The sequence below is a fragment of the Thermoactinomyces vulgaris genome (genome assembly GCF_003688725.1).
Lineage (GTDB): Bacteria > Bacillota > Bacilli > Thermoactinomycetales > Thermoactinomycetaceae > Thermoactinomyces > Thermoactinomyces vulgaris.
This window is the reverse complement of record NZ_REFP01000007.1, coordinates 57,672-173,014: the sequence shown is the minus strand read 5'-3', so window position 1 is coordinate 173,014 and position 115,343 is coordinate 57,672. Positions and strand designations below refer to the sequence as shown.

109 protein-coding genes, 2 tRNA genes, 3 pseudogenes, 1 riboswitch and 2 other annotated features (2 of these 117 cut by a window edge) are annotated in these 115,343 nt (G+C 48.2%); of the genes and pseudogenes, 35 read left to right on the top strand and 79 right to left on the bottom strand.

The window, feature by feature from the left end:
• The 3 genes from ATH33_RS01185 to ATH33_RS01175 all read left to right on the top strand — a co-directional run.
• Positions 1 to 887, top strand: partial view of a helix-turn-helix domain-containing protein gene (locus ATH33_RS01185; protein WP_170151202.1) — the 3' portion only. The gene continues 433 nt to the left of window position 1, outside the view; the window shows 887 of its 1,320 coding nt (coding positions 434-1,320); its start codon lies beyond the left edge, outside the window; the stop codon is at positions 885 to 887.
• 146 nt (positions 888 to 1,033) lie between these two features.
• On the top strand, positions 1,034 to 2,425 hold the full coding sequence (locus ATH33_RS01180) for an RsmB/NOP family class I SAM-dependent RNA methyltransferase (protein ID WP_082813468.1): 1,392 nt from the start codon (positions 1,034 to 1,036) through the stop codon (positions 2,423 to 2,425).
• Positions 2,426 to 2,547: 122 nt separating this feature from the next.
• Positions 2,548 to 2,742, top strand: coding sequence for a hypothetical protein (locus ATH33_RS01175; RefSeq protein WP_037993365.1), 195 nt, complete (start codon positions 2,548 to 2,550; stop codon positions 2,740 to 2,742).
• Here ATH33_RS01175 and ATH33_RS01170 read toward each other — a convergent pair.
• Entirely contained in the window at positions 2,739 to 3,761 is a 1,023-nt protein-coding gene (locus ATH33_RS01170) for an aromatic acid exporter family protein (RefSeq protein WP_049719802.1), read from the bottom strand. The two genes, ATH33_RS01175 and ATH33_RS01170, sit on opposite strands and share 4 nt — an antisense overlap.
• 333 nt (positions 3,762 to 4,094) lie before the next feature.
• On the opposite strand from ATH33_RS01170, the gene ATH33_RS01165 reads away from it, so the two are divergent.
• Positions 4,095 to 4,316 carry a hypothetical protein gene (locus ATH33_RS01165; protein WP_037993367.1) on the top strand — a complete coding sequence of 74 codons (222 nt, stop codon included), beginning with the start codon at positions 4,095 to 4,097 and terminating at the stop codon, positions 4,314 to 4,316.
• A 282-nt stretch (positions 4,317 to 4,598) separates the two neighbouring features.
• The gene (locus ATH33_RS01160) at positions 4,599 to 5,687 is read left to right on the top strand and encodes a S8 family serine peptidase (protein ID WP_231564558.1); all 1,089 of its coding nucleotides are present in this window, start codon (positions 4,599 to 4,601) and stop codon (positions 5,685 to 5,687) included.
• A 135-nt stretch (positions 5,688 to 5,822) separates the two neighbouring features.
• Here the strand turns inward: ATH33_RS01160 and ATH33_RS01155 are convergent, their stop codons facing one another.
• The 9 genes from ATH33_RS01155 to ATH33_RS01110 all read right to left on the bottom strand — a co-directional run bounded on the left by ATH33_RS01155 (position 5,823) and on the right by ATH33_RS01110 (position 17,432).
• Positions 5,823 to 8,177 (bottom strand): endonuclease MutS2, encoded by a 2,355-nt coding sequence (locus ATH33_RS01155; protein ID WP_121874116.1) that lies wholly within the window; start codon positions 8,175 to 8,177, stop codon positions 5,823 to 5,825.
• A 98-nt stretch (positions 8,178 to 8,275) separates the two neighbouring features.
• On the bottom strand, positions 8,276 to 9,289 hold the full coding sequence (gene sleB / locus ATH33_RS13915) for a spore cortex-lytic enzyme (RefSeq protein WP_037993371.1): 1,014 nt from the start codon (positions 9,287 to 9,289) through the stop codon (positions 8,276 to 8,278).
• A gap of 161 nt (positions 9,290 to 9,450) precedes the next feature.
• A complete protein-coding gene (gene polX / locus ATH33_RS01145) occupies positions 9,451 to 11,175 on the bottom strand; it encodes a DNA polymerase/3'-5' exonuclease PolX (protein ID WP_084712877.1) in 1,725 nt (574 codons plus the stop codon).
• Between the two features lie 82 nt (positions 11,176 to 11,257).
• Entirely contained in the window at positions 11,258 to 11,791 is a 534-nt protein-coding gene (locus ATH33_RS01140; protein WP_037993373.1) for a CvpA family protein, read from the bottom strand.
• Positions 11,792 to 11,805: 14 nt separating this feature from the next.
• Positions 11,806 to 12,099, bottom strand: a complete 294-nt coding sequence (gene zapA, locus ATH33_RS01135; RefSeq protein ID WP_181732020.1) for a cell division protein ZapA — start codon at positions 12,097 to 12,099, stop codon at positions 11,806 to 11,808.
• A gap of 2 nt (positions 12,100 to 12,101) precedes the next feature.
• Positions 12,102 to 14,519 (bottom strand): phenylalanine--tRNA ligase subunit beta, encoded by a 2,418-nt coding sequence (pheT, locus tag ATH33_RS01130; protein ID WP_121873953.1) that lies wholly within the window; start codon positions 14,517 to 14,519, stop codon positions 12,102 to 12,104.
• A 17-nt stretch (positions 14,520 to 14,536) separates the two neighbouring features.
• Positions 14,537 to 15,538, bottom strand: coding sequence for a phenylalanine--tRNA ligase subunit alpha (gene pheS / locus ATH33_RS01125; protein ID WP_037993383.1), 1,002 nt, complete (start codon positions 15,536 to 15,538; stop codon positions 14,537 to 14,539).
• Between the two features lie 106 nt (positions 15,539 to 15,644).
• Positions 15,645 to 15,863, bottom strand: a binding site (T-box leader).
• A 25-nt stretch (positions 15,864 to 15,888) separates the two neighbouring features.
• Entirely contained in the window at positions 15,889 to 16,725 is an 837-nt protein-coding gene (locus ATH33_RS01115; RefSeq protein ID WP_052186612.1) for a TrmH family RNA methyltransferase, read from the bottom strand.
• Positions 16,722 to 17,432, bottom strand: a complete 711-nt coding sequence (locus ATH33_RS01110; RefSeq protein WP_049720019.1) for a potassium channel family protein — start codon at positions 17,430 to 17,432, stop codon at positions 16,722 to 16,724. The genes ATH33_RS01115 and ATH33_RS01110 overlap by 4 nt, the downstream gene beginning before the upstream one ends.
• A gap of 61 nt (positions 17,433 to 17,493) precedes the next feature.
• On the opposite strand from ATH33_RS01110, the gene sspI reads away from it, so the two are divergent.
• Positions 17,494 to 17,706 (top strand): small acid-soluble spore protein SspI, encoded by a 213-nt coding sequence (sspI, locus tag ATH33_RS01105; RefSeq protein WP_037993387.1) that lies wholly within the window; start codon positions 17,494 to 17,496, stop codon positions 17,704 to 17,706.
• A gap of 58 nt (positions 17,707 to 17,764) precedes the next feature.
• On the opposite strand, the gene ATH33_RS01100 is transcribed toward sspI, so the two are convergent.
• The 3 genes from ATH33_RS01100 to ATH33_RS01090 form a co-directional block, all read right to left on the bottom strand.
• On the bottom strand, positions 17,765 to 17,938 hold the full coding sequence (locus ATH33_RS01100; protein ID WP_231564556.1) for a hypothetical protein: 174 nt from the start codon (positions 17,936 to 17,938) through the stop codon (positions 17,765 to 17,767).
• Between the two features lie 91 nt (positions 17,939 to 18,029).
• The gene (locus ATH33_RS01095) at positions 18,030 to 18,446 is read right to left on the bottom strand and encodes a disulfide oxidoreductase (protein WP_037993390.1); all 417 of its coding nucleotides are present in this window, start codon (positions 18,444 to 18,446) and stop codon (positions 18,030 to 18,032) included.
• Positions 18,447 to 18,449: 3 nt separating this feature from the next.
• Positions 18,450 to 19,154, bottom strand: a complete 705-nt coding sequence (locus ATH33_RS01090) for a DsbA family protein (protein WP_082240556.1) — start codon at positions 19,152 to 19,154, stop codon at positions 18,450 to 18,452.
• Positions 19,155 to 19,321: 167 nt separating this feature from the next.
• Here ATH33_RS01090 and thiD point away from each other — a divergent pair, with 167 nt between their 5' ends.
• The 5 genes from thiD (at position 19,322) to ATH33_RS01065 (ending at position 23,777) form a co-directional block, all read left to right on the top strand.
• The gene (thiD, locus tag ATH33_RS01085; RefSeq protein ID WP_037993393.1) at positions 19,322 to 20,131 is read left to right on the top strand and encodes a bifunctional hydroxymethylpyrimidine kinase/phosphomethylpyrimidine kinase; all 810 of its coding nucleotides are present in this window, start codon (positions 19,322 to 19,324) and stop codon (positions 20,129 to 20,131) included.
• A complete protein-coding gene (thiE, locus tag ATH33_RS01080; protein ID WP_037993394.1) occupies positions 20,128 to 20,763 on the top strand; it encodes a thiamine phosphate synthase in 636 nt (211 codons plus the stop codon). Before thiD ends, thiE begins: the two co-directional genes overlap by 4 nt.
• Before the next feature lie 381 nt (positions 20,764 to 21,144).
• Positions 21,145 to 21,669, top strand: coding sequence for a matrixin family metalloprotease (locus ATH33_RS01075; RefSeq protein WP_037993397.1), 525 nt, complete (start codon positions 21,145 to 21,147; stop codon positions 21,667 to 21,669).
• A gap of 28 nt (positions 21,670 to 21,697) precedes the next feature.
• Positions 21,698 to 22,378: a hypothetical protein gene (locus ATH33_RS01070; protein WP_037993398.1), complete on the top strand. Its 681-nt coding sequence runs from the start codon at positions 21,698 to 21,700 to the stop codon at positions 22,376 to 22,378.
• Between the two features lie 169 nt (positions 22,379 to 22,547).
• Positions 22,548 to 23,777, top strand: coding sequence for a glycoside hydrolase family 10-like protein (locus ATH33_RS01065; RefSeq protein ID WP_374057892.1), 1,230 nt, complete (start codon positions 22,548 to 22,550; stop codon positions 23,775 to 23,777).
• Positions 23,778 to 23,832: 55 nt separating this feature from the next.
• Here ATH33_RS01065 and leuB read toward each other — a convergent pair whose 3' ends face one another.
• The 6 genes from leuB to ilvD form a co-directional block, all read right to left on the bottom strand.
• Positions 23,833 to 24,942: a 3-isopropylmalate dehydrogenase gene (gene leuB, locus ATH33_RS01060; protein WP_037993402.1), complete on the bottom strand. Its 1,110-nt coding sequence runs from the start codon at positions 24,940 to 24,942 to the stop codon at positions 23,833 to 23,835.
• A gap of 14 nt (positions 24,943 to 24,956) precedes the next feature.
• Positions 24,957 to 26,507 (bottom strand): 2-isopropylmalate synthase, encoded by a 1,551-nt coding sequence (locus ATH33_RS01055; RefSeq protein ID WP_049719798.1) that lies wholly within the window; start codon positions 26,505 to 26,507, stop codon positions 24,957 to 24,959.
• A gap of 23 nt (positions 26,508 to 26,530) precedes the next feature.
• Complete coding sequence (ilvC, locus tag ATH33_RS01050; protein ID WP_062842877.1) at positions 26,531 to 27,535, bottom strand: ketol-acid reductoisomerase; 1,005 nt, start codon at positions 27,533 to 27,535, stop codon at positions 26,531 to 26,533.
• Positions 27,536 to 27,553: 18 nt separating this feature from the next.
• Entirely contained in the window at positions 27,554 to 28,057 is a 504-nt protein-coding gene (gene ilvN, locus ATH33_RS01045; RefSeq protein ID WP_037993408.1) for an acetolactate synthase small subunit, read from the bottom strand.
• Positions 28,054 to 29,859: a biosynthetic-type acetolactate synthase large subunit gene (gene ilvB / locus ATH33_RS01040; protein WP_121873952.1), complete on the bottom strand. Its 1,806-nt coding sequence runs from the start codon at positions 29,857 to 29,859 to the stop codon at positions 28,054 to 28,056. Before ilvB ends, ilvN begins: the two co-directional genes overlap by 4 nt.
• Positions 29,860 to 30,381: 522 nt before the next feature.
• Positions 30,382 to 32,052 (bottom strand): dihydroxy-acid dehydratase, encoded by a 1,671-nt coding sequence (gene ilvD / locus ATH33_RS01035; RefSeq protein WP_121873951.1) that lies wholly within the window; start codon positions 32,050 to 32,052, stop codon positions 30,382 to 30,384.
• A 192-nt stretch (positions 32,053 to 32,244) separates the two neighbouring features.
• Here ilvD and ATH33_RS01030 point away from each other — a divergent pair, with 192 nt between their 5' ends.
• Entirely contained in the window at positions 32,245 to 32,655 is a 411-nt protein-coding gene (locus tag ATH33_RS01030) for a MarR family winged helix-turn-helix transcriptional regulator (RefSeq protein ID WP_165489704.1), read from the top strand.
• Positions 32,656 to 32,697: 42 nt separating this feature from the next.
• Here ATH33_RS01030 and rplT read toward each other — a convergent pair whose 3' ends face one another.
• The 3 genes from rplT to infC are packed head-to-tail and all read right to left on the bottom strand — an operon-like array spanning position 32,698 to position 33,827.
• Positions 32,698 to 33,051, bottom strand: coding sequence for a 50S ribosomal protein L20 (gene rplT / locus ATH33_RS01025; protein ID WP_037993413.1), 354 nt, complete (start codon positions 33,049 to 33,051; stop codon positions 32,698 to 32,700).
• 38 nt (positions 33,052 to 33,089) lie between these two features.
• Positions 33,090 to 33,287, bottom strand: a complete 198-nt coding sequence (rpmI, locus tag ATH33_RS01020; protein ID WP_037993415.1) for a 50S ribosomal protein L35 — start codon at positions 33,285 to 33,287, stop codon at positions 33,090 to 33,092.
• 15 nt (positions 33,288 to 33,302) lie between these two features.
• A complete protein-coding gene (infC, locus tag ATH33_RS01015) occupies positions 33,303 to 33,827 on the bottom strand; it encodes a translation initiation factor IF-3 (protein ID WP_181732024.1) in 525 nt (174 codons plus the stop codon).
• Between the two features lie 16 nt (positions 33,828 to 33,843).
• Positions 33,844 to 33,973 (bottom strand) — a sequence feature (ribosomal protein L20 leader region).
• A gap of 208 nt (positions 33,974 to 34,181) precedes the next feature.
• On the opposite strand from infC, the gene ATH33_RS01010 reads away from it, so the two are divergent.
• Positions 34,182 to 34,730 carry a DUF420 domain-containing protein gene (locus ATH33_RS01010; protein ID WP_037993416.1) on the top strand — a complete coding sequence of 183 codons (549 nt, stop codon included), beginning with the start codon at positions 34,182 to 34,184 and terminating at the stop codon, positions 34,728 to 34,730.
• Between the two features lie 41 nt (positions 34,731 to 34,771).
• On the opposite strand, the gene thrS is transcribed toward ATH33_RS01010, so the two are convergent.
• From thrS to citZ, 34 genes and pseudogenes are all read right to left on the bottom strand, one after another.
• Positions 34,772 to 36,679 (bottom strand): threonine--tRNA ligase, encoded by a 1,908-nt coding sequence (gene thrS / locus ATH33_RS01005; RefSeq protein ID WP_181729130.1) that lies wholly within the window; start codon positions 36,677 to 36,679, stop codon positions 34,772 to 34,774.
• A gap of 333 nt (positions 36,680 to 37,012) precedes the next feature.
• A complete protein-coding gene (gene ytxC / locus ATH33_RS01000) occupies positions 37,013 to 37,897 on the bottom strand; it encodes a putative sporulation protein YtxC (RefSeq protein ID WP_062842875.1) in 885 nt (294 codons plus the stop codon).
• A gap of 138 nt (positions 37,898 to 38,035) precedes the next feature.
• Complete coding sequence (locus tag ATH33_RS00995) at positions 38,036 to 38,668, bottom strand: metal-dependent hydrolase (protein ID WP_049719795.1); 633 nt, start codon at positions 38,666 to 38,668, stop codon at positions 38,036 to 38,038.
• Between the two features lie 170 nt (positions 38,669 to 38,838).
• The gene (mqnC, locus tag ATH33_RS00990; protein ID WP_037993418.1) at positions 38,839 to 39,951 is read right to left on the bottom strand and encodes a cyclic dehypoxanthinyl futalosine synthase; all 1,113 of its coding nucleotides are present in this window, start codon (positions 39,949 to 39,951) and stop codon (positions 38,839 to 38,841) included.
• Positions 39,952 to 40,110: 159 nt separating this feature from the next.
• Positions 40,111 to 40,200: transfer RNA gene (locus tag ATH33_RS00985), tRNA-Leu, on the bottom strand.
• A 7-nt stretch (positions 40,201 to 40,207) separates the two neighbouring features.
• Positions 40,208 to 40,283 (bottom strand) — tRNA-Phe (locus ATH33_RS00980).
• A gap of 111 nt (positions 40,284 to 40,394) precedes the next feature.
• Positions 40,395 to 41,849, bottom strand: a complete 1,455-nt coding sequence (locus ATH33_RS00975) for a replication initiation and membrane attachment family protein (protein ID WP_170151201.1) — start codon at positions 41,847 to 41,849, stop codon at positions 40,395 to 40,397.
• Positions 41,850 to 41,945: 96 nt separating this feature from the next.
• On the bottom strand, positions 41,946 to 42,440 hold the full coding sequence (nrdR, locus tag ATH33_RS00970; protein ID WP_037993421.1) for a transcriptional regulator NrdR: 495 nt from the start codon (positions 42,438 to 42,440) through the stop codon (positions 41,946 to 41,948).
• A gap of 137 nt (positions 42,441 to 42,577) precedes the next feature.
• The gene (locus ATH33_RS00965) at positions 42,578 to 43,060 is read right to left on the bottom strand and encodes a glutathione peroxidase (protein WP_037993423.1); all 483 of its coding nucleotides are present in this window, start codon (positions 43,058 to 43,060) and stop codon (positions 42,578 to 42,580) included.
• Between the two features lie 218 nt (positions 43,061 to 43,278).
• Complete coding sequence (locus tag ATH33_RS00960; RefSeq protein WP_037993424.1) at positions 43,279 to 44,301, bottom strand: glyceraldehyde-3-phosphate dehydrogenase; 1,023 nt, start codon at positions 44,299 to 44,301, stop codon at positions 43,279 to 43,281.
• 126 nt (positions 44,302 to 44,427) lie between these two features.
• The gene (locus tag ATH33_RS00955) at positions 44,428 to 45,066 is read right to left on the bottom strand and encodes a lytic transglycosylase domain-containing protein (protein ID WP_049719793.1); all 639 of its coding nucleotides are present in this window, start codon (positions 45,064 to 45,066) and stop codon (positions 44,428 to 44,430) included.
• Positions 45,036 to 45,632 (bottom strand): dephospho-CoA kinase, encoded by a 597-nt coding sequence (gene coaE, locus ATH33_RS00950; protein ID WP_309485138.1) that lies wholly within the window; start codon positions 45,630 to 45,632, stop codon positions 45,036 to 45,038. Before coaE ends, ATH33_RS00955 begins: the two co-directional genes overlap by 31 nt.
• 23 nt (positions 45,633 to 45,655) lie before the next feature.
• Positions 45,656 to 46,318 carry a sporulation membrane protein YtaF gene (gene ytaF / locus ATH33_RS00945; RefSeq protein ID WP_121873949.1) on the bottom strand — a complete coding sequence of 221 codons (663 nt, stop codon included), beginning with the start codon at positions 46,316 to 46,318 and terminating at the stop codon, positions 45,656 to 45,658.
• Positions 46,319 to 46,381: 63 nt separating this feature from the next.
• Positions 46,382 to 47,206, bottom strand: coding sequence for a DNA-formamidopyrimidine glycosylase (gene mutM, locus ATH33_RS00940; protein WP_037993430.1), 825 nt, complete (start codon positions 47,204 to 47,206; stop codon positions 46,382 to 46,384).
• 12 nt (positions 47,207 to 47,218) lie between these two features.
• Positions 47,219 to 49,867 (bottom strand): DNA polymerase I, encoded by a 2,649-nt coding sequence (gene polA / locus ATH33_RS00935; protein WP_037993431.1) that lies wholly within the window; start codon positions 49,865 to 49,867, stop codon positions 47,219 to 47,221.
• A 246-nt stretch (positions 49,868 to 50,113) separates the two neighbouring features.
• Complete coding sequence (locus ATH33_RS00930; protein ID WP_170151200.1) at positions 50,114 to 50,992, bottom strand: LacI family DNA-binding transcriptional regulator; 879 nt, start codon at positions 50,990 to 50,992, stop codon at positions 50,114 to 50,116.
• Between the two features lie 91 nt (positions 50,993 to 51,083).
• A complete protein-coding gene (locus ATH33_RS00925) occupies positions 51,084 to 51,281 on the bottom strand; it encodes a hypothetical protein (RefSeq protein WP_121873947.1) in 198 nt (65 codons plus the stop codon).
• A gap of 47 nt (positions 51,282 to 51,328) precedes the next feature.
• On the bottom strand, positions 51,329 to 52,261 hold the full coding sequence (locus ATH33_RS00920; RefSeq protein WP_049719781.1) for a type 2 periplasmic-binding domain-containing protein: 933 nt from the start codon (positions 52,259 to 52,261) through the stop codon (positions 51,329 to 51,331).
• A 204-nt stretch (positions 52,262 to 52,465) separates the two neighbouring features.
• A pseudogene (locus tag ATH33_RS00915) lies at positions 52,466 to 52,760 on the bottom strand (phosphate signaling complex PhoU family protein).
• Positions 52,761 to 52,958: 198 nt separating this feature from the next.
• The gene (locus tag ATH33_RS00910; protein ID WP_037993436.1) at positions 52,959 to 53,168 is read right to left on the bottom strand and encodes a hypothetical protein; all 210 of its coding nucleotides are present in this window, start codon (positions 53,166 to 53,168) and stop codon (positions 52,959 to 52,961) included.
• Between the two features lie 293 nt (positions 53,169 to 53,461).
• Entirely contained in the window at positions 53,462 to 53,734 is a 273-nt protein-coding gene (locus ATH33_RS00905; RefSeq protein WP_037993437.1) for a hypothetical protein, read from the bottom strand.
• A 10-nt stretch (positions 53,735 to 53,744) separates the two neighbouring features.
• Positions 53,745 to 54,047, bottom strand: a complete 303-nt coding sequence (locus ATH33_RS00900) for a hypothetical protein (protein ID WP_049719778.1) — start codon at positions 54,045 to 54,047, stop codon at positions 53,745 to 53,747.
• Positions 54,029 to 55,162: a hypothetical protein gene (locus ATH33_RS00895; protein ID WP_131470841.1), complete on the bottom strand. Its 1,134-nt coding sequence runs from the start codon at positions 55,160 to 55,162 to the stop codon at positions 54,029 to 54,031. The genes ATH33_RS00900 and ATH33_RS00895 overlap by 19 nt, the downstream gene beginning before the upstream one ends.
• Before the next feature lie 350 nt (positions 55,163 to 55,512).
• Positions 55,513 to 56,247 (bottom strand): annotated as a pseudogene (gene pstB, locus ATH33_RS00890) (phosphate ABC transporter ATP-binding protein PstB); the annotation flags it as partial.
• 36 nt (positions 56,248 to 56,283) lie between these two features.
• Positions 56,284 to 57,105, bottom strand: a complete 822-nt coding sequence (gene pstB, locus ATH33_RS00885; RefSeq protein WP_082240562.1) for a phosphate ABC transporter ATP-binding protein PstB — start codon at positions 57,103 to 57,105, stop codon at positions 56,284 to 56,286.
• A 13-nt stretch (positions 57,106 to 57,118) separates the two neighbouring features.
• On the bottom strand, positions 57,119 to 58,009 hold the full coding sequence (pstA, locus tag ATH33_RS00880; protein ID WP_037993445.1) for a phosphate ABC transporter permease PstA: 891 nt from the start codon (positions 58,007 to 58,009) through the stop codon (positions 57,119 to 57,121).
• A gap of 1 nt (position 58,010) precedes the next feature.
• Positions 58,011 to 58,949 carry a phosphate ABC transporter permease subunit PstC gene (gene pstC, locus ATH33_RS00875; RefSeq protein WP_052186618.1) on the bottom strand — a complete coding sequence of 313 codons (939 nt, stop codon included), beginning with the start codon at positions 58,947 to 58,949 and terminating at the stop codon, positions 58,011 to 58,013.
• Positions 58,950 to 59,024: 75 nt separating this feature from the next.
• The gene (locus tag ATH33_RS00870) at positions 59,025 to 59,927 is read right to left on the bottom strand and encodes a phosphate ABC transporter substrate-binding protein (protein WP_121873946.1); all 903 of its coding nucleotides are present in this window, start codon (positions 59,925 to 59,927) and stop codon (positions 59,025 to 59,027) included.
• Between the two features lie 130 nt (positions 59,928 to 60,057).
• A complete protein-coding gene (gene pnpS / locus ATH33_RS00865) occupies positions 60,058 to 61,800 on the bottom strand; it encodes a two-component system histidine kinase PnpS (protein ID WP_037993447.1) in 1,743 nt (580 codons plus the stop codon).
• Positions 61,797 to 62,510 carry a response regulator transcription factor gene (locus ATH33_RS00860; protein WP_037993448.1) on the bottom strand — a complete coding sequence of 238 codons (714 nt, stop codon included), beginning with the start codon at positions 62,508 to 62,510 and terminating at the stop codon, positions 61,797 to 61,799. The genes pnpS and ATH33_RS00860 overlap by 4 nt, the downstream gene beginning before the upstream one ends.
• A gap of 140 nt (positions 62,511 to 62,650) precedes the next feature.
• The gene (locus ATH33_RS00855) at positions 62,651 to 63,124 is read right to left on the bottom strand and encodes an FAS1-like dehydratase domain-containing protein (RefSeq protein WP_037993451.1); all 474 of its coding nucleotides are present in this window, start codon (positions 63,122 to 63,124) and stop codon (positions 62,651 to 62,653) included.
• A gap of 221 nt (positions 63,125 to 63,345) precedes the next feature.
• Positions 63,346 to 64,287, bottom strand: a complete 942-nt coding sequence (mdh, locus tag ATH33_RS00850) for a malate dehydrogenase (protein WP_037993452.1) — start codon at positions 64,285 to 64,287, stop codon at positions 63,346 to 63,348.
• A gap of 19 nt (positions 64,288 to 64,306) precedes the next feature.
• Entirely contained in the window at positions 64,307 to 65,602 is a 1,296-nt protein-coding gene (icd, locus tag ATH33_RS00845; RefSeq protein WP_037993454.1) for an NADP-dependent isocitrate dehydrogenase, read from the bottom strand.
• Positions 65,603 to 65,841: 239 nt separating this feature from the next.
• On the bottom strand, positions 65,842 to 66,954 hold the full coding sequence (gene citZ / locus ATH33_RS00840; RefSeq protein ID WP_037997609.1) for a citrate synthase: 1,113 nt from the start codon (positions 66,952 to 66,954) through the stop codon (positions 65,842 to 65,844).
• Between the two features lie 436 nt (positions 66,955 to 67,390).
• Here citZ and ytvI point away from each other — a divergent pair, with 436 nt between their 5' ends.
• A complete protein-coding gene (gene ytvI / locus ATH33_RS00835; protein WP_037997610.1) occupies positions 67,391 to 68,539 on the top strand; it encodes a sporulation integral membrane protein YtvI in 1,149 nt (382 codons plus the stop codon).
• Between the two features lie 51 nt (positions 68,540 to 68,590).
• Here the strand turns inward: ytvI and ATH33_RS00830 are convergent, their stop codons facing one another.
• The 12 genes from ATH33_RS00830 to ATH33_RS00775 all read right to left on the bottom strand — a co-directional run bounded on the left by ATH33_RS00830 (position 68,591) and on the right by ATH33_RS00775 (position 81,779).
• Entirely contained in the window at positions 68,591 to 68,995 is a 405-nt protein-coding gene (locus tag ATH33_RS00830; RefSeq protein WP_037997612.1) for an FxsA family protein, read from the bottom strand.
• Positions 68,992 to 69,420 (bottom strand): acyl-CoA thioesterase, encoded by a 429-nt coding sequence (locus ATH33_RS00825; RefSeq protein ID WP_082240772.1) that lies wholly within the window; start codon positions 69,418 to 69,420, stop codon positions 68,992 to 68,994. The genes ATH33_RS00830 and ATH33_RS00825 overlap by 4 nt, the downstream gene beginning before the upstream one ends.
• 323 nt (positions 69,421 to 69,743) lie before the next feature.
• On the bottom strand, positions 69,744 to 71,498 hold the full coding sequence (gene pyk, locus ATH33_RS00820; RefSeq protein WP_062842869.1) for a pyruvate kinase: 1,755 nt from the start codon (positions 71,496 to 71,498) through the stop codon (positions 69,744 to 69,746).
• Between the two features lie 21 nt (positions 71,499 to 71,519).
• On the bottom strand, positions 71,520 to 72,479 hold the full coding sequence (gene pfkA, locus ATH33_RS00815; RefSeq protein ID WP_121873945.1) for a 6-phosphofructokinase: 960 nt from the start codon (positions 72,477 to 72,479) through the stop codon (positions 71,520 to 71,522).
• 93 nt (positions 72,480 to 72,572) lie between these two features.
• The gene (locus tag ATH33_RS00810; RefSeq protein WP_037997620.1) at positions 72,573 to 73,538 is read right to left on the bottom strand and encodes an acetyl-CoA carboxylase carboxyltransferase subunit alpha; all 966 of its coding nucleotides are present in this window, start codon (positions 73,536 to 73,538) and stop codon (positions 72,573 to 72,575) included.
• Positions 73,538 to 74,395, bottom strand: a complete 858-nt coding sequence (gene accD, locus ATH33_RS00805; protein WP_037997623.1) for an acetyl-CoA carboxylase, carboxyltransferase subunit beta — start codon at positions 74,393 to 74,395, stop codon at positions 73,538 to 73,540. The genes ATH33_RS00810 and accD overlap by 1 nt, the downstream gene beginning before the upstream one ends.
• A 28-nt stretch (positions 74,396 to 74,423) precedes the next feature.
• Positions 74,424 to 75,146 (bottom strand): FadR/GntR family transcriptional regulator, encoded by a 723-nt coding sequence (locus ATH33_RS00800; protein WP_052186870.1) that lies wholly within the window; start codon positions 75,144 to 75,146, stop codon positions 74,424 to 74,426.
• 28 nt (positions 75,147 to 75,174) lie between these two features.
• A complete protein-coding gene (gene ystJ, locus ATH33_RS00795; RefSeq protein WP_276319275.1) occupies positions 75,175 to 76,413 on the bottom strand; it encodes an NADP-dependent malic enzyme in 1,239 nt (412 codons plus the stop codon).
• Between the two features lie 204 nt (positions 76,414 to 76,617).
• Positions 76,618 to 77,007, bottom strand: coding sequence for a hypothetical protein (locus ATH33_RS00790; RefSeq protein WP_037997629.1), 390 nt, complete (start codon positions 77,005 to 77,007; stop codon positions 76,618 to 76,620).
• A 159-nt stretch (positions 77,008 to 77,166) separates the two neighbouring features.
• Positions 77,167 to 77,625, bottom strand: coding sequence for a hypothetical protein (locus tag ATH33_RS00785; protein WP_037997631.1), 459 nt, complete (start codon positions 77,623 to 77,625; stop codon positions 77,167 to 77,169).
• 181 nt (positions 77,626 to 77,806) lie between these two features.
• Positions 77,807 to 78,301 (bottom strand): phosphatidylglycerophosphatase A family protein, encoded by a 495-nt coding sequence (locus ATH33_RS00780; RefSeq protein ID WP_037997633.1) that lies wholly within the window; start codon positions 78,299 to 78,301, stop codon positions 77,807 to 77,809.
• A gap of 4 nt (positions 78,302 to 78,305) precedes the next feature.
• Positions 78,306 to 81,779 (bottom strand): DNA polymerase III subunit alpha, encoded by a 3,474-nt coding sequence (locus ATH33_RS00775; protein WP_121874112.1) that lies wholly within the window; start codon positions 81,777 to 81,779, stop codon positions 78,306 to 78,308.
• A 104-nt stretch (positions 81,780 to 81,883) separates the two neighbouring features.
• On the opposite strand from ATH33_RS00775, the gene ATH33_RS00770 reads away from it, so the two are divergent.
• The 3 genes from ATH33_RS00770 (at position 81,884) to ATH33_RS00760 (ending at position 83,191) form a co-directional block, all read left to right on the top strand.
• Positions 81,884 to 82,213, top strand: a complete 330-nt coding sequence (locus tag ATH33_RS00770) for a YtrH family sporulation protein (protein WP_037997636.1) — start codon at positions 81,884 to 81,886, stop codon at positions 82,211 to 82,213.
• Positions 82,214 to 82,216: 3 nt separating this feature from the next.
• A complete protein-coding gene (locus ATH33_RS00765; RefSeq protein WP_037997638.1) occupies positions 82,217 to 82,753 on the top strand; it encodes a sporulation membrane protein YtrI in 537 nt (178 codons plus the stop codon).
• A gap of 123 nt (positions 82,754 to 82,876) precedes the next feature.
• Positions 82,877 to 83,191 carry a YtpI family protein gene (locus ATH33_RS00760; protein ID WP_037997641.1) on the top strand — a complete coding sequence of 105 codons (315 nt, stop codon included), beginning with the start codon at positions 82,877 to 82,879 and terminating at the stop codon, positions 83,189 to 83,191.
• A 74-nt stretch (positions 83,192 to 83,265) separates the two neighbouring features.
• On the opposite strand, the gene ATH33_RS00755 is transcribed toward ATH33_RS00760, so the two are convergent.
• The 3 genes from ATH33_RS00755 to ATH33_RS00745 all read right to left on the bottom strand — a co-directional run bounded on the left by ATH33_RS00755 (position 83,266) and on the right by ATH33_RS00745 (position 85,864).
• Entirely contained in the window at positions 83,266 to 84,576 is a 1,311-nt protein-coding gene (locus ATH33_RS00755; RefSeq protein ID WP_037997643.1) for a DRTGG domain-containing protein, read from the bottom strand.
• 139 nt (positions 84,577 to 84,715) lie between these two features.
• Positions 84,716 to 84,982 (bottom strand): hypothetical protein, encoded by a 267-nt coding sequence (locus ATH33_RS00750; RefSeq protein WP_062842867.1) that lies wholly within the window; start codon positions 84,980 to 84,982, stop codon positions 84,716 to 84,718.
• A 192-nt stretch (positions 84,983 to 85,174) separates the two neighbouring features.
• Positions 85,175 to 85,864 carry a metal-dependent hydrolase gene (locus ATH33_RS00745; protein WP_037998109.1) on the bottom strand — a complete coding sequence of 230 codons (690 nt, stop codon included), beginning with the start codon at positions 85,862 to 85,864 and terminating at the stop codon, positions 85,175 to 85,177.
• A 232-nt stretch (positions 85,865 to 86,096) separates the two neighbouring features.
• On the opposite strand from ATH33_RS00745, the gene ATH33_RS00740 reads away from it, so the two are divergent.
• The 5 genes from ATH33_RS00740 to ATH33_RS00720 are packed head-to-tail and all read left to right on the top strand — an operon-like array spanning position 86,097 to position 91,833.
• The gene (locus ATH33_RS00740; protein WP_052186903.1) at positions 86,097 to 87,521 is read left to right on the top strand and encodes a YheC/YheD family endospore coat-associated protein; all 1,425 of its coding nucleotides are present in this window, start codon (positions 86,097 to 86,099) and stop codon (positions 87,519 to 87,521) included.
• On the top strand, positions 87,518 to 88,618 hold the full coding sequence (locus ATH33_RS00735; RefSeq protein WP_037998113.1) for a YheC/YheD family endospore coat-associated protein: 1,101 nt from the start codon (positions 87,518 to 87,520) through the stop codon (positions 88,616 to 88,618). Before ATH33_RS00740 ends, ATH33_RS00735 begins: the two co-directional genes overlap by 4 nt.
• Before the next feature lie 10 nt (positions 88,619 to 88,628).
• Complete coding sequence (locus tag ATH33_RS00730) at positions 88,629 to 89,996, top strand: YheC/YheD family endospore coat-associated protein (RefSeq protein ID WP_121873944.1); 1,368 nt, start codon at positions 88,629 to 88,631, stop codon at positions 89,994 to 89,996.
• Positions 89,997 to 90,016: 20 nt separating this feature from the next.
• Positions 90,017 to 91,339 carry a YheC/YheD family endospore coat-associated protein gene (locus tag ATH33_RS00725; protein ID WP_121873943.1) on the top strand — a complete coding sequence of 441 codons (1,323 nt, stop codon included), beginning with the start codon at positions 90,017 to 90,019 and terminating at the stop codon, positions 91,337 to 91,339.
• Positions 91,336 to 91,833 (top strand): GNAT family N-acetyltransferase, encoded by a 498-nt coding sequence (locus ATH33_RS00720; protein ID WP_049719764.1) that lies wholly within the window; start codon positions 91,336 to 91,338, stop codon positions 91,831 to 91,833. Before ATH33_RS00725 ends, ATH33_RS00720 begins: the two co-directional genes overlap by 4 nt.
• A gap of 105 nt (positions 91,834 to 91,938) precedes the next feature.
• Here ATH33_RS00720 and ATH33_RS00715 read toward each other — a convergent pair whose 3' ends face one another.
• Positions 91,939 to 92,613, bottom strand: coding sequence for a C40 family peptidase (locus ATH33_RS00715; RefSeq protein WP_165489706.1), 675 nt, complete (start codon positions 92,611 to 92,613; stop codon positions 91,939 to 91,941).
• Between the two features lie 210 nt (positions 92,614 to 92,823).
• On the opposite strand from ATH33_RS00715, the gene ATH33_RS00710 reads away from it, so the two are divergent.
• The gene (locus tag ATH33_RS00710) at positions 92,824 to 96,495 is read left to right on the top strand and encodes a WIAG-tail domain (RefSeq protein ID WP_121873941.1); all 3,672 of its coding nucleotides are present in this window, start codon (positions 92,824 to 92,826) and stop codon (positions 96,493 to 96,495) included.
• A 43-nt stretch (positions 96,496 to 96,538) separates the two neighbouring features.
• On the opposite strand, the gene ATH33_RS00705 is transcribed toward ATH33_RS00710, so the two are convergent.
• Positions 96,539 to 97,942, bottom strand: coding sequence for a SpoVR family protein (locus tag ATH33_RS00705; protein ID WP_037994410.1), 1,404 nt, complete (start codon positions 97,940 to 97,942; stop codon positions 96,539 to 96,541).
• A gap of 292 nt (positions 97,943 to 98,234) precedes the next feature.
• Positions 98,235 to 98,401, top strand: a riboswitch (M-box (ykoK) riboswitch).
• Positions 98,402 to 98,492: 91 nt separating this feature from the next.
• Here ATH33_RS00705 and mgtE point away from each other — a divergent pair.
• The 6 genes from mgtE to ATH33_RS00670 all read left to right on the top strand — a co-directional run bounded on the left by mgtE (position 98,493) and on the right by ATH33_RS00670 (position 106,589).
• Complete coding sequence (mgtE, locus tag ATH33_RS00700) at positions 98,493 to 99,845, top strand: magnesium transporter (protein ID WP_037994408.1); 1,353 nt, start codon at positions 98,493 to 98,495, stop codon at positions 99,843 to 99,845.
• 275 nt (positions 99,846 to 100,120) lie between these two features.
• Positions 100,121 to 101,422 (top strand): M14 family metallopeptidase, encoded by a 1,302-nt coding sequence (locus ATH33_RS00695; protein ID WP_121873940.1) that lies wholly within the window; start codon positions 100,121 to 100,123, stop codon positions 101,420 to 101,422.
• 242 nt (positions 101,423 to 101,664) lie between these two features.
• A complete protein-coding gene (locus tag ATH33_RS00685) occupies positions 101,665 to 103,218 on the top strand; it encodes a spore germination protein (RefSeq protein WP_062842860.1) in 1,554 nt (517 codons plus the stop codon).
• A 13-nt stretch (positions 103,219 to 103,231) separates the two neighbouring features.
• Entirely contained in the window at positions 103,232 to 104,335 is a 1,104-nt protein-coding gene (locus ATH33_RS00680) for a GerAB/ArcD/ProY family transporter (protein WP_037994401.1), read from the top strand.
• Positions 104,336 to 104,346: 11 nt separating this feature from the next.
• Complete coding sequence (locus ATH33_RS00675) at positions 104,347 to 105,522, top strand: Ger(x)C family spore germination protein (protein WP_121873938.1); 1,176 nt, start codon at positions 104,347 to 104,349, stop codon at positions 105,520 to 105,522.
• A 62-nt stretch (positions 105,523 to 105,584) separates the two neighbouring features.
• Positions 105,585 to 106,589: a zinc-dependent alcohol dehydrogenase family protein gene (locus tag ATH33_RS00670; protein WP_121873937.1), complete on the top strand. Its 1,005-nt coding sequence runs from the start codon at positions 105,585 to 105,587 to the stop codon at positions 106,587 to 106,589.
• Between the two features lie 37 nt (positions 106,590 to 106,626).
• On the opposite strand, the gene kynB is transcribed toward ATH33_RS00670, so the two are convergent.
• From kynB to ATH33_RS00650, 4 genes are read right to left on the bottom strand one after another with little or no spacing between them, the layout of a single operon-like run.
• Positions 106,627 to 107,259, bottom strand: coding sequence for an arylformamidase (kynB, locus tag ATH33_RS00665; RefSeq protein WP_121873936.1), 633 nt, complete (start codon positions 107,257 to 107,259; stop codon positions 106,627 to 106,629).
• Positions 107,259 to 108,542, bottom strand: coding sequence for a kynureninase (gene kynU, locus ATH33_RS00660; protein ID WP_037994424.1), 1,284 nt, complete (start codon positions 108,540 to 108,542; stop codon positions 107,259 to 107,261). Before kynU ends, kynB begins: the two co-directional genes overlap by 1 nt.
• Positions 108,543 to 108,547: 5 nt before the next feature.
• On the bottom strand, positions 108,548 to 109,378 hold the full coding sequence (kynA, locus tag ATH33_RS00655; RefSeq protein ID WP_037994394.1) for a tryptophan 2,3-dioxygenase: 831 nt from the start codon (positions 109,376 to 109,378) through the stop codon (positions 108,548 to 108,550).
• A gap of 52 nt (positions 109,379 to 109,430) precedes the next feature.
• Positions 109,431 to 109,922 (bottom strand): hypothetical protein, encoded by a 492-nt coding sequence (locus ATH33_RS00650; protein ID WP_037994393.1) that lies wholly within the window; start codon positions 109,920 to 109,922, stop codon positions 109,431 to 109,433.
• Between the two features lie 150 nt (positions 109,923 to 110,072).
• Between ATH33_RS00650 and ATH33_RS00645 the strand changes: the two genes are divergently transcribed.
• The 6 genes from ATH33_RS00645 to ATH33_RS00620 all read left to right on the top strand — a co-directional run bounded on the left by ATH33_RS00645 (position 110,073) and on the right by ATH33_RS00620 (position 114,516).
• Positions 110,073 to 110,372 (top strand): hypothetical protein, encoded by a 300-nt coding sequence (locus tag ATH33_RS00645; RefSeq protein ID WP_037994390.1) that lies wholly within the window; start codon positions 110,073 to 110,075, stop codon positions 110,370 to 110,372.
• A gap of 87 nt (positions 110,373 to 110,459) precedes the next feature.
• Positions 110,460 to 112,163 (top strand): pyruvate oxidase, encoded by a 1,704-nt coding sequence (locus ATH33_RS00640; protein WP_037994388.1) that lies wholly within the window; start codon positions 110,460 to 110,462, stop codon positions 112,161 to 112,163.
• A 131-nt stretch (positions 112,164 to 112,294) separates the two neighbouring features.
• Positions 112,295 to 112,846 (top strand): flavodoxin family protein, encoded by a 552-nt coding sequence (locus ATH33_RS00635; RefSeq protein WP_037994386.1) that lies wholly within the window; start codon positions 112,295 to 112,297, stop codon positions 112,844 to 112,846.
• Positions 112,847 to 113,078: 232 nt separating this feature from the next.
• A complete protein-coding gene (locus ATH33_RS00630; protein ID WP_062842858.1) occupies positions 113,079 to 113,654 on the top strand; it encodes an AMP-binding protein in 576 nt (191 codons plus the stop codon).
• Positions 113,588 to 114,127, top strand: a complete 540-nt coding sequence (locus ATH33_RS00625; RefSeq protein ID WP_170151198.1) for an AMP-binding protein — start codon at positions 113,588 to 113,590, stop codon at positions 114,125 to 114,127. The genes ATH33_RS00630 and ATH33_RS00625 overlap by 67 nt, the downstream gene beginning before the upstream one ends.
• A gap of 17 nt (positions 114,128 to 114,144) precedes the next feature.
• Positions 114,145 to 114,516, top strand: a complete 372-nt coding sequence (locus ATH33_RS00620) for an AMP-binding enzyme (RefSeq protein ID WP_181729131.1) — start codon at positions 114,145 to 114,147, stop codon at positions 114,514 to 114,516.
• 30 nt (positions 114,517 to 114,546) lie between these two features.
• Here ATH33_RS00620 and ATH33_RS00615 read toward each other — a convergent pair.
• Positions 114,547 to 114,973: pseudogene (locus ATH33_RS00615) on the bottom strand (GrpB family protein); the annotation flags it as partial.
• Positions 114,974 to 115,167: 194 nt separating this feature from the next.
• Positions 115,168 to 115,343, bottom strand: partial view of an IucA/IucC family protein gene (locus tag ATH33_RS00610; RefSeq protein ID WP_147437056.1) — the 3' portion only. The gene runs 1,606 nt beyond the window's last position; the window shows 176 of its 1,782 coding nt (coding positions 1,607-1,782); the start codon falls outside the window, past its right edge; its stop codon occupies positions 115,168 to 115,170.

Below are 115,343 nucleotides of genomic sequence, written 5' to 3'. Positions count from 1 at the left end.
TCGAAAAGAAAAATCACGCCTCCGACCCCCATATCAAATCGGCTTGCCTGTATGAACTGGGGCAAATATATTACCTCCGGGATCATTTATATAAAGCGCTGGATTATAACGAACAAGGGCTGAACGCCTTTCAACCGGGAGAAAACCCTTCCGATCTTTATGATTATTTAATGATTGCCAAAGCCACATATCTGGAAAAACTGTACCGGACTGATGAAGCTTTGCAAATATTGAATGAATTATGGGAAAGAATCGGACAAATCAACAGCCTGAAAGTCAAACTATATATGTATGAATTAAAAGCTGCTTTGTTAAATAAAAAGAAAAAATATGATGAAGCCTTAAAATACGCCCGGGAAGGACTACATATCGCGCGTACAAACGGCGCACACGAACAGGCGGTCGAATTGTTGACTGTTTGGGGAAACATCCTGCAAAACGCCAATGACTATCAGACTGCCGAAAATTGTTATCAACTGGCTCTCCGCTTGGAAAACAAGCTGAAAGACAAAAAAGTTTTACTCGTGTCAACCCTGACCCGGCTCGGGAAATTATACAGCAAGATGAACAAAAGCCGCGAAGCATACCTCAGCTTGTCAACGGCTGTGGAACGCGGAAAAAAATATAATGACTCCCATCGCTACTGTGAATCGTTAATGGCTTTGGGCGATTATTACATTGAAAACGGACAATATCCGAAAGCCGTCGATCCTTACGAAGAAGCCTTGCACATCGCCAGTTCCTGCAACTTTACCCGGCTCATGGAAAAGGCCTTGCTCAATTTATCCGAATGCTGGAATAAATTAGGAGAAAAAGAAAAATACATAAAAATGCTGGGTGAATTGCAACAACTCCGGTTACGGGATCTGGAAGTCATGGAAGTGTAAATGCAATTTCCTTCACTGCGGCATCCCCCCTTTGGAAGAATGAGTTTCCTTTACCGGGGGATGCTATTTTCATCACCGGATTTTTCATCTGTGGTATAATAGTGCCTGATTTTTTGGATGGAGCTTAACTTTAAGGAGGAAATACTGTGCAATCTCTTCCGCAAGACTTCTTGGAACTGATGAAATCCCTGTTGGACGATGAATATCCGGCATTCCTCAAAACTTATGAATCAGCTCCGGTTCGCAGTTTACGTGTCAACACGTTGAAAACCGGACACCTCTCCTTCCCGGAAAAAGTTCCTTTCCGGCTGGAACCGGTTCCATGGTGCCCGCCGGCTTTTTATTATGACCACGAACGGGACCGTCCGGGGAAACACGTTTACCATGCAGCCGGTTTATACTACATTCAAGATGCCAGCGCGATGGCTCCGGCAGAAGCCCTTTCCGCCAAGCCGGGAGAAAAAATTTTGGATTTGTGCGCCGCTCCGGGAGGAAAAACCACACAGCTGGCCTCCCAGATGCAAGGAGAAGGGGTCCTGGTTGCCAATGAAATTGACGGCAAACGGATCAAAGCCTTGGTGGAAAACCTGGAACGCTGCGGAGTTACCAATGCCGTCATTCTGAATGAAACCCCCGCCCATCTGGCAGCCCGTTTCCCCCAATATTTCGACGGCATTTTGATTGATGCCCCTTGTTCTGGAGAAGGCATGTTCCGGAAAGACCCTGAAACCGCCACCCGCTGGAGCCTGAAAGCGGTTGAGAAATGCGCGGAATTACAATATGAAATTCTCACTGCCGCTGCCCCGATGTTGCGTCCGGGCGGCCGGTTGGTCTATTCGACATGTACGTTCAACCCGACGGAGAATGAGCAAGTCATCGCATCCTTTTTAGAAAATCATCCAGGTTTTGAGATCAAATCGATCCAAGCGGCTCCCCACTATCAACCGGCACGTCCCGATTGGGCAGGCAACCGGGTGCCCGCATTAAATCAAGCATGCCGCCTTTGGCCTCATCACTTGAAAGGAGAAGGCCACTTTGTCGTGCTTTTGGAAAAAAAAGAAGATCAGGAAAGCAGAAAAGCCCGGCCCGGCAAATACCCGCCCGTTCCACAACCGGCGGCAAAAGTGTGGAAATCCTTCATTCAGGAAACTTACAACCAAACGGATCTTTCAGAAGGGACTTTCACCATGTACGGCGATCATCTTTATCAAGTACACCCGGATCTCCCTTCATTAAAAGGTTTGCGGGTGGAAAGGCCCGGCAGATACCTGGGGCAGGCCAAACGCAGCCATTTTGTGCCTTCCCACGCCTTGGCACTCTCCAGCCTTCCGGAACAGGTGAAACAAACCTGTGATTTTCAAGCGGATGATCCCGATCTTCTTCTGTATTTGCAGGGAGAAGCCTTGCCGAGCGATCTGGCCAAAGGCTGGACGCTGGTCACGGTGGACGGATATCCGCTGGGCTGGGGAAAAGTTTCCGGCCGTTTATTGAAAAACCATTATCCCAAATGGTTACGCTGGGATCGCACATTGAAATAAAAAAAAGACGGGAGATATCCCCCGTCTTTTTTTATTTTTAATCATAAATCCCCTTTTGTCTCACATAGGTTACGGTAGATGAATCATTTTAAAGAGACAGAACCCAGGGAGGGGTTGCCCCGGTGGAAAAAAAGCCGTCCGATACCTGGCCGAAATATCTTCCCTACACCCAGGTGGCCATGGGAATGATTCAACCTGAATGGTTGTTTATGTCACATTTTTTTGAGGACCCGGAAGAAGAGGAAGAGCAAGAACCGCCACCTCCGGCTGTCAAACCCCGCAACATCCGGATCAATATCCGTCCCCGCAGACGCTAGCCTTGTGACTTTTTCTTCCACCTGACCACCGGGAACAGGCGAAAAGGCCTTTTTTCTTTTTGTTTTTTCTCTCCTTTTTCCTTCCATAATTTCTTCTTAATCATCAAGTAGCGGCGCATTTCATTGATAAAATACAGATAAGCGGCATGCGTTTCAAATTCTTCTTTTGTCGCAGGCAAAGGAGAATTATGAAAACTTTCCCTGATCTCTTGCAACCGGTCTAGGAACACTTGTGAGGAATCGCCGTAATGAATGGCATCCGCTACATCCTCCAGAAATCCGGCAATCATTTGCCCCTGTTCACTGCTGTTGTTTAAAGTGGAAACGGTCAGCGCAATCCGTTCCAAAACTTCAAACTGTCGCTCTCTCATTTCAAAATACTGGTAATAATCAAGAGCTGATCCGTTGAATTGATTTTCGATATCCCTGACAGCCAGCTCTTTGGCTTCCTTTAACCATTGCGCCGTCTCCGTGATTTGTTTCCCGTCCCAATACCGCTCGGGTTCACGGAGATAAGCGGCAAATTCCCGCAAGATAATCTTAAAATTTTCTTCGATTTTGTGCCGGTACGCTTTCAGCTCTTTTTCCGCACTGGGAATGTATGCATTGAGCAGAACCGCCATGCCGATTCCGATCACCAATAACATGATTTCATTGACGATGATCTCCACATTGACATCTTTCAACAAATAAAGATGCAGGATAACCACCGCACTGGATACAATCCCGTCTTTAATATTTAAATAAACATTCATCGGAATCAACACGAGCAACAATAAGGTCAACGTCCAGGTATGATAACCAATCCATTCAAAAAAGACGGCTGAAATCCCCAATCCCGCCAAAGAGCCGAAAAAACGTTCCCATGCCGTTTGATAAGATTGCTTCTTTGTCGTTTTAATGCAAATCATCGTAATGATTCCGGCTGCCGTATAATATTGCAGTCCCATCCATTGCGCAATGGAAATGGATAACGCAATGCCGATCGCCGTTTTAATGGTTCGGTATCCGATTATCATGCACACTCACTCTTTTATTTTTCTGATCTTGAATCACTATATACCATCATATGACGGCAGTGCCCAAGGTGCAAGCAAAACCGGCAATCAAAAATGCGCTGAACAGTTCGAAGCCGGCAGACGCCACTTTGTGACAAAAACATCAACGATACGGACCATGTTTCTCCGGAAAACTCAACTGTCTGGATAAATACATGCAGGAGAAAATCACTTTTTTCGGTTCGGGGAAACCGATCTTTTTTCAATTTTGTAATTTCCCGGGAAATCAGTGGTTCATTTTCAAATCTGGTATGATATGAATGTCGGGGATTTTACGGCAAGGAGAAGGTTTCAATGAATACATCCGTCATCAAAAACATTTCACCCAAAAAAACTTATTATCACTTATTGGCATCCAGTTACCAACGGGCTTTACATCTGCTTTCCCAAACGGAAACAGATCCGGTGAGACAACGGGATACCATGGCGTATTTACATCAATTACAAAAAGAGATACAACAGTTTGCGGAAGATCACGAAAAAGCGGTAACCAGCCATCCCGGAAGGGAGCCGTGAACCGACAACCCGTTTCAGGAGCTGATGATGCGATGATGGTCAGCTCTTTTTTTAAATTCCAAATTGTTAAAAATTAAAGGAGGATATATTACTTTTTTGTAGAAAATTATTTATGGATAAAATAAAAAGGAGGGTTGCCACCACTTACCTTTTTGTTTTGTTGTTTTGCTGAAAAATCAGATAAGGGGATCTCATCAAGAAACAGGAGGAGAAAAAATGAAACGTTTCCTGAGTGTTGCCACGGCACTGTTATTGGTTGTCCTTCTTGCAGTGCCCGGAACCATGTTTGCCGCCAGCCCTGCCTCAACCGATGACTATGTGCCGGGTGAGTTGATTGTGAAGTTTAAAGATGGCATCTCCGCCCAATCCACCCAATCGATTCACGCACAATACGGGGCCAAGTCGATCGAAAAATCCAAATATTTGGGTTTTGAAGTGGTTAAGTTTGATGGTTCGGTTGAAAAAATGATCGAAAAATACAAAAACAATCCCAATGTGGAATATGTTGAACCCAACCATTACGTTCACATCATGTGGACACCCAATGACCTTACCAGTCGCCAATGGGGACCGCAAAAAGTCCAAGCTCCCCAAGCTTGGGATGTCACCCGCAGCAGCAGCAGCACGGTGATTGCCATCGTGGACACCGGAGTCCAAACCAATCATCCGGATTTGCAGGGAAAAATCGTCCAAGGGTATGACTTTGTCGATAACGACAGCAATCCCCAAGACGGGAACGGACATGGAACCCACTGCGCAGGAATTGCCGCTGCCGTGACCAATAACGGAACGGGAATTGCAGGAATGGCTCCCAACGCCTCCATCATGCCGGTTCGCGTGCTGAATAACAGCGGAAGCGGAACCATGGCAGCCGTTGCCAACGGAATCGCTTATGCCGCCCAAAACGGGGCAGATGTCATCAGCTTGAGCTTGGGTGGCACTTCCGGAAGCTCGGCCTTGCAAAGCGCCGTTCAACAAGCTTGGAACAGCGGAGCTGTCGTCGTTGCCGCTGCAGGAAACAGCAGCAGCTCCACTCCCAACTATCCGGCTTATTACTCTCAAGCCATTGCTGTCGCTTCCACCGATTCCAATGACAGCCTGTCTTACTTCTCCAACTACGGAAGCTGGGTGGATGTAGCCGCTCCGGGTTCCAACATCTACTCCACCTACCTCAACAGCAGTTATGCATCCTTGAGCGGAACCTCCATGGCCACACCGCATGTGGCAGGACTTGCCGCTTTGTTGGCCAGCCAGGGCCGCAGCAACTCGCAAATCCGGGCTGCCATTGAAAATACAGCCGATAAAATCAGCGGCACCGGAACTTACTTCCAACACGGAAGAATCAATGCTTACAAAGCCGTCAATTATTAATAAAGAAGGAGGGGATTCCCTCCTTCTTTTCATGCATAAAACATAAAGAAAATAACCCCTGCTATGAAAAAAAGCAAAGAAATGGTTCCCAAGATCCATGGCAAGTGTTTCATCGGTTTCCTCCATATGCAATCTTTACTTCAATTCGACCACCGTCACGCCGGATCCGCCTTCATTATGGTTGCCCAAACGAAAACTTTTCACATGCCGGTGGCTGCGCAAAAACTTTTGCACTCCTTGGCGAAGTGCACCTGTCCCCTTGCCGTGAATGAGATGAATTTCTTTATAGCCCGCCAACAGGGCTTTATCCAAATAATTGTCGATTTCCAGCAATGCCTCTTCCACCAGCTTGCCCCGCAAATCGCACTCGGGTTTCACATTGGCAGACATCCGGTTGACCGTCGGCTTTATTTTCACGTCAGCCGGTTTTGGCGAAGAACGCTTTTCCAGCTGGTCTCGATGCATTTTCATCTTCAAAAAGCCGACTTGCACTTGATAATATCCGTCGCCCATATCCTCGGTGATGGTTCCGTTCTGATTCACAGACAAAACGCGAACTTCATCCCCCACGTTCAGTTTCTCGGCTTTGCCGGTGTTTTTCCTCGGCTTTTGCGGCAATTCCCAATCCGGCACGGCATTTTTCAGCCTGGCTTTTGCTTCATTCAATTCATGCTCTTTTAAATCCCCCGGCCGGGCTTTGGCCCATGCCCGCAATTGCTTCAAGACCTCTTCCGCTTCTCGCTCGGCATCGGCAATGATCCTTTGCGCCTCTCGACGCGCTTTTTCCTTGAGAGCGGCTTTTTCTTCCTCAAACTGTTCCCATTTTTCCCGGATATCCGCATACAAAGCTTCTGCTTCTTTCTGCAATGCATCCGCTTCCTTGTGCTTTTCCCGAGCCAGCTTCTGCTCAGTGGTCAAAGAAGAAATCATTTCTTCCAAGCTTTTTTCATCACTGGACAGATGTGCTTTGGCCCGCTCAATGATTTCTTCCGGCAATCCCAAACGGCGGGAGATGTTAAACGCGTTGCTGCGGCCGGGAACCCCGATCAACAAGCGGTAGGTCGGTTTCAATGTCTCCACATCAAATTCCATGCTGGCATTGACGGTTTTCGGATGATGATGGGCAAACAGTTTTAATTCACTGTAGTGGGTGGTCGCCATGACAAACGACCCTTTTTGGATCACATATTCCAAAATGGAAATGGCCAGCGCCGCCCCTTCTGTCGGGTCGGTTCCTGCGCCCAATTCATCGAACAATACAAGGCTTTTTTCATCCACCTGTTTTAAAATGCGGATAATCTTGGTGAGGTGTCCGGAAAAGGTACTCAAATTTTGTTCAATGCTCTGTTCATCCCCGATATCGGCATACACCCCGCCAAACACCGGCATGATGCTGTCTTCTTCAGCGGGAACGGGAATTCCGGATTGTGTCATTAAAGCAAACAAACCGACCGTTTTCAGTGTCACCGTCTTTCCTCCGGTGTTGGGGCCGGTAATAATAATGGCATGGTAATCATCCCCGATCGAAACTTCGATGGGAACCACATTTTCTCCTTTAATCAAGGGATGGCGGGCTTTTTTCAGGTGCAGTAACGATTCGGAAATCTCCGGGCAAATCCCCTTCACCCGATATCCGAACCGGGCACAAGCCATGATACAATCCAGGCTGGCCAAAATTTCCAGATTTCTTTTTAAGCTCTCCACTTCGGGGGCAATTTTCTCCGTCAGCTTTTTCAATACTTTTTCAACTTCCTGTTTCTCTTGCAACTCGAGCTGACGCAACCGGTTGTTCCATGACACCACCGCTTCCGGTTCGATAAATAACGTCGCCCCCGATGAGGATTGGTCATGGACAATTCCCGGGAACCGGGAACGGTACTCCTGCTTGACGGGGATGACATACCGGTCGAACCGCTGGGTGATGATGGCTTCCTGCATCATCTTCGTATAATGCGGATTGCGCAAGATTTCTTGTAATGTTTGTTGAATTTGCTTTTTCGCTTCCCCGATGCGGCTCCGGATTTTCCCCAATCCGGGACTGGCCTGGTCTTTGACAACTCCCTGTTCATCAATGCTTTTCAGGATTTCTTCTTCGACCCATTCCAAACTTTCAACCAGCTCGGTCAAACCACGCAGAATGGGAAGCGGCGCCTCTTCATCTTCCACTTGCCGCAAAAAGGACTTCACCTTGCGTCCGGCCGAAATGGTACCGGCGATGTCCAGACATTCCGATTCGGTCAAGACACCGCTCTTTTCAGCCCGCCGGACCGCTGCGCGTATATCCCGGACCCCTCCCAGCGGAAGGTCCCCTTTCAGCCGGATCAAGTCCATGCCTTCTTGTGTGGCTTGCAGGCGGTGTTTCACCTGATCCCTTTGGCCGGAAGGGGTTAATTGGCTGACTTTTTCTTTTCCCAAGACCGTTGCGGCCTCGCTTTTCACCATCTCTTTAACTTGGTCATATTCCAACGATTTCAGCGTCCACTGCTCCACGCCGGACAACTCCTCTTTCTTTTCAAAATCATTCTTTATTATAGCATTTCCTGTTAACGAAAAACCATCGAGCCGATCGAAATCAGCCCGATGGTTTTTCAGCGTGTGAAAATATGTTTCCCGATTTTTTTGATTTGCGGACGGTTCCAAATCCATTTGGAAGTTGCCCGTTCCGGGTTGAAGTAATACAATGCGCCTCCGGTCGGATCCCAACCATTTAAAGCATCCCTGACTGCTTTTTTGGCCGTTTCATCCGGCTGCATCCAGATTTGCCCGTCGGCCACCGCTTCAAATGCCAAAGGTTGAAAGATAATCCCGGAAATGGTATCCGGAAATTCTCTGCTTTCCAGCCGGTTCAAGATCACCGCGGCAATGGCAACCTGTCCGATGTAAGATTCGCCCCGCCCTTCCGCATAAACGGCTTGCGCCAACAGATGAATATCATTTTCTGACAAACCGTAACTGCTTTTTGGAATGGAAACCTGCTTGCTCTCTTGCGGCTGTTGCCACTTGGTTTCGGGGGCGTAATTTTTGGTTGCTTTCCTGAGTTTTTGCATTGTCTTCGGTCCCGCCACGCCATCCACTTTCAGGCCGAATTCATATTGGAACAACCGGACGGCGCGATACGTTCTTTCTCCAAAATTGCCATCCCATTTTCCAGTGTAAAAACCGATATGCTTGAGACGTCCCTGCAACTCCCAGACACCGCCGCCCCGGTTCCCGCGTTTTAGCACCGGTCCTTTCTTATTGGTCATTTCCGGTCGCCAATGCTTTGTCGATTGCCAAAGTTTCAATTTTGTCTTCGGACCGACCACTCCGTCAATCTTCAAGCCGAATTCATATTGGAACAACCGGACGGCCAAATAAGTGCGATGGCCAAATACTCCATCCACATCTCCGGTGTAAAACCCCAAAAGTTTTAAACGTCCCTGCAATTCATAAACATCGCCGCCTCTGGCACCTTTTTTGAGAATGGTGTCACCAAATGCCGTTGCCGACGACGCTGAAATCTTTTGTTGATCCGCCGCAAAAACCGGAGCCAACCATGCACTCACACAGAGACTGACGATCAAGCAAGACGCAAACCATTTCAAAGTTACACGATTGACCATACAAGCTCACAACCCTTTTTCTGGTTGATATTTACTGGTTATTATGCCAAGTCCCGTTCAAAATCATGCAGATTCCATCCACATCCACAAAACAAAAAAAGCCGGATCTTTTCCGTCCGGCTTTCAACGAAAAAATCCGGTTGACGAATCACGTCCGGCCGTTAATTCTTGTTAAGCACGGCTTTCAACCGGTCCAACGGGTATGCATTGATGACATCTTCTTTTTCCAACCAACCCCGGCGGGCGGTGGCAATTCCGTAAATGATGGAATCATACTCCGCGGTGGCGTGCGCATCAGTGTTGATCGTAAATTTTAATCCGTATTCTTCTTTGGCTTTCTTTAACAACCGGTCATTTAAATCCAAGCGATGCGGATTGGCGTTTAACTCCAAAATGGTGCCGGTCTCCCGGGCGGCTTGAAACAACCGGTCCACATCCACGTCATAAGCATCCCTCCGCAGTAACAACCGTCCGGTCGGATGCGCAATGATATTGACATAAGGATTTTCCATCGCCTGGATGATGCGGCGGGTCATGGTCGCTTCATCCTGCCGGAATTGTGTGTGCACCGATGCAATCACCAGATCCATCTGTTTCAGCAAATCATCCGGATAATCCAGGGTTCCGTCTGCCAGGATGTCGACTTCCGCCCCTTTTAAAATCTGAATTCCCAATCCCTCCCGGTTCAGCCGGTCGATTTCCTCCCATTGCTCATACACTTCATCCACTGTCAAACCGCCGGCAACCTTCAAAGACCGGGAATGATCCGTCACCGCCATGTATTCGTACCCTTTGGCTTTGGCAGCCAGTGCCATGTCTTTAATGGAATGCGCCCCGTCGCTGTACAGGGTGTGCGCATGTAAATCCCCGCGATAATCCTCCAATCGGATGAGCGAAGGGAGCAAGGACTGATCCGCTCTTTCCATTTCCCCGCGATCTTCGCGCAACTCCGGCGGAATGAAAGGAAGATGCAGGTGGGTAAAAAAATCGGATTCCTTTTCAAATTTTGCCGTTTGGCCGGTTTCGGCATCATAAATGCCATATTCGCTCACTTTCCAACCATATTGTTTCGCCCGCTGACGGATGCGGATGTTAAATTCTTTCGATCCGGTGAAGTGACTGAGGGCACTGCCAAATTGGTCCGGGGACACCAGGCGCACGTCGACTCCCATCACCAGGCCTTCTGTATCCACGACAATACTGACTTTGGTTTCCCCTTGCCCGACAACTTGTGTCACTTCAGGCAATTGTGCAATCCGCTCCGCCACTTCGGCGGGTTGGTTCGTCGCCAAAACAAAATCAATGTCTTTGATCGTTTCCTTAAACCGTCGGATGCTGCCGGCCAATTCCACCTTCTCCACCCCGGGAATGGCTTGCAAACGTTGTTGGATGACGGCGGCCACCGCCATGGCTTCATGCAGCAGAAAACGCTCGGGCCGCTTTTGAAATTGTTCGATGGCTTCCAGGATCTTTTTTTCTTTTTTGGGTCCGAATCCCGCAAGGGTTTGGATTTGTTTTTTCTCTGCCGCTTGTTTCAACTCGTCCAAATTGGTGACCGAAAGTTTGTGATACAACGTATGGATGGATTTCGGCCCCAATCCGGGCAATTTCAGCAACAACGGCAATTCCGGGGGCAATTCGGCTTTTAATTCTTCCAGATAACGGGAAGTGCCGGTGGCGACAATTTCACGGATCACTTCCGCCGTTCCTTTGCCGATTCCGGGAAGTTCAGGCAAACGATCCAACGCCTCCGCAATCTGAAAACGGCTGTTTTCAATCGTTCGCGCTGCCCGGCGGAAGGCGTTTACCTTAAAAACATTTTCCCCTTTGATCTCCATGTAATCAGCCAACGCATGCAAGGTGCCGGCAATCTGTTTATTGTTCAAAGCATTCCCTCCCGTTCTGCCTTCTTTCAAAAAAAGCAGCTGTCAGGCGTCCCTCCCCGACAGCTGTTGCATACTAAACATATTATAATGCCTTTCCTTGAAACAACCGATCCAGTTCCCGGGTCAAATCCGGCGTCCAGCCGGTGATCGCATGAGCCACTTTCGACCCCTCCACCGCTTCCTGCCCGGTGCTCCAGGGAAGAACCGCAAGCACGTTGACCATAATAAACGTGATCAGCATCACCTTGGCCAGCCCGAGGATGGCCCCTCCCGCTTTATTGATGGAATGAAGAACGGGAAAGCTGGCCACCTGATTCAAAAGGGATGCGAAGATGGACAATACCCAGCGTGCACCGATCAACAGGATGAAGAAAGCCATTGCCGAGTAGATCATTTTATCCACCGGCACCAATGTCATCCATCCTTGTTGCGTGGAATCCGGCAGTTTCCACAAGTTGCTCAGCACCGGCGCGAGCTCATCGGTAAAATGAAAAGCAATCCAGAGGGACAAAATGTAACTGAGCAACGAAGTCACTTGCATGACAAACCCCTGCCGGTATCCTTGGATCAATGCACCGGCAAGAAGAAGAAGGACAATCATGTCAAAACCATTCATGCTGTTTTTTCACCTCATGGCTCTTCGTCTTCAATCAAGTGCATGATCTCATCGTATTCCTGTTTCAGTTTTAAATAATCATCCGCAATATTGACCGCCGACAAGACGGCCAGGCGGGCCACGTCCAAACGCGGGTTATTGTCGGCGATTTGCCGCATTTTTTCATCGACGTGGCTTGCCACCTGACGCATATGGCTGGGACTGGCTTTTCCCGTCAGCTGATATTGGGTTCCGTAGATTTCCACACTTAATTTATTTCTCACTGCACCGTCCTCCTTCACACTGTGAAGGTTTCCTCGTTGATCCATGCTCATTGTCTGAGCTGTGCGCCAAATTGCTCGGTCAGATAATGGACAATTCGCTCATGGATTTGATGAACTTCTTCATCGGTCAAGGTCCGTTCATTCGTCCGGAAAACCAAAGAATACGCCACACTTTTTTTACCTTCCCCAATCTGCTCCCCGGTAAACACATCAAACAGGGTTACAGATTCAAGCAATTCTCCGGCCACTTTCCGGATCCCTGCTTCGATCCGGCCGGCCGGCACATTTTCATCCACCGTCACGGCCAGGTCACGGGTTACGGCCGGATAGCGGGGAATCGGTTCATAAATCACTTGCAGATCCTTTTTAAGAAGTTTTTCAAGATCCAGCTGGAGCACAACCGGTTCACTTAAATCATATTCCTTGGACAATTTCGGATGCAGTTGCCCCAATACGCCGATCACTTCATCCTCCACCACACACAGTGCGGTCCGTCCCGGGTGGAATCCGTTCAAATCGGCCGCTTGATACTCGGCATCCCGCACTCCGAACCGTTCCAATACGCTTTCCAAAATTCCTTTCAGTTCATAAAAATTCTGCGCATCCACTTGCGGGGTTTTCCAGATGGACGCGGCTTTCGGCCCGGCAATGAGCGCGGCCAGTTGCAACCGTTCTTCCGGCAAATCGGTCAATGTTTCTTCTTGCGTCAAATAAACTTTCCCCACTTCAAACAGTTGAACCCGTTCATTTCCACGATGGACGTTGTATGCCGCCACTTTGATCAATTGGGGCAACAATGTCGTCCTCAGCACCGCATGTTCCTTACTCATCGGCATGGCCACACGGATGGGTTGAAGATCATACAACGAAGCGATTTCCTGCTCGGCCTCATCCGATGTCAAACTGTAAGTCACCACTTCGTTTAACCCGAGTTCCCGCAACATATGCCGGGCATCGCGGCGCAGTTTTTGTTCCTTTGTCAGGGCGCCCGGCAATTGCTGGCCCCAGGGCAATGTCGCGGGAATCCGGTCATAGCCGTACAATCGGGCCACTTCTTCGACCAAATCCACTTCCATCATGAGATCGGGCCGCCGCGTCGGAATTTGCACCTGGTAAACATCGTTTTCAAATGCAGCCGGCAATCTCAGCCGACGGAAGATGTCCATGACTTCATCCGGACTGATTTGCACGCCCAACAAATTGACAAGTCGTTCATGGCGCAGGGAAATAGTGACTTCTTCAACATCTCCCGCCTTATGCACAGACGCATCCGAAGAAACGACCCCTCCGCAAAGTTGGCGCAACAATTGTACCGCCCGGTAAAGCGCGGGAAGAATTTGTTCCGGATCCACCCCTTTTTCGAAACGGGTGCTCGCTTCCGACCGGAGCCCCAGATTTTTGGAAGTTTGGCGGACGGTCAGCGGGTTGAAGAACGCAGCCTCCAGCAATACGGTTTTGGTTTCTTTCGTTACCTCCGAAGAAGCTCCCCCCATCACGCCCGCAACCGCCAGCGGCTCTTGTCCGTCCGTCACCAACAACATTTCGGGGTCACATTCACGCTCCACATCGTCCAACGTCACAATCTTTTCCCCATCGTTGGCGCGACGGACCAGGATTTGGCCGTTTGCGATTTTGTCAAAATCAAAAGCATGCAAAGGCTGTCCCGTCTCCAACATCACATAGTTGGTAATGTCGACAATGTTATTGATCGGCCGGATCCCGGCGGAAATCAAGCGGTTTTGCATCCATTGCGGGGAGGGTCCCACTTCCAGATTGCCCACCACTTGCGCGGCATAAAAAGGACAGTCCTCAACAGATTCTACGACAACTTCCACCCCGGTTCCTGCTTCGCTCGGAACTTGTTCGGAGATGACCGGCAGGCGCAATTCCCGGTCAAAAATCGCCGCCACTTCATGGGCCACTCCCCACATTCCCAAACAATCGGAACGGTTCGGGGTCAACTGCAATTCAATCACTTGGTCATCCATGCTCAAGTATTCTTTAATATCCATCCCGACCGGAGCATCCGGTTCCAATACAAAAATCCCTTCGGTTTGCTCCTTCATCAGCACTTTGTCGGGAAATCCCAGTTCTTTGGCCGAGCAAATCATCCCGTGCGATTCCACGCCGCGCAGTTTGGCTTTTTTAATATGGACTCCGCCCGGCAGTTTGGCACCGATCAAAGCAACCGGAACCCGTTGGCCTGCCGCCACGTTTTTGGCCCCGCAAACAATTTGCAACAGTTGCCCTTTCCCCACATTCACCGTGCAAATATTCAACCGGTCTGCTTCCGGATGGGGCTCCACCGCCAACACTTCACCGACAACCACGCCGTTTACTCCCGGATCCCGGGTGTAAATGACTTCCACCTCAATCCCGGTCCGGTTCATCTCCTCCGCGATATCTTCCGGCGAAATTCCTTCCAGGTCAACATATTGAGACAACCATTCATAAGATACTAACATCCTTCCAATTCACCTCTTCAGACGTTCTTAAATTGCCGCAAAAAACGCAAATCGTTGTTGTAGAAATGGCGAATGTCGTCAATGTCATATTTCAACATCGCAATCCGTTCCACACCGATCCCAAACGCAAAGCCGGAATAACGTTCCGGATTGTAACCCGCTTTTTCCAGCACGTAGGGATGAACCATTCCGGCCCCCAAAATTTCAACCCACCCTTTTTCAGGATGATAAATGTCCACTTCGACACTCGGTTCGGTGAACGGGAAGTAGCTGGGACGCAAACGGATCTCGGTTTCCTCGCCAAACATTTTCTCGATAATGGTCAACAGCACGCCGTTTAATTCGCTCATGGACACCCCGCTGTCCACCACAAGCCCCTCTATTTGCGTAAACTGATGCGAATGCGTGGCATCGTCGTCATCGCGCCGGTACACCTTTCCAGGAGCAATAATCCGCACCGGAACCCGTCCTTCTTTTTCCAAAAGGGTTCGAACCTGTACCGCGGATGTATGGGTCCGAAGCAGAATTTCCGGAGTGATGTAAAAAGAGTCCTGCATGTCCCGGGCCGGATGCCCTTTCGGCAAGTTCAACATTTCAAAGTTAAATTGATCAGTTTCCACTTCAGGGCCCTCCGCAATTTCAAAGCCCATTCCGACAAAAATGTCTTCCATTTGTTCAATGATCAGTTGCAAAGGATGCAACGTCCCCGGTTCGGGTTTGATCCCGGGCAAAGAAACATCAATCACTTCCCGGTTGATTTGTTCCTGAAGAACCGCTTCTTCCAATTCTTTCTCTTTTCCCGCAATCAACTCTTCCAGATATCCACGGACTTCATTGGCCATGCTTCCAATCACCGGACGCTCTTCGGGGGGAAGATCTTTCATACCCCGGAGCACTCCGGTCAATTCGCCCTTTTTTCCGAGATACCTCACTTTCAATTCACGTAATTCATCCAAGCTTTGCGCCTGATGAATGACCGAAGTCGCCTCTTCTTTCAAGACTTCCAATCGCTCACGCATTGTTCGATCTCCTTTCGGTAAAAACTGTCGTCAATGGCACCACAAATGGTATCAAATGAAAAGATAAAATAGAAAATTATTCCATAAACAAAAAAGACCTCACGCCCAAAGGGACGAGAGATCCGCGGTACCACCCTTTTTTGAGAAGGAAACATCCTTCTCCGCTTCTTTGCAATAACGGTCATCAACCGGTCCCCCCTACTCCATCGTTCAGGGGTCAGCTCCGGAGTGAATTTCAACAGCCGGTTCCTTAGAAATGCTTTCAGTCACGGCATTTCCTCCCTGAAAGGTCGTACTGCCTACTTGTCTCCTTCACAGCCGTTTATGGATATGATTTTTCTGCGGAAAAATTATTTTATATTATAATCGAACTCTCCATTTCCCCGCAAGGAGCCTTCGCGAATTCGTTCATACATGAGTAAAGCGCCGGTGACGGAAACATTCAGTGATTCCGTTCCGCCGGGCATGGGGATGGTCACATGGTCATCCACAAATTCCTCCAAGCGGCGATCCACCCCCCGCCCTTCATTTCCCAACAAGATGGCAACCCGGGACGGAAACGGATAATGAAAATAAGAGCGGGTTGCATGCGGAGAAGCGTTCACAACCGTCACGTTCCGATCCTTTAAAACGGGGATGACCGCACTTAAATCTTCCTGCCATAACGGCACTTTGAAAATGGCCCCCATCGAAGCCCGGATCACTTTGCCATTGAAAGGATCCACGGTCCCTTTGCCCAAAAAGATCCCGTCCATGCCCGTTGCTTTGGCAGTCCGGATCAATGTGCCCAAGTTTCCCGGATCCTGAATGGAATCCAAAAGCAAGAAAGTGTTCCCGCCTTTGGTTTGTTTCCACACTTCATCCAGCGACCAACGGGGGCAACGGACCACCGCCATGATTCCCTGGGGAGTCGTGGTCTCTGCCAGCTGTTGAAACAAAGACGAAGGCAATTCAAACACCGGAACATTCTCAGGGATCTTTTTCAACCAATCTGCCGTTTTGTCCTTCGCAGCTTCGGAAAAAATCACGGCTTGAAAAGCCATTTTTGCCCGCAACGCTTCTTCAAGCAAATGTTCCCCTTCGATCAGTAATGCGTCTTGCTGCTTTCTTCCTTTTTTGGTTTTCAGCTTTTTCCATTGTTTCCACTGTCGGTTTTCCGAAGATGTAATCCGTTCCATCTTTTTCATTTGGCATGCTCCTGTAATTTTTGCAAATCTTTGTTGTGTCCGATCACGACCAGAACGTCTCCTTCATGAATCGCATCGGTGGCCGAAGGCGCAATGTTAAAGGTGTTTCCCTTTTTGATGGCCATCACGTTGCAACCAAACCGGGCCCGGATATCCAATTCTTGCAACGTCTTCCCGGAAAAAAAGTCCCGGGCGATAATTTCAATGATGCTGTAGTCATTGGATAACTCAATATAATCCAGGATATTCGGGGAGATTAAACTGTGCACCACCCGAACGCCCATGTCTCTCTCCGGAAAGACCACCCGGTCGGCCCCGATTTTGTCCAACACCTTCCAATGCAATTCGTTGATGGCTTTGACCACCACCTGTTTACAGCCGATTTCTTTGAGCAGCAAAGTCGTTAAGATGCTTGACTGAATATCGTTTCCAATGGCCACGATGACCACGTCAAAATTGCGAATCCCCAAGGATTTGAGTGCATTTTCATCGGTGGTGTCCGCCTCGACGGCATGGGTGACGATTTGCGACATCTCTTGGACACGGGAAGCATCTTTATCGATGGCCAAAACTTCGTATCCCATCTCGTGCAAAGTGCGCGCCATCGTCCCTCCAAACCTCCCCAGCCCGATGACAGCAAAAGTTTTGATTTCCAATCGTTTGTCCACCTCTTTCTCCCATAAAAGCTGGCGCCGCAACTTTTTCATCCATTGTTGGATAATGTTCCATAATCCGCACAATCTATATTCAAAAAGGAGGATTATACACATGAATTTTGACATCCGTGGTGCAGTGATTCACAACATTCATAACATGAATGAAGAAGAACTGCAAGAATTGGTTGTTGACTCCATTCAACAACGTGAAGAAAAGTTGCTTCCGGGTCTGGGGGTTTTATTTGAAGTCATCTGGAAAAACAGCACGGAAGAAGAACGCCAGGAAATGATTGAAACCCTGCGTGAATCCCTTTCCAAACAATAATGCCCCAAAATAAAAAAAGCCTGTTCTTTAAAAAAAGAGCAGGCTTCTGCATTGTTCCTCACCAGAAGAAACCGCCGCCATATCCGCCGAATCCGCCAAAACCGCCGAATCCGTAGAATCCCCAAAAGCAAACAAAGAGGATGAACAGAATCACCAGGATCGCGATCAAAAACCACTTCGATCCCAAACCGTCATAGTGATCGTAGGGACCACTCGCCAATTTCCGTTTCATAGGCTGTCTCCTTTCATTTGCCTATCTCTCACTACTTTATGTATCAAAAGACAGGAAAGAAATGGACAAATCCCTAAAAAAACAGCCTAATTTACTCAAAATGGTTCCGTGCCCCCCACAGGAACCCGGTGATGAGCAGAAAAGCCACCAAGGCCAAAAATGGAATGGTGACGAAACCAAACCAATTGATATACATTTGCTCACAGGGAACGCCAACCCGACAAGCAGCAACTTCGGAGAGAAACGGAACTTTTTGTTTGAGATAATGGAAAAGCGAAATGCCCGCCCCCAATACGGTAAGCGGCAACACATAAGGAATGATGCCCCGGTCATTCCGGTAGGAGGCAATGCCGAGAAGGATCACCAGCGGATACATCAAAATCCGTTGCACCCAACACAACGTACAGGGAATAAATCCCAATATTTCACTGAAATAGAGGCTTCCCAATGTCGCGATGAGTGAAACGAGCCAAGCAAAATAAATCCCGTACGTTCTCACCAGACGCATCCTTCACTTCTCCTTGTTTGCCAGCTCGCTGTCGATCATTTTTTTGAGGGCTTCATAATCCAGTGCATTTTCCACTTTTTTTCCGTTGACGAAAACCGCCGGCACCGATTCAATGTTTAATTTTTTTGCTTTGTTGTTGTCTGCCGTCACTTCATTTAAATACGTTTTGTTATCCAAGTCTTCCCGCACTTTTTTTGCATCCACTTCGGGAATGTTTTGTTCAATCAATTGTTCCAAAAAGTCCGGAGTGGCCCATTTCACGGATTCATCTTTCTGATGGTTGTAAATGGCGTCATAAAACTTCCAATAAGCTGCGGGATCTTGTTGATAGACGGCTTCTCCGGCCATTCCCGCTGTGATCGAATCTTCCCCGATAAACTGGTAATTGGTGAAATACATCTGCACTTTGCCGGTATCGATATATTCTTTTTTCAATTTGGGATAAACGGTGTCATGAAACACTTTGCACACCGGGCACTTATAATCGCCAAACTCCATCAACTTGACAGGGGCATTGTCATCGCCAATCGCCGGCTGGCCGTCGTATTCAACCGGAAGCACACGGGCCGTCTCTTCGCCGGGATTATCCTTCCCCGCGAAAGAATTGATGATGGCAAAAACACCCAATCCGATAAAAACAACCAAAACCGTCACCATGGTAATGGTGCTCATCCGGGTCTTTTTCTTTTTTTTATGCGCATTGGCCATAAATCAAGTCACCTCCCTCATCGATTTTACAATAAAAAGAAAGAAAGTTCATTCCGTTTTCTTGGACGGGCAACCCTCCCTCTTTCCGGCAGGTTTTGCAGCTTTATTCTTTTGTTTCCCTTGTGTTACAATGCGATGGGAAAGATCAGGACAGAAGGAGAAGCACCATGAAACAGATTGCACGCGCACTCACCATCGCCGGCTCCGACAGCGGCGGGGGCGCCGGAATTCAAGCAGATTTAAAAACATTTCAAGAGCTTTATGTATTTGGGATGAGCTCAATTACGGCCATCACAGCCCAAAACACCCTCGGGGTTCAAAAGGTGGGTGTGGTGGATCCCGATCTGGTTGCCAAACAGATCGACTCCGTTGTCACAGACCTCGGAGTGGATGCAGCCAAGACTGGCATGCTCGCCAATGCGGAAATCATCGAAGTGGTTGCGGCCAAAGTCAAAGAACACCAAATCGGTCCCTTGGTCATCGACCCCGTGATGGTTTCCACCAGCGGACATCAACTGCTCACCGAAGACGCCCGGGTGGCGATGAAGAAAAAATTATTGCCGCTGGCAACCCTTGTCACTCCCAATTTGCATGAAGCGGAAATTCTTGCAGGCCAACGGATCACCGGCTGGGAAGACCGGAAACAAGCAGCCCGGAAATTGGTGGATGAAGGAGCCAAAGCAGTGATCATCAAGGGTGGACACGGCAAAGAAGAAGAGGCGATCGATTTGTTGTATGACGGAAAAGACTTTGTCTCCTTTTCATCGCCTCGCTTCAAGACCAAAAACACCCATGGAACGGGTTGCACCTTTTCGGCAGCCATCACCGCTTATTTGGCAAAAGGAGAGTCTTTGCATGAAGCCGTCCGTCAAGCCAAGAATTTTATCACTGCTGCAGTCGGAAATCCTTTGATGCTCGGAAAAGGAAACGGCCCAACCAACCACTTTGCACACCGCCTGAAGGAGGAATACCAATGAAATGGTCTGGCGACGTTCTGTCGGTTTATTTCATCATGGGCAGCCAGGATTGCTCCGGCCGTTCACCGGAAAGCATTCTGGAGGAGGCTATTCAAGGCGGCATCACTTGCTTTCAGTTCCGGGAAAAACATCCGGATCTTCACATGCACCAAGTCGTGGATTTGGGATTTCGCCTGCGCGCCATTTGCCAAAAACACCAAATTCCTTTTATTGTGAATGACCGTGTCGATTTGGCCCTCATCCTGGAAGCGGACGGAGTGCACATCGGCCAGGAAGACCTGCCTGCTTTCCATGTCAGAAAGTTGATCGGCAAAGAGCGGATTCTCGGGGTTTCCGCCAAAACCGAAACCGAAGCACTGGAAGCTGTACAAAACGGAGCCGATTATATCGGCGTCGGGCCCATGTTTGCCACAAAAAGCAAATCCGATGCCGGACATCCCGTCGGGCCTGAAACGATTACCCGCATCCGCCGTGTCGTCGGGAAAACCTTTCCCATTGTGGGAATCGGCGGCATTAACCGGCAAAATGCGCGGCAGGTCCGGGAAGCAGGAGCAGACGGGGTCGCCGTCATCTCCGCCATTGCACAAAGCCGGTCACCCCAACAGGCCGCGGAAGACTTGAAAAACGGATAAACCAACAATATTAAAAAAACACAAGATATTATTCTTATATTTCTAAAAATTATATTTACACATATAATAATATTATTATATAATTGGGTAGAGAACGCTCAAATCTCTTCCAATCTCACTTCCACTTTCCGTGAAGGAGGTGCGCCAATGCCTTCGCTCATCCTCTCGAAATGCGACAAATGCGGAACTCCGGATTGCAAATGCCCGGATTGCGACTGTAAAAAATAACAAATCCTCCCATGGCCAGTCCTTCAGGGCTGGGTTTTCTTTTAATAGAAATACTTTTGATAAAAAATACATGCGTTAGACAAAAATATAAAAGTATTATAACTTAGTAGATGATTACAGCAGCTGGGCATTCCACATTAGGAGGGAAACAAGTTGAAAAAGAAAGCACTCATTCTCTTCCTCATCACCCCTTTATGTGTGTGGATATTTCCTTCCATGACTTTCGCATACAGCTTTACGGGTGACAAATTATGTGATTATTATTATGTATACTATCGCTGGGGCGGACACATCACGAATGAACATCAGGAAGCTTCCAAAAAAGCGATTCAAAGCTGGAATGAAGCACAGGACAAACGCCGTTTTGTGCAAGGCGATTCCTCCGCAACCGGAGTGGTCGATTCTTATTACTCCAGCACAGATGGTTATTTTGGCTATTCTTACTGGCAAACCGGCGTGGGTTCCTGCATCAATTCCTGGGTGGCAAAAATGAATACATACTATGAGTCCAATAACGACTCCCAATTTGGGCAAAGCGTCCTGGGCCATGAAATCGGGCACATTCTCGGTTTGGCGCATACCAATTGGACATCCCTGATGAATACGGAACGTGACCGGTTTCATACATATACCCCGCAGACCGACGACATCAACGGGGTAAACAATTTATATGAGTGAAACTTCCTGGCTTAAAGGAGGATTTTCATTGAAGTGGAAAAAAATCTCTTTTCTGTTTACAACCGTCTTTCTTCTCTTGGCTGCCGGCTGTATGCCCGGTGACAAAAAAGAAGAAGTGAACATGGGCATGCATGTCGATTTGGCTATGGCAAACAATTTGCCGGCCATGATTGATCAAGCCCCCGTCATCGTCCTCGGCGAGTACAAGGGAATGGACCGGGTGGAAAACGGGGCACGGAATCCGAAAAATCCGGCACTCCCTTCCGAAAACACCTATCATGAAGTGCAAGTGTACAAATTTCAAGTCGATCGGGTGCTCAAAGGAAAACTGGAGCAAAAGAACATCGAAGTCGGCATTGCCCACAAGCTTCAACTGCAAACCAATGATGACCAAAAAATTGAAATCATCCATCCTCTTTACACCCAACCGGAGAATAACCAAAAATACATTTTATTTCTGAATCACCCGGACACGTACACCCGGTACCACACGTTTCGGTTTACACCGCATTCCATTAAATTGGACAAAAAAAATATTGCCCATTTGGTCATGCCTTCCATGAAACTGCAAAAACAACGAGTGGAAACGCAAGATCAAATCTTCCATATCAACATTGACGGTTTTCCGTCCGATTATCATGATCAAATCACAGGTAAACCTTTATCTTCCCTCTTTGATTTGATCCGTTTGGAATCAAACCCGAAATAAATAAGCACCCTGAGGGCAAAAAGGCTTATTGGATTGATTTTGGACAAGCGAACGTGACACTCGCTTGTTTTTTTTATTTTGTCTTTCAGAGATTTCAAGACGAGACGTCGAAATATTTTGATATAATAAATTTGCGAAACATTATCAAACAATTGAGAGGAGATGGATTGTGAAGCGATTGGTTCTGTTATTGCTTTCATCTTTGATGATCGCTTTCACATGGTATCCGATGGCTGAAGCCCGCACTTCCAGTCAAAGTGAATTCCGGGGGGTTTGGATCGCCAGTGTCACAAACATCGACTGGCCGTCCAATCCATATCTGAGTGCGGAAGAACAAAAGAACGAGTTCATCACGATTCTGGAAGAGTCCAAAAAAATGGGGTTAAACGCGGTGGTGGTGCAAATCCGTCCGACAGCGGACGCTTTTTATCCCTCCCAATGGAATCCGTGGTCAAAATATCTGACCGGGGAACAAGGAAAATCCCCCGGCTATGACCCGCTGGCCTTTATGATTGAAGAGGCCCATGCACGAAATCTGGAGTTTCATGCCTGGTTCAATCCCTACCGGGTGAGCATGGACACCCGACTGGATCAACTGGTTCCGGATCACCCGGCGCGAAAAAACCCGAATTGGGTGGTTTCTTACGGGGGAAAACTTTGGTTCGATCCGGGTATCCCCGCTGTCCAAGATCATATTGTGGACAGCATCATGGAAGTGGTCCGCAATTATGACATTGATGCCGTTCATTTCGATGATTATTTTTACCCGTATCCTGTGCAAGGACAAGACTTCCCGGATGATGAAACCTACCAAACTTACGGACAAAATTTTCCGGACAAAGGAGACTGGCGGCGGCATAATGTCAACACCCTCGTCCAGCGCGTCAGCCAGGCCATCAAAAGCGAAAAACCGGGTGTGAAGTTCGGCATCTCTCCGTTTGGCATCTGGAAAAACAAATCAAGTGATCCGACCGGCTCCGACACGAACGGATCCGAAAGCTATTTCACGGTTTATGCCGATTCGCGCACATGGATCCGGCAAGGATGGCTTGATTACATCGCCCCGCAAATTTACTGGAACATCGGCCATCCGGCCGCCGACTATGCCAAGTTGCTTGCATGGTGGTCCGGTGAAGTGGCGGGAAGAAACACTCATTTATATATTGGACATGCCGCCTACAAGATCGGCAATGATAACGAAGCCTGGGACAACCCGGAAGAAATCCCCAACCAGATCAAAATGATCCGGCAAAACGCGTTTGCAAAAGGAAGCATTTTTTTCAGTTACAAAGACTTAAATGCCAATCGTCTCGGCATCAAGGACCGCCTGGCAAACGATCTGTACCGGGAACCAGCCGGGATCCCGTCCATGCCCTGGTTGGACAGCACATCGAAATGATTTAAATTCCATTCAAAAAAGCCGGCAATGCCGGCTTTTTTCACTTTCATCTTCTTTAATTCGCTTGGGACAACACCGGAGAACACCGCTTCAGTTCTTCCACGACCAAATCTCCAAATTCCTCCGTATCCACCGCCATCGTATCCGGTTTTGCCAAATCCGGCGTCAGGTACCCGTTAGCAAGAACCGTTCGCACGGCCTGCTCCACTGCCTCAGCCGCTTGGTGGAAACCAAATGAAAATTTCAACATCAATGCAGCAGACAATATCGTCGCCGCCGGATTGGCCACTCCCTGTCCGGCAATGTCGGGGGCGGAACCATGAACCGGTTCATACAAACCAAAGGAATCTTCACCCAGGCTGGCCGACGGCAACAAACCGATGGAACCGGAAAGAATGGCGGATTCATCACTTAAAATATCGCCAAACATGTTTTCAGTCACCAGCACATCAAAAGAAGACGGGCGCAGAATTAATTGCATGGCGCAATTGTCCACCAGCATGTGTTCCAAGGTGACATCCGGGTATTCTTCCGCCACTTTTTCGGTCACCTCCCGCCATAACCGGGAACTTTCCAACACATTGGCTTTATCCACGGATGTCACTTTTTTCCCCCGCTTTCTGGCAATTTCAAATGCTTGCCGTACAATTCGTTCAATTTCGTATTCATGATACACCAGCAGGTCAGTGGCCACTTCGCCCTGTAACGTTTGCGAACGGGTCTTCTCTCCAAAATAAATGCCGCCGGTCAATTCGCGAACCACAATGAGATCCACGTCTTTCACCACATCGAACCGCAAAGAGGAATTTGTGTTTAATCCTTCAAACGCCATGACCGGACGCAAATTGGAAAACAAACCGAGTTCTTTTCTCAGTGCCAGCAAAGCCTTTTCCGGACGCAGTTCAGCCGGATACCGGTCCCATTGGGGTCCCCCGACCGCCCCGAGCAAAACCGCATCTGATGCTTTGCATAATTGCAACGTTTCATCGGGGAGGGGAGTGCCCACCCGGTCGATGGCCGTCCCCCCCACCAAGCTGTATTGAAATTCAAAGGCGCAACCATACATCCGTTCCACTTGATACAAAACCTTCACAGCCTCTTCCACAATCTCCGGACCGATTCCGTCTCCCGGCAATACAGCCACTTTTTTCTTTGCTCCGCTCATCTCTGTCCACTCCTTTATACTGTCGTCACTGCTGTTTTCTCGGCAGGATAATCTCCTTTGCGACGAATCAGACGGTTGATCGCATCCAGGTACGCCCGGGCACTGGCCTCCAGCACGTCTGTGCTCACACCTCTGCCTCTGACATAAAGCTCGCCTTGTCTCAACTGAACACTCACTTCACCCAGCGCATCTTTTCCTTGCGTCACTGAATGGATCCGATAATCCTCCAAAGACACTCTCTCCTGTGCAACCCGGTCAATGGCTTTAAAGATGGCATCCACCGACCCGTTCCCGCAGGCCGCTTCAAAGAAGGTTTTGCCATCACTTTCTCTTTTGATCTTAATGCTTGCCGTCGGAAGAGACGGATTGCCGCAGGTGACCTGCAATGATTCCATCACATAAAAGTCCTGTGCATGCACCAGTTTTTCTTCCACCAATGCAATCAAATCATCATCGGTGATTTCTTTTTTGCGGTCGGCCAACTCTTTAAAGCGTTCAAACAACGGATTGACTTGCTCCTCTTTCAGCTCAAACCCCAATTCCACCATCTTCGTTTTGAAGGCATGGCGGCCGGAATGTTTGCCCAACACCAGACGGCTTTCATTTAACCCGACGCTTTCCGGAGTCATGATTTCATAAGTTTCGCGGTGTTTCAGCATGCCATCCTGATGAATGCCCGACTCATGGGCAAACGCATTGGTTCCCACCACCGCTTTGTTTCCCGGAACCGGCATGCCGGTCAATTTGCTTACCATCCGGCTGGTGCGGTGAATTTCTTTTAAATTGAGTGTCGTTTGCACGCGGTAATAAGCTTCTCTTGTTTTCACAGCCATGGCGATTTCCTCCAAAGCTGCATTTCCCGCCCTTTCACCGATCCCGTTGATGGTGCATTCCACTTGGGACACACCGGCCTCAATCGCTGCCAGACTGTTGGCCACCGCCATCCCCAAATCATCATGGCAGTGCGCGCTCAACCGCACTTGATCCACCCGCGGCACCCGGTTGATCACTTCGCGGAACATATCCGCATATTCTTGCGGCGTCAGATAACCGACCGTGTCCGGCAGGTTAATCACCGTGGCCCCGGCTGAGATGGCAGTGTCAACCACTTCGCACAAAAAGTCGATTTCGGTTCTTCCCGCATCTTCTGCCGAGAACTCAATCTGTGAAAAATACTTTTTTGCATAGGTGATCGCTTCACGGATCCTGGTTTTCACCTGTTCTTTATCCATCTGCAACTTGTATTCCCGATGGATTGGAGAGGTTGCCAGAAATAGATGGAGATATGGGGATTCCGCCGCTTGTAACGCTTCCTTTGCAAAGTCGATGTCCCTTTTCACCGCCCGGGACAAACTGCAGACAGACGCATTTTTCACCACTTGTGCCACTTCTTTGACAGCATTCAGATCTCCTTTGGAGGAAGCGGCAAATCCGGCTTCAATCACATTCACCCCTAACTTTTCCAACTGAATCGCAATCTCCACTTTCTCCCGGGTGCTCAAATTGACACCCGGTGACTGTTCTCCATCGCGCAATGTCGTGTCAAAAATCATGACTGTACGCATACCCGCTTCCTCTCCTTTAAACTCTATTGTTTCACAGGCTCAGCTTTCGTCCAGACCATCAACTTTCTCAACTGACTCCCCACTTGCTCAATCGGATGCTCTTTCCCGGCTCTTCTCAACTCTGCAAACTCTTTTCGTCCATTCTCGTTCTCTTGGATCCACCGGCGGGCAAAGGTACCGTCTTGAATTTCTTTTAAAATTTCTTTCATGGCTTCCCGGCTGGGTTCTGCAACCACCCGTTTTCCGCTGACATAATCGCCGAACTCAGCCGTGTCACTGACCGAGTAGCGCATCTGGCTCAAGCCGCCTTCATACATCAAATCGACAATCAATTTCAATTCATGCAAACATTCGAAATAGGCGATTTCCGGTTGGTATCCGGCTTCCACCAGGGTTTCGAACCCGCTTTGGACCAGGCGGCTGACCCCGCCGCACAAAACGGCTTGTTCCCCGAACAGGTCGGTTTCGGTTTCTTCCTTGAAGGTGGTTTCAATCACGCCGGCTTTGGTGGAACCGATGCCTTTACAGTAAGCCAAGGCCATGTCTTTGGCTCTTCCGCTTGCATCCTGATAAACCGCGATCAGGGACGGAACACCAAATCCTTCTTCAAAAACTCTTCTTAACAGATGGCCCGGCGATTTGGGGGCAACCAGGATGACATCCACCTTTTCGGGCGGAACAATTTGTTTAAAATGAATATTGAATCCGTGTGAGAACATCAATACATTTCCCGGTTGCAAATAAGGGGCAATCTGTTCTTCATACACCTTTTTCTGAAGCTCGTCGGGAATCAGCACTTGCACAACATCGGCACGTTTGACGGCTTCATCCACCTCCAGCACTTCAAATCCGTCCGCGGCCGCCTGTTCCCAGGATTTCCCCTTCCGGAGTCCGATCACCACGTTCACTCCGCTGTCCCGCAAGTTTTGTGCCTGGGCATGCCCTTGGCTTCCGTATCCAATCACCGCAACCGTTTTCCCTTGCAACAAAGACAAATCCGCATCTTGCTCATAATACATTTTCGCCATTGTTCCATTCCTCCTTAATTAAAGTGAAACCATTTTGTTTTCAGACACACTGCCTCTGGAAATCGCCGTCACTCCGGTTCGGGCCACTTCCTGAATCCCGTAGGGACGAAGCAGTTCAATCATGGCTTCCAGTTTGAGCGGGTCACCCGTCACCTGGATCACCAGCGATTTTTGACCGACATCCACGATGTTTGCCCGAAAGGGTTCGATCACTCCGGTGATCTCGGCTCTGACCGACGGCGGTGCCGCCACCTTGATCAGGAGAAGCTCCCGTTCAACCGACTGGTCTTTTTCCAACTGTTCCACCTGGATCACGTCGATCAATTTGTTTAATTGTTTTGAAATTTGCGCGATGGTCGACGGGTTTCCCCTGGTGACGATCACCATGCGGGAGTAGGCCGGATTCTCAGTCTCCCCCACACTGATGCTTTCAATGTTGAAGTTCCTCTGCCCGATCATACTGGCCACCCGCGCCAAGACCCTGGGTTGATTGTTGACCAACACGGATAAAACTCTTCTCATCTCAACTCATCTCCCATCACCATCTCATCCAGACTCGATCCCGGACCCACCATCGGATAAACATTTTCATCCGGTTCGACCCAGAAATCGACCAACGCCGGTCCGGGATGATTCAGGGCCTCATTCCAGGCGGAGACGGCTTCTTCCCTGTTTTTAGCCCGCCAGGCCTTGACTCCGTAGGCATCCGCCAGTTTGACAAAATCCGGACCGCCTGAAAGATCAACGTCACAATAACGTTGCTCATAAAACACTTCCTGCCATTGCCGGACCATCCCCAAACACTGGTTGTTGATGATGGCGATTTTCACCGGAAGATTCAAAAGAGGAAGAAGCGCCAGTTCTTGGGCGGTCATTTGAAATCCCCCGTCCCCTGTCACGGCGATCACCGGGCGGTCCGGCACTCCCAATTGGGCCCCGATGGCTGCCGGAAAACCGAATCCCATCGTGCCAAGACCGCCGGAACTTAACAGCGAGCGGGGATGGTGGAACCGGTAAAACTGTGCGACCCACATTTGGTGTTGTCCCACATCCGTGGTTATGATCGCTTCCCCTTTGGTCGAGCGGTAGATTTCTTCAATCACCCACTGGGGCTTTAATGAACAGCCGTCGTCGCGGTAAGTTAACGGATATTCTTTCTTCCAAAAATCCAACTTCTCCATCCACGCTTTTGAATTGCTCCGCGGCACGTTTCGGTTCACCTTTTGCAAAACGGTTTTGACATCTCCGACCAGCGGGATCCAAGTCTCCACATTTTTTCCGATCTCCGCCGGATCGATGTCGATATGCACGATTTTGGCCCGTTTTGCAAATGTGTCGATGCGCCCCATGGTGACCCGGTCATCAAAACGGACGCCGATGCCGATCAGCAAATCACACTCCAACAAAGCGTGATTGGCGGTGTACGTTCCATGCATCCCCGGCATCCCCAGCCAATACGGATGGGTGCCGGGAAATCCCCCGATTCCCATCAAGGTTGTGGTCACCGGGATCTCCGATTGCTCGGCTAACTCCCTCAGCTCGTCGGCCGCACCGGATGTGACCACGCCTCCTCCTGCCAAAATCAATGGTTTTTCGGCTTTGGAAATGGCGTCGTAAAGTTGTTCAATCCGGGCTTGCTCAGGCTCTTCCGGAATTTTTAACCCGGGGATGTGGACTTCTTCCGGATAGGAAAGCGTTGTTTTCGCATTGGAAACATCCTTCGGAATGTCAATCAACACCGGTCCGGGACGCCCCGTTGTGGCAATTTTGAACGCCTCTTTCACAATCCTCGGCAACTGGGAAACATCCCGGACCAAATAGTTATGCTTGGTGATCGGCATCGTGATTCCCGTGATGTCTGCTTCTTGGAAAGCATCCGTCCCCAGCAAATCCTGGGCCACATTCCCTGTGATACAAACCAAAGGGACGGAATCCATCATGGCTGTTGCAATGCCTGTGACAAGGTTGGTTGCTCCCGGTCCCGAAGTGGCAATGACCACCCCGGGCTTTCCGGTTGCTCGCGCGTATCCGTCCGCGGCATGAATGGCTCCTTGCTCGTGGCGAGCGAGCAGATGTTGAACTTTTTCGTGATATAACGTGTCATAGATCGGCAGTACTGCTCCGCCCGGATAACCGAATATCACCTCTACTCCTTCCCGGATCAAACTGCGAAGCAAAATCTCGGATCCAGTCAGTTCCTCCCTCTTCTCTGCTTCTGACTCAACTGCCTCCGTCGTTCTGGTTTCCACTTGGGGAGCCAACGCTTGTTCCTCCTTTTCGGATGTAAATAAAAAAACCCGATTCACCCCACACGACAAGTGCATGCCGTCATTGGGACGAATCAGGTTCGTGGTACCACCCAATTTTACCGACTTTTCGCAAAGCCGGTCTCAATGGGTACAGACAAAACACCATGGCCTGTACCCTGTCGATAACGGGACAACCGGGAATGTACTACTCGATGCAAGCACATTGCATCTTTGGCCACCCGACTCCGAGGTGAGAGAATCATAAGCTCATGGTTCCGGTCTCAGCAAAATCCGGACTCTCTGTAACGCACTCGCTTATGTTCATTCCTCTTCATCGTCTCAATATACTGAATTATCAGGCTTGTTGTTGTTTTAAAACAGCCGCTTGAAAAACGGCAGAAATTTAGGAGACATCAGCGGTGAAGTTTTTTAAGAATTACAATTTCGACTATTTAGATGCTATTATAATCACCCTCTTCACAGGGTGTCAACCGGTTTTTCCGGGAAAATTCATTACAAATTTGTAATCGTTTGCAAATTTTTTAAATAAGTTGAATCACCTCTTTTTTCAGAAAGTGATTCAACCGTTAAAAATTCCTATACTTTTTTTAAAACAGCCCCGGTATTGGCGGAAGTCACCATATGGGCGTAACGTCTTAAAAAACGTCCCTCCACTTCGATGGAAGGTGCTTTCCATGCCGCTTTCCTTTTTTTCATCTCCTCATCGGAAACCAAAAGCTGAAGCGTTCCCTTATCCAAATCGATTTCAATTTCGTCTCCCGGCTCGACCCATCCAATGGGGCCTCCTTCTGCCGCCTCGGGAGAAATATGACCGATGCAAATTCCCCTCGTCGCCCCGGAAAAACGGCCGTCGGTGATCAACGCCACCTCTTTTCCGAGCCCCATTCCCATGATGGCGGAAGTCGGCGACAACATTTCCGGCATTCCCGGGCCGCCTTTGGGACCTTCATACCGGATGACGACAACATGTCCGGACTTCACTTTTCCCATGGCAATTCCGGCAATGGCCGAATCCTGGGAATCAAACACAATGGCTTTTCCCTTAAACCGGCGAATCGAAGGATCCACCGCCCCGGTTTTAATCACTGCACCGTCGGGGGCGAGGTTCCCGTATAAAATCTGCAGTCCTCCCGTTTCACTGTATGGCTTGTCAACCGATTTGATGACCGCGCGGTCTTTCACTTCCGTTTCTGCAATATTTTCACCCAGTGTTTTCAAGGTCACCGTCGGTCGATCCAGATTCAGCAACCCCCCGATTTTACTCAACTCATGGAGAATGGCCGAAATGCCTCCCGCCCGGTCCACATCTTCCATGTGCCAATTTCCCGCCGGGCTGACTTTACATAAGTATGGGACTTTTTTCGAAAGTTCATTGATGGACTTCAGTGGATAATCGATTCCTGCTTCGTATGCAATCGCCATGGTGTGAAGAATCGTATTGGTGGAACCTCCCATGGCCATATCCAACACCAGTGCATTATCCACCGATTCCTTGGTAACAATATCCCGCGGCTTCAGGTCCGCTTCGATTAAACGGAGAATTTGGCGGGCCGCTTTTCTCGCCAATTCATTTCGTTCCTCCGTACCGGCAAGGATGCTTCCGTTTCCCGGCAAAGCCAATCCCAGTGCTTCCGCCAGACAGTTCATCGAATTGGCCGTAAACATACCGGAACAAGACCCGCAGCTTGGACACCCAAACTGTTCCAACGTTTGCAATTCCCGTTCGTCCATTTTCCCGGCGTGATAAGCCCCTACTCCTTCAAAAACCGAAACCAGATCCACTTTTTCTCCCTGCGGTGTCACCCCGGCCCGCATCGGTCCGCCGCTGACGAAAATGGTCGGGATATTCACCCTCAAAGCCCCCATCATCATGCCGGGCGTAATTTTGTCACAATTGGGAATACAAATAAGCCCGTCAAACCAATGGGCCAACGCCACTGTCTCCACCGAATCGGCAATGATCTCCCGGCTGGGCAACGAATAGCGCATGCCGATATGCCCCATGGCAATACCATCGTCCACACCGATCGCATTAAATTCAAAAGGAACTCCGCCCGACTCCCGGACGGCTTCTTTCACCACTTCGGCAAATCTATTTAAATGCATATGCCCCGGAATGATTTCAACAAATGAATTGCATATGCCGATAAAAGGCTTGTCAAAATCTTCATCTTTCAATCCGGCTGCCCGCAACAATGCGCGGTGCGGCGCCCGGTCGATCCCTTTTTTAATTTTGTCACTTCGCATTGTTCTCCCCCTTTTTTGATTTTTCATATCAGTTTATAACAAAACGGGACGGATGTCACGACTAAAAAAGGGACCAAAAAACAAAAACAACAGAAATTTATGTTGTAAAATTGAAAGAGAATGGTTTATAATCATGACTAATATTTCACTTCATAAAACAAAATGGGGAATCCCATGAAGGAGAAAGTGATGTTGGACAGAATTGAAATGTCAATGGAATTGGAACAAGTGTTTCGCCTCATTTTACGACAAATCCGTAAAGATTTAACGGAAATTTGGGGAGATCAAATTAACGGGGCTGAATTCGGCGTGCTCAAAAAGCTCCATAAAAGCCCTCAAATCATCACAGCACTGGCCCAGGAATTTGATGTGTCCGTCAGCCACATCACCCATGTGGCGGATCAGTTGGAGAAAAAAAATCTGGTGTACCGGCAACGGTCGCAATTGGACAAACGCGTGGTCGAACTTCACCTGACGGATCAAGGCAAGGAGATGATTCAAAAACTTGCCGACCAAAAATCAGAATACTTTCGGAAAAAGTTTGAAAACTTGTCCACGGAAGAGTTGAAAACCTTGCTTTCCCTGTTGCATAAAGTCATTTAAAAAAACCCCCGGATGCCGGGGGTTTCTCCATCGATCAGTCCGTTATTTTGCGTTTTTGGCAACATTGACCAATTCAGCAAACGCTTTTTGGTCTGTCACGGCCAATTCCGCAAGAACTTTTCGGTTGATGTCCACGCCTGCCACTTTCAGGCCATGGATAAATTTGTTATAAGAAATGCCGTTCATGCGTGCGGCCGCATTAATGCGTGTAATCCACAATTTACGGAAGTCACGCTTACGTTGACGGCGGTCACGGTATGCATACATCAACGATTTCATGACTTGTTGTTTTGCCGTACGGAACAACGCATGTTTGGAACCAAAATAACCTCTAGCCAATTTCAGTACCTTTTTGCGACGTGCACGCGTCACGGTACCACCTTTCACTCTTGCCACAATAAATCCCTCCTGAAGTCTCTTTCTTTAGGCGTTTCTTACAGATAGGAAATCAACTGTCTGATCCGTTTTTCATCACCGGAGTGCATGATTGCACTTTTACGCAATTTGCGTTTGCGCTTCGGGCTTTTTGCCTCAAACAAGTGGCTTGTATACGCATGGGAGCGTTTCACTTTGCCGGTTCCGGTTTTCTTAAAGCGCTTTGCCGCAGCTTTTTTGGTTTTCATTTTTGGCATAACATTGTCCTCCTTCTACTGTTTCGGTGCTAAAATCATGATCATCTGACGGCCTTCCAATTTCGGAGCCCGTTCGATTTCCGAAAGGTCTTCCACTTCCTTTGCCATCCGGTCCAAAATACTGCGTCCCAATTCCTGGTGAGTGATTTCCCGGCCGCGGAATCGAATGGTCAACTTCACTTTGTTTCCTTTTTTAAGGAATTTTTTCACATTGCTTAATTTGGTTTTGATGTCGTTCTCTTCAATCGTCGGGCTGAGGCGCACCTCTTTGATTTGAATCGTTTTTTGATTCTTGCGTGCTTCTTTTTCGCGTTTGCTTTGTTCGTAACGGTACTTTCCGTAATCCATGATACGGCAAACCGGCGGTTTTGCCTGCGGGGCAACATTCACGAGATCGAGATTGGCTTCTTGTGCAAGCTGCAAAGCCTCACGGATGGGTTTGATTCCCAATTGCGTACCGTCAACGCCGATCAGGCGAACTTCCCGAGCACGAATCGACTCATTGACTTGGTGCTGATGTTCCTTGCTGATACCTGCCACCTCCGGAAAAAAATTGAAAAATAAAAAAGTGTAAGCGCAGAAAACGCCCACACTTTGCTTCCAATATCCAACAGGAAAATCAGTTGCATCAGAACCTGCCAACTCCGCGTTGACCAGGTGAGAAGCGGGCGCTTCTTCTTGCATGACAAAAATATACTATCACAGAAATAAAACCCGTGTCAAACGTGACGCACGATTTCAAAACGGCCACTTTGAATATATTCTTTTCTCCGGGATCCGTCAAACGGAAAATAAAGGGAAAAGTTTTGTCCGTTTTGTCACCTTTTTCACAGGAGTTTGTCAGTAAAAAAATGTATACTGAAGTTGAGTTCATTGCAATGAAAGGGTGAAACCATGGCTGACCAAACCAGGCAAATTCCGGCGGACGAAAAGAAGACCACAGCATGGATCGTCGCATTGACCATCATCATCAATGCCATCATCGTCGTCCTCTTTTTCATGCCGAAATACCAAGGGTTCGATCATGTGGATTTAACGTTTTTGCCCATGTTAAACGCGATTTTCAACAGCTTTACGACGGTGTTCCTCATTACCGCATTATATTTCATCAAGAAAAAAAATATACGCATGCACCGTCGTTTTATCTTTGCCGCCTTTGGTTCGACTGCTCTTTTTTTGATCACTTATCTGGTTTATCATTCGTTGGCGCCTTCCACTTCTTACGGCGGCGAAGGGTGGATCAAAATCATATATTACTTCATCTTGATCACCCATATCGTTCTGGCCGCCCCCACCGTGTTTCTGGCCCTTTTCACGATGGTTCGCGGCCTGAAGATGCAGGTGGAAAGGCACCGGAAAATCGCACGCTGGACCATGCCGATTTGGCTGTATGTCAGCATCACCGGCGTGCTGGTGTATTTGATGATTTCCCCTTATTATTAAAAAAAGCACCCCCTTCACCAAACGGGGTGCTTTTTTCATTGTCATTTTTTCTCTTTGATTTCGGACACCAATTGTTCTATCACTTCATCCAGCAGCTTGGCCCCGAGGTCCCCTTCGGTCCGCTTCCGGACAGCCACGGCGTCGGCATTCATTTCTTTTTCACCGATCACCAGCATGTAGGGAACTTTTTGCACCTGGGCTTCCCGGATTTTATAACCCACTTTTTCATCACGGCCGTCCAGTTCCGCGCGAATTCCCGCATCCCGTAACCGGGCCGTCACTTGTTCAGCGTAGTCATTGAACGCGCGGGAAATCGGAATCACCTTGGCTTGAACCGGAGCCAGCCATAACGGGAAAGCACCGCCATAGTGCTCGACCAATATCCCGATAAAGCGGTCAATTGATCCGTAAATGGCTCGGTGAATCACCACCGGGCGATGCCGCTCATTGTCTTCCCCGACATAGGAGAGATCAAATTTCTCGGGCATTTGGAAATCCAATTGGATGGTGGCGCATTGATGGCTCCGCTTCAAAGCATCCCGGATATGGAAATCGATCTTCGGACCGTAAAACGCACCGTCCCCCTCATTGATCCGGTATTCGATGCCGGACTTATCCAACACGTTCTGCAGCGCGGATTCGGCTTTTTCCCACAGTTCGTCCGAACCCATTGAATCTTCGGGACGGGTGGAAAGCTCGATGGAATAGGGGAAACCAAAAGTGCTGTAAATCTGATCCACCAGTTGAAGCGCGGCGGTCACTTCTTCTTCGATCTGATCCGGCCGCACAAAGATATGTGCATCATCCTGGGTGAAAGTCCGGACCCGGAGCATGCCGTTTAAGGCTCCCGACAACTCGTGGCGATGCACTTGCCCGAATTCAGCCAGGCGAAGCGGCAAATCCCGGTATGAGCGGATATCATGTTTAAATATCAGCATATGTCCGGGACAGTTCATCGGTTTGACGGCAAAAGCGGATTCATCCACATTGGTGAAGTACATGTTTTCCTTGTAATGGTCCCAGTGTCCCGATTGTTCCCACAAGCGCTGGTTCATGATGAGCGGAGTGCGGACTTCTTTGTAACCGGCTTTGATTTGCAAATCACGCGAGTATTGTTCCAATTCATTGCGCAAAATCATCCCGTTCGGCAAATAAAACGGCATGCCGGGGGCTTCCTCCGAGAACATGTATAAGCCGAGTTCTCTTCCCAGTTTCCGGTGATCCCGCTTTTTCGCTTCTTCCAGGAAGTTCAGATGTTCCTCCAACTGGGATTGTTTCGGCCAGGCCGTCCCGTAAATCCTCTGCAACATCTGGTTGTCCGAATCCCCGCGCCAATAAGCTCCGGCAATGCTTAATAATTTAAACGCTTTAATCTTTCCGGTGGACGGCAAATGGGGACCGCGGCACAGATCAAAAAACTCGCCTTGATGATACATGGTGATCACTGCATCTTCCGGCAGGTCACGAATGATCTCCAATTTCAGATGATCCCCGGTTTCTTCATAAATCCGGATGGCTTCCTCCCGGGAAACGACTTTTCGCTCAATCGGCAAATTTTCTTTGACGATTTTTCTCATCTCTTCTTCGATCTTGGGCAGGTCCTCCGGCGTCAAACGAACCGGCAAATCCACGTCATAATAAAATCCGTCTTCAATCACCGGGCCGATCCCCAGTTTCACATCCGGATACAATCGTTTCAACGCCTGCGCCATCAAGTGAGCGGTGCTGTGGCGGTAAACTTCCAAGCCTTCCTCATCTTCCAAAGTCAGAACTTGGATTTCGGCACCGTCCGGCACTTCTCTGGACAAATCCACCACTTGGCCGTTGATTTTGCCGGCAACAGCCTTTTTGGACAAGCTCCGGCTGATGGAGTCGGCAATCTCCCCAACCGTGACGGACGATTCATACTCACGAACGGAACCGTCCGGGAATTTGACACTGATGCTCATTTCCATCTCTCCTTTTTTCATCTTCAATAAAAAAAGCCCCTCCCATAAAGGGACGAGCTGGTCGTCGCGGTTCCACCCTTTTTCAACCTGAAACAGCCGGACCAGGCTGTTCAAGGTTCTCTCATCTCAATAACGGCGAGTCCCGGCAACAATTACTGGCATCCAAGATGCGTTCCTTGTTGCAGCTCTGAGGTGGTAAGCATTTTCCGATTGGGTTATGGAGGCTTCCAGCCGCTGACCCCCACTCTCTGAAACCGTCGGAGATGCCCGTGTCCTCATCATTGCTTTCGGATAAAATTTGTTATGTATTATACTCATTCCGTCACGGGTTCGTCAAGCATCTTCCAAAAACGGCCGGGCGGAAGGCTGACATTGGCTGCAGCCGTCACAAGTCATCACTCTTCCTTCAAAAATTTGCATCAGGGTCTTGATCACATTTTCATCCGGACAGGTGGTATGAATGATGATTCGCTCCGGCGTCATGCTTAACAAAATGCTCATCAGGTGATCTTTTTGGGATGCCGTTTGATCGGCCATTTCCATAAAAACCGGCTCCAGGTCTTTGTCCAAAACCGGGGTGCCGTCCGATTTCAGCACATGAAATTGTTGGTTGTCATGGATGACATGCACCAGCCCGATTTTCGGGGGCCGGGACTCGATGAACATGCGCAACAATTCAATAAATTCATGGTATTGCCTTTTCAAACGGTAAGCTTGAATGGCTTCCTCCACACAAGCCATCAGCGTTTTCCGGTATGCCTTCAAGCGAAAGGAAACAAAACCGTCCAAAGCAATGTGATGATTTTCTTTCAAAAATCCGGTGATTTGTTTCTCCAATTTCTCCCGCCGGCTGCGGTATATCACCTGTTGGCATTCCCATGCGCTGGTCTCCAATTGCTCCAACACCTGCTGCTGAATCTGCCTGATTTCCTGCTTTGTGAAATAATGGTGACTGGATTGAATCATTTTGCTGATCCATTTCGGTTCCAGATGGTCACAAATGTAACGGGTCAGGATTTTGCCCACTTGCCATACAATCCGATCCCTTTGTTTCTCATCCATCCACTTTCTCAACCGGATGAGGATGACAAAACGTTCTCCCATCCCCATCTCTTTCATGTCAAAAACCGGGCAGACGGAGCGGATGCCCTCCCGCAAGTCTTGCAAACAGGAACGAAATGGCTCATCTCTCTGATCAAACGAAATCAGATATTTCAACCGTCTCCCCTCCCATCCACGGATATTCTCAGAACCACTTTCCATACCAATATATGTTGCAACCAATAACGGTATACAAAAAAACAAAAGGACCCACAAGAAATAAAAAAGACTTGGTCAAAAAACCAAGCCTTCTCTTCAGAACCATCCGGCCATTTTTACTTCGTTATAAAGAATCAGTCCGATCAAATAAACAAACCCCAGCGCAGCCAACAAAATGGACAGCCTTCCGATCAATTTTTCTTCGCTCCCGCCCGTTTTCACTTTGATTCCAAAAGCTTTCATTGAAAATTTCTTTTTATAAGGCCACAAATAAGGAACACCCGCACTGGTTAACGTATCTGCAAAAAGATGGGACAAATAACCGACCAACACCGGTACGGACATCCACGGTTGAATCGTGTAAAACATCCAAGTAACATAAGCGCAGGTAAGAATCGAATGGGTAACCGACCGGTGAGGGGCATAAGCGACGCCGGCGGCAAAAACCCCCATCAGTAACACCCAAAGAGGCAGGCTTTTGATGAAAAACAACAGAATCATGACCAATCCCAAAGCCGCCAGCGCAAATGACCGGTAGGTCCTGCTCAGCGAAGGAAACAAAAAGTTGTTGATCAGGCTGCCGTCTTCATCGATGTCCGGGAGCAAAGAAGCAATTCCCGCCAAAACAATGGTTAAAGCAAGTTCTCCTACATCATCCGTATTTCCGGAGGCCACGGCCAGTCCGACACCCGATGCCACGCCGATGGCAAAATGTGTTTTTCCTGTCAAACCCTCTCCTCCTATCTCTCTGTATCTGAGGGCAAATGAAGGATTTGCCATAAGAAAACCTTTTTGATCACATATTTAAAATAGCAAATATATAAAGTAAAATCTATTTATTTTCTTAAATTATAAAATGACACCCCGGTACCGGAGTGCCATTGCATCCAAAACCCCAATCAGTTTTGCATCACGAAATCCTTTTCGGTATACTCTCCCTCTTGAAAAACACGCAAGATCTCATATTTCGTGTTCCGTTGCGCCGGAATTTTCCCGGCTTCCCGGATCAGGCGCAAAATGAGATGGTTGTTTACTTTATGAGTGGTGCCGGCAGCCGAAACCACATTTTCTTCGATCATGGTGCTTCCAAAGTCATTGCAGCCGAAGTGCAGTGATTTTTTCCCGATTTCCGGTCCCATGGTTACCCAGGAGGATTGGAGATTAGGGATATTATCCAGCATCAAACGGGCGATCGCCACCGCTTTCAAATATTCTTCAGGCGGCAATTTTTCCCGTTTCAAATTGGTGTTGTCCGGCTGGAACGTCCATACGATGAAAGCGAGGAAACCTTTCGTCTCGTCTTGGGCCTGCCGGATCCGGAGCAAATGATTCACCCGGTGTTCATTCGTTTCGCCAAAACCGATCACCATGGTTGCCGTGGTATGCATCCCCACGCGATGGGCCGTTTGCATGACATCCATCCAGTCCCGCCAAGAACCTTTCAACCGGCTGATTTTCCGGCGAATTTCATCATCCAGGATTTCCGCTCCGCCACCAGGCAGGGAATCCAACCCCGCTTCATGCAACCGGCGGACCACCTCTTCCAGGGAAAGGCCGGAAACTTCTTTCATTTTCAGGATTTCAGCGGGCGAAAAAGAATGCATGGTGATATCGGGAAAGCGTTTTTTAATTTCCCGTAACAGATTCGTATAATATTCAAACGGCAAATCCGGATTGGTGCCGCCTTGCATCAGAATTTCCGTCCCGCCCACATCCACGGTTTCCTGGATTTTTTGGAAGATCACTTCATTCGGCAGGACATATCCTTCTTCCGACCCCGGCCGGCGGTAAAACGCACAAAACCGGCAATACGTATCACAGATATTGGTATAATTGATATTGCGACCGATGACAAACGTTGTGATCGGCTCCGGATGCCATTTTTTCATGATCTGGTCCGCTGCCCATCCCATTTTTTCTATCTCATCACTTTCCCACAGAGCCAGCCCGTCTTCAAACCCCAGGCGTTCTCCGGCAAGCGCCCTTTCGATTATGGAATCAATCTTCGACATATCTATTCAACCTCCTAAAGAGTCAGATCGACCGCCAACCCAATCATGTCCATCGTATCACAAATCAAAACGGATGGGGCGGGAATACTGCACAAAAAATCCTCCTGTTTTCAGGCGATGTGAATTCACCCATTGAAAACAGGAGGATTTTTTTTGTTGTGGTGCCGAGGGTCGGACTCGAACCGACACGGTGGTACACCCACCGCAGGATTTTAAGTCCTGTGCGTCTGCCAATTCCGCCACCCCGGCAAAAAAATGGTGGTTCGGGACGGAATCGAACCGCCGACACGAGGATTTTCAGTCCTCTGCTCTACCGACTGAGCTACCGAACCTTATGTAACAAATTGTTGGCGACAAATGATATTATATCATGCAAGCATCAAACATGCAAGATGAATCAGGAAATTTTTTTCTTCTGACACCCCCTGCAACCATTCGTTGATTCAGGGGGTGTTTTTTTTCTCCTTGTTGCCGGCCACAAAGCGCTCATTCATCAACCGAAGTTTCGCGCGAATCTGTTCCTGCTGGTCAGCCCATTCATCTTTTGCCTCTTGTTCGGATTTTGACCGTTTGGATTGTTCCATTTGCATTTGCAACGCCCGGGGCAATGCTTCCGGCTTGTTGCGGGGACTTTTCGGATGGAAAGAACGCGGCTGCTGCTTTTTCCTTTTCGTTTCCCATTCTTCTTTTTTCGCCTGCTCCACGGCCTCTTCCACCGTGGAAATCCCCAGCCGCTTCCAATGGCCCGCAATTTTTTCCACCAAATTCCGCGGCAGTTTATAATCATATTTCAACAAGACATATTCCAAGAGCACATTGACAACCCCCGGCGGCAATCCGTAATGGCGAATCAACGACTCCACGATTTCCACATCGCTGGCCGGGATTCGCCCGCCTTTCTGGTAAAATGCCAAAAGTTGCATGGGGGAAATTTGCGCCAACTGCCGAATGTGCTTTTCTTCTTCGGAAAGCGGCTTATCCGGATCCGTCGGCATCTTTTTCTCCTCTTTTGCCTGTTCCGCATCCGCCTTCTTGGCCACCACGGGCGTGCTGCCAAACTGCATGCAATATTCACTTCGGACAAAAGAACGCAAGCGGTCCAGACGGATTTGCCCGTGACTGGTCACATAAGGATTCTGCAACGCTTTTAAAATCGCCCATTCATCCAGCTGATACAAAAAACCAAGCTCTCTGATTTCTTGTTTTAAATCCTCCGTCCAAACATCTTTTCCCAATAAATGCGCCAAGCGCAACTCCAGCATGGAAAAATCAATGTCCTGCTTAAAATCCGGCCTTTTTCCCTGATGCAGGCTTTCGTCGATTTTGGCCACCGGCACGGTCATTTCTTTTTCCCGTTCAGCTTGTTTGGCCAGTTCTGCCGGCGAAATGCTGTCAAACACATCCTGAAACGAGCGGGTGATGTTTTTCTTTTTTTCTTCCTTCCGGCCAGGTTGAAAACGGGTGTCCCCGGTCAGCCAGTCTTTTAATGCAATGTACCTTTCTTTGCCCAATGAGTTGTAAAGCGTGACACTTAAAATATCACTTTGAAAAAACTTTGCCGGCGTCAGTGGGGGAAGCATTTCGTATTCATAATAAACATGATCTTCTTCCTCTTCGATCTCATACGTATTGATCAGTCCGACACCTTCCAGCAAATGTCTGGCTTCCAACAGTTGATCAAACGTAAAAGAACATAATTGCAATAAATACGAATGAGCATACAACTTGGAAACACCGGCACGGTGAAGGGGAACTTGACAGGCCAGCGTCATGTATAATGAGATGGCAGAAGCTCCGACAATGGGTTGATACAGATGAATCAGCCCAATGAGATCTGCTTGATGGATCGGACGATGGGTGCGGCAACGCCAACCCGCGTCTTTCCAAAACATAGCCATGGTTTGGCCTCCTCTGCACTTCGCATTCGCTAGCATTGGAATATCATTGTAACATAAGAGCCTGCCGGATCATCAAATCCCATTTACCACCAATTCTTACTCAGACCCTTGTTTTTTTTCTTTATCAAAGGCCATTTGCGACCGTTGCAGCAGTTCTTCCAATTCATTGACAAAAACGTTGATGTCTTTAAATTGCCGGTAGACCGAGGCAAACCGCACATACGAAACTTCATCAATGTCAACCAGCCGCTCCATCACCATTTCACCGATTTCTTTGGACGGAACTTCTGCCGCTCCGCCTTGACGCAACTTTCTTTCAATATCCACGACAAGGTCTTCCAGCTTGGCCAACGGAACCGGCCTTTTTTCGCAGGCACGAATCAGGCCGCGAAGCAGCTTTTCCCGGCTGAATTCTTCGCGGCTCCCGTCTTTTTTGATCACGATGAGCGGTTGTTCTTCAATCATTTCAAAAGTGGTGAAGCGCTGTTCGCACTTTTCGCATTCCCTGCGCCGGCGAATCGCCCTTCCTTCATGAACCGGGCGGGAGTCCAGGACACGGCTGCCATGATTTCCGCAAAACGGGCATCTCAACGTTTCATCATCTCCTCCTGACTTCGTCTGCTTTTGCGTCTCTGTGCGAACCACCCTCATTCTGAGCGCAAATGTCATATTTCCATTTTAAATATTTGTTGACAGGATTCAACCCATATTTTGTCACCGGTCCGGACTCACTTCTGATCCAACAAGGCTTCGATCCGGGGGGCAATCTTCTTGGGCGAGGTGGTCGGAGCAAAGCGTTTGACCACATTTCCTTGCCGGTCAACCAGGAATTTGGTGAAGTTCCATTTGATCTCTTTGTTTAACAATCCTTGTGCCGATTGGGTCAGGTATTTGAAAAGCGGATGTTGATTTTCCCCCTTCACATCCACTTTTTGAAACAAGGGAAAGGTGACGCGGTAGTTTATTTCGCAAAAATTGCGGATTTCTTCGTCCGTTCCCGGTTCTTGGTTTCCAAATTGGTTGCACGGGAAGCCCAGCACATAGAAGCCGCGGCTGTGGTATTTTTCATACAGTTCTTGCAACTCTTTGAATTGCGGGGCAAATCCGCACCGGCTCGCCGTATTGACGATCAACAGGACGTTCCCTTCATATTCTCCAAGAGATTGTTCCTTCCCTTGATTGGTTACAGCGGTATATTCATAAACACTCATGGTTCAACCTTCCTTTCAAGGATCATGTCACAGCTTCAGCGGCGTTCATCAGACCTTGTAAGCTGTTACAAATTTATTTTCCCAAAAGTGAAAAACCCTAAATAGAGAACATACATTCTATTTGTTTCATTAAATAAACAATCCGTCGAACGCCCGGCAAAAACATCCTATAAAAGGAAAAAGCTTGCAGAATCATTTTCCACAAGCTTTTCATCCCGTCACACTGTCACTTTCGTGTTCATTTTTTCCCCGACATATTTGGCCAAGTCGACGACACGGCAGGAATATCCCCACTCATTGTCATACCAGGCCAGGATTTTCACTTGCCGGTTGCCCATGACCATGGTCGACAAGGCATCCACAATGGATGAATGTTCGTTTCCGTTGAAATCGGAAGAAACCAGCGGCGCTTCACAAACATCCAAAATCCCTTTGAAACGGGTTTGGGCTGCATGTTTCAACGCTTGGTTGACCTCTTCTTTGGTCACCGGTTTTTCCGTATCCACCACCAAATCAATGACCGAAACGTTCGGCGTGGGAACCCGAAGGGCAAATCCGTTCAACTTCCCTTGCAGTTCGGGAATCACCAACCCCAATGCTTTGGCCGCCCCGGTTTTGGTCGGAATGATGGATTGCGCACAAGCACGGGCCCTGCGCAAATCTTTATGCGGATTATCCAGGTTCTTCTGGTCATTGGTGTACGCGTGAACCGTGGTCATCAACCCGTGGACAATCCCGAACGATTCATGCAACACTTTGGCCACCGGTGCCAAGCCGTTGGTGGTGCAGGATGCATTCGAAATAATGTGATGCCGGTCCGGATCGTAATCGCTTTCATTAACTCCCATGACAACCGTGATATCCTCATCTTTTCCGGGAGCGGTGATCACCACTTTTTTGGCGCCGGCGTTCAAATGTTTTTGCGCCCCTTCGCGGTCCCGGAATTTTCCCGTCGCTTCTACCACAATGTCAATATCCAATTCGCGCCAGGGCAACTCTTCGGGATTGCGGTTGGAAACCAGACGGACTTCATGTCCATCGACACGAAAACCGTGATCGGATACCGTCACATCTTTATGATATAACCCGTGAATTGTGTCATACTTAATCAAATGCGCCAAGGTTTCAGCCGGATAGCTCGCATTCACGGCAACCACTTCGATTCCCGGAACTTCCATAGCTTTGCGGAAAACCATTCTTCCAATGCGCCCAAATCCGTTAATTGCGATACGAACTGCCATAATGGTATACCCCTTCCCATTTGTCACACGCTAATATTCACTTTTATTATAATAAGTATGTCACATTTTGCAACCAGCAGAAACAAAAAAACCTGTTCCCGTACAGGAACAGGTTTCAAACCGTATTCATTTTTCTTGTTTTCTTTTGTATTCCTCGAATTCCCCTTGGTACAATTGTTTGTACTTCTCATAATAATAACTGACCCTGGTCACATAATGGCGGGTCTCCCCGAAATTCTCCGGAATTTGTGTGACATTTTGCCGTGTGCCGTCCCAAACCCCTTGCTCCAACCATTTGTCGACACGGCCATGACCGGCATTGTAAGCGGCCATGACCGCCACTTTATTTCCTTTATACCGTTCGGTCAAGTAAGCAATATACCAGCTTCCCAATTGTATGTTGATAGCCGGGTCATACACGTAATCTTTCAACGCTGGTGAAAAGTTTCCGTTTTTGATGATAAAATCCGCAGTATCCGGCATAATTTGCATCAAACCCTGTGCCCCGACATGCGATTCCCTTTTCGGTTGAAACTTGGTTTCCACCCGGATAATCGCCATGATCAAAAAGGGATCGGCGTTGGTTTCAATCGCACTGTTAAAAATATATTCTTCATATTTCAACGGATAGATCATCATGTTAAAAAGCGGGATGGCCACGATGACAAACACCAGCAACAGGATTAAGGCGATCATGATCGTGCGCTTGGGAGGCAGTGCATCCACTGCCGGCTTTACCCACTTTTTGAGATTAGTTGTTTCCATAACTGATCAACCTGTCTTTCCGTCTCTGACAAAGTTCCCCGATTGTCAATCACATAATCGGCATGCTTCTTTTTCTCTTCGATATCCATCTGTGCGAGAATCCGTTTTTCCGCTTCCTCTCTGGAAAGTGCGTTTCGTTTCATTAATCGTTCCAATTGGATTTCTTTCGGTGTATATACTAAAATAACGGCTTCCACCCATTGCGTCAAATTCCCTTCAATCAGCAACGGGACATCCCAAATCAACAAATCCGGATCCTTCTCTTTTTTTATTTTTTCCGTTTTGTCACGCATGGAATCCACGATCAACGGATGCAACAACCGATTCAACTTTTCCCGTTCGGCAGGGTTATGAAAAATTCTTGCTCCCAACCGTTCGCGATTCAGTTTCCCTTCATCATCCAGTATTCCGGGGCCGAATTCCCGGGCAATCCGCTCCAACCCTTCGGTTCCCGGCTCAACCACTTCGCGGGCAATTTGGTCTGCATCGATGATTTCCGCTCCCTTTCGGCGAAACATCTCTGAAACCGTGCTTTTTCCGGTTGCGATGCTTCCCGTCAATCCCACCAACAACGTCCTTCACCGCCTTTTCACATGAATCGCATCACTCCGAGCAAAATCAAAATAACCCCCGGCATATATGCCCAGAAACGATTTTTTAAGTTCTTGGCACAGGAAAACCCGATCCACATCCCCAACCGTAAAAACAAGGCACTCATCAAAGCAATCAAAAAGGCTGTGGGAACAGGCGGGAACCCCATCATCGCCGCCCCGATGCCGGCGCCAAAAGCATCCAGGGACAAAGCCGTTCCCAACAAAAACGCTTCGGCGGAAGAAATCGATCCGGAATTATCCATATCTGCCATCACGGGGGTTTTTAACACCTTGACCACCAAGCCAAGGCGTTTGATTTGAAAGGTCCAGGTTTTTATCGATAAACAGGATGGACTCTGCGAACGGATTTCATCCTCATTCGTTTCTTTTAAATTCTTTTCCCCCTGAAAAATGATCCACAAGCCGAGGACGATCAATAAAACGGCTCCGAGTGCTTGGGTAAATACGGGGGAAAACAAAGCAGAAAAAAATTTCCCCATGCACATCCCCATGTATAGCACGGCGCCTGAGCATCCGGCAATGATGACGGTAGATACCAGGGGGATACGAATTTTTCTCAGCCCATAGGTTGTTCCCACTCCAAAACTGTCCAAACTGACCGCAAAAGCCAACGCGATGATCAACCAACCATGCAACATCACTGATCCCCCTCATAAGATAGGCATTTGTTACCCTATCTTATGAAGGAACCATCCATGAGGTCACCGTTGGCAATGGGAACACACATGCGTTCCCCGCCCGGCCACAACCATCCGTTCAATCGGCCTTCCGCATTTGGGACAAGGTTCATGTTTCCGGCCATAAACCTGGATTCTCAACTGGAACATTCCCATTTCGCCTTCCCCGTTCAAATAAGAACGGACGGAAGACCCTCCCAGTTCAATGGCTTCTTTCAGGGTTTGTTGAATGCTGTGGTACAAACGTTCCACTTCTTCTTCCTTTAATGACGAAGCCGTCCGGGTCGGATGAATCGCCGCCCGGAACAAAGACTCGTCCACATAAATATTTCCAAGCCCCGCGATATATTCCTGATTTAAAAGAACCGCTTTGATATTGGTTTTCCGTTTGGCGAGCAACGCCTGAAACCAGGAAAGCTGAAACTCATCCGTAAGCGGCTCCGGCCCCAGTTTCTTCAACGGCAACTGCTCATCTTCTTCCCCGTATGGAAACAAGTGCATGGTGCCAAATTGCCGCACATCCCGGTAGCGGAGCTCGGTACCGTCCGTAAAGTGAAAGATGACATGGGTATGCTTCTCGCAAGGCTCCCCTTGTTCCGCCAGACGATACTTTCCTTCCATGCGCAGATGAGAAACCAGCACCAGCGGATCGCAGACGATTTTCAAAAACTTTCCCCGCCGGCCGATCCCGATGATGGTGGTCCCGGCCAACATGCGCCGAAAGGCCTCTGTGTCATCCGGACGTTTGATGATTCTGGGCAAACGGACCGTCACATCTTCGATCTGTTTGCCGATGACCAATTTTTGCAAAGTTTTTCTGACTGTTTCAACCTCAGGTAATTCCGGCAATCGTTTCTCCTCCTATTTTGCTTCGTACCAGTTGCTCCCGACACTCACTTGCACTTTCAGTGGAACCGATAACCGGACAGCTTGTTCCATCGTATTCTGAACCAATTCTTTCATGACCGTCAATTCTTCTTCGGGAACTTCAAAGATCAATTCGTCATGCACTTGCAAAAGCAACCGGCTTTTCAACCCTTTTTCACGCATCAACCGGTCCACTTTCACCATCGCATGCTTGATGATATCCGCCGCCGTTCCCTGAATCGGAGTGTTCATGGCCGTCCGTTCGGCAAAACTTCTTTCCCCGAAGTTGCGGGCATTGATTTTGGGCAAATAACGGCGCCGGCCCAACATGGTGGTGACATAACCTTCTTTTTTGGCCTTTTCAATCGTGCTGTCCATATACTGCTTGATACCGGGATACGTTTCAAAATAACGCTCAATAAACAACTTGGCCTCTTTTTGCGGAATATCCAGCCCTTGAGCCAGGCCGTATCCGCTGATGCCGTACACAATGCCAAAGTTGACGGCTTTGGCTTGTCTCCGCATTTGATCCGTCACTTCATCTTCCCTGACCCCGAAAACATCCATGGCTGTTTGGGCGTGCACATCTTTATCTTCTTTGAATGCTTTTTGCAAATTTTGGTCTTCTGACAAATGGGCAAGGACTCTCAGTTCAATCTGGGAATAATCCGCAGACAGCATGTACCATCCTGTTTGAGAAGGGACAAAGACCTGGCGGATTTTTCTGCCTTCCTCCATCCGGATCGGGATGTTTTGCAGGTTCGGCTCGGTCGAACTCAACCGGCCGGTGGCCGTAACCGTTTGTTGAAATTGGGTATGGATTTTTCCATCCGGCCCAATCTCTTTTTTTAATCCTTCTATATAAGTAGAATACAATTTTCCAACCTGGCGATAATGTAAAATTTTCTCGACAATTTCATGTTGCGGAGCCAATTTTTCCAAAACATCCGCACTGGTTGAATAGCCGGTTTTCGTTTTTTTGATCACGGGAAGCCCCAATTTTTCAAACAAGATTTCCCCCAGCTGTTTGGGAGAATTGATATTAAACGGCACACCTGCAATGTCATGGATTTCTTCCTGCAACCGGTCCATTGACGCCTTCAATTCCCGGCCCAGCTCATCCAACCGTTCATGGTCCACCCGGACGCCCCTTTGTTCCATGTCAGACAAAATGGAGGAAAGAGGCAGTTCCATTTCATACATAAGCGCATCCAGTTTGGCTTCTTGCACTTGCTCTTTCAACAACGGGGTGAGTCTGTGAACAAACCGGGCTTTCCGCGATAGGTGTTCTGCCAGCTCATCCCCTTCCAATTGACGGCGTTTGACTCCTTTTCCATACACCTCTTCATCCGGCGGCAAATACCCTTCCCCACGCCGCTCAACGATATCAGACAAAGCCGGATGCGAATCAGACGGATCGAGCAAATAAGCCGCCAACAGCACATCAAAAGCCATCCCGTCCACCTGAAGTCCGGCATGTTGTTGAAAGGCGGTTTGAATCGTTTTGGCATCGTAGACAAATTTCGTCTTTTTTGAATCGGAAAGCCAATCGCGAACCATTTGATTTTCCCTCACCAACCCGGCCGGCAAAACCAGCTGGGTTTCACCGTCGGAAACCGCCATGGCCAGAAATTCCCCTTTGATCGGATGCGGTTCGGTCATTTCAACCACGAGCGCCTTATCCCCTTTGGAAAAAAAGGACTCCCACGGGCCGAGCGCTTCACCAGTTTCAATCCGGTGATAAGAAATGCTTTTCAAATCCCGGTCATCCTTCCGTCCTTCTTGCGGGGACAAGCGGGAAAGCAACGTGTTAAACGACAGCTTCTTAAATAACGAAACGATTTTTTCTTCATCCCGCTCTTTCAAAGCCAGATCATCCAATTCCAGGGACAAGGGAACATCGGTAAAGATGGTCGCCAGCTTCTTGCTCAACAGCGCCTGCGCTTGATGTTCTTTCACTTTTTCGCGCAATTTTTTCCCCGGCAACTCATCGGCGTGTTCGATCACTTCTTCCACCGACGGATAGAGACGGAGCAATTTGAGAGCTGTCTTTTCCCCGACCCCCGGAATTCCCGGGATATTGTCCGAAGTATCCCCCATCAAGCCTTTGAGGTCGATGATTTGTTCCGGTTTTAATCCGTATTTCCCGTCGATCGCCTTTCTGTCATAGTGCTCCACTTCCGTGATGCCTTTTCGGGTCAACAACACATGCACCCGGTCATTCACCAGTTGCAGCAAATCTTTATCCCCGCTGACAATCCGGATATCCAGGTCTTTGCGGTCACACGTTTTGGAAAGCGTCCCGATAATGTCATCCGCTTCATAGCCGCTTTCCTCGAAGTAAGGAATTTGAAAAGCATCCAAAACCTCTTTAATGAGGGGAAATTGCTCCCTCAGCTCGTTCGGCGTTTCTTTTCGCGTTCCTTTGTATTCCTGAAAATCTTTGTGCCGGAATGTGGTTTTCCCGGCATCAAACGCCACCAGCATGTGGGTCGGCTTTTCGTCTTCCAGGATTTTCATGAGCATCATGGTAAAGCCGTACACCGCATTGGTATATTGCCCGCTGGCATTGGATAAAAGCGGCAACGCATAGTAAGCCCGGTACGCGATGCTGTTGCCGTCGATCAAAATCAATTTACCCACGCTATCTTCACACCTTTTCCCATCACGTTTTCAAACATAAACCTATTGTAACATGTCCAAAATTCCTCCTTCCAGTCAATTGGTAACAATATGCGAACAAACGATCTGGATCTGCGCCTTTTGGGAAAGGATTCCACAAAAAAGAAGGGTCGGCAACACCCCTTTCCGTTTGTTTGTCCGGCTTTTTCCCTTTTAATCAACTATTCCGCCCGGCAACGCCCCCGTGCTGATCCGGCTCCGGCGGCTTCACATCGCCGGGTTTTTGCCCGTTGTTTCCCGGATGATCAATTCCGGGTTATACAAAATGCGTTGGCTTTGAAACCGGCCTGTTTGGATTTTGTCGATCAACAAATCCACCGCCGAATTTCCCAGTTCGGAGATCGGTTGGACCACCGTGGTCAGACACGGATAGGTGGCCCTTGCCAGAATGGTGTCATCAAAGCCGACCAAAGACAGCTGACCGGGAATGGGGATTCCTTTTTCTTTGGCCCCCAAAATCACGCCGATGGCCAACTGGTCATTGCAGGCAAAAATGGCGGTCGGCGGATCCGGCAAGCGGAAGAAGTCGTCCAAGGCTTTCATCCCGTTGGGAATCGAACCCCTGGTTTTGATCATATACTTCGGTTTCGGTTCAATGCCGTAAGTTTTAAGGGCTTGCAAATATCCTTCCGTCCGTTTCACGCTGGAAAGGGCCCATTGCTCACTGATGATGGCAATTTTCCGGTGCCCGTTTTGCAAATGGTGCATGGTTGCTTCATAGCCGCCTTTAAAATCATCCACAATCACTTTCGGTGCATCGATGGACGGGTCATCCTGCGTCAGCAACACCACCGGCAACCGATTTTGGATCAATTCGGCCAGGATTTTATTATTTTGGAATGTGGAACCGATGATAAAACCATCGATCAGTTTGTTTTGTAACAGTTCCACATACTTCGTTTCTATTTCTTCATTTTCACCGGTACTGCACAAAATCACACTGTAGCCCCGTTCATGCGCCCGGTTTTCAATGATTCCGGCGATTTCCGAGAAAAAGGGATTGGATATATCCGGCACCAACAACCCCACTGTTTTCGTCCCTTTTCCCATGAGTGCCGAAGCCATGATGTTCGGATGATAATTCAACTCTTCCATCGCTTTTTATATTTGAAATCAATGTATTTTTAGACTATTTTGCATCATTGGCTTGACGGCTCATAAAAAAAGAGAGGGCTTTTCAGCTCTCTCTTTTCCCGCAGCTTGCAGGCTCCCCGTCCTCATCCACCTGCCTCACGCCCCCTCCAAAATGCCATCCGTTTGACTCCACCCATTCAAGAAAAGCGTCCACAAACTCATCCAGATCCACGTTTTGATTTTGGTCATTGGCAAAAACACAACCGTCCACCAGTACTCTGATCTGTTTTTTCTTATCCATATCCGTCCATCTCCTCCTCGCCAAGTTTATGCTTTTGAAACCGGCGGCTACTCTTTCATCCGCTCACCGGCCCCTCTTTCCGCCCTCTTTCTGGGATTCAACACATCCATCAATCGTTGCCTGAGAAGCCTTTGGTTCTTCTCTTTCACTTTGTTTTTGAGCTCAAAAAGATTGGTTTCCTCAGGATCGATCAGTCCGGTTTTCCGGTAGAATTTCTCGATTTCATCGATCGTTCCCTTAATTTCTTCGGAAACCTTGCCAAACGACTCATCGATCTCCTCTTCCAAGACCAACAAGCCCAAATCCATTTTCATGGCAATCACCAGCTGTTCCAAGCTGACTTTCCTTGCTTTGGAAGCTTTCCTGTATTCATGCCACTCCGTGATCTGCTCCAAAGGGACATTTCCATAGTGTCTCCTGCCCATATTGATTTTGCTTGTCACTTCCAAATAGCAACTTGCCGTCCAATTTCCCAACAGGTCCATCACCGTGGGGGAGACGACCAGGTATTTGCTTCTGCAAAACTGGTAAAAATGCTCGATTTCCTTTTTCAAATTTGCCAGTGCATCATGATAATCCGGCCGGACGGCCGTTCGCTCAAACTCCTGTTCAATCTTCTGCACCTTCTCCCAAATCCGGCTGTATGCCTCAAACTTTTGATCATACACTTTCTGGCTCATGACAGCCGTTTTCGACCGGTTGTAAATATAAAAGGTTGTGACCACCGTGAGCGCTGTCACCAAACTCTGAATAGCTCCTCCATATACCTCCGGACTGTTCAAAGCCTCCGGATCCAGCCCGAGGGATTTGAAAAAATCCTTGGTATGGGGGGAAATAAAAAATTTGAAATTGATGAATAAGAGCACGACAACAAAAGCGGCGATCCCCCATTTCACGGCTCTTTTCCATTTTTGCCTTCTCAAAATCTTCTGCCTCAATTTCCCGTCCATCGGCTCGGGGATGTCTAAAAACAGCATCATGCATGACCTCCAATCATCGTTGACATGAGACATTATAAACTGCAAAATGTTCCAAAACATCCCCCTTGAACCATTTTTGGGACAACGGGAGCAAAACACAAATGAAAAAACAGGGAACATCACCGTCCCCTGCCTGTCCTTCTTGCTTTTCCCAGGTCCCTTCAGCCTCCAAAAAATCCCCCAAAGGGTCCGGACAAAATCCTGTTAATTCAAATCCATTTGTTTACCGGTTTCCATATATACAACACTTTCGGCAATATTGGTGACATGGTCCGCTATTCTTTCCAAGTCGGATGCAATCTTCATCGCCTTGAATATCTTTCTGAGATCGGTGGCCAGGTTGTTGGGTTGCAATCAGTTTGACCACGGTATCATCGATTTTTTCTTCCATCTCATCGACATGGTGGTCTTCCCGGATCACTCCTTGCGCAACCGTAACTTCTCTTTTCTCAAAAGCCTTGAGCGCTTTGTGAATCGAAACTTCCACCTGCTCCCCCATCTTCAACAACATGGACTCCAGAGAGAAAAGAGTTAAAATAAAAATTCTTCATTCAATCAACTTCGGCTTTGAAACTTCAGTGTATCGGCTTTGGAAATCATCAAAAAGTCATTTACTCAATTGCTTCTACGATTAAAAGGGGAAAATCCCCTTCAGATAATACACCAAATATAGCGGAAATGTTCCACTTCATAATCTTTATGCAATCAAGTTCAACAATTCTTCTCTCCTAATTTTCCTATCACTGCCTGCCGGATAATTTTCCAATAGGTATTGTTTTAAACGACATTCTTCTTGGTATCCGTCTACTTTTTTAATTTCTTGTGTAAACGCGTTTATCATTTCATCATCAACAATCTCAATAGAAAGCATAACCACACCATTTTGCCCAGCTATTGGCATCGCCATGGATCACATCCCAAGCACTAATTTCTTAATAATCCATTGAATTGTTCTATTTATAAATCATACGCCTGCTTTCTTCCATATACATAATGGCTTAAGCAGGCGTATTCCCAGCTTAAAGTTTTTTATCAATCCCATAATTAAGATTCAATAAGTGATGCTTTCATTTAAAAATCATTCCCAATCCAGATCATTGGAAAGCTCTCTCGTTTGGTAAAAATACTTCATCGCATGGACTACTTCTTGAAAACCCACCAGATGAATATCTGCTATATCTGTTGCAATTTGACCTGTAGCTAAAAAAAGTATTCATCAGGGTCTCCATTTGGGTTAAGCAAGGTATTAAAATCACCATTTTCATCAAAGAACTCAACAATATATACTCTTTGTCCTTTCTCTTCAATAAACTCTCCACCCACTACTGTCATAAATCCAACATCTTCTATTTTTAGACTTGCTTGACTCACTTTCTTGCCATCCAGACTTTCCAAGACTTCATAAACTTTTTCCCAAGTAGGATTTGAAATTACTTTTGATTTATTTTGAATACTTAATTCATAATTTTTCAATATATACCACCTACCAACTTTGTCTTTTATATCCCGGTCTTGGACGAATTATTTCCTTTCCATCAGGTGTTTTAACAATCAATTCATCTAGTCCCACTTCTTCAACTAGATTTTGAACACCTCTACCATCACCACATGGTCCGCAAAATGGACGGTCTACCACTAATGTGGCTTTCCCACCTAGTATCTTTTTGCTCTTTCTATACTTATATAAATGCCAAAATACATCGCCTTCTGCATGAGTATAGGTTTGTCCATTTGTAGCAAATTTCTCCCGGGGGGTACCTAGTTTTCCTATTTTTCTTTTGCCCATTCCTTCCTCAATTCTGAATACCCTCCTACATCAATTCCCCATCCACTTCTTCCCCAAATTTGTACTCCATCCGATTCAAGTACTGCGACGGTATTTCCACTCTTCAATATATCATTTTCTATTAACAAGTTATCCTCTTTTAAAAACGGGATTCCTAATTCTTTTCTTAATTTAGCAACATATTCTAAGCTTAGTTTTCCTTCCGCTTTTCTATATTTTTCTATTGAATTTACCTTCACTATTTTCTGTCCTTTAATAATTGCACCGTTTTTTAGTTTATATCCTTTTCCTTTTAACCCTTCTTTACTTAAATCTGTATATTCTGCTATATGTTTTACATTTTCTCGTCTTTGTTCCAGAGAGAGTGGCTTTGCAGATGAAGAATTTCCACCTGAAGTTACTCCATCTGGAGCATGAAAACAATTAGAAAATGGAATATCAATTAAAGCGTGATATCTCCCCGTTTGCCGAACCGCAACACAATCGCCAACTTTGTTGAAAACATTTTTGACAATCGGGGTTTTGGCCAGTACCGGTTCCAGTGATGCAACGGCTTTATTAATCGCTGGTTGGGCAAAGTGAACCACGGCGACGGAGCCGGCTCCAAAAATTCCTGCCAAAATGGCATTTTTCCAATTGATCTTCCGTCCATGCAAAATATCGTCTGCCACACTGGTGCCGGCACCCTCGACGGCTCCGATGGCTCCGCCTTTACCAAACATTTTCTGAAGAGGTGCCGGCAATTTGGAAACCAGTTTTTGTCCTCCGCGAAGAACAGGCCCCAAGACTTTGGAATTCTTGGCACCCATGATCAGTTTTTGTCCGATACCGCTCGCCAATCCCCGGGAAGCTCCTGCCGTGATGCCTCCGCCGACCAATCCCAAGATGCCGCCAATGGCTACTTCCAAGAAGGTCATTTTGTTAATTTCCCAACCATTCAGGGCCATACTGATCACAAATGACAACATACCACTAAGTACGGCTCTCCCTAACGGTGTGGCAAAGATGCACAAGACGATCCCCAAAATCAAAACACCGGCAAAAGCTATATATTCTTTATATTTTTTCACCCATTCCCAAGCCGTTGACATCGTATCAATCACGACTTCTGCCATTTTGGAGCAAATCTTGGTGAGCCAATCCCAAAAGGCAGCCGCTTTCTCTTTGGTCCATTCCCATGCCCCTGAAATTTTGTCCCCGAACCAATCTCCAACCTTTGACAATGATTCGGTAACAGACAATTGAATTTCTAACTAATTTTTAACAAAAAAAATAAACCTGCTCTTTTGCAGGTCAAGCAATATGCTTCAGTTTTTGTGTATATTAAATTTTCAGGTGTTCGAGTTTTTCAAGATCCATATAATCCCAGAAGAAATTAAAGTTAGGTTGGGCACAAGCTTTACTGAAGTGGAATTCTTTTAATGAATGATCCAACGGACGGGCCAAGAAGGACCCTCTCCTTTCCTCAACCAAACCGGCCTTGAATATATTCTTCCGTCCGGCGGTCCCGGGGCCGGGTAAACAGTTGCCAGGTGTCATTTTCTTCCAACACTTCTCCGTTTAAGAAAAACACGGTTTGATCCGACACCCGGGCGGCTTGTTGCATATTGTGAGTGACCATCACAACAGTGTAATTTTCCTTTAACTGGACAACCAATTCTTCCAAGCGTTCGGTGGAAACCGGATCCAGGGCGGAAGCCGGTTCATCCATCAGAATGATTTCCGGCTCCACCGCCAACACGCGTGCAATCACCAAACGCTGTTTCTGTCCTCCCGACAACCCCATGGCCGACTGGTGAAGCCGGTTCTTCACTTCCTCCCATAAATGGGCTTGCGTCAATGTCCGTTCCACAATCTCATCCAGCTTCTTTTTTTCTTTCACCCCGTGAACACGGGGCCCGTACGCCACATTATCGTAAATGGAAACGGGGAAAGGGTTGGGTTGTTGAAAAACCATCCCCACTTTTTTCCGGAGTTGCACCAAGTCCACTTCCGGTTCATAAATGTTTTTCCCGTCAATCAAAATCCGGCCGTAAGTCTTCACCCCCGGAATCATGTCGTTCATCCGGTTGATGCTCCGGAGCAAGGTGGACTTCCCGCACCCGGAGGGACCGATCAATGCTGTGACTTTGTTTTTCCTGATATTGAATTGAATGTTTTTCAACGCTTGCTTCTCCCCATAAAAGAGATTGAATTGTTTAATGGAGATTTTGTCCGCCATTTGACTCCCCTTCCTTCAACCAAATCGTCCGGTCAAATAATCCCCGGTCTCTTTCTTCCCGGGCCGGGTAAACAGCTCCCGGGTCTCATTCCATTCAATCAAACGCCCCATGTAAAAATAAGCCGTATAATCGGAAACCCGGGCAGCCTGCTGCATGTTGTGGGTCACCATGACAATGGTGAACTCTTCTTTTAATTCCCGGACCAACTCCTCGATTTTGGCAGTGGATACCGGGTCCAGCGCGGAGGTGGGCTCATCCAGCAAGAGGATTTTCGGTTTCACGGCAATGGCTCTGGCAATGCACAACCGTTGTTGCTGTCCGCCGGAAAGCGTCAAGGCAGACTGATGCAAACGATCCTTGACTTCCTCCCACAACCCGACTTTCTTCAAGCTATCCTCAACAAGTCCGTTCAGCTCTTTTTTCTTGGCTCCGTAAATCCGGGGAGCAAAAGCAATGTTTTCATAAATCGATTTGTGAAACGGGTTGGGGCGTTGAAACACCATTCCGATCCGGCGCCGCAAGGCATTGGCATGAATCCCGGGGTCGTTGATGTCAATGCCCTCCACCAAAATTTTTCCTTCCACACGGGCGCCCGAAATCGTGTCATTCATCCGGTTTAAGCATCGCAAAAAAGTGGACTTCCCACACCCGGAGGGGCCGATCAATGCCGTGACATGATGTTGATGGAAAGGGAGATTCACATCTTTCACCGCATGATTTTCGCCGTAATAAACGTTTAAACCGACGGTTTCCAACTGGACCACCCGATTTTTCGTTTCCAGTTGCCGGCCCTGTTTTACCTTTCCCTTCACAGGCAACCCGACCGTTTGTAACATCCCGCATTCCCCCTTATCGATTGGATGTAAGGCGTGCATGAATCCACCGCCCCAACCAACGGGCAAGCAGATTGAAAATCAAAACAGCGATCACCAGCAAAGCAGAAGCCCCGGCAGCCACTTCCTTGGCATCGGGAATGATCCCTTCGGCATTGACTTTCCAAATGTGAACCGCCAATGTCGATGCCGGGCGGAACGGATTGAACGGTGAAGCCGGTGAGGTAACATCCCAATGGGTAAAGTCCAGCGGAGGCGAAGTCATTCCCGCTGTAAACAACAAGGCGGCGGCTTCCCCAAACACACGGCCCGAGGCCAAAATGGTCCCGGTGATGATCCCCGGCAATGCAGCCGGAAGCAACACTCTGCAAATCGTTTGCCAATGCGTCACTCCGAGAGCCAGACTGGCTTCCTTCTGCTCCCGGGGAACCGAGGACAAAGACTGTTCCACAATCCGCACCATCAAAGGCAGGTTAAAGACGGACAAAGCCAGTGCCCCCGCCAGAAGCGAATATCCCCATCCGGTGTATTGGACAAACACCAACAGGCCGAACAGACCGACCACAATCGAAGGAAGGGAAGACAACACTTCGATACTCAAGCGGATGAAGCCGGTCAGGTTGCCGGGTTTGGCATACTCCGCCATGTAAATGCCGCCACCCAGCCCCAACGGGATGGTGATCAACATCGTCAACACCAGGAGATAAAAGGAATTGAACAACTGCGGCCCGACACCTCCGCCACCGGTCAAAACCGAACCCGGCGCTTCGGTGATAAACGCCCAATCCACCACTTTCAAACCGCGCATCAAAATAAAACCGATCAGTCCGAGCAATATTCCGACGATCAAAACGGCGATCGCATAAAAGATCGCGGTTGCAATCCGGTCGATAACTTTTGCGTTCATGTCAATCTTCTCTCCTTCGGGAAATAAAACGGATCAAAAAAATAAAAATCAGGGTCATGAGTAGCAAAATCAGTGCCATCGACCACAGCACATCCTGTTCGGTTGTTCCTTGGACGGTATTTCCCATGTTTAAAGTGATCACACTGGTCAGGGTGCTGATAGGGGTGGTGAAGCTGACCGGCAAATTGGGGGCATTTCCAATCACCATTTGGACCGCCAAGGCTTCCCCGAACGCCCGGGCCATTCCCAAAACCACTCCGGTCATCAATCCGGGCATCGCCGAACGAACCACCAGCCGGGAAATGGTTTGCCAGCGGGTTGCCCCCAGTGCATAAGAGCCTTCCCGAACCGTTTTGGGGACGGCTTGAATGGCATCTGCCCCGACACTGATGATGGTGGGCAAAATCATCACGGCCAAAACCAGCATTCCGGATAACAAGCCGAATCCGAAACCGCCGGCCACGCTGCGTATCCATGGAACAATGACTGTCAGGCCGATGAATCCGTAAACGACAGACGGAATTCCCACCAACATTTCAGTGACCGGCTGCAAAATTTTCCTCCCCCAACCCGGCGCAATTTCCGTCATAAAGATGGCTGCACCGATCCCGAGCGGGGCACTGATGATCACCGCACCCGCGGCAACCGCCAGCGAACCGTACACAAAAGCAAGCACTCCGTAAAAAGGGCCGCCTTGCTCCGGTGAAATGGCGGGACCCCACTGCAATGAAAAAAATTCAGACAAGGTGATTTCGTTTCGGAAAAACGGGGCAATTCCTTTGGAAGCAATAAACCAGATGAGCGAAAATAAGGTCACGATTAAAATCCACGCACAAAGAAACGTGATGATTTTTCCTTGTTTTTCAATTCTCAACATTTTCCGTTCGGGCTGAATCAGTTCTTCTTTCAGTGAACGGTTTGCGGAAGCAACTTGTTCCATCTTCCATCTCCTTCCTGTCCTGTCCAATGAAAGGGACAGAATTTGCAAACCCCTGTCCCTTCAGGATGCCGGAAATTATGATTGGATCGGGGTCACCTTGCCTTCAACGTCCCGCTCCACCTTCATTTCGCTGATGGGGATATACCCCAGTTTTTTCACCAATCCGTTTTGCACTTCATCGGACTGGATATATTGGATGAAAGCTTCTTCCAACTCTTTGTTTTTGCCGTTTTTATGGGTGTACATGTGTTCATACGCCCAGATTTTCCATTGATTGGTGTACACATTTTCATTGGTTGGCTCGTCACCATCCACTTTCAATGCCTGCACCGAATCATCCACGTAAGAGAAGGCAAGATATCCGATGGCTCCGGGCGTTTCTGAGACGATTTTGAGAACCGTTCCGGATGATTCTTCCTCAATGCCGCCTTCACCGCGGAATTCCTGATTTTCGTTTAATCCGTATTTGGTGAAGGCCGCCCGTGTCCCGGAGCTGGCCGGGCGGTTCACCAAGACTATCGGCTGATCTTTTCCGCCAAGCTCTTTCCAGTTTTTGATTTTGCCTGTGAAAATATCAATCAGCTGTTGCCGGGTCACATCCCCGACCCCGGTATCCGGATGGACAACCGGCGCAATTCCGACAACAAACACTTTATGGTCAACGACTTGATTGGGATCGATTTTTTCTTTTTCTTCAGCGTAAACATCGGAATTTCCGATATCGGCCGTATCATTCATGACCGCACTTAATCCCGCTCCGCTTCCACCTCCCTGAACATTGACTTGCACGCCGGGATTTGTGGCGGTAAAAGCATTGCCCGCTTCATCGACGAGCGGTTGCATGGCGGTGGAACCCACCACGGTCAACGTGCCGGACAATTTCCCGTTGCCCTCGCCTTGGCCGTTGCCTCCACAACCTGTCAAAGTTCCGAGGGCGAAAAACAAAACCCCGGCAAGCAAAAAACCTTTTTTCAGCATGGTAAAAGTCCCCCTACTGTCAGGAATGATTCCGTTCAACACTTTGAACTTTAATCTTTTTCTTTTATATACAAATAAAACAGCTGTAAAGATTCTGTTAATCTCTCACAGCTGTTCAGATTCACACGATTTAGTCATCCTTCAGGTGCAGGGGAAAAGTCAACCGGAATGACGTGCCTTGCCCCACCCGGCTTTCCACATCAATCTTGCCTTGGTGCACTTCCACCAAATGTTTCACAATGGCCAATCCCAGACCGGTGCCCCCTGAATCGCGGGATCTGGCTTTGTCCACCCGGTAAAAGCGTTCAAAAATGCGCGGCAAATCCTCGGCCGGTATGCCGATTCCCGTATCTCGAACTACAAGCGTCCATTCTTTGTCATCGCCGGTGGCCCGGACCGTGATGCACCCGCCTGGAGGGGTGTAGTTCATGGCATTGGAAAGCAGATTCAACAAAATTTGCCGGAACCGGTCTTGATCGATTTCCACCTCAAAAGGTTCCGGAATCTCCATGGAAAAGGAAAGCCCTTTGCTGAAGATCCGGTCTTTGACCGTCTTGCTCACATTTTCAAGCAGGGTTTCAACCGGAACCCGTTCCAATTTCAAAGGCATCTTTTTGGATTCGATTTGCGTCAATTCCAGCAAATCGCCAATCAGCCGTTCCAACCGCAAACTCTCTCCATGAATAATGTCAAGAAATTCCCGGCATGTTTCTTGATCGGACATCGCTCCATCCAACAACGTTTCGGCAAATCCCCGGATGGAAGTGATCGGCGTTTTCAATTCATGGGACACATTGGCCACAAAATCTTTGCGCAATTGTTCCAGACGCCGGATGGCAGTCAAATCATGAAAGACCACCACCACGCCGACTCCGTTTTTTTCCACCCACATCGGCGCCAGATTGGCTTCCAGCATTTTTTCTTCCGGATAGTACAAATGGATTTCTTTACGGATTCGCATGTTTTTTTCGGCACACTCGGTAATCAGGGAGCGAATGTCGTAAGGATAAGTTAATTGCTTAAAAGAACGGCCGATCAAATCACTTTCGGGTATCCCGAACATCCGCTCAAACGCCCGGTTGGCCAAACTCACTTTTCCGGTGGCATCAATCATGATCAGGCCGCTTTCCATCGATTCGATGATGCTGTTTAACCGGCGTTCGTTTTTCCGGATCATTTCCATCTGTTTTTGCAAACTGTGGGACATCCGGTTGATCGCCTGCCCCAAATGCGCCATCTCATCCCCGCTTTCATGCCGGATCCGGCGATGAAAATTCTTGCGGGCAATGTCAACTGCCACCTGGGTGATTTCTTCCAACGGACGAGTGACTCCGCCGGCAATGCGGGAACTGAAAAATGCGGCCAAAGCATAAGCAATCAAAAGTCCCAGCACCAGGGAAACCCACACTTGGTGCAACGACTGATTCACTTCTTTGATATCCAAAGACAGCCGGATCGCTCCGACCACTTCTTTTCCTTTTTGAACGGGAACGGCAGCATGCAAATAATCATCCCGGATCGCGGTTCGCACACCCCCTTCTTTCCCGCTTGCCAGTGCATTTTTCACTTCCGGAAGTTGCAGTCCCGTTTTTGAATCCAATGTTGCGTTGCCAAACGGCTTGCCATGTACGTCAAAGAAATTGACGTGCACGCCCAACGTCCGCTCATACAACTCTTTTTGCTTCTTCAAAGCTTGCTGATCCGTCCACTGCACGGTTTCAGCCAACACTTTGCTTTCTTTCTCCAAGCGGTCGGTTAATGAATCCAAATAGGAAGATCTGAGCAGCAAAGCCACAAAAACCCCGGTTCCCAGCACGGAGCACCCGATCAAAATCAAAAAAGACCAAGTGATTTTCGCTCTCAGTGATCTCATCTTTCTTTGGGCCCTTCAAATTTATATCCGATTCCGCGAACGGTTTTGATATAAACGGGGTTGCGCGAATCCGCCTCGATCTTATCGCGCAAATGGCTGACATGAACATCCACAATCCGGGAATCGCCAACATAATCATAATTCCAGACCGCATTGAGCAATTGATCCCTTGACAGCACTTTTCCGCGGTGGCAGGCCAAGTATAAGAGCAACTCAAATTCTTTCGGGGTTAAATCGACCTCCTGGTGATCCCTTAAAACCACATACCCTTCCGGGTCGATTTGCAAATTCCCGATCCGCATCACCGACGGGTTCCCGCGTTCCTGCGCTTCCCTTCTCAACACCTCAATCCGGCGGAAAATGGCTTTGACACGCGCCAAAAGCTCCCGCGGGCTGAATGGTTTGGTCATATAATCGTCAGCACCGAGCTCAAGCCCCAGCACTTTATCCAGTTCATCCGTTTTGGCTGTCAGCATCAAAATGGGAATATGCCTTTTCTCCTGTCTGAGCCTGCGACAGACTTCCAACCCGTCCATTTTGGGCAACATCAAGTCCAACACCACCAAGTCCGGATGGAATTGATCCGCCATCTCCAACGCCATTTCCCCGTCATACGCCACCTCAACCTGATACCCTTCTTTCTTCAGGTTGAATTGCACTAACTTCACAATGGACGGTTCATCATCCACCACCAAGATTTTTTTGCTCATCGCCGTTCGCCCCCCTTTTATTCTCGCCATGAATTATTCCAAATTCTTTCATCTTTTATTTACAAAGCAAATCATAACATAACAAAGTTAAGAAAAAGTAAAAAAAGCACCTTCCCTTAAGAAGGTGCTTTCGTCCTTTGTCAAAAATTATCCAACAGATTGTCCATCATGGGATTTAAGGGTTGCGGCGGCAATACATCAATTTCTCCTTCCGCAATGGTACGCGCATCGCCGGTGACCAACACTTGTAAAGTAATGTTCCGGTCCGCGGGATTCTTGTCCTTCACCGTCAGTGAAAAAGAAATTTCATTTTCCGGATGAAAGGTTTCAGGAAAAGACAAACGCATCTCTTTCACAACGCTTCCGGGTCCCGGCAGCTCTGAAGAAATCAATGCTGAAATCCAACTGACAATGAGTCCGGACGGAACGATCACCTGGCGGTATCTTGTCTGAGCAGCGTAGCTTTCTTTCAGGTAAATGGGATTGCAGTCGTCTGCCGCTCCCAAATAAGCAAAAATATCGCGCAAAATCACCTTTTTCTTGACTTGAATCCCGTCGCCCACTTGAATTTCGTTCCAACCTTTTCCTGTGGTCACTAATTTTCCAAAGTCCAAGCGAACCCCTCCCTATGTATCCGCTTTCATTTTAGCATACTTGAATGAAAATTCATAGAAAAGCAAAAAGACTTAAAAGGCCTTTTTATGCCGGCGGGCAGCTTGATCAATCCGGTTTATGCCTAGTTTTCCCTTCCGCATCGTTTTTTCATGCATCCCACCGCCGTTTTTTGGTAAAGAAAATGCCCGGAGCATCGTCCGACTCCGGGCAAAGGCGCTTGTTATTGCTGTAAAACTTTCATCACGCTTTTCACAGATTCCGCCGATTTGTCCAGGGCTTTCTTTTCCTCTTCCGTCAAATCGAGGACGATCACTTTTTCCAAACCGCTTCCGCCCAAAATGGTCGGCACCCCGAGATACAAATCGTTGTATCCGTATTCGCCCTCCAGATAAGCAACCGCCGGCAAAATGCGTTTTTTGTCTTTCAAAATCGCTTCGGCCATTTGAACCAGCGAAGCGGCCGGCGCATAATATGCGCTTCCGTTCCCCAACAAGTTGACGATCTCTCCGCCGCCTTTGCGTGTCCGTTCCACAATGGCATCCAGACGGTCTTGGGGAATCAGTTTCTCCAACGGGATGCCGCCTGCATAGGAGTAACGCACCAAAGGCACCATGTCATCCCCGTGGCCTCCCAAAACAAATCCGCTGACGTCTTCCACAGACACGTTCAATTCCTGGGCAACAAAAGTGCGGAAACGTGCCGTATCCAACACGCCGGATTGGCCGATCACACGGTGTTTCGGGAAACCGGAGGTACGGTAAACCTCATAGGTCATGGCATCAACCGGGTTCGTCAACACAATGATGATGCAATCCGGGGAATATTTAACCACTTGTTCCGTCACGGAACGGACGACTCCGGCGTTAATGTTGACCAGGTCATCCCGGCTCATTCCCGGTTTGCGCGCCACTCCGGCCGTGATGATCACCAAGTCGGAATCTTTGGTATCTTCATAGTTGCTGGTTCCGATGATGTTGGCGTCAAATCCTTGGACAGGACTGGCTTCCAACATGTCCAACGCTTTTCCTTTCGTGGGGTTTTCCGCTTTTGGGATATCCACAAGTACAACGTCACCCAATTCTTTTTGTGCAAGCATTAATGCTGTTGTACTGCCGGTAAATCCCGCACCGATGACAGAAATTTTTCTGCGTCGAATGGCCATTTGGCATCCTCCTCAAATATTACAAGTTTTGAATCAGGTGGTCTGCAAACTCTGAACATTTGACTTCTGTTGCTCCATCCATTAAGCGGGCAAAGTCATACGTAACGGTTTTGTTGCTGATGGTTTTGCTCATGGATTGGTAAATGAGGTCCGCCGCTTCTTGCCATCCCAGATGTTCCAGCATCAAGACGCCGGACAAGATCACCGAACCCGGGTTTACTTTATCCATTCCGGCATATTTGGGAGCCGTGCCGTGTGTCGCTTCGAAAATGGCGTGACCGGTTTTGTAGTTGATGTTGGCTCCCGGCGCAATTCCGATTCCGCCAACTTGTGCCGCCAATGCGTCGGAAATGTAATCCCCGTTCAGGTTTAAGGTGGCGATGACATCATATTCGGCAGGACGTGTCAGGATTTGTTGCAAGAAGGCATCTGCAATCACATCTTTTACGATGATTTTTCCTTCTGCTTCGGCTTTGGCTTGCGCTTCGTTGGCAGCTTCCGTTCCTTTTTCTTCTTTGATGCGGTCATATTCGGCCCAGGTGAACACCTGATCTTTGTAATCGCGCTCAGCTACTTCATAACCCCAATTTTTAAAGGCCCCTTCGGTAAACTTCATAATGTTTCCTTTATGTACCAAAGTGACACTTTTCCGTCCATGTTCAATGGCATAATCGATGGCCGCTTTCACCAACCGCTCGGTTCCTTCCGAAGAAACCGGTTTGACCCCGATTCCGGCCGTTTCCGGGAAGCGGATTTTTTTCACGCCCATTTCTTCTTGTAAAAATTGGATGACTTTCTTCACTTCTTCGCTTCCGGCTTCCCACTCGATTCCGGCATAAATATCCTCGGAATTTTCCCGGAAGATGACCATATCCACATCCTGCGGTTTTTTCACGGGAGAAGGAACACCTTCAAAATAACGAACCGGACGCAAGCATACATACAAATCCAATTCTTGCCGCAACGCGACATTCAATGAACGGATGCCGCCACCCACGGGTGTGGTCAACGGGCCTTTAATGGCAACGAGATATTCACGAATGGCTGTCAAGGTGTCTTCCGGCAACCATTCTCCCCATTGGTTGTAAGCTTTTTCGCCGGCATACACTTCATACCAGGCAATTTCTTTTTTCCCTTGATATGCTTTTTCAACAGCGGCATCCAAAACCCGTTTGGCCGCCGCCCAGATATCGGGACCGGTTCCGTCGCCTTCGATGAAAGGAATAATCGGATTGTCGGGGACTTGAAGCTTTCCGTTTTGTACTGTAATGGGTTCACCTTTTGTTGGCGCTTCTAACTGTTTAAACAATGCCATCTTTCACACTCCTTTACAATAATCCGAAAAGGGACAGGAGAAAATGGCCCGTCCTGCCCGAACATCTCACTGAACAGGTGCTGGCAGGCATCGATTCAAAGAAAAGCCGGCTACCCGTCCACCTTCACCATTTTATTTTAACAAAATTCAGTGGATCTTGCGAGGTGGGGGAGTTCTGCCCCATCCCGCCACCGCATCAACGGGATGGGGATGATGCCTGAATGAAAGAGAATTGCCTTTTACCTGTTTTCAACCGGAACATAACGTTGGTTGGTCGGCCCCACATACTCCGCACGGGGACGAATGAGACGGTTGTCCCGATATTGCTCCAAGATGTGAGCGGTCCATCCGGTTACACGGCTCATGGCAAAAATTGGCGTGAAAAGATCCCGCGGAATGCCCAAATAAGTGTAAACCGAAGCGGAATAGAAATCGACATTGGGCTTGAGCCCTTTCTTCTCGGTCACCAGTTTCTCGATGGAGGTGGACATGTCGTACCATTTGGTATCCCCGTGTTGAGCTGACAATTGACGGGACATTTCCCGCAAATGTTTGGCGCGCGGATCCCCGTTTTTGTAGACACGATGACCAAAGCCCATGATTTTTTCTTTCCGGTCCAATTTGTCTTGGATCACCGTTTCGATGCGATCCGGGCTCCCGATTTCTTCCAACATGGCCATGACCCGTTCATTGGCTCCGCCATGCAACGGCCCTTTCAAGGTCCCGACCGCTGTCGTCACCGCCGAATAGATATCGGAAAGCGTTCCCGTGGTCACCCGGGCGGCAAACGTGGAAGCATTCAGCTCATGGTCGGCATGGAGCACAAGCGCTTTATCAAACGCTTTCACAGATACGTCGGAAGGCTCTTCGCCCGTTAACATGTACAGGAAGTTTGCCGCAAAGCTCAATCCTTTTTTGGGAGCAACCGGCTCCAATCCTTGGCGGATTCTGGCAAAGGCTGTAATGATGGTCGGGATTTTTGCCGTTAATTTGATCGCTTTTCTTTGATTTGCTTCCAGACTGTTGTCATCGGCTTCCTCATCATACAGGGCCAATGTGGAAACAGCCGTGCGCAACACTCCCATGGGGTGTACATCTTTCGGATACGCTTTCAATTGTTCATAAATGACATCCGGGATTTCCGCATAATCCTCAAAATTTTTCTTTAACTCGTCCAATTCCGACCGGGTCGGAAGATGGCCTTTCCACAATAAGAAAGCCACTTCTTCAAACGTTGCATTATCGGCCAGGTCATCAATGTTATATCCACGGTATGTTAAAACCCCATCAATAATCGAACTGATCTCGGAAGAACACGCCACGATACCTTCAAGACCTTTTGCAACCGTCATATGATCGCTCCTTTACTCAAAGATCTATGCCATGTGGGACACTACCTTTATTGAAAACGGTTAAAATTTTTTAATGAATGAACCATCATTCTCTTTACTAATTATAAAACATCTTTTTCAATAAAACATCATTTGTTCGTATTTACACAAATTTTGGACTTTTCTATTATCCTTGTTTATCAAATAATAATATTTAGCTAAATCATAATAAATATTATTATTTAAATTTATACATTTTGTAATTTTGGTAGTGCCCGGCTTTTTATATCGATTTTCATTTTATCATAAATTGAACAAATTATCACATCAGTTATTCACCATTGTTTATAATTGAACAAATTCAACGAATATTTTGCTTTGATTTTCTCCATGGATTATCTTTTTCCATGGTATAATAAAACCGCAAAGAACGTTGTAACTGGGAGGTCCGCGTCAGATGGTTTATCCTAAGTGGATGGGAATCATTCTCCGGTCCCTTCTGGTGATCGGCGCACTGCTGGGTACATATTTATTGGTTTCATTCACCATGCCGCTGGTGTATCCCTTTGTGATCGGCTGGTTGATCGCCATGCTTATCGAGCCGATGGTCCGCTGGCTGAACAAAAAGGCCAAAATCCCCCGTTGGGCAGGAGTGACATTGATCCTGTTATTGCTTCTGAGCTTGTTGTTGACGCTGATTATTTTTTTGGTAGCCGAAATCGTGGTTGAATTAACGAAACTGGCGGACTTCCTGCCGGTGATTTTCGATAAGGTCGGCCAAACTTTTGTTCAGACATTCACGAAAGAAAACACTGATGTTCGCCGGATCATTGATACAGTGCAAACGTACCTGGAAAAAAATCCCGAACATGAACAACGCATCTCCCAAAGCATCCAGGAAAATATCGGGGTGATTGCCGATAAAGGAAGCGAATTCATCACCGGAATCCTTGTGGCCATCGGACAGTTTATCAGCAATCTGCCTTATTTAATCACGGTCCTTGTCTTTATCACGCTCGCCGCACTGTTTATCGGTTGGGACTGGCCGCGCTTACGAAAAAAAATATTATGGGTGATCCCCGTTGACATACAAAAAACAATCCGTACCATTTTAACGGATTTAAAAAAAGCGTTACTCGGATTTGTCCGTGCACAACTTGCACTGGTCACCATCACTGCCGTGATCATGTTGATCGGGCTCACGATATTAAAAGTTCCGTATGCCTTTACCATCGCATTTATCATCGGGCTGGTGGACTTACTGCCTTATCTGGGTGTCGGCGCCGTTTTGGTTCCCTGGATCATTTATTTGTTTTTGACCGGAAACCTTCAATGGGCGATCGGTCTTTCCATCACTTACGGAATCATTATCACCGTCCGTCAATTCCTTGAACCCAAATTGGTGGCAAGCAGCATCGGCATTGATCCGCTGCTCACCCTGATCTCGTTGTTTGTCGGCTTAAAGCTGTTTGGCATGATCGGGCTGATCCTGGGACCGGTTACGGTGGTGATTTTAATGGCTCTTCACCGGGCTCGTGTCTTCCAAGATGTCTGGAAATACATCCTCGGTCATCAACCGCCGGTTCTCCGGCAGAAAAAGGATTGACAGAAAAAACCCCATCCCCAAGCAAACAAGGAGTCCGAATCGGACTCCTTTTCAATATCTCCGGTACCATATGATTTCCCCGCGTTCGATTTTCTTCTTCAACCATCGGATGATCCAATGCTTGACAATCGCACGGGTATAAGGAAAGACCAAAAGAAAACCGGCCGCATCCGTAAAAAATCCGGGCGTGATGAGCAAAATGCCTCCGCTCAAAATACAAGCCCCGTCAAGCAAAGCTTCGCCGGGCAATTCCCCGTTTTGCATTTGGATCATGGCCAACCGGTACGTATTCCAACCTTCCCGTCTGGCAAAATAGGCTCCCAGCACTGCGCTCAAAAAAACGAGCATGATGGTCGGCAGGGCCCCGATCCATCCTCCGATTTCAATGAACAGCCAGATTTCCAATGCCGGGATGACGATGATCGCACCGAGAAGAAACAAAAACAGATTTCTCATTTTCCTTCCTCCGTGAAACGGATGAACCAATCATAAAGCTCCGGAACCGCTTTCTTCAAATTCACCCGCTTCATGTTCCGGTCCACCCATAAATGAGAGGATTCCCCTTTTGCCAGACATTGGCCGGTCTCATGGTTTACCACTTCATAAGAAAAAATGATTTTCCACTTGTTCCAGTCTTTGATGCTTGTCCGCACAACCACCAAATCATCATATTTGGCAGAATACAGATATTTGCAGTGAATATCCACAACCGGCAGCAAAATGCCTTTCTCTTCCAATTTTTTATATGAAAATCCGTGTTCCCTCATGAATTCGGTACGCCCCGACTCAAACCAAACCAGATAATTGGCATGATAGACCACGCCCATTTGGTCCGTTTCCTGATAACGGACACGCAGCTTCGTTTCGGCCGTCTTTTTCATCATACGGATTCCCCCTTCGAATTGCACCGGTGACTTTTGACATATTGTTTTATTTGTCAACCTTTTTTTATAATAGCCTTAGCATAAATCAAACGGGAGCTTTCTTTACACATATTTTAAATCTTCCTCTCACATAATGTGAGTAACCACCCTCTTCATCCAACTCATATACAAACAAGGAGGGAAATCAATGAGCCGCAAAAAGAAGAAAAAGTTGCGCAGGAAACTTCGCTGGTGGGTCTTTCCGCGTTTGGGTCTGGTTCCATTTTCATTTTAATCATAACCGTCTTAAAGAAAAAGCGCTGGCTGATCCAGCGCTTTTTCTACAGAACGTTTGCCCTTCCTGAGTAAATTTGTCCGTGTTCCCCATCGACAGTCACTTCACTTTCGTTTGCCAACAGTTTCACGGCGTCTTTCACTCCCACAACCACCGGAATGCCCAAGCTGACACCAACCACCGCAGCATGCGAAGTCAAACCGCCTTCTTCGGTAATGACAGCCGAAGCCTTTTCAAATGCTTCCATCATGTCTTTATCCGTGCTGTGTGTCACAATGACGCCGCCTTTGACCATCTTGCGATTCAACTCATCCGCATTTCTTGCCACGACCACCGGACCGGTCACGACTCGTTTGCCGATTCCCTGTCCTTGAGCCAACACGCCGCCAATCACATGCACTTTCATCAAATTGGTGGTTCCTGATTTTCCGACTGGCACCCCGGCCGTAATGACGACCAGATCCCCTTGTTTCACGTATTGGTTTTCCAATGCCGTGGAAATGGCATAAGTAAACATTTCATCCGTTGTTTCCGCATTGATTCCCTTGATGGGATAAACTCCCCACACCAGCGATAATCTTCGCAAGGTCGATTCATTGGGCGTCACGGCAATCACGGGTGTTTTCGGGCGGTATTTGGACACCATGCGTGCGGTATATCCGGTTTCGGTCGGGGTCACGATCGCCGAACATTCCAATTTGTAAGAGGTATGCACCACGGCCTGGCTGATGGACTCGGTAATCGTGTGGCTGATCTCTCTGATTTTTTGTTGAAAACGTTCTTGATACCGAAGCGATGATTCCGTGCGAACGGCAATGCGTGCCATGGTACTGACGGATTCAACCGGATATTTCCCGGCTGCCGTTTCCCCGGACAACATGATGGCATCGGTTCCGTCCAAAATCGCATTGGCCACGTCGCTGGCTTCCGCCCGGGTGGGCCTTGGATTGCGTTGCATGGAATCCAGCATTTGCGTCGCCGTGATCACCGGTTTGCCCAGATGGTTGCATTTTTTGATCATTTCTTTTTGGACAATCGGCACTTCTTCAACGGGAATCTCCACTCCCAAATCGCCACGGGCCACCATCAAACCGTCACTGACATCCAAGATGCTGTCCAGGTTGTCAATTCCTTCCTGGTTTTCAATTTTGGAGATAATCGGGATATTGGCTTGGTGCTCCTCCAAAATTTCCCGGATTTCCAAAACATCCTGGGGCTTTCTCACAAAAGAGGCCGCAATAAAATCGACTCCCTGTTCAATTCCGAAAAGAATATCTTTGGCATCTTTCTCCGTGATGCCCGGAAGGTTTATTTTGACTCCCGGGATATTCACCCCTTTGCGGCTTTTTAAAACACCGCCATTGTCAATGATGCATTCGATCTCGGAGCCATGAACCCGTTCCACGGTTAATCCGATCAAACCGTCATCAATCAAAATCGTGGCGCCCGGTTGGACATCCTGCGGCAACCCTTGGTAGGAGACGGAAATCCGTTTTTCATTCCCCAATACCTGTTCGGTTGTTAGTGTGACCTTGTTTCCGGCAACCAATTCAATCTCCGGCTTTTCCAAATCACCGGTGCGGATTTCCGGGCCTTTGGTATCCAGCAAAATCGCAATATTTTTTCCTTCTTCTTTCGCCGCTTGCCGGATATTTTCAATCCGCTGTTTATGTTCTTCATGAGAGCCGTGGGAAAAATTCAAGCGGGCCACATCCATGCCGCTTTGAATCAGCTTTTTTAGCACCGGGATCTTTTCACTCGCCGGACCAATCGTACAGACAATCTTTGTTTTACGAAGCATCCTGCTACTCATCTCCTCATGTTAAATCGATAATATCTTTGCCAAGTCATATAATCCCATATCGGGTTGATGCTTCATGGAAAAAGCCTCATCAAAGTCAATTCCGACCAATTTATTATTTTGAATCGCCACCATTTTATCCTTTTCTCCTGCACGCAAAAGATCGACCGCTTTAGCTCCCATCCGGCTGGCTAAAACACGGTCGAAAGCAGTAGGAGATCCTCCGCGCTGCACATGTCCCAACACGGTCACTCTTGTCTCAACGCTGAGTTTTTCTTTGATTTTCTCTGCAAATTCGACGCCGCTGCCCACACCCTCAGCAACAATGATGATGCTGTGTTTCTTCCCGCTTTCCGCTGCTTGTTTCAACCGGTTAACCACATCATCCAGATCATACGGCGATTCCGGAATCAAGATGGATTCGGCCCCGTCGGCCAATCCGGACCAGAGGGCAATGTCCCCCGCATTTCTTCCCATCACTTCGATTACATAAGTGCGCTCATGGGAAGTGGCGGTATCCCGAATCTTGTCAATGCAGTCGATGACGGTGTTGACTGCTGTGTCAAACCCGATCGTGAAATCCGTACCCGGAATGTCATTATCAATGGTTCCGGGAACCCCCACAGCAGGGAAACCCAATGCCGTCAATTTTTGGGCTCCCCGGAAACTGCCGTCTCCGCCAATGACCACCAATCCGTCGATTTCATGCTTTCTCAATTGCTCGACCGCTTTTTTCCGGCCTTCCTCTGTTTGAAACTCTTTGCAACGAGCACTATATAAAATGGTACCGCCGCGATGAATGATATCCCCGACCGATCTTAAACTCAACGGGCGGATATCCCCGTTGATCAAACCAGAATAACCGCGGATCACTCCATACACTTCCAGGCCATGATAATGTCCGCTGCGCACAACGGCACGAATGGCGGCGTTCATGCCCGGAGCATCACCACCGCTTGTAAGTACAGCTATACGCTTCATTGTTCAAATCACCTCATCAGATTCAGTATATCCCAGCCCTCAGGGACAAAAAACGTCCAACCGGGACAAAAAGAGAAACCGTCAAAACGGCTTCTACTTTGTGACCATTGAAGTAAATTCTCCGATCTTGGAAAATTTTTGATACCGATCCTCAATCAGTTCGTCTCCTGAGAGCAAAAGCAAAGATGACAGATGTTTGTTTATTGCTTGTTTAATATATTTTGATTGTAACATGGGATCTTGGTGAGCTCCACCTTTTGGTTCTGAAATAATTTCGTCAATGACTCCTAATTTTTTCAAATCTGCTGAGGTTATCTTCAAAGCTTCGGCTGCTTCCTGGGCTTTTGCCGCATCCCGCCACAAAATGGCTGCGGCCCCTTCCGGCGAAATCACCGAATAATAAGCATGCTCCAGCATCAACAAGCGGTTGCCGACACCGATGCCGAGTGCGCCTCCGCTTCCCCCTTCACCGGTGGTGACACAGATGATCGGGACCGAAAAACCGGCCATTTCCCGCAAATTCCTGGCGATCGCTTCACTCTGTCCCCGTTCTTCCGCTTCAATTCCCGGATGGGCCCCTTGTGTATCAATGAAGCAAATGATCGGTCGGCCGAACTTGTCGGCTTGTTGCATCAAACGAAGCGCTTTTCGGTACCCTTCCGGATGGGGAAGGCCGAAATTGCGGGCAATTTTATCTTTCGTGTCCGTGCCCCGTTCATGTCCGATCACCGTCACCGGACGCCCGTCCAACTTGGCAATGCCTCCGACAATCGCCGGATCATCCCCGTAGAGCCGGTCCCCATGCAATTCCATAAAATCAGTAAAAATGGTCCGGATGTAATGCAGGGTCGTCGGACGGTTCGCATGCCGGGCAATCTGGATCTTTTGCCAGGTTGTCAAATTCCCGTATATCTCATTTTCCAAACGGGCGGCTCTGTCTTCCAGCTTTGCGATTTCATCCGACAGATCGAGATTTTTTTCCTGCGAAAAATTCTCAAGTTCCTCAATTCTTTTTCTTAATTCAATCAGTGGTTTTTCAAATGGCAATGCATTTTTCATCAAGCTTCCCTCCTATCGGCGTGAAAATCCAAAATCCGTATCAGGGTTTCACGCATATCTGAACGGGGAACCACTTGATCCAACTGGCCGTGTTTCAACAAAAACTCCGCTGTCTGAAAATCATCCGGCAATTTTTGGCGAACCGTTTGCTCGATGACCCGGCGTCCTGCAAAGCCGATCAAAGCCCCCGGTTCCGCGATGTTGATATCCCCGAGGGAGGCAAAGCTCGCAGAGACTCCGCCCGTGGTCGGATGGGTCAAGACAGAAACAAACAATACACGATTCCGGTGCAATTTTTCCAGAGCCGCACTGGTCTTGGCCATTTGCATCAAGGATAAAATCCCTTCCTGCATCCGTGCCCCTCCGGAAGCACAAAACAGAATAAACGGGTACTTTTTCAGAACCGCTTTTTCCGCCGCACGGGCAATTTTTTCCCCGACGACCGACCCCATGCTCCCCATGCGAAAACGGGAGTCCATCACACCCAACACAACCGGATAGCCTCCCATGTTACCTTCACCGGTTATAATCGCTTCATTCAGATTGCTTTTTTCCATATCTTTTTTCAGTTTCCCCTGATAACCCGGAAATTCCAAAGGGTCGGCTGACCGCAAATCCGCGTCATATTCGATAAAACATCCGCTATCCACCAATGACTCAATGCGCTCCCATGCGGTCATGGGAAAATGATAACCGCACGCCTTGCACACTTTCAGGTTTTTTTCCAGCTCTTTTGTAATCAAGATTGTCCGGCATTTCGGGCATTTTTGCATAATCCCTTCGGGAATCTCTTTTTTGACCTGTTCTGAAGGAATGGTTGCGTACTTTTTCTGTTTCCTGAATAAATCTCGTAACACGTTAACACCTTCTCTGAAAGTCTTCTTTTCAATCTGTCAAGTCCAATTCCATTCCACTTGTCGATTCATGATGACTGATTCCGGTCCGAATCGATCGCCAGGCGGCAAAGAGCCGTTCCAAGCAAGAGATGGCGGACCACTCCCGTTTCTCCTTGATTGCATCCACAATTTCCTCGTAGCACGCGATCATCTTCCGGTAAATCTTCTCCTCATCGTCCTTCTCTTTGCTGATCGCCTTTTCAAAACAAACAACGGGATGCCAAACACGGGTTAACAGATAGTTGTCTGTTAACTTGATCAAATAAGCATGAAAATCCATCATCACTTTTTTTGGATTTTGATGATCATAAACCAGCCTTTTCATTTTCTCCACCAGATACTCCAAATGAGCCGTCTGCTCTTTTGTCACCGGGTGTTTTTGAATGAGACGAACCGCTCCGATCTCCAGGATCATCCGCATTTCCATGACGTCTTTCTTGGCATTTTCGTTTTTTAAAATGAATCCTGCCAACAGATCGACAAATTGATGGGCATAGACAGGCTCCAGGAAAGTTCCTTCCCCTCTCCGGGTACTGATCAATCCCAACAGTTCGAGTGAGCGCAAAACCTCCCGAACCGACGATCGTCCGGCATTTAACCGCTCGGACAATTCTCTCTCGGAAGGGAGGCGGTCACCCGGCCTGAGCCCGTCTTCTTCTATCAGTTTGTGTATTCCTTTAAAAATTGCTTCAAATTTACTGGATCCACTCATCGTTTTCATCCATCACGCCTTATTTCTGTCACGGTACATATACTTTGGTCCATTGGATTGTTTTTTGGCGAATTTCCTCCGGATCGACTTGAATTCGCGCCTCACCGGTTTCCATCGCCGCTTTGGCAACTTCCATGGCCACTTTCGGGGCCACCCGCGGATCAAAAGGAGCGGGAATCACATAATCCGGACTCAACTCATGTTCCTCAATCAGACTTGCGATGCCATGCGTAGCGGCAATCTTCATTTCCTCGTTGATCGCTTTGGCCCTCACATCCAAGGCTCCCCGGAAAATCCCCGGAAAGGCCAAAACATTGTTCACCTGATTGGGGAAATCGGACCGTCCCGTTCCCACCACTTTCGCCCCGGCTTGTTTCGCTTCTTCCGGCATGATTTCCGGAACGGGATTGGCCATGGCAAAAATAATCGGGTCTTTGTTCATGGATCGAACCATTTCCGGCGTCACCGCACCGGCTACCGAAACACCGATAAACACATCGGCGCCTTTCATCACATCGGCCAATTCCCCGCGCAGCATCCGGTGGTTGGTCATTTCAGCCACTTTTTCCTTCACGGGATTCATCCCGTAGGGACGCCCTTTGTAAATGGCACCTTTGCTGTCACACATCACCACATCGCGGACGCCCATATTGAGTAACATTTGAATAATGGCAATACCCGCGGCTCCGGCACCATTGGCGACAACCCGGATTTCTTCCATCTTTTTGCCAACCACTTTCAAAGCGTTGATCAACCCGGCCAAAGTGACAATGGCGGTGCCGTGCTGATCATCGTGAAAGACCGGGATGTCCAGTTCTTTTTTCAACCGCTCTTCAATGATGAAACAATTGGGAGCGGCGATATCCTCCAGGTTGACCCCGCCAAATGTGGGGGACATAAATTTGACCGTCTCTACAATTTTATCGATTTCCGTCGTATCAAGGCAAATCGGAATTGCATCGACACCTGCAAACGATTTGAACAGGACCGCTTTTCCTTCCATCACCGGCAGGGCAGCTCCCGGACCAATATTCCCCAATCCCAACACGGCGGTGCCGTCAGTAACGACAGCAACCAGATTTCCTTTCATCGTATAATCATAAATGACGCCCGGATCCTTGTGAATTTCCCGGCAAGGTTCGGCAACACCCGGTGAGTAAGCCAAACTGAGATCATACGCCGACTCGACAGGAACCTTTGATTGCATCGTGAGCTTTCCGCGCTTTTCCCGATGCAACCGCAATGCTTCTTCGCGCAAATTAGCCAATACCGATTCGCTCCTTTTCTCCGAATAAGTGGTCTGACCACTAATAAGTCACATTATACCAGAACAGCCGGGGAAGTGAAAATGGCTGTTGTTACTTTGTATAACCCCTCACAAAGCCTGTGCTTGTCTCATCGGATGCGCACGGTTATTTTTCTTTATTTTCAGACTTTTATCCATCGTTCCGGATGCTTCCCCCGAAAACCATTATTTTGTCAACAAAACCTCCTCCTTTTGTTGATCCCACCGGATTTCCAGCGTCAACCGATCCGTCTCCTCCACCGGGGAAATGTCTTTCAAAACCGAATTCATGACCGCCTGGCCATTGCCATCCAAAAACGTTTTCTCCTCGCTTAAAACCTTTTGCCCGGATTTCAACTGATAGTGAACCGGCCCCACAAAAGCCGCTTCTCCGCCGATATACCGGATCATCAGTTTTTCTTCGCTGGTGTTTTCGCTTTGATGGTATTCCACCGCCGCTTCCCAGTGTTTCGTTTTTCCGGATAAACGGTCTGTCGCTTCCGGATGGGCACAAGCCGACATCAAAATCAAACCGGCCAAAAGAGAAAGAATGACCGGAAACCGGATGTTTTTCATCTGCACTCCACCTTTCTGAACCATCTTTTCCTATGTATCCAATCAGCTTTTCATCCCGCTGATCATTTTTTATATTTATGTTTTTATACATTTATATAAACAAAATCTATGATCTTCCGCAGGAGAAAAGCCCGCATCCGAGCTTTTCCGGACTTCCTGTCACAACACCAAACCCATTTCTTTTTTGGCTTCTCTATGAAACCAACATTCCCCCTTGGTGATCAATCCCAAAACATATTCCCTCACTTCCCGACGCTGCAAAGTCAAAAAACTCAAATCTTCGCCCATCCACACTTCCCATCCGGGTTCTTCCGCCTGACGGTTCACCCTGATATCCAACCCGTAATTCACATCAAAAAAACGCCAAACTTTTTTTGATGCAAACACACTTTCCAAATAATCATCTATCCCGGATTCAAACCGTTCGTACACAGGCTCCAGTTTTTGCGCAACCAATTTTCCACTCGTGAAAACTTCTTCTTTTTTTATTTCATTTATAAGTGAAACGAAAAAAATCTTTTCTTTTTCGAAATGGATACAGTATCGCTCATGATACACAGGATCCATCAGTTCACGGGTCTCTTGCTGTTTCCACAACCTGCGAATGGCCTTTTTCATCCCCATCCTCCTTGTCAAATATAAAAAAATATTCTAAAAACAATTTGTGAATGATTTCGTCTACTTTTATTATAAACAATCAGGGGAATTTTTCATTAAAGAAAGTAAATAAAAAGAAAAACTTGTGAACAAACATGCAAAAAGAAGTGTCCGCCTCCCGGCAAACACTTCTTTAAAAAGATCAAGGTTGATTTTTCATATATGGATTTGTATCGGGATGTTGATGAGCAATCCGCGCGGATGCCGCCGCCGCCACGCCGGCGACAATATCATCCAAAAACACATGAATCTGTTTCCCGTGGTTATTTAATTTCTCCATGATCCCGACTTTGTTTTTATCCAAATAACCAAAACTGGTCAGACCGATGGTTCCATAGACATTCGTAATACTGAGTGCCAGAATTTCATCAATTCCGTACAGCGGTTCATCCACTTCCATGATGGTTTGAAAAGGCTCGGGCAACTTCTTTTGTTCTGCGAGCATATCCAAGGACACACCCGTGATAATGGCATGTTGCACTTCCCTTTTTTTCAATACGGCTTTCACATTTTCAACGCAGGTTTGAAGTGACAAATCCTTGTTGTACGGTGATTGCAACTGATAAACGATCTCTGCGATTCCTTCGACGGTAACCCCGCGCTTTTTCAGCAACTTCAAGGAATGTTCATAAAACAAAATCTCACCTTCTCTTAGCGGCTTGCCGCCTGTTTGTGCCTTCCGTCTCTCTTTTGACCCGCAGCCCTTCTTCTCCGACAATTTGTTTCAGTTGGTTGACACATGCCTCCGTCAATGCGATCCCGTATTGTTCAACCGGCAACGCACGCACTTTTTTCAACCGCTCATAATAAAGATAAACGGGAATCCGCCCCCGGTTTTGAAGAATGACTGCTTTTAACCGGTTTAATCTTTCCGCTTGTTCCAACTCCGGAGTGATGCGCAGATACAACCCCCGCGGAGTGTCCGATCGGCGTGCTTTCACCGCTTTCAAATCCATCAATGCATCCACAACCACTTGAACCCGGTCATCCGGGTCGGTTTGGACACTTCCTTTGACCAGAACCATCGCTCCGTCTTGCACATCATCCCGGTATCGGGAGAAAGCTTTGGGAAACAAGATCGTTTCCACTTCGCCGTGCCGGTCGGCAAGCGTCATAAAGCCCATGGGTTCCCCTCTTTTGGTTTGAATAACTTTCAATCTGGTGACTTGTCCGGCAATCCAAACCCGGCTTTTGTTCGGCAGGCCCCTTAATTCCTGAATCGTATGGGTGGTGGTTTTTCGGATCTCTTCTTGATAAACGTCCAACGGGTGGCCCGACAAATACAATCCCAAAAGCTCTTTTTCCTTTTCCAATTTTTCTTCCCGTGAGTAAGGGGTCACCCGGCTTTGGGACAGGTGAAATTGAATGTCCTCCCCGTTTGAACCGGAAAAAGCAAAGCTTAACTGGTCTTTGTCGACCAGTTGTTTTTCCAACAACGCCTGTTCCATGACATCGTCGAGAACGGATAAATTTTGCGCCCGATGCCCCGGAAACGAATCCATCGCCCCGCATTCGATCAACGATTCCAAGACGCGCCGGTTGCAGATTCGCAAGTCCACACGCCGGCACAAATCCAACAGATCCTTAAACGGACCATCTTCCCGGGCTTCAATGATATTGCGGATGGCTGCAGTGCCGACATTTTTGACGGCCAACAGCCCGAACCGGATCGCCCGGCCTTCCATCGTAAACGTCAGTTGGCTCTTTTGAATGTCCGGAGGCAGAACCGGCAAATTCATCCTTTTCGCTTCCTCAATATATTCGGCCATTTTGTCATGATTTTCCATCACGGTGGCCAAAAGCGCCGTCATGAATTCAAGCGGATAATTGGCTTTCAAATAAGCCGTTTGATAAGCCAGCACGCCATAGGCCGCCGAATGGCTCCGGTTAAACCCGTAATCGGCAAACCGGACAATCAAATCATAGATTTGTTCTGCTGTCGATTTATCATAGCCTTGTCCGATGCAACCTTTGACAAACGCCTGCCGCTGTTCCAGCAACAAGCTTTTTTCCTTTTTGCTGACCGCCCGGCGCAAGATATCGGCCTGCCCCAGCGAAAAGCCGGCCATTTTGGCGGCGATTTTCATGATTTGCTCCTGATAGACAATAATCCCGTACGTGCTTTCCAGGATCTCTTCAAGATCCGGATGCAGATAATCCACCTTTTCCAACCCGTGTTTGGCGCGGATAAACCGCGGAATCTGTTCCATGGGACCCGGACGGTATAAGGCGAGCACCGCGATCAGGTCCTCAAAATGGGTCGGCTTTAATTCTTTGAGTACTTGCCGCATCCCGAAAGACTCCAACTGGAAAACACCGACGGTCTCACCCCGGGACAACATCCGGTAGGTGGCCGGATCGTCATATTCCATTTGCGAAAAATCCGGTGTCTGTCCGTGGGTTTCTTTGATGAGACGAAGCGCATTTTCAATAATGGTCAAATTGCGAAGCCCCAAAAAATCCACTTTGAGAAGGCCGATCTTCTCCAAGACTTCCATCGGATATTGCGTCAGCGGAATCCCTTCACTTCCTTCCTGTAACGGAACGAAGCGGGTCAGGGGTTCGCTGGAGATGACCACTCCGGCGGCATGAGTGGATACATGCCGCGGCATCCCCTCCACTTTTTCCGCCGCTTTCAACAATTTGCCCATCGCCGGATCCAAGGTTTGCTGTTTTAACCGTGGTTCGGATTGATAGGCCTTCTGCATGGTCATCCCGGGGCTTGCCGGAATCATTTTTGCCAGCCGGTCCACCGACGGATAAGGATAATCCATCACACGCCCCAGATCCCGGACCGCCGCCCTGGGGGCCATGGTTCCGAAGGTGATGATGTGCGCAACGTGATCCTCGCCATATTTTTTGACAACATAACGAATCACTTCATCCCGCCGCTCATAGTTAAAGTCAATATCGATGTCCGGCATGCTGATCCTTTCCGGATTTAAAAACCGTTCAAACAACAGTCCGTACCGGATAGGATCGATCTGGGTGATGTTCAGCAGATAGGCCACAAGGCTTCCGGCAGCCGAACCGCGTCCGGGACCGACAGCAATCCCGTTTTCATGCGCAAAACGGACAAAATCCCAAACCACCAGAAAATAATCGTTCAAATCCATTTGATCAATGGTTTCCAATTCATAGTGAAGTCGGTTGAAAATTTCGTCGGTGATTTTTTCATACCTTTCCTCCGCTCCCTTTAAACATAGTTTTTTCAAGAAATCTTTCGCGCTCATCCCGTCCGGGACAGGGAAGCGGGGGAACCATTTTTGCCCGAGCGGAATCGTCACATGACAACGCTCGGCAATTTCGGCTGTATTCCGGATGGCTTCCGGCACATGCCGAAAGCGCTCCTTCATCTCATCTTTCGACTTTAAATAAAATTGATCCGAACCGAAACGAAACCGATTCTCATCATCCAATTTACTGCCTGTTCCTATACATAATAAACAATCATGAATTTCATGATCATTTTTTTCCACGTAATGGACATCGTTGGTGGCAATGAGTGGAATCTTGAATTCTTCCGCCCACTTGATCAGCACCCGGTTCACCTGCTGTTGTTCCGGCAATGCATGATCCTGCAGTTCCAGATAAAAACAATTTCTCCCAAAAATATCCAAATATTCCCGGATCAAACGCCGGGCTTTTTCATATTGGCCGTTTAAAATCGCCTGCGGAATCTCCCCCTTCAGACAAGAACTGGTTGCGATCAAACCGGCCGCGTGTTTTCGAAGCAAATTCCGGTCGATTCGCGGTTTATGGTGAAATCCCCGCAGATGGGCTTCGGTACATAAGCGGATCAAATTTTGGTATCCTTCATTGGACTCGGCAAGGAGCAGCAAATGGTATGTTTTTTGCTCCTTGAGGGGCGGTTTTTTCGTGTAATCGTCCGTCAAGTACATTTCACAACCAATGATGGGTTTGATTCCTTCTTCCAGACAGGCCCGGTAAAAAGGGATCACACCGTACATCACACCGTGATCACTGATGGCCAATGCCTTCATCCCCAGTTGTTTTGCTTTGGCAACCACCTCTTTGATCCGGACCGCCCCGTCCAACAAACTGTATTCCGTGTGAAGATGCAAGTGGACAAAATCATCCGGTTCCACAGCCATCACCTCCCATCTTTCTCCCATTATATCAAAGAAGGTCGTCCTCATATTTTACAAGAAGCGCTCATAGGGTGAATAGAAGAAACCGAATGGAGGACGGTTAAGCGATGGAACAGGAATTTTGGACCACAGCCATTTTGGATTTTCTGATTGCATTGGGCGTTGTGTTGGGCGGAGTCATGTTGGGAGGACTGGGTGCTTTTGTGGCGGATGATTACCCGATGTACAAAATGTTGCGGTTGTCCGAACAGCTGAAAATCTGGGCCATGGTTGCCGCCATCGGGGGAACGTTTGACACCATCAAAAATTTTGAAATCACCATTTTGGGAGGACAATTGAATTTAGCATTCCAACAATTGATTTTTATCGTCAGTGCTTTTTTGGGCGCCCACACAGGAACCATCCTGGTTCGTTGGTTGATCCAAGGGGAATTTTAAAAAATGTCCAATGGCGTTTGGCAAATGCTGAAAAAAAACCGCCGTTCTTTTGTAATGTTCCTGTTGGGCGTTGTCACGGGCAGCAGTATTTTTCTGATTGTCTACGGACAAAAACTGGACGGTTTGCTTTCCGAGAGAAACACCATCTATTATGCAAACAACCAAAAATACAAAGAAATCCTGAAATTGGAGAAAGAAATTGAGCAACTGACCAAAAAAGGAAACCGGCGGCAAGACGAGGAAGAACGAATCAAAAAAATCGTTGTGGAGGTGGATGCCGAACAGCCTTTTATCTCGGACGCCGTCAAAACGCGGATCGAGAAAAAATTATCCCCCTTTCTGGACAAATCCATGCAATGGATCAGCAACAATCCGGATATCATTGAACTGATCCTCGAAAAAGAACAAGTCACCATTGATGACACCCAACGCACCAAAGTGGAAGTTCACTTAAAATATGTCTCGTTGTACAATGAAACGCTGAAAATCTGGCTGGAAGCCAAAAGCCTCAACAATGACGTGGCAAACACGAACGGTTGATGCAATGCTTTAAGATATACGATATGATGTAAAGGAAACCGGCATTTTAGCCGTAAAGGCAAAACGCCTTGTTCCATCTTGGACATGACCAAACGCCGCATGCGGTTTCAGGAGGTATTATCAGTGGAAGCCCTTGTCATCCTGTTGATTTCATTGATATGCATCAGCATTTTTGGAACTTTTTTCAACAGCATTTTATCGCGTCGCCAACAAGGAATATCCAAACATCTTCACCGGGCCCGGATGAATATCCATATGGGGGTCATGTTTGTCTCCATCGCCCTGTTGCAATTTGTCACTATCCAAACGACAACGATACAGGGAGTGTTCATCGCCATCATTTTTGTGCTGGGCCTGATCAACGGATATTACGGAATCAAAAACCATCACTATTTCAAACAACTGAGACAAGAAAAACAAGAAGCCTCACAGTCCTGAAAAAACAAAAAGGCTCAAACCTGAAGAGATTTGAGCTTACCATGACGGCATGGGCAATGAAGTCCATGCTTTTTTTAACGGTCGATGGCGTGCGCTGTGATGAGCGCTTTGGCCACAACTTGTTGATCCAATATCATTTCCACATCCATTTTCGCCTGTTTCCGCCCCAGATCCAAAATTTTGGGTTGGATTTTTACGTTGCTTTCGATTTGAACCGGTTTTAAAAAATAAAGCGTCACATTTTGGATGGTGAGATCCCCGCGCCGTTTCCGGCGAAGGGCACGAATGGCGGCCTCCGTCATCAACGTGGTGCACACCCCCGTGCTTAACATCCCCAAAGAATCCGTCATTTGCGGGGTGATTTGACCGCTGAATACGGTTTCTCCATTGGTTCCCTCTTCCGAGAACCCGCGAAAACTCAATTCCTGGATCGTTTCGCCGACTTGCGGCTGTTTTTGCATATAGTGCAACGATTTGATCACATCTTCGCGGCTGATCACCCCGATGATTTTCCGGTAATCATCCACGACCGGCAACAATTCAATGCCTTCCCACACCATTTCATGGGCGGCGGAAGCGAGGGATGTCTTTAAATTCACCGTGATCGGATTTTTGGTCATCACTTTTTCAATTTTCTCATCCGGGGGAAATCCCATCACGTCTTTCGCTGTCACCATCCCGACCACGCGGTCTTTGTCATCGGTGACCGGATACCGGCTGTGCGAGGTTTCCCGCAACAACTCGTGAAAACGGGAAATGGTGTCATCCGCCCGCAGATAAACGGGACGATTGGATGTTTTGATCACATCTTCCACCATCAAGATCTCTTTTTTGATCAGCCGGTCATAAATCGCCCGGTTGATCATCGTCGCCACCGTAAAGGTATCATAACTGCTGGAGATCACCGGCAACTCCAGCTTGTCCGCCAGCTGCTTCACTTCATCGGTTGCATCAAACCCGCCTGTAATCAGCACGGCGGATCCTCTTTCCAGCGAAACCCTGTGCACATTATCCCGATTTCCGACGATGAGAAGGTTCCCCGGTTCCACGTAACGCATCATGGCTTCCAATTTCATGGCTCCGATCACCATGCGGTTCAACGTCTTGTGCAAACCGGCCCGGCCGCCAAGAACACTTCCGTCCACAATGTTGACCACTTCGGCATATGTCAATTTTTCAATATCGGAACGTTGCTTTTTCTCAATACGCACCGTTCCCACCCGTTCAATGGCATGGACAAGCCCCTTGAGCTCTGCGTCTTTAATCGCTCTGTAAGCGGTTCCATCGCTCACGTTCAATTCTTTGGCAATTTGCCGTACAGATATTTTATGTCCCACTTCCAAGCTCTCAATGTATTTGAGAATTTGCTCATGCTTTGTCGCCAATTGCCTTCCCTTCCTTCGCCGTTACTGTTACACCTATTATATTACAAAACGGGAGACAGAAAAAATAAAAAGGAGCTTTCCAAGAAAACTCCTTCCTGTTTGCAATAGAAACAGTCTTGCCAAATAGAAAGAAACAGATTCAATACCCGGTGATCTGACGGTGTTTTAGGGTTTTCTTCAGTTCCAACATTCTGAAATATTGCCGGATCATTTTTTCTTTGCGTTCTTTTTTCAACAACCGTTTCATCTCCAAAATATTGGCCGCGATATTCAGGGATAACCCCGTCAACCACATCAGGGAAAAAAACGTTCCTCCCCCTCCATGGAGATCAAAGGGAAGCTTGGGGACGGCAATGATCAAAAGGGCCACACTGATTCCAAGTTCAATCATCCGTTTACCTTTCAATTCCCTTCCCCCCTCACCATTTACCAACAATATATTCTTTTGTCTTTTTATATAGCACCGGCTTATCAGCCTTATGAGCAAACAAAAAAGAGACGGCTTTAAAACCGTCTCTACCAAAGGGGGTTTTCATCTTCGTCTATTGTAGTGGAAAAAGATTACGAGTCAATTACAGTAAATTTACAAATCGTTATCTTAGAGGGTGAATGTTTCGCCGACGCCAAGCACACTGCCGCTCATACCTTTGGCATTCAGTTTCTCCACAAAAGCGCCGGCATCTTGCCGGATCGGCGGGAACGTGTTGTAATGCATCGGAATCACATGCTTGGCCCCGATCCATTCCGCAGCCGTCAGCGCATCTTCCGGCCCCATGGTGAAATTGTCCCCGATGGGGAGAAGGGCCAAATCGATTTCTTTTCCTCTTCCAATCAGTTTCATATCAGAGTAAAGCGCAGTGTCCCCTGCATGGTAAATGGTTTTACCTTCCAAGGTCAGCACAAAACCGGATGGTGGTCCCAAATAAATGATTTGTTGTTCTTCATTTTTGACAAATCCGGAACCATGCAGCGCATTCACCATTTTGACATGGCCAAAATCAAACGAATAGCCTCCGCCAATGGACATGCCATGGGCATTCACCCCTTGGAAACCGAGCCAGACGGCCAATTCATGGGGGGCGATCACGGTCGCTTGATTCCGCTTGGCAATGTCCACCGTATCCCCGACGTGGTCGTCATGACCGTGCGTCAATAAAATCCAATCTGCCTTGATCTCTTCCGGTTTCGCTTTCGCCAGCGGATTGCCGCTTAAAAACGGGTCAATGACAATGCGGTGTTTCGGGGTTTCAATTTCAAAACAAGAATGTCCGTGATATGTAATGTTCATCCGTCATCCTCCTTCTTTGCAATCCTTTCAACCTGTCTGACCATCCCGGGAAACCGTGACCGTGGACAAGGTCATCCTTCCACCCGTCCGGCTTCAGTCCCCCTCTTTTTCATCCTAACGATTTTCCCGCTTTTTTTCCATCCCTTCCGCCGAAGCCAAGCCTGTTTTATTCACCATGCGGTTGACGCCCACATACCATACATTAGTATTTTACAGGCGGAAGGGGATTGTCATGGGGCTGGCACAAGTACAAATTCAAATCTTGTCGCAACATCAGCTTCCTCACCACATTGATCTGGTGATGAGTCAGGCTTTGGCCAAAAAATTGGAGATAAAAACCCCGGTTTTCTCAGTCGCATTTGGTTCAGCCATCGCAAAAGGACGAGTCGCTTTCAGTCGCATGAACCATAAACTGATTTGCATCAGCTCTGAGCTTGCCGAGCAATTGAAAATGAACCCTCAGCCATGGATTCGGGCCCATTTTGACGCACATTCTCTCCGCTTGCGATTTGGACCTGTTTTTGGCATTTTGATCAATGCCCATCCACAGGAAAAGCGTGCTCAACCTTTTGGCCTGATGACCAAATTTCTGGATGAATGCATCACTGCCGGTCAGATGAGAGGGATCCGGGTCGCTGTCATCACGCCGGAACACATCGATTTAAACCGGAATGAAACGACCGTCTGGATCAAACAGAAAAACCGGTGGCAATGTACAAAATACCCGCTCCCGGATGTAATTTACAACCGCATCAACTCACGCCGCATCGAGCAACAAGAATCTTTGCAGAAAAAAATGTCCCTGTTAAAAAACCTTTTCCGGATCCCCATCTTTAATGAGAGGTTTTTGGATAAATTACAGGTTTATCAAATCCTGGTCCAAGATGAAGCAATCCGTTCGCGATTGCCGGAAACCTATTCATTCCGCGATCCGAGGGCCTTATCCCTCTTTAAACGATACTCCACCGTTTATCTCAAACCGACCAACGGCAGTCTGGGAAGCGGGATCATCAAGATAACCCATTCCAAAAACAGGTGGATTTATCAACTGTCCACTCCAGGGGGAACGGTTCGCCGAACCTTGAAGAACCATTCCAGCCTGATGAAATTGTTAAAACAAAAAATCAGAAGCCAGCCTTACATCGCCCAACAGGGACTCAGGCTGATGAAATTTGACTACCGGCCGGTAGACTTTCGCATTTTGGCACAAAAAACCAAGGAAGGGGTTTGGAAAATCACTTCTTCCGTTGCGCGGATTGCCAACATTCAACATATTGTATCCAATCTGGCCCGTGGAGGTACAATCCGCAAAGCAAGTGATGTTTTGAAGGAATTGTCCTATCCAAACAAACCGTCCATCCACCAACTTCGGGCCGCCGCACTTGACATCGCCAAAACGTTTGAACGTTTGGCCGACGGCCATTTCGCCGAACTCGGAATCGATCTGGCCATTGATGTGCACGGAAAAATCTGGCTGATTGAAATCAATTCCAAACCATCCAAAACCGATGACACCGTGATTAATCCAAACAGCCATTTTCGCCCGTCCGTGTTGCGGTTGATCGACTACGTGCTATACCTTTCCAAGCAAGGAAAACATCCTCCCGCCCCTTCTCCTTCGACGACTTCCGGGATCATGAGGAGGCAACGGCGATGACCGATCAAAAAAACAGGCTTGGCATAATGGTTTGCTACGGAAACAACCAAAAACACCCTCCGTTTAAAGAGCACACATTCTTTGAACAACTGACACTCGAAGGAAAAAAGCAGGGGCTGGAAGTCTTTATATTCAATCCGGGCCGGATTCATTGGAAAACCAGAACGGTTCCGGCTTGGCATTATCACAATCAGCGTTGGAAACAACAGACGGTTCCGCTGCCGTATTTGATCTATGACCGTTGTTATTATGTCAACGCCCGGCATTATATGAAGTATAAACCCCATGTTCAAAAAATCACCCAAGACCCGCAAATCCGGTTGCTTGGAAGAGCTTTGGGCGGGAAATACCAAACCTATCTCATCTTGAAAGAGCATCCGGAAATCCGGACTTATCTCCCGGAAACCAAGCGGTTGACCCATGCACAAGAGCTGTTCTCTTTCCTCCGGAAACATAACCGTGTTTTGATCAAACCCAATGGCGGCAGTCACGGAAGAGGAGTGGTCGCCATCGAACAAATCCCCCCCTCCTCTTTCTTGCTGAAAGGGCGGACGAAATTCAACCGGCCTTTTTCCGTTCAATTTCAAACCCTGGTCCAACTCAGCCATTGGGTGGAACAAACCATCCGGGACACCCGTTACATCCTTCAACCTCTTTTGTCGCTGAACACACCGGATGGACGCCCGTTTGATGTCAGGATTCTGGTCCAAAAAAACGGACAAAAAAGATGGGAAACAACGGGGCATGCCATCCGGACCGGCCAACCCGATTCCATCACCTCCAATTTGCACGGCGGCGGGCAAGCTTTACCGTTCCAACCTTTTTTAAAGCAGCATTACACCCCGCAAGAAGCAGCCAAAATTTCCTCGACCATCAACTATCTGAGTGAAATCGTGCCCCCGTTTATCGAAAGCCGTCACGGTCCTCTGGTAGAGCTGGGAATCGATATCGGCATCGATGAAAACAAAGATGTCTGGATTATTGAAGTCAACTCAAAACCCGGGCGGTCCGTTTTCTTAAAAACCGGAGAACTGGAAGTGCGGCGGCGTGCCATCCAGTTTCCCATTCAATATGCGAATGCCTTATTGAACAGCTAGGAGGGTCAGTATGAAATCAATCCTTTGCCAAATACGAATTCACTCCAAAACTCCGGCCAAAGCCATTGTGATCAGCCAGGCATTAGGGAATTTATGGGGATGCCAAAGCGGGCAATCCATTAAAATTCAACTTGGAAACAAAACGATGATCACCCGGGTGATCATCGCTCCACTGGCCGGAAACAAGATTTTCCTTTCCCCGGCGGTCGCCAGACAGTTGCTCTTCCCTTACACGGGAACCATCCGGGCTCTGTTTACCGACAAAACGTTGAAATTCGGACCCGTGATCGGCATCCTCACCACCGGTTTCCGCCACCACCCGGAACAACCTTTCGGCAACCGGACCCAGTTATTTCGTAGTTTCATTCAAGCGGGTTTTGACGAAAAACCATTCATCTATGTCTTTACTCCGGAAATGGTGAATTGGCAGAATCAAACCGTCCGGGGATGGTACTTCTTCCAAAATCGTTGGCATCCCTTGTTCTCACCGTTTCCCGATGTCATTTATGAACGGATTCCCAATCGCCGGGCTGAATCCATGGCCCAGGTTCAGTCCTGTTTAAACCGCTTCAAAAAAAACACCGCTTGCAAAATCTTCAACCAAGGCTTTTTCAACAAATGGTCCATCCATCAGATGCTGAACCACCATCCGGCAACATCCACTTTCATGCCCGAAACTTACATGCCCCCCACTCTGGAGATCATGGAAAGAATGCTGAAAGAGCATCGGATGGTCTATTTAAAGCCCAGTGGCGGCAGTTTGGGGCTGGGGATTTTCCGCATCACTTACCACCCGGGAAAAGGTTACTATTGCCGGTTCCACAAAGGGAACAAAAACGTCCTTCACCTGTTCCGGTCTTTAAAAGCGTTAATCAGCCATTATTTTGGCAGCATCCACTCTCCCCGGTTCAAAAAATATCTCGTTCAGCAGGGGATCCGGTTGATCCGGAATAACCACCGACCTGTCGATTTCCGTGTTCACATGCACAAAGACAGCAAAGGGCACTGGAAAGTGGTTGCCATCGGCTCCAAGGCAGCCGGTTTCGGTTGCGTCACAACACATGTCAGGACCGGAGGCTCCATCATCCGGACGGATGAACTGCTTCTTAAAACATTCCATCAGCATGCCTCTGAAGTGAAAAAAATGATCATCCGCTCCGCCATCACCATTGCCGAAACATTGGAAGAACAGATTGACGGAACCCTGGGAGAGTTGGGGCTGGACATCGGGGTGGACCGCAACGGCCGCGTTTGGCTTTTTGAAGTGAATGCCAAACCGGGCAGGCACATCTTCTTGCATCCGAGTTTGCGCGAAGCCGGGCGCATGTCTGCAAAATATATAACCGATTATTGTTTAAATCTGACCAACTTCATTTAACAAAGGGGGAGCGCCATCTTATGAAATTACCCAAAGCCGGCTGGCTGTCCATCGTACCAAACAAAAACACCCTGGAATTTGTTCCGCTCAGACGATATCCAAAAAAACAGTTTCCCGGCATGGTTTCTGCCATTATCGGCCGTCACACGAAAGCGAAAATCAGATTCAACCCCCACGGCAGGCCCAGCCAATCCCATCACACGCCCGCCCGCCTCAGGCATTTGTCCCGGAAGAATCATTATCAAGCCGGTCCTTTTGTCGCCATATTAACCTCAAACAATAAAAAGCCGTTTGGAGGAAATCACCAAAATTTCGCCGACTTGATCCGGACGGGAAGAGAAATGGGCGTCACCGTGTTTGTCCTTACGCCCCAAGGCATCGGCAACCATTCCACCGTCAACGGATATCTGCTGGATCCTCATTCGGTGAAACCGCGGTGGAAAGCGGCCCGGCTGCCCTTCCCGAATGTCGTGTACAATCGCATCCCCAACCGGATGATTGAAAAAACCCCGGAAGTCCGGCAAACCATCCGGCAACTGCAGCAAATGCCGGGCGTTTACCTGTTTAACCCCGGCTTTTTTGACAAATGGACGCTGTACCAACAGCTTGCCGCTTCTCCCGACTTACACCGGCTGTTACCGGAAACCGTCCGGCTTCACCACATGGAACAATTGGAGCGCATGGCCGCCAAACATCCGGTTCTTTATTTTAAACCGGTCGAAGGAAAAGCCGGCATCAAAATGATGCGCCTTGACAAAAAAAAGCAGCACTATGAACTCTCCTACCAGACCACCAGGGAAAAAAAGAAATACCGGGTGCGGACCCTGAAAGAAGTTTGGGATTTGTACAACCGGCTGAAACAAAAAACCGCCTATATTTTGCAACAAGGCATCCCGTTGGCCACCTTTCACGGCCATCCGTTTGACATCCGCATTTTGCTCCAGAAAAACGGCACCGGCCGATGGGGGTTATCAGGGATGGGGGTCCGGGTGGCCGGCGAACGGGCAATTTCCACCCATGTTCCCATGGGAGGGCACATCGAAAAAATCGACACGGTACTTCAATCCGTGTTTGGCAGCGAAACAGATCGTATCAAAGAACGGATCGAACAAGTCGGCATCCGGACCGCCCGGTGGATTGAAAACCAACAAAACGCCCTCCTGGGGGAAATGTCGATGGATCTCGGCATTGAAAAAGACGGAAGCCTTTGGATCTTTGAGGCCAATTCCAAGCCGATGAAATTTGACGAACCCAACATCCGGAGACGGTCTTTGCGCCGTTTGATTGAATACTCATTGTACCTGAGCGGATTTTCACATACATCGGAGGGGACGGCGACATGAAAATTCATGCATTTCCGCCGCAATCGTTGGAGCGGATCCGAAAACCCCTGCTCCGCTTTTTGAGACGATACGGAGACGGGAGAATCACCCATCAGGCGATGCGGTGGTTCCACCGGTTGACGCCTGGAGAATTGAAGGAAGGAACTTATATCGCCGCCGCTTATGACGAAAAAAAAGTGGCGGGAATCATTGTCTTTGGAAACTACGGAATTGAAGAATCTTTCATCGCGGTCCATCCGGATTACCGCCGGAAACGGGTGGGGGAACAACTTTTGAAGCAAGCGATCCAATCCTTGGGGAAAGTATATGCCCGGGTCGCTTCCGACAACATCCCCAGCTTAAAACTGTGTTTTTCATGCGGATTGATGGCTTTTTCGCTATGTAAAGGCCCGACCGGAAAAGACACCCTCTGGCTGGGCGGGGGAAATTTCGATCCGGCGGACGTGTTGAAGAAATCCGAACCGTCTGTCAGAATCCCGGTTCCGGAAAATTAAACAAATGACTGCTCAGAAACAAGATCTGAGCAGTCATTTTCATTCGTTGGAGCGACAACGAATATTTTCAACGGATGTTTTTTCCGAATTTACCGAATCACACGTTTACTGAATCACACGTTGGGCTTTGACAAACCCTTCTTTCAACCAGCGGTCGGACAAATCGTCATACCGGACACCACCCGGTCCCCAGGTATGCAAGATTTTGTTGTTCCCGGCATAAATGCCCACATGGCCGATCCGTCCCGGATTGCTGCTCAGCTCAAAGAACAACAAATCCCCCTTTTGGATTTCACTGAAAGGAACCGTTTGTCCAACCGTTGATTGTTGACGGGAGTTACGCGGCAGATCAATGCCGTTTTCTTTAAACACATGTTGAACGAAAGAAGAACAATCAAAGGTTTTGGTTTGTCCTGATTTAGCGCCAAACTGGTAAGGTGTTCCCAAATATTTTTCTCCTGTTGCAATAATCTGGTCTGCTTTGGTCGTAGCTGTTTGTTCTGTATCCGTTTGCCCGTTATCGGACGGTGCTTGTCCAGTTTGGTTTTCAGGAACCGTGGTTTGTCCGGACGGTTCTGAAGCTTCCGGATTTTCAGGCTGTGCATTTGCCGTTTTTCCCTTGAACGCCCAACCAAACTGTTTGAAAATCTGGGAAATCAAGGAATGGTTGGCCGTTTCCAAAGTGGCGGCATGTGTGATGCCTGCCGGAAGTCCTGTAGAAATCACAAGAGATGCTGCGACAGTAATTCCCAATTTAATAAATTTTTTACTGTTTTGCATCAAATCCTCCTCTTCCATTTTTGCCGCTCCCAAAGCTAGGTTCATACTAACATAAATCCACGCTCCTTTAATATGTAATAAATGGTTATTCTTAGGAAACCCGATGAATACTGGCGTTGTGCGATTTTGATTTGACATGTTTCCATTTTTCATTTTGATGCATATACCTAAAAGAGAGTGGAAAATGCCCGATAGAAAGGAGTACGACCTTTGAAGAAGAGAAAGTCTCATTCAGCCAAAAAAAGGGAACGTCCCTCTCCTTACATGGCCGATGAACGAATTTTGGAGGAACTCATTCAATTGGAGCAAGCAGAATTGAAAAAGAAACGGAACAAAACCGGTCTGTTGGAAGACATGGAAAACACCGCGGAACTGTCCGATTTATCCAAACCTTTAAAAACTTCATCCACCCAGACCCGGCAAAGCCATTCGCCGATTTACACCAATGACATCGCCGACGCCGCCGTCACGGAGGAAAAAATCGCCAACCAGTCGATCAGCGGGAAAAAGATCAAACCGGACAGCATTGGCACCGATCACCTTGAACAGGCGGCCGTAACCGAATCCAAATTGAAAAATGAAGCCGTCACCTCACAAAAAATTGCCAAAAATGCAGTCCGCTCCTTCCATCTGGATCATGATTCCATTGAAGGAAGCCACATCAAAAAAGATTCCATTCAAGCCAAACACATTAAAGACAATGAAATTCCCGGCAGCAAATTATCAGACGGCAGCATCAATGAAAGCAAACTCAAAGAACGCTCGATCCAAAGCAAACATTTGTCACTGGGCCATATTTTAAATGAGCATTTGGCCGATCAGTCCATCAGCGGCGAAAAATTAAAAAGCGGTTCCATCCGCACCATTCATTTGGAAAACGAAGTCGTGAACCAAGCAAAACTGGCCGATGAATCCGTCTCCGAAAGCAAATTGCAAAACGGCGCTGTCACCAGCGACAAAATCGCATCTCAATCCATCGAATCCCAACACATTCAACCCGGCTCCATTCAAGGTTCCCACATTCAGGAAAAAGCCATCAGCCCCCACCATTTCGGGGAACAATCCATCCCGGGGGAAAAAATCACCCATCAATCCATCACCGGACAACAAATCCGAAATCAATCCATTCACAAAGATCATTTGCAGCCGGGCATCATCACCCATGAACATTTGACCCCGGATTCCGTCAAAGAACAACACATCGCCCCAAACAGTGTCCATGCCGAAGCCATTGCCGAAGGCGCCATTCAGGAAAAACATCTGAACAGGAAAATCATCGGCGAAGAACACCTGCAAGAAAACAGCATCAACAAACGCCACATCCAGGAAGCAAGCATCAATGAGCAACATTTGGCCAATCATTCCATTTCCGGTTCCAAGTTGATCGACCATTCGATTTCCACTTCCAAACTGGCTCCGGAATCGGTATCCACCGACAAAATCAACGACTTTGCCATCACTTCGAACAAACTGGCCAACGGATGCGTCACGTCCGAAAAAATCGGACACCACACCATTTTGCGGGAACATCTGGGAGAACAGATCATCCAGTCCAGACACATTGACCGGGGGCAAATCCAACACAAACATCTGGCGGACGAATCCGTCTACGGGGATAAACTGGCCAATGAAAGCATTCAGGGAAAACACATCGGATCCGCCACCATCAGCGGCCATCACATCGCACCTTTTTCCGTCCAGTCCACCCACATCGTCGACGGAGCCATCACCAAAGAAAAACTGGACCACTCCGTCATCGAAAACCAACATATTGCGGATCAGTCCATTGAGGACCATCACATCAAAAACGGGCAAATTCACACACGGCATTTGAAAGATCAAGCAGTGACCGCAGAAAAAATCGGAGAAGGCGAAATCGATTCCCGCCATCTCCACAGCGAATCCGTCACCTCCCGCCACATCCGGGAAAAACAAATTGGTCCGGAGCACATCAAAGACCAGTCCATTTCCAACGAACTGATCCAAAATGAAGCGATCCATGCCCGCAACCTTGGAGAAAAATCGGTCGAATCCCGACATCTTGACGCTGAAGCCGTATTATCCCGGCATATCGGGGAAAAGCAGATCCAAAGCCACCATCTGCAAGACCAATCCATCGGCGAAAATCACATTGAGGACGGGGCAATCAACGCAAAACATCTGAAACACGGCGAAATTCACACGGACCATTTAAAAGACCATGCCATCGTCAGCGAAAAAATCGCCAATCACCAGATCAAATCCCGTCATATTCAAGATAAAGCCGTCAACGCCGAGCATATTCAGGATAAGCAAATCAGCGCCCGGCACATTCAGGAACAATCCATTTCCGGGGAGCTGCTCTGTGATGAAACGGTTTCTTCCCGGCATTTGACATCCGACTCCATATCGTCCCGGCATCTGTCCGCCGCATCCGTTTTGTCTCACCACATCGGGGAACAACAGATCCAAAGCGGACACCTGGATGAAAACTCGATTTGCGAACATCATCTGAACGAGGAAGCTGTCGGGTCATTGCACATCTCAGCCGGTGCCGTTTTGTCACGTCATATCAGAAAAGAACAGATCCAAGGCCACCATATTGAAGATACAGCCGTCTCCGGCCGGCACATCCAAGAAGAGGCCATTCAATCCGGGCATATTCAGGAAAAGCAAATCGAGTCGAAGCATATCGCGGAACAATCCGTGGCATCCGGACACATCCAGGATGAAGCCATCGCGGCCCGCCATCTGGCCCAAAATGCAATCTTGTCCCCGCACATTTCAGCCGGTGCCGTTTTGTCCCGGCACATTGAAAAAGAGCAAATCCAAGGCCACCATATTGAAGATACGGCCGTCTCCGGCCGGCACATCCAAGAAGAAGCCATCACCAAAGCCCATCTTCAAGATGACGCGGTCGATGCCGGCAAACTGGCTTCGCATTCCATCTTGCCGCGCCATATCGCAGATGATTCCGTGCGCTCCTGGCACATTGCCCAACGGCAAATCCAGGAAATGCACATTGAGCAAGGAGCCATTTCAACCGATCTGCTTCAAGATCAAGCCGTTCATTCCGACAAGTTGGCATCCCAGTCCATCTTCCCCCGCCATATCAACGATGATGCGATTTTGTCCTGCCACATCGCCAAAAAACAAATCCAGGGAACACACATTGAATCCGGCGCCATTTCTGCGGAACATCTGACGGACCAAGCAGTGACCACCGAAAAAATCGCTGATCAAAGCATCGGCTTGGAGAAATTGAATTTCCGTCCGCTCCTTGCGGATGAACAACCTGCCACGGTTTCAGGCATTGCCCGCTTCCAACTGGAAGAAAATATGTCCGGACGGACGTTTCAAATCCCGTTGGCCACTCCGATTAAATCGCCCTATGCCGTCGTGGCCATCACCAATCATCCGGAATGCCTGGTGACACTGAAAGAAAATCACGCCGACCACTTTGTCATCCAAATCGACCGCAATCATGAATCCACGACCTCCATCGAAGGATTGCTTCACTGGTTCGCCCGACAAACCCCGGTGGATGACATTCCTGCCGCCATCCCGGTTCCGGACACAGACAATGTCGCAAGCGAAGAGAAAAAACCGGAAAACGCCAATTCCGACCATCATCCAAAAACGGTGAAACAGGAAGAAGAAGATGAACAAAACCACAACCCATTAACGGATGACCCGGTCCAACCCTTTCTCCCGTTAACCATTTCCTCTGCAACGGACATCGCGGAAACCGAAACAACCGGGGAAGAAAAACAGCTGGAAGAAGAAGAAACGGAAACGCCGGATAAAGAGGAAATGAAAACCCGGGGTAAAGAGGAGCCGGAAACCGGATCGGAAGCCGGAACAGAAGATGCTCAACAGGAGGAGCCGCGTTCCGGTGAATAAACAAAAATGTCCGCTTCAACCCCGAATTGAAGCGGACATTTTTTCACAAATAGCGCCGTGTGCATTTTTTCCCGTTATAACAAAAAACCACTTTTCTCTCTTCAATCACTGTCTCCAAATAGACCGGGCGGCCCCATAATGCATAAACATGCGGCAACGTTTTTTCCAGATATTTCGTATCCAACTCAACGCCTTCATACCGGTGGAGCAAATACAACCCTCCGTTTTCCGCATAATCCCCGTCTTTCACCACAATGAACGGATGTCCCCCGTTGATCCGGCTCATCACCAGCTCATCCCGGACCGACTCCCAGTTTTTGTCCGTGATTTTCCACTCGTCGCCTTTGCGTTGGAATACATACAAATCCAGTTTTTCCACCAACTCTTCGGTCAGGTAATTCCGCAAAAAGGAAATATCGGAATCCAACTCACGGACTTCAAAGATTTTTTTCCGCCCTTGCCCGGGCTTCATCCCCAACTCCCTCTGCTCTTTTTCGGTTGGATGATCCCACCGGCGTTCAATGTCTTCAAACATCTTCAATCCCAGGTAATACGGATTGATGGATGTTTTGGAAGGTTGCAAGACAGAGGCATTCAAACCGGCAAATTCAATCGCCTCTTCTTCATTCAAATCCAACTCGCGCATGATGCGGATGTGCCAGTAGGAGGCCCAACCTTCATTCATGATTTTGGTTTCCAGCTGCGGCCAGAAATACAACATCTCATTGCGCAAAATGGTCAAAATGTCCTGATGCCAATCTTCCAGCACCCGGCTGTGTTTCATCAAAAACAGAACCAAATCTTTTTCCGGCTGTTCAGGGAATTGTTTCTTTTTTGGAGAAGGCTTCGGGTGTTTTTCCGGTTGATCCAATTCCCACAAGTCATCATAAGGAGTGGAAGGTTTGGAAGGGGTTGACGGATTCGCTTTCTTCCGGTTGGCTTTTAAATCCAACAGGCTCGGATTGATGTGCTCTTGAATGGCGAGGGCATGATCCAAAAATTCCTCCACCACTTCTTTCCCGTACTTCATTTCATATTGGCGGATCCGCTCCGCGCTGGCGGCCATTGTCTCCACCATGTCTCTGGAAGTTGCCGAAAAACGGACGTTGTTCTTAAAAAAGTCGCAATGCGCCAGGACATGAGCCACGATCATTTTGTTTTGCGTCAAGCTGTTTCCCTTGAGCAAAAAAGCATAGCAAGGATTAGAGTTAATGACCAATTCATAAATTTTGCTTAAATTTAAATCGTATTGCAGTTTCATTTTGTGAAAAGCTTTGCCGAAGCTCCAATGTGAAAACCGCGTCGGCATGCCATAGGCACCAAAAGTATATATAATGTCTGCCGGACAAATTTCGTATCTCATCGGATAAAAATCAAGCCCGAAACCCTTGGCTATCTCTGTGATTTCGGCAATCGCCCGTTCCAACGCCTTGTGGTCCACACTCATCTCGCATCTCCTTCCCGAAAAGGAATTCCTTTCTATATCTGATTCAGACCCACATAGAACTGGAACGACTGCTTTCATGGAAGAACGAAATTTATATTAATATATAAGTATATTTTACTAAATTTTCCGTAAAAATTCAATCTTTCCGGTTGCAGGATGGCACCCTCCCCGCCCTTGTTTAATAAAATATAATGACAATATGTCCTTTAAGAAATTTCAACACAAGATCAATTGACAACCCTTTCTGCCAAGCGTTATACTTGACAACGTTCAAAACCTTATATTGTCATGGTTTTATCTCTGTTAGGTGAGGTTCCTGTTCGGAGATACGCTACTGCCCAAAAATGTCGAGAGACGCCAATGGGTCAGCAGAAAAGATCGGAACGAAGGTCTTTTCTAATGTAGCTGGTTGTTACAACCTATGCCGTGCAGTGCCAAAGCTCGATGAGGGAGATAAAGGCCGGCTCATGCTTCAATGGGCTTGTTTTGCTCTGTCTCCCGCTCTCATCGTCAGTGGGAGTTTTTTATTTTATAAAAGGGGGGAAACGAGATGAGTCAAGCAGCTTTCGTCAAGGAAGAGTTGCAAAACCTGTTCTGCTCCGAAAAAAAAGAAACGCGCTTGTTGGAGCTTTTGCGCCAAATGCAACCATACGATTTGGCCGAGATTTTCCGAGATTTGGATGTGGATCTCCAACGGGAACTCATCACCCATTTATCTTTGGCTCATGCCGCGGAAGTTTTGGAATATCTCGAGCCGGAAAGAACCTATGAGTTGCTGAGCCGCATGGACGAAACGGTCACCTCGTTATTGATCAAGCAAATGTCCAGTGACATGGTGGTGGACCTCCTGCTCGCCATCCACCCGCTGCAAGCCGAAAAGTTGCAACGGCTGCTCCCGGCGGATTACCGGAAAAAGATCAAACAGCTAATGACTTATCCGGAGGATACGGCCGGCGGCTTGATGACAGTGGATTATGTATCGGCCCGGGCCTATTGGACGGGGGAACAAACCATCCGGCACATCCGGAAAGTGGGTTATGAAGCGGAGATTGTCTCCTACATCTATGTCACCGACCAACGTGGCAAACTTTTTGGCGTGGCTTCACTCAAAGAAATCATTTTGGCCGATCCGAAAACCCCGCTTTCCGACATCGCCAAAACCGATATCATTTCCGTTCCGGCCGAAACCGGACAGGAAGAGGTCGCATCGGTTTTGTCCCGTTACGGTTTTTATGCCGTACCCGTCGTGGACCGGCAACACCGGTTGATCGGAATCGTCACCTACGATGATGTGGTCGAGGTCATTCAGGAAGAAGCAACCGAAGACATCCAAAAAATCGGAGGAAGCCAACCGTTGACCGAACCTTACTTCAAAACCTCCATCTGGAGTTTATACCGGAAACGGATTGTCTGGCTCTTCATTTTGTTTGTCGGAGGTGCTTATACCGCAACAGTTTTGGAAAGTTACCAGAGCACGCTGGATCAAGTGGTTGCCCTATCCTTTTTTATCCCTTTGTTAATCGGGACAGGCGGAAACACCGGTTCGCAAATTGTCACCACACTGATCCGGGCCCTCGGTGTCGGGGAAGTCAAGTTTCAAGATTTGTTCCGTGTCATCAAAAAAGAACTCCTCACCGGAATGTTTCTCGGCATGTCGCTGGGACTGATCGGCTTTATCCGGGCTTGGATCATGGGCGTCACCTTTGACGTGGCTTATGTGGTCGCGTTGGCTGCGATGTTTATTGTCATCTGGTCGTCCGTGGTTTCCGCAGCATTGCCGCTGATCCTGAGCCGGCTGAAAGCAGACCCGGCGGTCGTTTCCGGACCATTGATCAGCACCTTGGTGGATGGAACCGGATTGATCATTTACATGACGATTGCCAAAATGATATTGGAACTTTAAAATCTGATGAATCGAGGTTGATGAAACTTTGAGTACCGATCAAAGTTCTGATCAGGAGATGAAGGCAGGTGCCTTTGGTTAATCCTCTGTGAAACAACAACAGGACCAAACCAAAAGCACCTGCCTTTTAGTATGCAAGAAAAAAGAATTTCAGAAGGTTTTGATATTTTTACATAGAATTATTCATATGGATAAAGATTGCCTTCTTTTATCAATTGAATAGTTTCAATCTTTATCCAATTCATTATATTTTTGAAAGGAGTGCCTTTGTTCCCATGCTTTCCCGTAAAAAACGGTGGTTTTCCCTGACTGTCTCCCTGATGCTTTTGGCGGCCTTTCCGATGACCGGCTTTGTCAACAGCGCAACAGAATCCTTGGATGAAAACCGTTTTTCCACCACCGGATTCTACCACATCCCTGAAGTCAAAAGCAAAGAACAACGAACCGAAATTGCCCGGACCGGTGCATCCATCGAAGAGGTCGGAGCGGATTATGTGAGAGTGCTTGCAACCGACACGGAACTGAAAAGCCTGAAAGAAAAAGGCTTTCAACCCAAAGCCGAGCCGGTGTTGGGAACCCTCGATTTCCCCGATGCCGACTCCCGCTACCACAACTATGACGAAATGGTTAAAGAGATTGATCAAGCCGTTTCCGATCACGGCGACATCGTCCGCAAATTCAGCATTGGAAAATCATATGAAAACCGTGACCTGTGGGCGGTGAAGATCAGCGACAACGTTCAAGAGGATGAAGACGAGCCGGAAGTTCTCTACGCCTCCCTGCATCATGCCCGCGAACATTTAACCGTTGAAATGGCTCTTTATCTGCTCCACCTGTACACCGACAATTATGCCACCGATCCGAGAATCAAAGAGATTGTCGATTCCCGGGAAATCTACATCCTCTTTAATATGAACCCCGACGGGGGAGAGTACGACATCTCCACCGGCAAATACCAATACTGGCGCAAAAATCGCCAGCCCAACAGCGGATCTTCCTCCATCGGCACCGACTTGAACCGGAACTACGGTTACCAGTGGGGTTGTTGCGGAGGTTCCAGCAGCAATCCGTCCAGTGAAACCTATCGCGGACAAGCTCCTTTTTCCGCACCGGAAACTGCTGCTCTCCGCGATTTCGTCAACAGCCGGGTGATCAACGGGGAACAGCAAATCAAAACGGCCATCAGTTTTCACACCTACAGCGAATTGATCTTGTGGCCCTACGGATACACCTACGAAAACACCCCGGATGACATGAGCGCTGATGATTATCAGGTATTTAAAACCATGGGGGAAACCATGGCTGAAACCAACGGTTACACCCCCCAACAATCCAGCGACTTGTACATCACGGATGGAGACATGACCGACTGGGCATACGGCGAACATAACATCTTCGCCTTCACGTTTGAAATGTATCCGAAAGGAACCTCCGGCGGAGGCTTTTATCCACCGGATGAAGTCATTGAACGCGAAACGGAACGGAACCGGGAAGCGGCTCTTTATCTGGCGGAACAAGCCGATTGTCCCTATCGGGTCATCGGAAAAGAGGCACAATATTGCCAAGCTAAGGATTAACAATATAAGATTTAAGATCCTTTCTCACAAAATCTGTGACGGCCCATGTCCGGCCGTCTTTTTTTGCGCATGAAAAACAAAACATTGAAACACACTAACCATGAAGGTGATACCATGTGGGAATTTATCGTGGAGCATATTCCGGATAAGAAAATATTCATTTTTGCCATATTGATTCTCGTGATTCCTTGTGCCGTGACCCGCCTCTTTCAATGGATTCGTTCATGAAAGGATGACTGACGTTGATCAAGCGCCATTTCTACCGGAAACGGAAAAAAGACATACATGAAAACAAACAATCAGCCGATACGGATCGTTTGAAAAACAACCTTGAAACCAATGTGAATTATTTCAACAAACTGACAGAACAACATCCGGACTTGACCATCCGTTCCTTTCGAATCGGCGGGACCAACATCCAGGCGGCCTGTTTGTTTATGAAAGAAATGGTGGATGAGAAAACCATCAACGAACAAATTCTCGACCGTTTGATGCACAACTGGGATGAATTCACCACCGGGGAAACCGAATTCATCCAGTCGGATGAAATCATCAACTTGATCAAAAACCACGTTTTAAGTTTCTATAAGATCAAATCAATTCAAAGCTATTCGGATATTTTCATCCATTTGATCCGGGGATCCACGGCCGTGTTGGTGGACGGATGCGACCAAGCAATTGTAATGGCCACTAGCAAGAAGTTGACAACCAGCTTGGGACCCTCCGAAACCGAAGCAATTGTCCGGGGACCCCAAATCGGTTTCACCAACTCGCTGGAAGTCAATTTGGCGCTGCTCCGGCAAAGTTTGGCCACGCCGAATCTTACTTATAAGTCCTATGTTCTCGGAAGGCGGACACAGCGCAAAGCGTCAGTCGTCTACATCCAGGACCTCGCAGACCCGGAATTGGTCAAAACGGTGGATCAACGCATAAAAGAGATCGACATCGATGAAGTATTGGACACCAGTTATATTGAGCATTTGATCGAAGACAACACCTTTTCTCCATTTCCGCAAGTGCAAGACACCGAACGTCCGGACCGGGTGGCGGGGGCGCTGACAGAAGGACGGGTGGCGATACTTCTGGACGGGACCTCCTTTGCCCTGATTGTACCTGTCACGTTTTGGATGTTTTTGCAATCGCCGGAAGACTACTACACCCGTTGGATTCCGGGGATCCTGCTACGTTACTTGCGGTACATGTCTGCTTTTCTGTCGATTTCCCTGCCGGCTTTCTATATCGCCTTTACCTCCTTCCATCAAGGGCTGATCCCGACAAGGCTGGCGATGAGCATTGCCGCCACCCGGGAAGGTGTGCCTTTCCCGTCGGTTTTGGAGGCGTTGTTTATGGAAGTGGCAGTTGAAGTGTTGCGGGAAGCCGGGCTCCGTCTTCCCAAATCGGTCGGCCAGACCGTGGGTATTGTCGGCGGGTTGGTGATCGGGGAATCCGCTGCGCAAGCTGGCATTGTCAGTCCCATCTTGTTGGTGGTGGTTGCGGTGACAGCGATCTCATCCTTTGCCATCCCCCAATATAACGCCGGGATCGCTCTCCGGTATTTGCGCTTTGTGCTCATGTTATTTGCCGCCTTTTTCGGTTTGTACGGGATCATCATCTTTTTCTTGTTAACAATGACTCATCTCGTCCGCTTGGAAAGCTTCGGATTCCCTTACTTGGCACCGATTGCCCCCATACGAACCCAAGATTGGAAAGACATTTTGTTCCGGTCGCCGCTGAGTCGCACAAACCGCCGTCCGGTCACCTTAAAACCCCAAGACCCGGTCCGGCAAAAACAATGAAGGATGTGTCGTGATGCTAGACAGCAATCGGAAACAGATCACCACCATTCAAACATCGATATTCATCGCCTCGGTCATTCTGGGAATGGGCGTCCTAACCCTTCCCCGGAATGTCACGGAAGACACACAAGGACAGGACGGTTGGATTTCGGTCATTCTTGCAACCCTGATTCTTCTGTTGATGGGATGGTTGATTATCCGGTTGAACCGGTATTATCCGGATCAAACTTTTTTTCAATACAGCACGCAAATCTTTGGCAAATGGATCGGCAATTTGGCCAATTTGATCTTTCTCTCATATCTTTTTATCACTGCCGGCTATGAATTGAGAGGCATGGCCGAGGTGACACACTTCTATTTGCTTCCCAACACCCCGCCGGCTGTATCCATATCGCTCATGGTGTTTGTCGGGATTTATCTGATGACCGGCGGAATCGTTGCCGTCGCCCGGATGTTTGAAATTTTGCTTCCCATCACTCTCTTCTTTTTCTTTGTCGTATTGGCCACCAGCTTTAAAGTGTTTGAATGGCGAAACATTCTGCCGGTCATGGGAATGGGGGTGGAACCGGTGATCAAAGGGATTCACGGTTCATCCCTGACGTTTTCAGGTTATGAATTCATGTTGGTGTTAAACGCATTCATGCAACGAAAAAAAGAAGCATGGAAAGCGATTTCCGCCGGGATTTTGGTGCCCGCACTCTTTTACGTTGTCATTGTGATTGTCGTGGTGGGCGGATTGGGACCGGATCAGACGATCACCCTCACTTTTCCGACCATTGAATTAATCCGCTCCTACGAACTGACAGGCATATTTTTCGAACGATATGAAGTGTTTTTGCTGGCCGTCTGGATCTTGCAAATCTTCGCCACCTATGTGAGCATGCAATACATCTTTTGTCTGGGGATTTCCCAAATTACCGGAAAAAACATCCGTTTTTTTATCTACGGAGTCTCTCCCTTGATCTTTTTGATCGCATTCCTGCCGGCGGATATCAATGAATTTTTTAACCTGGGCACCATTTTGGTGCACATCGAGCTCTTCGTGGTCTTCATCATTGTGCCGATCGCACTGGTGGTTGCCTGGATCCGCAACCGGCGTTCAAGACACCATAATTAACGGAGGTCAACATGAACGGAAAAAGGCGACTGTTTGTCAGTTTGATTCTCGTAAGCCTGATCATGCTCACAGGCTGTTGGGACTACCGGGATATTGAAGAAACTTCAGCCAATATCGGACTGGCCCTTGATCTGGGTGACACAGAGACCGGTGAAGTCCGGATTGAAGGGGAAAAACCGGTGATCAACGCCACCCTTCAAATTATGGATCCGAAACAACCCTCCAGCGGAGAAGGGACAATCGATTATGAAAATACAACGATCACCGGAAACACCTTAGGCAAGATGGCTGTGGAAGTCGCTTTATTCAACCGGGGTCCGCTCCTTGGACAACACCTGAAGATCACGTTGATCGGGGAAGAATTGGCCAAACGCATGAATTTTCGAAACATGCTGGACTATCTGTTTCGAGGCCCGTATGTCCGCTTAAGCAGCACCATCCTGTGCACGAAAGGAAAAGCGGGAGAGTTTCTGCAGAGCGATGATAAAAGCAAAGGCAATGAATTGCCGGCTCTTAAAATTCTCAGTATCGCAGACAACACCAAATATTCGCTTCGGATATTAGAGCCGGTGACGTATGGAAGAGCAGGGAAATTTTTGGCCAGCAACCAAAGCTTTTTGCTCCCCTGCATCGCCAAAAAAAATGATGAAATCGTACTGGAAGATGCCGCTGTCATCAGCGGGAGAAACAAAAAATTGATCGGTTTCATGAATTCCGAAGACATTGCTGGGGTCAACTGGATCACCGGAAAAAAGGGAGGCGGCGTGTTAAACGTTTATGATGAGGATCAAGCCATTTTCGCCGTCAGGATTTTTAACATGTCCAGCAAAATCAAACCCCGTGTGGAAGGTGACAAAATTTCTTTTGATGTCCACGTAAAAACCGGAGGTTATTTGACGGAAGACTGGATTGAAGAAGAAGACGCCACGGATCCGAAATATCTTAAACGCTTGGAAAAAAGGGCAGAAGATAAAATCGTCCATCAAATGCGTTCGGTATTGTATAAAATGCAAAAAATTTATCAGGCCGATGTGGCCGGTTTCGGAGACGCCCTCCGCATCCATGACAACAAATTGTGGCAACGCATCAAGAATGAATGGGAAGTCAAATGGTTTGCCGACGTTCCGATTCGCATTAAAGTCGATCTCAATTTGCGGGACTACGGTGTCAAAGCCAAAGACGAGTGATCCTCCTCCTTCTCACGCCAAAGATATGTTATATTTGTTAAAAAATAAAGGAGGAGAAAACCATGCATGCACAAATCATCCGCCAATTTGGTTCCCCGGATGTGTTTGAACCGGTAACCCTCCAGCGTCCGGCGGTGTTGCCCGGCCATGTCCTGATCCGCGTCGCCGCCACCAGTGTCAATCCGATTGATACAAAAATCCGAAGCGGAGCCGTGCCGAATGTTGCCCCCGAACTGCCGGCCGTTTTACACGGCGATGTGGCCGGGGTCATCGAAGAAACCGGGGAAGGGATCACCTCTTTTCAAGTCGGGGATGAGGTTTTTGCCTGTGCCGGAGGCTTTAAAAACACGCATGGCGGGGCTCTGGCTGACTACCTGCTCGTCCGCGAAGAGCTGGTGGCGCCAAAACCCCGCTCGCTCTCCTTCCAAGAAGCGGCCGCCCTTCCCTTGGTGTCGATCACCGCTTGGGAAGCCGTTTTTGAACGGGGACGAATTCAAGAAGGACAAAACGTGTTGGTTCATGCCGGAACCGGGGGCGTCGGCCATATCGCCCTGCAACTGGCCAAACTCACCGGTGCCACGGTACATACCACCGTCTCCACAGACCGGAAAGCAGAAATCGCCAAAAGGTTGGGAGCCGATCACCCCATTTTTTACCGGCAAAGTGAAGTGGATGACTATGTCAAACAATATACCGGCGGCGAAGGCTTTGACGTGGTGATCGACACCGTTGGCGGAGCCAATATCGACCGTTCTCTGCAAGCAGTCAAAATCCACGGCCATGTCGTCACCATCGCGGCCCGTTCCACGCATGATTTATCCCTCATGCACAACAAAGGATTGACCCTGCATGCCGTCTTTATGATCCTCCCGATTCTCACCGGCAAAGGCCTGCAACGCCATGGTGAAATCTTGAGACAAATCAGCCGGTGGGTGGATGAAGGAAAAATCAAGCCCTTGTTGGATGAAAAAACTTACGCTTTTGCAGAAGCGGCTGAAGCCCATCGACGGCTCGAATCGGGCCAGGCGGTTGGAAAAGTCACTCTGGTCAACGAAAACTTCTCCTGAAAAAAGAGGCGGAAATGCTCCGCCTCTTTTTACCGCTTCAAAGGGATTCTGCCACCGGGCGAATCACGGCCCTGACCGGGCTCCCGTCCCCTCCGAGAATGGGAAGCGGCAAAGCCATCAATTCATAAATCCCTTCTTCCACATTGTCCAAAACCGCCCCCTCCAAAATGTGGATGCCTGCATCCCATAAAGCATGGTGTGCCGGCAACGTCTTGCTGTCGATCGGATCCACGGACGGAACATCCAGCCCGATCAGGCGGATCCCCTGTTTTTTCAGATACGGGACCGCATCCGGATCAAGATGACAAATTTCTTCGGGAAACACGTTCCGATCCCGCCACGAATCGGTCCGGATCAGAAGGCGGCTTATCCCGCCCCATTCTTTTTCCATCAGGTCCTCCGCCTTGATTTTTTCTCTTCCCGGCAAATGAATGACCCTGGCTTTGCCGATATAAAGATTCACATCCAATTCGTTCACCTTGCTCCCCGCCTCGTCAAAGTGAAAAGGGGCATCAATATGGGTTCCGGTATGGGTGCTCATTTGCACCTGACCGACATTGACCGATCCGCTTTCTTCTTTGGTGTAAGTGAATTCATATTGAAACGGGGCATCTCCCGGCCAAACCGGGATTCCGGAGTGAAGGGGCTGGGAAATATCAATCCAGGTCATCAAGTCACCTCTTTCGATTCAGTGGGGTAATGTTGATACTTTTTCTCATCCATAATCTGCTTCAATCGTTTCATGGCTTCACAAACATCGATGAACGAGTTGTATAAAGCCACCGGAGCCAATCGTATCACATTGGGAGGGCGAAAGTCAGGGATGACGCCCTCTGCCTTTAATGCCCTGCTGATTTGAAGGGCATCGGGATGTTCCAAAGCAAGATGCCCTCCACGCTGCTTGGGATTCCGCGGGGTTCCGGTTTCAAATCCGTAAGAAGAAAAAATCTGATCCACCATTTTGAAAAGAAAGTCCGTTAACATTAACGATTTTTTGCGTATGGCTTCCATCCCCGCTTCAGCAAAGATGGACAACGATCCAATGAGCGGAGCCATACTGAGCAAATGCGGCGTTCCGATCTGATAAGCCCCGGCGTCGCTTCCGGGGATCATCTCCGGTGCCATTTCAAATTGGCGCTCTTTGTCCGAACCAAACCAACCGGCAAGCCCCGGTTTGGTTCCGTGATGTTTTTTGTGGACATAGAGACCGGCCACCCCACCAGGACCGCTGTTCAAATATTTATACGTGCACCAAGCGGCAAAATCAACCCCCCACTCCGCAAACCGGTGGGGAACCGCCCCGACAGAATGGCATGCATCCCAGCCGATGAGGATGCCGCGCTCATGAGCCGCTTTGGTCAACTTTTCCATATCCAACAATTGTCCGCTTTTGTATAAAACGGCCGGCAACCAGGCCAGCGCCACCTCCTCATTCATCATTGCAATGATTTCATCCTCATCCAAATATCTCCCCGACGGGTCAGACGGCACACAGATCAAGTCTTCTTCCGCTGAATATCCGTGAAGAATCAACTGGCTTTTTAAAGCATAAAGATCGGAGGGAAAATTGAGTACATCCGCCAAGATCTTGCGGCGGGAACCTTGCGGGCGGTAAAAAGTGGCAACCAATTGGTGGATATTCACCGTCGTCGAACCGGTCACCACCACTTCCTCCGGCCGCGCCCCCACCAAAGGCGCCATCTTTTGCCCCAAATCCTCCGCGAAATAAAACCAGGGCCTTTTTCCCTGAACCCAGCCGTCTATCCCGAGTTTTTTCCAACTGTCCAAAACTTCCGTCAAGGCCAGCTCCGAACGTTTGGAAAGCAACCCCAATGAATTCCCGTCCAAGTAGATTTTCCCGTCCGGCAAATAAAATTCCCCGCGATACTTCCCGAGCGGATCGTTTTGATCCAGCTCCCATGCTTCTTCAAAAAAAGAGGAGAAGGACGGCACCGGATTCACCTCGCCTGTAGTTTTGTGCGCACATGCCAAAGCTCCGGAAAAAAGGATTGGTCCAACCCTTTTTTCAAATAAGAAACCCCGGACGAGCCGCCGGTTCCTTTTTTGTAACCGATGATCCGCTCCACGGTTTTCATGTGCCGGAACCGCCACTGCTGAAACCAGTCTTCCAAATCGACCAGCTTCTCTGCCAATTCATACAAATCCCAGTATTTTTCCACGTTTTGATATACCTGAAGCCACGCTTGTTCCACACTTTCCTCATATTGATAAGGCTTTCGGACATCCCGGTTCAATACTTTTTCGTCAATGGAGAAACCGGCCTTATGCAATGCTTCGATGGAAACATCATATATGCTGCGGGCTTCATAAGCTTGCTTCAATTTTTCAAGCAAAACCGGATCGTTTTCATAAATTTTTAAAATGTGTGTACTCTTTTTGCCCAGATAAAATTCAATCATCCGGTATTGATAGGATTGAAAACCGGAAGCATGTCCCAAATAACCGCGAAACTTCATATATTCGGACGGTGTCAACGTGGACAACACATCCCAAGATTGGATGATTTGGGATTGGATTTTGGAAAACCGGGACAGCATTTTAAAAGCGGCCGGCAAATCCCCTGTCCGGATCGACTCCATCGCCGCTTCCAACTCGTGAATCATCAACTTCATCCACAATTCACTCGTCTGATGAATAATCACAAACAACATCTCATCATGATGGCCGGACAACAGTTTTTGGCAATCCAACAGCAAATGTAACCGGAGATAATCCCCGTAAGTCATTTGTTCACGAAAATCGGTATGGATGCCTTCTTCCGGATTCATCTCGGCTCCCCTTTCATGCAGGATGAGAGACGACTTGATTAACAGAAATGATTCATCCTTTTAACCCGCTGTCCAATAAGGTGATTTTCACGCCGGATAACGGGAAAAGCCGGATTTGCATGGTTTCCCGGTCTTTGAGCGCAACCATATTTCCGTCACGGGACCAATTGGCTAAATATCCGCAATACGTTTGCCCCTTATACTCCAACTCCACCAGTTCATACGGCTGCAACAGTTCAGTCATGGAGAACGCCTCTTTGTTCAGTTTGGTATCCAACGGAAATTGCAATTGAAACCGGTTTTCATAAACTTGGAAACACCGGGTCAATCCTTCCATCCGGTAAAATTCCTGCGTCATGCAAGAAACGGGAATCTTAAACTTGGGTTCTGATTTCAAGACTTCTTGCACCTCATCCGAAACCGATTCCACGATCAGCTCGATATGTCCGGAACACTCTTCATAATCATAAATCAATTGCCCGTGCAAAAACGGGATTTCTGTACGAGATATTACAATTTTGCGCAACAAATAACTTTCTTTCATAATGGCTCTCATTCTCCCTCTGTACTTAATTTTATTATAAACCAACGGGCTTTGGCTTTTAAGCACCAACCCGGAACCGGAAAATCCGTGCAGGGATCACTCCTTCCAAAAGAGAAGTCATTGGAAAACCATTCCAAAAAGGAGTATCGTATGTCAGTCCGCAGATACCACTTATTGATCGATGAAATCAAACGGGATATCGAAGAATGCGAAAAACAAATGTTTTATCATCTTGATGAAATGCAGCGCGCCAAACACCAAGGGAACAAAGAGGTGGAACGCCATCACCGGCTGGAACAATTGAAATGGGAACGCAAGCTTCGCGAAGCCACCCGCGCATTCATCCACACGGAACAAGCCTTGGCCAAGGCGGTGGAAGAAGAACATCTTCACCGTTTTCAGGAAGATCAGGCGCGTCGCGAGGGAAAAAGCCGGAACACGTGGCAATGATCCTTCTTTCTCCGTTTCAAAGGATGTTTTTATCACCGCTTGCGCACAATAAAAAACAACCGAATGAACGAGAAGGAGGATTTTTCGATGTTCCGAAAAAAAGCCGGTGAATACTTGGTTGATCTGCTGATCGATTGGGGAGTGGATCATATATACGGAATGCCCGGGGATTCGATCAACTCTTTGATCGAGCCAATCCGGAAAGCCAAAGACAAAATCAAATTTATACAGGTCCGGCATGAAGAAGCCGGTGCGTTGGCCGCAGCCGCCTACGCCAAATTAACCGGAAAATTGGGCGTTTGTACCGCCATTGCCGGGCCGGGGGCCATTCATCTGTTGAACGGATTGTATGACGCCAAGTTGGATCACGCTCCCGTTTTGGCCATAACCGGCCAAGTTGAATCCGATTTGATCGGAATTGACTATTTCCAGGAAGTCAATCTGGATCGCCTGTTTGACGATGTGGCCGTTTATAACCAGCGGATCATGTCGGCCGAACAACTGCCGGCGGTGGTTAATCAGGCCATCCGGACCGCCTACACCAAAAAAGGGGTTGCCGTTTTAACCATTCCGGACGACATTCCCCGCTTTGAAGTGGAACGGGAAGTGCGCACCACCACTTCGTTTTATTGCAAACAAGAAATCCGCCCCGATAAAAACGATCTTCTCCAGGCCAAAGAAATCCTGTTAAAAGCGAAACGGCCCGTCATCCTGGCCGGAAAAGGAACGAAACATGCGAAAGAAAATCTGATCCGCCTTGCGGAAAAAATGGCCGCTCCCATCATTCTCAGTTTGCCGGCCAAAGGCGTGATCCCCGATGAACATCCCCTTTGTCTCGGCGGTCTGGGACTGATCGGAACCCGCCCGGCCTATGAAGCCATGCAAAACGCGGACACCCTGATTCTGGCAGGCACGTCGTTCCCGTTTACCGGCTTTCTGCCCCGGGAAGCGAAAACCATTCAAATCGACACGGATCCCACCCAAATCGGAAAACGCATGCCCGTGGATATCGGACTGGCCGGCGACGCCGATTACACATTGGGCTGGCTCATTGATCAGGTTCCTTATCAAACAGACCGCAGCCATTTGGAGACCCATCAAAAAATGATGAAAGACTGGTGGGACCATCTTGCGAAACACGAAGAAGCCGATGAGGTTCCGATCAAACCACAACGGGTGCTGAAAGCTTTGCAACAAGTCGCCGATGATGATGCCATTTTATCGGTGGATGTCGGCAATGTGACGGTATGGGTGGCACGGCATTTCCGTATGATCCGGCAACAATTTCTCACCTCCGCATGGCTGGCCACTCTGGGTTGCGGGCTTCCCGGAGCCATTGCATCCAAAATCGCACATCCGGATAAACAAGTGTTTGCCATCTGCGGGGACGGGGGCTTCGGCATGACGATGAACGACTTTGTCACCGCTGTCAAATATGGGCTTCCCATCGTGGTGGTGGTCTTGAACAACCACAAAATCGCCATGATTAAGTTTGAACAGGAAGTGATGGGCAATGTTGAGTTTGGAACCGATCTGACCAACCCGAATTTTGCCCGCTATGCCGAAATCTGCGGGGGGATCGGCTACCGGGTGGAAACCCCCGATCAACTGCTCCCGGCCTTTGAGCAAGCGGTCAGGCAGAAAAAGCCTTGCATCATCGACGTGGTGGTCGATGCCGACGAAGCGCCCATGCCGGCCAAGATCACCTTTGCCCAAGCTGCCGGCTACGCCAAGCACATGGTCAAAGAACTGTTCGCTCAGGGAAAAACCGATGTTCCTCCTCTGGTTTAAGTCCAGGCATTGAAAGCCTGGTTTCAATCCAAAGCCACAAAAAATCTGAAAAAAGAAGGAACAGACAAGGTAGGAGTAGAAAGTTTTATAGTTACAACCTACTTTTACGCTGGAGAGGAAGGAAGAAACCCATGAAATGGATGGCCATTCACGGAAGTTCACGGAAAAATGGAAACACGGAAAAACTGACACACTTTGTACTGGAAGATATACCGGCAACGCATCTTTATCTCCGGGAATACTCCATCCGTCCGATTTTGGATCAGCGCCATGACCCCGACGGCTTTGATCCGGTGGATGATGATTATGACCGCCTCATTCAACAGGTCATGGAGCATGACGCCATTGTCTTCGGAACGCCTTTATATTGGTACGGGATGAGCGGACACATGAAAAATTTTATTGACCGCTGGTCCCAAAGCTTACGCGATTCCCGGTATGATTTCAAAGAAGCCATGCGCGGAAAACAAGCTTACGTTGTGATCACCGGCGGGGAAAATGCCCGGTTGTTCGCTCTCCCGCTCGTACAACAGTTTGATTTGATCTTCAAGTTTATGTCGATGGATTTCAAAGGGTATCTGATCGGTTACGGAGGCAAACCCGACGGAATCCTGCATGATGAAAGAGCATTGGAAGAAGCCAAACAACTGAATCAACAACTGAAACGAATCCATGCCGGATAACATTTTTCATTCGCAAGCCCCGGTTCCTCTGCCCGGGGCTTGCGTGTATTCCACGGCCATGTTTCTTCTCCTTTTAACTTGCGGCCACAGGCGGCTGATTTTTAGTAATTTTCAATAAAATATAACCTAATTATTTTATATTATTAGCGACAGGATTCCTTTGCATGGAAGAAAATTGAAAGGGCCTTTGGATTGAAAATCATTAGCATCCATTTTTTCATGAGGTGATATCTTGATCCAGATTGCCAGCACGCTTGGGAATGCTTTGAGATCTTATGCCCAATTCCATCCGGATCAAGAGGCGCTGGTTTCTCCCGGTTTTCGCATCCGCTACCGGGAGTACGAGGAACGAACCAACCAATTTGCCCGTTATTTATCCGGGCAAGGGGTCAAAAAAGGAGACCGGGTTCCCCTTTTGACCGGAACCAATGCTTCGTTCGCCCTCAGTTTGATGGCCTTGGCCAAGATCGGAGCCGTCGCGGTTCCCCTGAACCATTACTGGAAACCGGAAATGATCCGGTGGGCCATCGATGATCTGGAAGCGGACTTTCTCCTGGTGGGAGATCAATTTTATCCCTTGATTCAAACGGAAGCCGAAACCGGAAAAATCCGCCACACCATCGTTTGTGAACAGAACAAAGTAAGTCCAGGCCTTTTGAGGGCGTTACAAAAATATCCGGACACTTCGCCAGTGGAATCAGTTGCACTTCCCTTGTTCTGGACAGGTATTCACGTCATCTGGTGGCGACTCCTTCCTTCCACATTTCAGCGATTGCACCGGTCTGTTTACAATCCTTTTTGGGTGTAACCCTTGTTTTCCCGCCGGAACTCACTGCTGAATCCTTGTTACAGACCATCGGCAAAGAGAATGTGAACACCGTCTTGTTGCCGCCTCATGCACTCGGCATTTTACAATCCCTTATTCGTCAAAGCGATTCTGCTTTTTCCTCTCTCAAACGTTTCCTCTCCGAAGGGACCAGAGTGCCCGAAAATGTGATCAAAAGTGGCGAATCACCGGACTTTGAGGAGGTTCAAGCTTATGGAGCCACCGAATTAAACGGGATCATCTCCATATGGAATCCGAAAATGGGTCTTGATAAAATCCATACCGTCGGAAAAACGCATTTATTCCCGGAAATCAAAATCCTGGACCCCGAAACCAAAAAAGAGCTTCCACCGGGTGAAACCGGGGAGGTTGCCATTCGGGGCCCGCAACTTTTCACCGGGTATTGGAAAAAGCCGGAGGAAACCAAAAAGCTTTTCATCAAGGATGGTTCTTGACAGGAGACGCCGGGAGAATGGATGAGGACGGGTTTCTGGAAATCGTGGACCGTTATAAAGATGTAATTTATTCCCCCGAAATCGGCGGGATTTTCCCCGCTGAAGTGGAACAAGTGATCCGGGAACTCCCCGGCGTGGAAGATGTCAACGTCACCGGGGTCCTTCATCCACAATGTTCGGAAATTCCCTGCGCTTTTGTAAAACCCGTCCAAGGGGCTTCACTTACAAAAACAGAGATTCTCCAATACGTACACCAAAAACTCGGTCCCCACAAACTCAAGGATGTTTTCTTCTGCAGGCAACCGCTTCCCCGCAATGCCAACGGAAAAGTGGACAAATCACAGTTGCGCCGGATGTATCAGCAACTTGTAAACGCTTCGGAAGAATAACTATCTTTGTTGAAACCTGACCGGCTGCTATATCCGGTCAACTTCCTCCGCGCCCGAACTGAAGACATGCGGATTGATATCCGTATCCGGTCCTTTGAACAGACGATGCTCATACCACTCCGGCTCCCGGATCCGCAAGAGATAACCGGCTTCCTCCAACGCCGGGACATAAGCCGATTCATCTGTGAATCTTTCACCACCAGCTGGATGTCGATGACAGGCTTTGCACACAGTCCCGGCACGGAGGTGGATCCGACATGCTCCAAACGCAACATCTTGTCGCCAAGTGCCAAGCGGATTCGTTTGGCTTCCCGTTCAAACAACTCCGGCCAGCGCGGATCATACTCCTCGAGATGGATGGTCGCATTGTGGGTTTCAACTCCCCCACGGTAACTTTCTGAAGCTCTTCGTCACTCATGGGCTTGCTTTTTTGATCCTGTCCATTTCCCTCAACCATGATGATTCACTCCTTTTCCAAGCATCTTGACACCGATTACAGGAAGAATGTCCATGATCCCATCAATTCTCTTCTTTGCTATGGATATTCAATTTTTGCCGGGCATTCCATGGTACCACTGATCACAATCAATCTGCATGAAACCTTTTTTGAGTGCAAAAAACCCCGGAGCGGCAACCCCGGGGTTTGTCTTTTTATGACAAAGCCAGTGCGTTGGTCACTTTTCCATATTCGGAAGCGTGCGGACGGTCCACATCGTCTTCATATCCGTAATCCAGCATCCGGTTGCGGTTGAGACAAAGTTTGGTGAATTTCGGCCGGAGCAAATCAAACAACCGGAAACGTTCTTGGAGTTCGGGGAACCGCTTTT

Bases quoted from the DNA above. Each gene is read 5' to 3' on its own strand.
- kynA (WP_037994394.1), bottom strand. From the start codon at position 109,378: ATGAATCCGGAAGAAGGCATCCATACCGATTTTCGTGAACAAATGACT.
- ATH33_RS00730 (WP_121873944.1), top strand. From the start codon at position 88,629: ATGAAATCAATCCTTTGCCAAATACGAATTCACTCCAAAACTCCGGCC.
- citZ (WP_037997609.1), bottom strand. From the start codon at position 66,954: ATGACGGTTGCAAAAGGTCTTGAAGGTATCGTGGCGTGTTCTTCCGAG.
- ATH33_RS01010 (WP_037993416.1), top strand. From the start codon at position 34,182: ATGGCTGACCAAACCAGGCAAATTCCGGCGGACGAAAAGAAGACCACA.
- ATH33_RS00765 (WP_037997638.1), top strand. From the start codon at position 82,217: ATGTCCAATGGCGTTTGGCAAATGCTGAAAAAAAACCGCCGTTCTTTT.
- ATH33_RS00910 (WP_037993436.1), bottom strand. From the start codon at position 53,168: ATGGCGATGCCAATAGCTGGGCAAAATGGTGTGGTTATGCTTTCTATT.
- ytaF (WP_121873949.1), bottom strand. From the start codon at position 46,318: ATGTTGCATGGTTGGTTGATCATCGCGTTGGCTTTTGCGGTCAGTTTG.
- thiD (WP_037993393.1), top strand. From the start codon at position 19,322: ATGAAACAGATTGCACGCGCACTCACCATCGCCGGCTCCGACAGCGGC.
- ATH33_RS00965 (WP_037993423.1), bottom strand. From the start codon at position 43,060: ATGAGTGTTTATGAATATACCGCTGTAACCAATCAAGGGAAGGAACAA.
- icd (WP_037993454.1), bottom strand. From the start codon at position 65,602: ATGGCATTGTTTAAACAGTTAGAAGCGCCAACAAAAGGTGAACCCATT.
- ATH33_RS00675 (WP_121873938.1), top strand. From the start codon at position 104,347: ATGAACGGAAAAAGGCGACTGTTTGTCAGTTTGATTCTCGTAAGCCTG.
- ATH33_RS00825 (WP_082240772.1), bottom strand. From the start codon at position 69,420: ATGAAAAAGACGGCCGAAACGAAGCTGCGTGTCCGTTATCAGGAAACG.
- ATH33_RS00830 (WP_037997612.1), bottom strand. From the start codon at position 68,995: ATGAGAAATCTGTTTTTGTTTCTTCTCGGTGCGATCATCGTCATCCCG.
- ATH33_RS01165 (WP_037993367.1), top strand. From the start codon at position 4,095: ATGAATACATCCGTCATCAAAAACATTTCACCCAAAAAAACTTATTAT.
- ATH33_RS00680 (WP_037994401.1), top strand. From the start codon at position 103,232: ATGCTAGACAGCAATCGGAAACAGATCACCACCATTCAAACATCGATA.
- pyk (WP_062842869.1), bottom strand. From the start codon at position 71,498: ATGCTTCGTAAAACAAAGATTGTCTGTACGATTGGTCCGGCGAGTGAA.
- ATH33_RS01100 (WP_231564556.1), bottom strand. From the start codon at position 17,938: ATGAAACGGAAATTGGCGAGTGGTCCCTACGATCACTATGACGGTTTG.
- ATH33_RS00895 (WP_131470841.1), bottom strand. From the start codon at position 55,162: ATGGCAGAAGTCGTGATTGATACGATGTCAACGGCTTGGGAATGGGTG.
- ATH33_RS00870 (WP_121873946.1), bottom strand. From the start codon at position 59,927: ATGCTGAAAAAAGGTTTTTTGCTTGCCGGGGTTTTGTTTTTCGCCCTC.
- ATH33_RS00735 (WP_037998113.1), top strand. From the start codon at position 87,518: ATGACCGATCAAAAAAACAGGCTTGGCATAATGGTTTGCTACGGAAAC.
- ilvN (WP_037993408.1), bottom strand. From the start codon at position 28,057: ATGAGAAGAGTTTTATCCGTGTTGGTCAACAATCAACCCAGGGTCTTG.
- ATH33_RS01090 (WP_082240556.1), bottom strand. From the start codon at position 19,154: ATGGCCAATGCGCATAAAAAAAAGAAAAAGACCCGGATGAGCACCATT.
- ATH33_RS01055 (WP_049719798.1), bottom strand. From the start codon at position 26,507: ATGCGTACAGTCATGATTTTTGACACGACATTGCGCGATGGAGAACAG.
- zapA (WP_181732020.1), bottom strand. From the start codon at position 12,099: ATGGATCAACGAGGAAACCTTCACAGTGTGAAGGAGGACGGTGCAGTG.
- ATH33_RS00960 (WP_037993424.1), bottom strand. From the start codon at position 44,301: ATGGCAGTTCGTATCGCAATTAACGGATTTGGGCGCATTGGAAGAATG.
- ATH33_RS00800 (WP_052186870.1), bottom strand. From the start codon at position 75,146: ATGAGTGGATCCAGTAAATTTGAAGCAATTTTTAAAGGAATACACAAA.
- ytvI (WP_037997610.1), top strand. From the start codon at position 67,391: ATGGTTTATCCTAAGTGGATGGGAATCATTCTCCGGTCCCTTCTGGTG.
- rpmI (WP_037993415.1), bottom strand. From the start codon at position 33,287: ATGCCAAAAATGAAAACCAAAAAAGCTGCGGCAAAGCGCTTTAAGAAA.
- pstB (WP_082240562.1), bottom strand. From the start codon at position 57,105: ATGTTACAAACGGTCGGGTTGCCTGTGAAGGGAAAGGTAAAACAGGGC.
- ATH33_RS00770 (WP_037997636.1), top strand. From the start codon at position 81,884: ATGGAACAGGAATTTTGGACCACAGCCATTTTGGATTTTCTGATTGCA.
- ATH33_RS01110 (WP_049720019.1), bottom strand. From the start codon at position 17,432: ATGAAAAAGTTGCGGCGCCAGCTTTTATGGGAGAAAGAGGTGGACAAA.
- pheS (WP_037993383.1), bottom strand. From the start codon at position 15,538: ATGCGTGAGCGATTGGAAGTCTTGAAAGAAGAGGCGACTTCGGTCATT.
- ATH33_RS00705 (WP_037994410.1), bottom strand. From the start codon at position 97,942: ATGAGTGTGGACCACAAGGCGTTGGAACGGGCGATTGCCGAAATCACA.
- ATH33_RS01170 (WP_049719802.1), bottom strand. From the start codon at position 3,761: ATGATAATCGGATACCGAACCATTAAAACGGCGATCGGCATTGCGTTA.
- ATH33_RS00925 (WP_121873947.1), bottom strand. From the start codon at position 51,281: ATGGATAAGAAAAAACAGATCAGAGTACTGGTGGACGGTTGTGTTTTT.
- ATH33_RS00790 (WP_037997629.1), bottom strand. From the start codon at position 77,007: ATGAAAAACATCCGGTTTCCGGTCATTCTTTCTCTTTTGGCCGGTTTG.
- ATH33_RS00640 (WP_037994388.1), top strand. From the start codon at position 110,460: ATGTTCCGAAAAAAAGCCGGTGAATACTTGGTTGATCTGCTGATCGAT.
- ATH33_RS00695 (WP_121873940.1), top strand. From the start codon at position 100,121: ATGCTTTCCCGTAAAAAACGGTGGTTTTCCCTGACTGTCTCCCTGATG.
- ATH33_RS00955 (WP_049719793.1), bottom strand. From the start codon at position 45,066: ATGGAAACAACTAATCTCAAAAAGTGGGTAAAGCCGGCAGTGGATGCA.
- pnpS (WP_037993447.1), bottom strand. From the start codon at position 61,800: ATGAGATCACTGAGAGCGAAAATCACTTGGTCTTTTTTGATTTTGATC.
- pheT (WP_121873953.1), bottom strand. From the start codon at position 14,519: ATGTTAGTATCTTATGAATGGTTGTCTCAATATGTTGACCTGGAAGGA.
- thrS (WP_181729130.1), bottom strand. From the start codon at position 36,679: ATGAGCATCAGTGTCAAATTCCCGGACGGTTCCGTTCGTGAGTATGAA.
- ATH33_RS00670 (WP_121873937.1), top strand. From the start codon at position 105,585: ATGCATGCACAAATCATCCGCCAATTTGGTTCCCCGGATGTGTTTGAA.
- ATH33_RS00975 (WP_170151201.1), bottom strand. From the start codon at position 41,849: ATGGCTATGTTTTGGAAAGACGCGGGTTGGCGTTGCCGCACCCATCGT.
- ATH33_RS00740 (WP_052186903.1), top strand. From the start codon at position 86,097: ATGGGGCTGGCACAAGTACAAATTCAAATCTTGTCGCAACATCAGCTT.
- ATH33_RS00725 (WP_121873943.1), top strand. From the start codon at position 90,017: ATGAAATTACCCAAAGCCGGCTGGCTGTCCATCGTACCAAACAAAAAC.
- thiE (WP_037993394.1), top strand. From the start codon at position 20,128: ATGAAATGGTCTGGCGACGTTCTGTCGGTTTATTTCATCATGGGCAGC.
- leuB (WP_037993402.1), bottom strand. From the start codon at position 24,942: ATGAGCGGAGCAAAGAAAAAAGTGGCTGTATTGCCGGGAGACGGAATC.
- ATH33_RS01140 (WP_037993373.1), bottom strand. From the start codon at position 11,791: ATGAATGGTTTTGACATGATTGTCCTTCTTCTTCTTGCCGGTGCATTG.
- ATH33_RS00900 (WP_049719778.1), bottom strand. From the start codon at position 54,047: ATGGGCAAAAGAAAAATAGGAAAACTAGGTACCCCCCGGGAGAAATTT.
- pfkA (WP_121873945.1), bottom strand. From the start codon at position 72,479: ATGAAGCGTATAGCTGTACTTACAAGCGGTGGTGATGCTCCGGGCATG.
- ATH33_RS00810 (WP_037997620.1), bottom strand. From the start codon at position 73,538: ATGAAAAATGCATTGCCATTTGAAAAACCACTGATTGAATTAAGAAAA.
- ilvC (WP_062842877.1), bottom strand. From the start codon at position 27,535: ATGGCGAAAATGTATTATGAGCAAGATGCGGATTTGTCTTTGTTGCAA.
- mgtE (WP_037994408.1), top strand. From the start codon at position 98,493: ATGAGTCAAGCAGCTTTCGTCAAGGAAGAGTTGCAAAACCTGTTCTGC.
- ilvD (WP_121873951.1), bottom strand. From the start codon at position 32,052: ATGCGAAGTGACAAAATTAAAAAAGGGATCGACCGGGCGCCGCACCGC.
- ATH33_RS00635 (WP_037994386.1), top strand. From the start codon at position 112,295: ATGAAATGGATGGCCATTCACGGAAGTTCACGGAAAAATGGAAACACG.
- mqnC (WP_037993418.1), bottom strand. From the start codon at position 39,951: ATGTCGAAGATTGATTCCATAATCGAAAGGGCGCTTGCCGGAGAACGC.
- ATH33_RS00720 (WP_049719764.1), top strand. From the start codon at position 91,336: ATGAAAATTCATGCATTTCCGCCGCAATCGTTGGAGCGGATCCGAAAA.
- mdh (WP_037993452.1), bottom strand. From the start codon at position 64,287: ATGGCCATTCGACGCAGAAAAATTTCTGTCATCGGTGCGGGATTTACC.
- ATH33_RS00650 (WP_037994393.1), bottom strand. From the start codon at position 109,922: ATGAAAGAAAGTTATTTGTTGCGCAAAATTGTAATATCTCGTACAGAA.
- ATH33_RS01095 (WP_037993390.1), bottom strand. From the start codon at position 18,446: ATGCGTCTGGTGAGAACGTACGGGATTTATTTTGCTTGGCTCGTTTCA.
- pstC (WP_052186618.1), bottom strand. From the start codon at position 58,949: ATGGAACAAGTTGCTTCCGCAAACCGTTCACTGAAAGAAGAACTGATT.
- ATH33_RS00645 (WP_037994390.1), top strand. From the start codon at position 110,073: ATGTCAGTCCGCAGATACCACTTATTGATCGATGAAATCAAACGGGAT.
- ATH33_RS00775 (WP_121874112.1), bottom strand. From the start codon at position 81,779: ATGGCTGTGGAACCGGATGATTTTGTCCACTTGCATCTTCACACGGAA.
- kynB (WP_121873936.1), bottom strand. From the start codon at position 107,259: ATGACCTGGATTGATATTTCCCAGCCCCTTCACTCCGGAATCCCGGTT.
- pstA (WP_037993445.1), bottom strand. From the start codon at position 58,009: ATGAACGCAAAAGTTATCGACCGGATTGCAACCGCGATCTTTTATGCG.
- ATH33_RS00745 (WP_037998109.1), bottom strand. From the start codon at position 85,864: ATGAACATTACATATCACGGACATTCTTGTTTTGAAATTGAAACCCCG.
- ATH33_RS01115 (WP_052186612.1), bottom strand. From the start codon at position 16,725: ATGAAAAAGATGGAACGGATTACATCTTCGGAAAACCGACAGTGGAAA.
- ATH33_RS00620 (WP_181729131.1), top strand. From the start codon at position 114,145: ATGGATGAGGACGGGTTTCTGGAAATCGTGGACCGTTATAAAGATGTA.
- ATH33_RS01160 (WP_231564558.1), top strand. From the start codon at position 4,599: ATGTTTGCCGCCAGCCCTGCCTCAACCGATGACTATGTGCCGGGTGAG.
- sspI (WP_037993387.1), top strand. From the start codon at position 17,494: ATGAATTTTGACATCCGTGGTGCAGTGATTCACAACATTCATAACATG.
- sleB (WP_037993371.1), bottom strand. From the start codon at position 9,289: ATGGTCAATCGTGTAACTTTGAAATGGTTTGCGTCTTGCTTGATCGTC.
- ilvB (WP_121873952.1), bottom strand. From the start codon at position 29,859: ATGCACTTGTCGTGTGGGGTGAATCGGGTTTTTTTATTTACATCCGAA.
- ATH33_RS00860 (WP_037993448.1), bottom strand. From the start codon at position 62,510: ATGAGCAAAAAAATCTTGGTGGTGGATGATGAACCGTCCATTGTGAAG.
- ATH33_RS00785 (WP_037997631.1), bottom strand. From the start codon at position 77,625: ATGAAAAAGGCCATTCGCAGGTTGTGGAAACAGCAAGAGACCCGTGAA.
- ATH33_RS00715 (WP_165489706.1), bottom strand. From the start codon at position 92,613: ATGCAAAACAGTAAAAAATTTATTAAATTGGGAATTACTGTCGCAGCA.
- ATH33_RS00920 (WP_049719781.1), bottom strand. From the start codon at position 52,261: ATGATGCTGTTTTTAGACATCCCCGAGCCGATGGACGGGAAATTGAGG.